The sequence below is a fragment of the Bradyrhizobium sp. CCGB12 genome (assembly GCF_024199845.1).
In the GTDB taxonomy this organism is placed as follows: Bacteria; Pseudomonadota; Alphaproteobacteria; order Rhizobiales; family Xanthobacteraceae; genus Bradyrhizobium.
This window is the reverse complement of sequence record NZ_JANADO010000001.1, coordinates 1426308-1539206: the sequence shown is the minus strand read 5'-3', so window position 1 is coordinate 1539206 and position 112899 is coordinate 1426308. Positions and strand designations below refer to the sequence as shown.

The window sequence follows — 112899 nt, the reverse complement described above, 5'->3', positions numbered from 1 at the left end:
AACCATCAAGGACGAAATTCAGGCGCGAGGCTTCGGCAGAGATATTCCTGCAGGCTTTCTCTGCTATCCCGTCGCCCAGGCCGCAGACATAACCGGCTTCAAAGCGACGATTGTCCCGGTTGGAGAAGATCAAGCTCCATTGATTGAGCAAACCAATGAGGTTGTTCGCCGCATCAATCGCCAAGCTGGTGTTGACGTGCTGCCAGAAGCCCACGCGCTTATTCCTCGCGTCGGACGTCTTCCCGGCATCGACGGCAAAGCCAAAATGAGCAAGTCGCAGGGCAATACTATTCAGCTATCAGCAACGGCCGATGAAATACGTGAGGCTGTCCGGCGTATGTTCACTGATCCAAACCATCTAAAGGCGTCCGATCCGGGTTGCGTCGAAGGCAACGTGGTCTTTACGTACTTGGATGCGTTCGACGAAGATCACATCACGGTTGAGGATTTGAAGGCACGCTATGTCCGCGGCGGTTTGGGCGACAGCATTGTCAAGAAACGTCTGGATGACGTGCTGCAGGCACTTCTCGCGCCAATCCGAGACCGTCGCCGCGCCCTCGCGCGGGATCCCGACTATGTGCTGCAAGTCGTTAAGCGTGGCACTGCGCGAGCGCGGGAGATAACTGATGCCACTTTGCGCGATGTTCGCGCCGCGCTTGGTCTATTCACACTGAATTAGTCGGATGGGGCCAAGCCGAGCTTGTGTCTGGATTTGGCCCATCGCGACATATGGCGTTACCGCCACCAACTTGGTCGCTATCGGGACAAAGCGGACGTAGAGTCATGCCGAAAAATCGAAACTCGAAGAATGATATTTTTCAGTTCGATCTCTAGGTTGAATCCGCTTGCGCGTTGAGCGACTAAAACGGTCTTGGACGAATGACTTCTTCTATCGCGATTGAGCGTCTTCGCGTTTTCACACAGCCAAGACCCAAAGCGGACGTCTGACACCGCCAGCTATTGAGCTTCAACATAACGTATAATGCTTTGGTTCTGAACACTTGCGACCAATTCATCCGCGCGAGACAAAAGCCGACCGAGCAAGGGTGACGGGTTTGCGCGATTGTATCCCAGTGCCAGATCGACCGTTGGAGTGCCGCCCTCGAGCGCTCTAGCGACGACGTTGGGTGCCAGCATGTTCTGCGCATAGAGCGGAACGAGGCTAATTCCGCCCGTGGAAGCCACGAGTGACATGGCCGATGATATGTTTTCGCCTTCGTACTTTGCCTTGAGAGTGATACCGACCCGAGATGCGTAGTTCTGTATGACCTCTTGCAAGACCGGAGAAGTTCTTGCCGAGCTGACATAGATCTCGCGGGCGAGATCTTGGGGACGAATCTTCTTGCGAGATGCCAGATGATGTTCGGCCGGCAGCACGGCGATCAGGGGCTCCTTCGCCAACATCTTGAAGACGACGCCCTCGTTGTCCTTCTCGGGACGAAGGAAAGCTATATCCAACTTTCCCCGCATCAGTGCGAGCGCAAGTTCCGGTGAAGACTGCGTGCTGAGCGTGACTTCAACATCGGGTGATTCCTCGCGGAGGATGCGCAGAAGCTGAGGGAGCCACATGACCTCCAACCCGACGAGAAATCCCATCGAAAGGGCGGGCCTTTGCGGTTGCGCCGTCTGCCGGGCCCCCTCCGTTGCCGCCTCAACCTGCAACAGTGCCAGCCGTGCGTGATCAAGAAATACTCTTCCGGCGGCGGTCAGCGTCACGCCGCGCGCCTGGCGATCCAATAACTGAACGCCGACTTCGAATTCCAGATCGCGGATTTGTCGGCTCAGCGACGGCTGCGAGGTATTCAGTCGCCGCTGAGCAGCGGTCAAAAAGCTGCCTTCCTCTGCGACCGCGATAAAATAGCGCAAATGACGAAGTTCCATTCACCCTCGTATATCTTCAAAGCATAGCTCGGAGCCTACAAGGTCTTGGTCCTTGGCAAAAGCGGCATCTACGTTCGTGCCGCTTCAACCAAAAATGGACAAGAGCAATGTCTACCAATACCAAGCTTGCCATCGTTTTCTGCCATGGTCTCTGGGCCGACGGTTCGTGCTTCAGCAAGGTGATCCCCACTCTGCAAGCCGATGGGCACGAAGTGATCGCCGTCCAATACGGGCTCAATAATTATGCGGATGATGTAGCGACCGTGAAGCGCACGCTGGGGCGGGTCAATAGCCCCGCAATCCTCGTCGGTCACTCCTACGGAGGCGCTACCATTACGGGAGCGGGTACCGACGAGCGCGTCGCTGGTCTGGTTTATATCGCCGCAGTCGTTCCGGATGTTCATGAGACCGTACAGAGCGAGCTCAACAATTATCCGACGGAAATATTTTCCCAGATCGAGGTTGCGGGGGGACGCATTTGGATCAAGCCCGAAGGCGTCAAGTACTTTGCCGGAGATCTTTCCGAACAGGAGCAGAAACTGGTGTGGGCGACCCACTACCCGCCCGCCGCCGATCTGCTCGAGCAGCAAAATCTCGATGAAGTCGCCTGGAAGTCCAAGCCGAGCTGGTACATCCTCGCCCGGAAGGACCAGACTGTGCATCCCGATCTTCAGCGCTTTCTGTCGAAGCGCATGAATGCGACGACGGTCGAGACCGACAGCAGCCATGTCACCATGCTTTCCCAGCCTGACCTCGTCATCGACGTCATTCGCAAGGCTGCTGCGACTGTCGAAGGCGGTCAGTCGAAATAAATCACAGTTCCCTCGCCAAGGAGACGCCATTCAAGGCGTCTCCCTTCTTCGATTCGGGTGATTTCGAAAGACCTGGGTGGGTTCTTCGACAGAATTCGAGCTGCAATCATGACGGTTAAGGAGTGCCCATGTCCACTGCATCGAAGCTAACAATCGTGTTTTGTCACGGTATCTGGGCTGACGGCTCGTGCTTCAGCAAAGTCATTCCTGCATTGCAGGCCGATGGTCATGAGGTCATTGCCGTCCAATATGGTTTGGATTCCTATGAAGAAGACCTTGCCACAGTGAAGCGTACGCTCAATCGCGTTGGCAGCCCAGTTCTCCTCGTCGGCCATTCCTATGGCGGAGCGACCATCACCGGCGCCGGCACCGATGAGCGCGTGGTTGGCCTCGTCTATATCGCAGCGGTGGCCCCCGATGCAGGCGAAACCGTGCAAGACCAGCTCAACAAATTTCCTTCTGACATCTTCTCGCGCGTCGAAGTCGCAGACGGACGTGCCTGGATGCTGCCGAACGGCACCGAGTTCTTTGCTGGCGACCTTTCGGACGCTGATCAGAAACTCGTATGGGCCACCCATTATGCGCCCGTCGCCGATCTGTTCCTGCAGCAGAATCTTAGCGCTGATAAGGTCGCATGGAGATCGAAGCCAAGCTGGTACATTCTGGCGACTGGAGACCATACCGTGCACCCCGACTTGCAGCGCTGGGTCTCGAAGCGCATGGGCGCGACGGTCACAGAGGTGGCAAGTAGCCACGTGCCAATGCTTTCCCAGCCAGACCTCGTGATCGAAGTCATCCGCAAGGCGGCAGCCGCCGTTCAACGAAGTTGATCAAGTGGGCTTTGTTGGAAGGGACGAAGCCGTCGGAGGGCAGTGCTTCGCTTCCATTCGCGAGAGGATATGGCAACTGTTGTTGTTCTTAGCGCAGCTTAGCTTCGGACCACGTTAGTACACGCCCGCACAATATTCGTGGTTATGCTTCAGCGCGATTCATCAAATGTCGCCGAACGCGAAGCTCATGTCGGGAAGTGGCCTCAAAGCCGACGTCTGCGCCACTCTCTGCAACGTCGGCAGTGCGTCATAGCCGACTTCGTCCGGACAGAAGCGGTCCATCTCAATTGGCAGCACGACATCAAGTGCGGGCTCGATGGAAGGCGCCGCAGCTCTTTGCAAATGTCTCAACGAATGACCGCCGACCGCAAGACATTCCGCCTTCGCCCTTCGAGCTACGGCGGACAAGTCGAATTGCCCCCTACATCCACGGAAGCTGCGAAGCGGCGCCCGTTCAATCAGCGGCTTGCTCGCAGCGCGCCGAGCTCAAAATCAGCGGCTGGTTTCTCGATAAAGGTCTTCGGGCAAGCGGCTGCCGCCAGCTCGAACCGCTTCAACGCCTCGTCCGTGGAGCCGCTCTGCAGCGCGCGCTCTGCACTATAGAAATTCGCCTCGCAGACTTGCCCCTTGCTCTTCACCGGGTCGAGGTCCTCGGCAGCGCTGAGCACTTGCTCCGGCGTCATCGTGCCAAGGAACAGATTGACAATCGGCGCGGGCCATTTCGTCGCGTCCAGCTGCGTTGCGGCCTCGCTCAGCCGGCTCGGTTGGTCACTGCGCTTTGCAACAATTTCGCGCCATACGACCGGATAGGCATCCTTTGGATTGAGCTGGATCGCCTGATCCAGGTCCGCCAACGATTTGGCGAATGAAGCGCTCTGCCAATAGACTCTCGCACGATGAAAGTAGACGCGCGCATCCTTGGGATCGAGCTGCACGAGTTGATCGTAGTCCGCAAGCGAGCGGTCGAAGTCCCCCTTCGCCCTGTAGGCGTTGGCGCGGAGTCCGATGGCATACTTGTCCTTGGGATTAAAGCGGATCGCCTCGTCATAGTCTGCAATGGCGCGGTCAAGGTCCCCTTTCGCGTAGTAGGCTTCTCCCCGGACACGCAGGGGAGGACCATCGCTCGAAGCAAGTCCAATGGCCTCGCTATCGACGGACGCAGAAACGGGATCACCATCCTGCCCCTGGGTCGGGGCCTTGCGATCGCTGGGGATCATTCGATCCTCATGTGCCAACTGCATTGCCTTGGTGCAGTCGGCAATGGCGCGGTCGTAATCACCCTTTCGCGAATAGGCGACAGCGCGCCAGAAGTAGACCGACGGGCTTCGCGGGGTCAGCTCGACGACCCGGTCATAGTCGGAGACAGCGCGGTCGAGTTCGCCCAGCTGAGAAAAGGATTCGGCCCGAAAGTAATAGAAATTTTCGTTCTTTGGCCTGATCTGCATTGTTTGATCGAGTTCGGCCAAAGCACGCGCTCTGTTGCCCTTGGCGAAATAAACCCGTCCACGACACAACTGGCCACCGCCGGTTTGGGGGCTGATCTCGACCGCCCGATCACAGTCGGCCATGGCCCGATCCGGCTCCCCCTTGCGGATGTAAATGAGGCCTCGTTCGACGTATGCTATGACATTTTCTGGATGGATCAGGAGGGCCTGATCATAGTCGGCGATGGCCCGGACGAAGTCGCGTCTCGCCGAATAGACGTGAGCGCGTCCCACATATGCATAGGTATTCTTCGGATCGAGCTCGATCACCTTGCCGTAATCTGGCAGCGCGGCCTCGGGCTCTTGCTTTTGGAGGAATGAAGAAGCCCTCGCGATACGGGCGTTCAGATTGCCCGGATCGCGTTCGATGATTTGGGCGTAGTCCGCGATGGCAAGGTCGATCTCGCCCTTTTGGCGGTAGAACATTGCGCGGCGGAAGCGCGCCATGACCGCTCCGTGCTGGATGCCAGTTGCCGACTCGATAATAGCGGTGCAGCCAGCGATGCGGTCATCAACGCTGAAATTTCCGACCGCGTTGCACTTGGCGGTCAAGGGCATTTCAGCGCGGGCGCCTGATATTTCGAGCGAGGTCGTCAGCGCCAAAACGCCGATGCCTGCTGCCGCGCAAATCAGCGCGCGGCCCACCATTCCAAACATGCAGTCCCCATTTCAATTCCGGGGACTTCATAGCAACCGATTGCGCGTCTGCACAGCCCTTGGTTGCAGATGGAATTCGCAATTCGTAGGGTGGGCAAAGGCGCGCAGCGCCATGCCCACGACTTCGGCCTCGTTGATCGAGATTGGTGGGCACGCTTCGCTCTGCCCACCCTACGAGAGCTGTGCGTGACGAGTCTTACGTCGCCTGCTCCACCATCCCCTGCAGCCGCACTAGCTCCGCTTCCAGATCGCGCTCCACGTCTGCCGCGCGAATGTCGAGCACCCGATAGTCCCGCGCCTCGAGCCACGCCCGCCTCGCCGAGCGGTCGGCGGCAATCGCCTCGCCCTCGCCCGGGTTCACCAGCTCGATCGCGATCCGGTGCGGGAACGAGACGAAGTCCGGTATGTGGCGGCCGACCGGGGTCTGGCGCTTGAATCCTCCGGCAAAGCGGCGGTCGCGGGTCAGCGCATGCCAGAGCAGGCGTTCGGCATCGGTCGGGTTGCGGCGGAGCAGGCGGGCAAGGCCCCGAACGGTCGAACCGCTGTCGGGCACCCCGCCGCCCTGCCCGTGCTCGGCCAGCAGCGCACGCAGGCGCGTCGCCTGCTCGCCGTCGAGCACGCCGCCCTTGGCCGGCCCCTTGCGCCCCTCGGCGATCGCCATCACCACCCCGTGCAGGGTGTGCATGTCCTGCTTGGTCGGCTCCATCCGGCTGAAGATGTTACGCAGGTTGACCAGCATGGTGTCACGCTTCTCGGCCGGACGCAGGAATTCTACCTTGTCGAGCTCGCGCACGAGGTTGTCGAAGAAGGCCTGCATCTGGTGCTGCGAGGCACGCTCGGAGCGCTCCGGCATGCCGTGTGGCAGCTCGCCCGAGGTCATCAGCTTGAACCATTCATAGCCGACCAGCAGCACGGCCTGGGCGAGGTTCAACGAGGCAAGGCCCGGGTTGACCGGGAAGGTGATGATGCGGTTGGAAAGCCCGACCTCCTCATTGGTCAGCCCCCAGCGCTCCCGGCCGAACAGGATGCCGGCCTTGCCGCCGGTCGCGACGTGCCCCGAGATCTCGGCGGCGGCGGCCTCCGGTCCAACCACCGGCTTGGCCTGGTCGTGGGGGCGAGCTGTGGTGGCGAACAGGAGATCGAGGTCTGCGACCGCCTGCTCGACAGTGTCGAACAATTCGACCCGTTCCAGAATGTGGTCAGCCCCGGCCGCCGCGCGCTGCGCGGCGATGTTGGGCCAACCGTCGCGGGGGTTGACGATGCGCAAGGCGCCAAGCGCAAAATTGCCCATGGCCCGCGCGGCCATGCCGATGTTCTCACCGAGCTGCGGCTCGACCAGGATCACGATGGGGCCGTCGAGAGAAAGCCCCGCCTTGCTCTTGTCAGTCCCCGACATCTCGTTTCGCTTTCACACTGTCTCTCAAGGCCTTGCCAGGGCGCTCTTCAGGAAATGATTCAAGGCGCAGCCGGCCGGCCTTGCCCGTTCGCCTGTCGTTTGCCTGTCCTGGCAAAATTCTCAAGGGAAATAACGGGGTTAGAATCGACTTTTGAATCTCTTCTGAAGCCTGAAGCCTGCCCCCGCACCAAGACCCTCCCTGCCCCCCATCCGGGCAAGCTGGATGAGCTAAAAGTGCATAATCCCTTGGCTTTCGCCCGCCGCGCTGCGGTGCTAAGAGGCGGCGGATATTCCCGTGGCGCGCCAAAAGCGCCGTTCCCAAGAGGCTTCCCCGATCATGGCAAAAATCAAGGTATCCAATCCCGTCGTCGAACTCGATGGCGACGAGATGACCCGGATCATCTGGCAGTACATCAAGGACAAGCTGATCAACCCGTACCTTGATGTCGAGCTGCTCTATTACGACCTGGGCATGGAATACCGCGACCACACCAACGATCAGGTCACGATCGACGCCGCCGAGGCGATCAAGAAGGTCGGCGTCGGCGTCAAGTGCGCCACCATCACCCCGGACGAGGCCCGGGTGAAGGAGTTCAACCTCAAGCAGATGTGGAAGTCGCCGAACGGCACCATCCGCAACATCCTCGGCGGCGTGATCTTCCGCGAGCCGATCATCTGCAAGAACGTGCCGCGCCTCGTTCCCGGCTGGACCAAGCCGATCATCATCGGCCGCCACGCCTATGGCGACCAGTACCGCGCCACCGACATCAAGTTCCCGGGCAAGGGCACCCTCTCGCTGAAGTTCGTCGGCGAGGACGGCACCGTGATCGAGAAGGAAGTGTTCAAGGCTCCGGGCGCCGGCGTCGCCATGGAAATGTACAATCTCGACGATTCCATCATCGACTTCGCCCGCGCCTCCTTCAACTACGGCCTCTTGCGCGGCTACCCGGTGTACCTGTCGACCAAGAACACGATTCTGAAGGTCTATGACGGCCGCTTCAAGGACATCTTCCAGGAGATCTTCGACAAGGAGTTCAAGAAGGAATTCGACGCCAAGGGCCTGACCTACGAGCACCGCCTGATCGACGACATGGTGGCCTCGGCGCTGAAATGGTCCGGCGGCTATGTCTGGGCCTGCAAGAACTACGACGGCGACGTGCAGTCCGACACGGTCGCGCAGGGCTACGGCTCGCTCGGCCTGATGACCTCGGTGCTGCTCACCCCGGATGGCAAGACCGTGGAAGCCGAAGCCGCCCACGGCACCGTGACCCGCCACTACCGCGAGCACCAGAAGGGCAAGGAGACCTCGACCAACTCGATCGCGTCGATCTTCGCCTGGACCCGTGGCCTGTCGCACCGCGCCAAGCTCGACAACAATGCCGAGCTCGCCAAGTTCGCCGCGACGCTGGAGAAGGTCTGCGTCGACACCGTCGAGGCTGGCTACATGACCAAGGACCTCGCGCTCCTGGTCGGCGCCGACCAGCGCTGGCTCTCGACCACCGGCTTCCTCGACAAGGTCGCGGAGAACCTGACCAAGGAGCTGGCGGCGTAAGCCGTCCGCAATTTAGCCCGGCTGGGGCCAGACATCATCACGGGCCGCGCCTTCAAGCGCGGCCCGCTTTTTTTGAGAGCCTTTTGCGGAGATGCGACCATGTCGATCAAGCTTGCTGCCCCTGCCCTGCTGCTCGCGGCCCTGATCGGGCCGGCCGGGGCCGCGGAACCGCTGCCCGAGGCCATCGCCGCACCGGGCGAAACCGTCGTGCTCAGCCTCCACGCCGAGGGTGCGCAGGTCTATGAGTGCAAGGCAGGCACCGACGGCAAGCTCGCCTGGGCCTTTCGCGAGCCGATCGCGACGCTGCTGTCCGAGGGCAAGACCATCGGCCGCCACTATGCCGGCCCGAACTGGGAGCTCGCCGACGGCAGCGCGGTGGCCGGCAAGGCCATCGGTAACGCACCGGGCGCAACGGCCGCCGACATCCCCTGGTTGAAGCTGGAGGTCACCTCACACCGCGGCAACGGCGCGCTCACGCCGGTCACCACCGTCCAGCGCATCAACACCCACGGCGGCAAGCTCGACGGCGCCTGCGACAAGGCCGGCGCGTTCAAGAGCGCGCCCTACTCGGCCGAGTATGTGTTCCTGAAGAAGGGCTGAGCGCTCAGCAGTCCGGGGGACATCGCGCCTTAAGCCCCCGCCATCGCTTTTTCGATCGCCGAGAGCGCCGCAGCCGCGTTGGCACCGTCAGGGCCGCCGGCCTGCGCCATGTCGGGCCGTCCGCCGCCGCCCTTGCCGCCGAGCGCCTCGGAGGCGATGCGGACGAGGTTCACGGCGTTGAAGCGCGCGGTGAGGTCCGGCGTGACGCCGACCACGATTCCGGCCTTGCCGTCCTCGGTGACGCCGACGATGGCGACGACGCCAGAGCCGATCTGCTTCTTGCCGTCGTCGGCGAGGCTCTTGAGATCCTTCATCTCGATGCCCTCGACCGCACGCGCCATCAGCTTGACGTCGCCGACCTCGCGCACGCCTGCGGCCGCGCCGTTGCTCGCGGATGCGCCGCCGCCCATCGCCAGCTTCTTGCGCGCATCCGAGAGCTCGCGCTCGAGCTTCTTGCGCTCCTCCATCAGCGCGGCGATGCGCGCCGGCACGTCGTCGATCGACGTGCGCAGCTCGTTCGCCGCCGTCTTCGCCAGCACCATGGTGTCGTTGGCGTGCTTGCGCGCGTAATTGCCGGTCAGCGCCTCGATGCGGCGCACGCCCGAGGCGACCGCGCTCTCGCTCGTGAGCGTGATCAGGCCGATGTCGCCGGTGCGCCTCACATGAGTGCCGCCGCAGAGCTCGACTGACCAGCCGAGCGCGTTGGCGCCGCGCTCGCGCGCGGTCCTGCCCATCGAGACGACGCGGACCTCGTCGCCATATTTCTCGCCGAACAGCGCGCGCGCCCCCGCTTCGCGGGCTTCATCGACGCCCATGACGCGGGTCGTCACCTCGTCGTTCTCCAGCACCACGTCGTTGGCGATGTCCTCGACGCGGGCCAGCTCCTCCGCCGTGATGGGCTTCGGATGCACGAAGTCGAAGCGCAACCGGTCGGGCGCGACCATCGAGCCGCGCTGGGCGATGTGATCGCCGAGCACCTGGCGCAGCGCTTCGTGGATGAGGTGCGTTGCCGAGTGATGTGCGCGGATCGAGGAACGCCTGCCGTGATCGACCTCGAGCTGGAGTGCGGTGCCGAGCTTCACTTCGCCGCTCTCCACCATGCCGATATGAACGAAGAAATCGCCGAGCTTCTTCTGCGTGTCGGTGACGCGGACCTTGATACCGCCCTCGCCAAGCAGCACGCCGGTGTCGCCGACCTGGCCGCCGGACTCCGCGTAGAACGGCGTCTGGTTCAGCACGATCGCCCCGGTCTCGCCGGCCTTGAGGCTATCAGTCTCCTTGCCGTCCTTGACCAGCGCGGAGACGACGCCTTCGGCGCTCTCGGTCTCGTAGCCCAAAAATTCGGTCGCACCCAGCTTCTCGCGCAGCGGGAACCAGATCGCTTCGGAAGCCGCCTCGCCCGAGCCCTTCCAGGACTCGCGCGCCTTCTCGCGCTGGCGCTCCATCGCGTCGGTGAACGCCGCCTGGTCGACGCCGATGCCGCGCGACTTCAGCGCGTCCTGCGTCAGGTCCAGCGGGAAGCCATAGGTGTCGTAGAGCGTGAAGGCGACGTCGCCGTCGAACATGTCGCCCTTCTTCAAGGAAGCGCTCTTCTCGTCCAGGATTGCCAAGCCGCGTGAAAGAGTCTTGCGGAAGCGGGTCTCTTCCAGCCGCAGCGTTTCCTCGATCAGCTTCTCCGCGCGGACCAGTTCCGGAAGGGCCTGACCCATCTCGCGCACCAGCGCCCAGACCAGCCGATGCATCAGCGGGTCTTTCGCACCCAAAAGCTGCGCATGGCGCATCGCGCGGCGCATGATCCGGCGCAGCACGTAGCCGCGGCCCTCGTTCGATGGCAGCACGCCGTCGGAGATCAGGAAGGCGGAAGAGCGCAAATGGTCGGCGATGACGCGGAACGAGGCGACGGTCCGCTCGTTCGGCCCGCTGCCCAGCGCAGACGCAGTCGCATCGATCAGGTTGCGGAACAGGTCGGTCTCGAACACGCTCTCGACGCCCTGGAGGATGCAGGCCATGCGCTCCAGGCCCATGCCGGTGTCGATCGAGGGACGCGGCAGCGGCTGGCGCTCCTCCTTCGTCACCTGCTCGAACTGCATGAACACGAGATTCCAGAACTCGAGGAAGCGGTCGCCGTCCTCCTCAGGCGAGCCCGGAGGTCCGCCCCAGATATGCTCGCCGCGATCGATAAAAATCTCCGAGCACGGGCCGCACGGGCCGGTGTCGCCCATCGCCCAGAAATTGTCCGCGGTCGGGATGCGGATGATGCGGTCGTCGGAGAAGCCCGCGATCTTCTTCCACAGGCCCGCCGCCTCGTCGTCGGTGTGGTAGACCGTGACGAGCAGCTTGTCCTTCTTCAGCCCGAACTCTGAGGTGATCAGCTTCCAGGCGAGCTCGATCGCCCGCTCCTTGAAGTAGTCGCCGAACGAGAAGTTGCCGAGCATCTCGAAGAAGGTGAGATGGCGCGCGGTGTAGCCGACATTGTCGAGATCGTTGTGCTTGCCGCCGGCGCGCACGCATTTCTGTGACGTGGTAGCGCGCTGGTAGGGCCGCTTCTCCATGCCGGTGAAGACGTTCTTGAACTGAACCATGCCGGCATTGGTGAACATCAACGTCGGATCGTTGCGCGGCACCAATGGCGAGGACGGCACGATCTCGTGGCCGTTCTCGGCAAAAAAGTTCAGAAAGGTCGACCTGATCTCGTTGACGCCGCTCATGTTCATCCAATCGGGTGTGCTTGGACCCGCGCTTCTCGCCGTAAGAACCGGACGTTAAGGCTGATATCTGCGGGCCAAAGCGCTTTTAGACAAGGCCAGCTTCGCTGTCCAGAAACTGTGCAGACAGATCAGAGGGTTGCCGCAGGCGCGTAATCCCCGTTGCGGACCCGGTTGCAAACCCCGTTGAAAGGCGAAGCCGCCGCGTTGACAGGCTTGGCCGCCATGTGGTCTGTACCCATGTATATCGTACGGCCACGTCGGGAGAGACCGGCTTTAGGCAGCCGGCGCCGAAGGAGCAACCGCCCCGGAAACTCTCAGGCAAAAGGACCGCGTGGCTTTGACGACATCTGGAAAGAGGCGCCGACGGGCTTGAAACCCGGGTGGCACCCGCCGACGGGATAATACTCTCAGGCACAGCGACAGATGGGGCTTCGACTGGTTGCTCCCGGGGAATCGTCCCTGGGGAACCGCCGAGGGCCCCTGTGATGCGATCGCGCGACGACCGAGATTCCCTCCGACGTACCCCGCTCCACGCCCTGCATGTATCCCTGGGCGGCAAGATGGTGCCGTTCGCGGGTTATGACATGCCCGTGCAATATCCTACGGGCGTCCTCAAAGAGCATCTCCATACCCGCAGCCAAGCCGGCCTGTTCGACGTCTCCCACATGGGCCAGCTCGCGCTCCGGCCCAAATCGGGCAAGGTCGAGGACGCCGCCCGCGCGCTGGAACGGCTGGTGCTGCAGGATATCGTGGCGATTGCCGAGGGGCGGCAGCGCTACGCCCAGTTCACCAATGCGGATGGCGGCATCCTCGACGACCTCATGGTCGCCAATTTCGGCGATCACCTGTTCCTGGTGGTCAACGCCGCCTGCAAGGAAGCGGACGAGGCGCATCTGCGCGCGCATCTCTCCGCCGACTGCGTCATCGAGCAGCTTGCCGACCGCGCGCTGATCGCGCTGCAGGGCCCGAAGGCGGAATCGGCGCTGGCGAAATTGTGCGCAGAGGCGCCGTCCATGAAATTCATGGACGCTGGACCGCATGAGGTCGCCGGCATCAAGTGTTTCGTCTCGCGCTCCGGCTACACCGGCGAAGACGGTTTCGAGATCTCCGTTCCCGCAGGGGATGCCGAGCGTCTGGCCAGGATGCTGCTCGAAAACCCCGACGTGATGCCGATCGGCTTAGGAGCCCGCGACAGCCTGCGACTCGAGGCCGGGCTCTGCCTCTACGGCCACGACATCGACACCGAAACCACGCCGGTCGAAGCCGCGCTGGAATGGTCGGTGCAGAAGAGCCGCCGCAGCGGCGGTGCGCGCGCCGGCGGCTTTCCCGGTGCGGAAAAGATCCTTGCTCATTTCGACAACGGCGCATCGCGCCGCCGCGTTGGCCTGCTCGCCCAGGGCCGCGCGCCGGTACGCGAGGGCGCGCTGCTGTTTGCTGATAGCGCGGGCGAGCCGATCGGAAAGGTCACCTCGGGCGGTTTCGGCCCGAGCCTGAACGCGCCGGTGGCAATGGGTTACGTGCCGACGAGCCAGAGCGCGCTCGGCACAAGTCTCTTCGCCGAGGTGCGCGGACAACGCCTTCCGCTCACCATCGCCGCCATGCCCTTCGTGAAAAACACCTACAAACGCTGAGGACGAGACCATGACCACGACGCTGTACACCTCCGACCATGAATGGCTCGCCATCGAGGGCGACGTCGCGACCGTCGGGATCACCGACTACGCGCAACAGCAACTCGGCGACGTCGTGTTCGTCGAACTGCCCAAGGTCGGCCGCACGCTGAAGAAGGCGGAAGCCGCAGCCGTGGTTGAATCGGTGAAAGCCGCGTCCGACGTCTATGCCCCTGTCACGGGCGAAGTGCTCGAGACCAACGACGCGCTTGCCGCCGAGCCGGCTCTGGTGAACTCGGACGCGCAAGGCAAGGCGTGGTTCTTCAAGATCAAGATGGCCGACAAGAACGAGCTCGGCGGCCTCATGGATGAAGCCGCCTACAAGGCACATACGGCTTGAAGACGATGGAGCAAGCGATGACCGCGCACCGCAAATCCAACGGCGACGCCGCCGCCAGCTTCGTTCGCCGCCATATCGGCCCCTCCGCGCGCGATGTCACCGCGATGCTGGAGGCCGTCAGCGCTAGAAGCGTCGATGCGCTGATGGCGGAGACGCTGCCCGCCTCGATCCGGCAGGCCGCCCCGCTCGATCTCGGCAGGCCGCTCAGCGAGACCGAGGCGATCGCGCATATGGGCGAGCTTGCCGCCCAGAACCAGGTCTTCACCTCGCTGATCGGCCAGGGCTATGCCGGCACCATCCTGCCCGCGGTGATCCAGCGCAACATCCTGGAGAACCCGGCTTGGTACACGGCGTACACGCCCTACCAGCCCGAGATCAGCCAGGGCCGCCTCGAGGCGCTGCTCAACTTCCAGACCATGATCTGCGACCTCACCGGGCTCGACGTCGCCAACGCCTCGCTGCTGGATGAGGCGACCGCGGCGGCTGAAGCCATGGCACTCGCCGAGCGGCACTCGAAGGTCGAAGCAAAGGCCTTCTTCGTCGACAAGGACGTGCATCCGCAAACGCTGGCTGTGATGCGCACCCGCGCCGAGCCGCTGGGCTGGGAGCTGATCGTCGGCGATCCCCTCACCGATCTCGACAAGACCGACGTGCTTGGCGCGCTCTTGCAATATCCGGGCTCATCGGGCGCGTTGCGCGACCTCAGGCCCGCGATCGCTGCACTGCACGCCAAGGGCGCGCTCGCGATCATGGCCGCTGATCTCTTGGCGCTGACCCTGATCGCCTCGCCCGGCGAGCTAGGTGCCGACATCGCGATCGGATCGGCGCAGCGCTTTGGCGTGCCGATGGGCTATGGCGGCCCGCACGCGGCCTATATGGCGGTGCGCGATGCGCTGAAGCGTTCGCTGCCCGGCCGCATCGTCGGCCTCTCCGTCGACTCCCGCGGGATGCCGGCCTATCGCCTCGCGCTCCAGACCCGCGAGCAGCACATCCGCCGCGAGAAGGCGACCTCCAACATCTGCACCGCGCAGGTGCTGCTCGCCGTGATCGCCTCGATGTATGCGGTCTATCACGGCCCCAAAGGGCTGGCGCAGATCGCGCGCAATGTGCATCGCCGCACCGCCGTGCTCGCCGCGGGCCTGCGCAAGCTCGGCTTCGCGCCCAATTGCGAAAACTTCTTCGACACGCTCAGCGTGGATGCCGGCGCCAGGCGCGCCGAGATCGTCGCGCGCGCGGCGTCCGAGAAGATCAATCTCGGCATCAGCGAGACCAGCTTGCGCATCGCGCTCGACGAGACCACGACGCCGGCGACGGTGGAAGCGGTCTGGCGCGCGTTCGGCGGCACGCTTGCCTATGCCGAAATCGACGCCAAGACGCGCGAGGCCCTGCCGGACGGCTTGAAGCGCGCAACGCCTTTCCTCACCCATCCCGTCTTCCATGCGCATCGCTCGGAGACCGAGATGCTGCGCTACATGCGCAAGCTCAGCGATCGCGACCTCGCGCTCGACCGCGCGATGATCCCGCTCGGCTCCTGCACCATGAAGCTGAACGCGACCACCGAGATGATGCCGCTGACCTGGCCGGAGTTCGGCTCGCTGCACCCGTTCGTGCCCCGCGAGCAGGCCGCCGGTTACCACGCGCTGTTCGCGCGCCTTGAGAAATGGCTGTGCGACATCACCGGCTATGACGCGATCTCGCTGCAGCCGAACTCGGGCGCGCAGGGCGAATATGCCGGGCTCCTGGCGATCCGCGGCTATCATGCGTCGCGCGGACAGAGCCACCGCAAGATCTGCCTGATCCCCTCCTCCGCCCACGGCACCAATCCGGCCTCGGCCGCGATGGTCGGCATGGACGTCGTGGTGGTCGCCTGCGAGAAGAACGGCGACGTCGACGTCAATGATCTCCGCGCCAAGGCCGAGAAGCACTCGAACGATCTCGCCGCGGTCATGATCACCTATCCCTCGACGCATGGCGTATTCGAGGAGCATATCCGCGAGATCTGCGACATCGTGCACGGCCATGGCGGCCAGGTGTATCTCGACGGTGCCAACCTCAACGCGCAGGTTGGCCTTAGCAGGCCCGGCGATTACGGCGCCGACGTCAGCCATCTCAATTTGCACAAGACCTTCTGCATCCCGCATGGCGGCGGCGGCCCCGGCATGGGTCCGATCGGCGTCAAGGCGCATCTTGCGCCGTTCCTGCCGGGTCATCCCGCGACAAAGGGCGACGCTCCGGTGGGCCCTGTCTCGGCCGCGCCATTCGGCTCGGCATCGATCCTGACCATCTCCTACATCTATATCTTGATGATGGGCGGCGAAGGGTTGAAGCGTGCCACCGAGATCGCGATCCTCAACGCCAACTACATCGCTGCGCGCCTCGATCCGCACTTCCCGGTGCTCTACAAGAACGCCAGGGGACGCGTCGCCCACGAGTGCATCGTCGATCCCAGGCCGCTGAAGACGACATCCGGCGTCACTGTGGACGACATCGCAAAACGCCTGATCGACTACGGCTTCCATGCACCGACCATGAGCTTCCCGGTGCCGGGCACGCTGATGATCGAGCCGACCGAATCGGAATCGAAGGCGGAGCTGGACCGCTTCTGCGACGCCATGATCGCGATCCGCAAGGAGATCGCCGAGGTCGAGGCCGGCCGCTTCAAGATCGAAGGGTCTCCGCTGCGCCACGCCCCGCACACCGTGCACGACATCGCCGACGACAATTGGAATCGCGCCTACACCCGCAGCGAAGGCTGCTTCCCCGCGGGCACCTCACGCACCGACAAATACTGGTGCCCGGTGGGCCGCGTCGACAACGTCTATGGCGACCGCAACCTGGTGTGCTCGTGCCCGCCGGTCAGCGATTACGCGGAAGCTGCGGAGTAAGGAGCGACGGAGGTTTCGTAGGGTGGGCAAAGCGCAAGCGTGCCCACGACCTTTGTATGACGTGAAAGATCGTGGGCACGGCGCTTACGCGCCTTTGCCCACCCTACGGCACTGAACGCGCATCTAGGGCGCAATCAACAATCGTCTCTCCGCATCCCAGCGCCAGAGCCGTTCGCTCGTCAGAAACGTGCCGCCCCACCAGCGCCGGATCGGATTGTGACTGCGGAAATCTTCTCCTGCCAGCACCGCCTTCCCAAGATCCGTGAGCGATAAGCGTGACTGCTTGTATCGCGCGTGACGGAGAGCATCATCATGCATATCGAGCGAGAACGGCCCTTCCTCTAGCCCGTTTACCGCCGGCACCGGACATCGCGCCAGCCCATCAAGCAGAGCCCCCACTTCCCAGTAATCGAACACACGACGTTTGTTTCGCTTTTGATGTCCCGGGAAGACATCAAAGGGCGGTACCTCCCCCGGCGCAACTAATTCCAGTATCCGCGTTTCCGTGGCTCCAAGACCGGTTGCAACACTCGGAAGCTCATCGAGGAGGTCGACGGCACACCGTTCAAGCTGCGAAAGCGAGCTCAAATCCGCTTTGAGAAGGTCGAACCAGGCCTGCGGCGTCGACGCGCGATAGGCCCGCCACGCGCGAGCGGCCAGCGCGACGTGTTCTTGCGTGGGCTTGACGATCGGCAGGTTCAGCTCGGCAAGCCGCTCCGGCTCGGCACCAGCAACGGCCATGTCCATCTGACGTATCGCGAGTTTGGAGACTGCTGCGCTCTCGCTGCCGCAATGGTCGAGCAGCCAAAGCAGAACCAATTGCGCGTTTGGTTCGGGCCCGATCCACAGTTCCGCCAGATCACATTCTCGTAACAGCTCGATCAGTCCACGGTCTTTCAATCTCGACACTTCGAGACGCCATGACGGCGTATCGTCCAGCCAATGAAGGCCGTGAGGCTGCGTCATGCGCGACGCAAAGAATGCCTCCCGCTCCTCCTCGGACGGCAACGGCTCCCACACAAGTCGGCGCTCGATGGCGACGACGAGATCGGCGAGCCCAGCGCGTTGCAAGGCGCCGGCAGCGGACGAATCTGTTGTCAGAATCAAGCGCTTCACCGCAATCACCTGCGTTCGCTCAGCCGCAAAAACGAAACGGGCACTGACGACGTCGGCAACTCAACGTCCTCAGCGCCCGCTCCTCGCGAAAATCTTTCGCGTGAGGTCTTACTCGTCGGCCGGCTCCTCGCCGTCGGCGTCGCTCTCGGGCGTGCCGGCCAAAATCTGCTCGGAGATCAGGCCGGAGTTCTGGCGGATCGAAGTCTCGATCTTGGCGGTGATGTCGGGGTTGGCCTTCAGGAACGCCTTCGAGTTCTCGCGGCCCTGGCCGAGGCGCTGGCTGTCATAGGAGAACCAGGCGCCGGATTTCTCGACGATGCCGGCCTTGACGCCGAGATCGAGGATCTCGCCCATCTTGGAGACGCCCTCGCCGTACATGATGTCGAACTCGACCTGCTTGAAGGGCGGCGCCAGCTTGTTCTTCACCACCTTGACGCGCGTGGTGTTGCCGACGACTTCGTCGCGCTCCTTGATCGCGCCGATGCGGCGGATGTCGAGGCGGACGGAGGCGTAGAATTTCAGCGCGTTGCCGCCGGTGGTGGTCTCGGGCGAGCCGTACATCACACCGATCTTCATGCGGATCTGGTTGATGAAGATCACCATGGTGTTGGACTTGTTGATGGAGGCCGTCAGCTTGCGCAGCGCCTGGCTCATCAACCGCGCTTGAAGTCCCGGCAGCGCATCGCCCATCTCGCCCTCGAGCTCGGCCTTCGGCACCAGCGCCGCGACCGAATCGATCACCATCACGTCCACCGCGCCGGAGCGCACCAAGGTGTCGCAGATTTCCAGCGCCTGCTCGCCGGTGTCGGGCTGGGAGATCAGGAGCTCGTCAATATTGACCCCGAGCTTGCGGGCATAGACCGGGTCGAGCGCGTGCTCGGCATCGATGAAGGCGCAGATGCCGCCCTTCTTCTGCGCTTCCGCCACCGTATGCAGCGCCAGCGTGGTTTTACCTGAGGATTCCGGCCCATAGATCTCGACGATGCGCCCCTTGGGCAGGCCGCCGATGCCGAGCGCGATATCGAGCCCGAGCGAGCCGGAGGACACCGCCTCGATGTCCATGGACCGGTCGTTCTTGCCGAGCTTCATCACCGAGCCCTTGCCGAACTGGCGCTCGATCTGGGAGAGCGCGGCAGCCAGGGCTTTACTCTTGTCCATGGAAGATCCTTCGACGATACGCAGGGCAGTAGCGGACATTGGGTCGTGCTCCTTATGGCGAGGATTCGCGTGAGGGACAAACGATTGGCGAGGCGGCGCGGCGATAAAAGTAATGTACCCCATTTGTTCTAGGTTCGCAATATGTTCTTTGCGGATTTGGGTGCTGTCCGTATTCGGCCCTCAGTGTCCCAAGTTGAATTTTGGAGATCCGGCAGCGCTGATGGGCTGGCAGCCCATTCGAGAAAAGCGTGAGGCCGCCTCAGTGGCGGCCTGCCCGTCTCGCTTTGTTCGACCAACACTCAATACCCCTTCCCCTGAAAAAATGGCCCCAGCTCGCGGGGATATCGGGGGGCATTGGGAGCTGGGGCCAATCGGGGTCACCCTTGGGGAAGGGCATCGGGAAAACTTGGCAAACGTGCAAACGTTCCTGTCCTAATTTCAAATTGCGGGGTGTTCCAATCGGGCCTGCGCCGGGATTTGGATGCTGCCCGTATTGACCGCTAGTGTCCCAAGTTGAATTGGTAAGTGCGTGTCCTAATTCGCGGAACTGAGTTTACTAATCCGCGCTAAGAACCAGTTCGGCGCCCAAGTTGGACCTAGTGTCCCAAGTGCATTTCTGAACCAAAGCGCCCCGCGGTAGTTTTACGCGCATCACCAGCTTCGGCTGTGCCCATAGGCGTCGGTGGCTGAGAGACCAAGAGCGCTCCCGCCTGCTACATGGGAGCACCGCCGTGTCGGACTATTCTCGAAAAATTTGTGTTCAGACCGCCCTGATCGCCGAAGAGATTGAGCGAACTCGGCAGATTTGCGCGCACTCGCTCGAACTGCTGCAGTTGCCGATTCCCAGCACGTTCCTTGGCAATAGACTCCACCCGCTGCCCAAGAAAGAAGAGGAGTAAGGCCGCCTCGGTTGGCGGCCTCTTTTTTCAGCGACCAGCCTCTTGCAAACCGCCTGACGAATGGGTTTCGTCAAAGCGGCAACGCGCGGCGAAAGCGATCCGGGGCAATAGGACTAAGGCTGGCCCAACCATCGCCCCCAAAAAAGGGCGTGTAATTCCCTCTGTGGTTGAACCTCAACCTAGTCGGTTCAGACTAATCGTCACCGGGGGTTTGCATTTCCCACCCGGGGCTGGAAAGCCGCCGCCCGCGCTCCATTTAAGCGGGCGGCGTTTTTATTTCCAACGCGGCACTCCGGGGCTGGCAAGAGCACCACGACCCTCATGCAAGCACGGATCGCGGCGACGCGCCTTAGCCTATGTGAACGCGCAGCCTCCTCATCTGCTCGCGGGGGGCCTGTTGATTTGAACGGTCCTTATGGACCGCCGATGGCCGCCTCGGTTGGCGGCCTCTTTCATTTGGAAGGTCTGGGGACACGGGCCTAATTTGGCCCCTTGCCGAAACGCAAAGCGCGGCGCGGTGATCCATCGCGCTGAACCTGTCTCTTCGCCGCTTCGCTCAGAGGCTAGGACCCAGTTTTACAGGCGGAACGCGCCTGGGCGCCACGATCGTTCGTCGCTCGACCTGCGCTTTGGCATCGAGCACCTTGTCGCCAGCTCGTGCGGCCCGCGGCTGGCTTGCCTCGCCCGGAAGGCTGGAGCCGCTCCCTGCAACGGTGTTTCCCTGCGCCTGCGCTGCCGGCGGGGCGTTCCTGCGGGTGGACGTAGCGGCCATCTGATCCTCATTGCTCGTGCCGGACCCAATCGCGCCAATCGGCAGACCATTTTGAGCGCGGCCAGCCCCGGCATTTCGAGCGGCCTGGGCTGCAGATCGCGACCTTACCGGTGTGGCGGGCTGAACGTTCGGATTCGTCGGCTGGCTGTTACCCAGATTTCCGCTGGGGCCGGTGTCTCTCGTCCCCATTCCCGGGGGCGCTGACGGACCCGCATTGCCTGCACCCGTCCCCATTCCAGAAGGGGCCGACACGCCGGCGCTACTCGCCCCCGTCCCCGTGCCTGCTGCCGCGGACTGGGCATTCGCGCCGCCTGCCTGCGCAAGAACGAGCAGAGATGAACTCGCGACGATCGCGGCGATGATCAAAGGGGTGGCATGGGACATCGGACAATCTCCTTTGCCAAACCGTTAACCATAATGGGGCAGCGGGGTTCCCGTCATGAATTCGAAATTGACGAAGCTGGCTCCTGCAGCGAACGCCCCGATGATGTGGAGCGCTCCGGCTCGCCGCGTCGAATCCGGCTGCGTTCTTGAAGCTGATGCACATCAAAGACGCTGCCGCGAGTGCCGTCATAATTCCGTAATTGTACGGCACTGAACCTTTCGCGGCCTGCGGCCTTCTGTCGGGATAGGCCTGCAACTCTGGGGACCTCTGTCATGACGGAAAACACACAGCACGACGTCATCAGGCGCAATCCCCTCCTGGAAGCCGCGCAGGAGGAGATGCGCAAGTTCGAGCGCAGGGAAAATGAGTTCCGCAGGAAGGACCGCGAAGAGCGCGCCGCCGAGCTCCAGCTGCCCCTGGCCGAGATCAAGGTCCACTGAGGCCCGCCGCCACGGTTGTCGGATCTGGCTGAAGCTGAGCCGGCGATGGGACGTGAAGACGCCGAAGGTGTCGGCGAGTCGCGCGCCCCCGACGCTTTCAGGGAGCCGCACGCCTGAACGCGGCTCAAGCGCGGTCAAGGTATCCAGACACCTCAATTAACCCATTGACCGCACAGCGAAATCCCCCGGCGGCCTACTGTGCATGGGGTTGTTTTTTCAATTTTTGAAGGATGCGGCGCGGCCATGGTGTGCCTCGCGCGGCAGGGGCATCACCGTGCCCGCCCCTACAGCAGCGCCAGCAGCACGAGGCTGATCACCAGCACGACGAAGCCAGCCGCCGTCGCGGCGGCGAATGACCGCTCTACGTTATCCATGATGCCACCCCGTTGCCGCCGCGCCACGTTTCCCCCATGGCTGCGCCGGACCGCGCTGAATCTTGCCGATCGATGTGTCGCCAGTTGTGCGGCCGGATGTCGAAATTGGGACGGGCGCGCGGCCAGTCTGCGGCCTCGCGATCGGCGACTTCCACTGACAGCGTCAGGCGCGTGTAAGCCTGATCGCCTAATCTTGCCATGCTCGGTGGACCAACACCGGGCCTCCATACCAAGCCCATGACCCCGCTCCTTCGGAGCGGGGTCTTTTGTTTGCGAGCATGAAACGGCGGCCCGGATCAGCCATGACGCCCGCCCGGATTCGCGTGGTCCCTGTCAGGCTGTCGTAAGCCGAACCGGCTAGGGTCGCCTGGCTACGGTGTTGCAGCCCAGCACCTCAGCCTCCAATCAAACTTTCTTCCCCGCTTGGCTCTCCCCAGGCGGGGATTTTTTCATGCCTGCCCGCACGATCGGCAGTATCGCAGCCTATGCCATCAGCCACGACACCATCCAATGCCCGAGGAAGACCATAGAGCTGCCTGCGGGAAGGCTGGCGATGCCCGACACGATCAGCGAGGTCAGTCCGGACTGGATGACGCCGAAGACCAAGCAGAGCAAGGCACATGCCGTCGTATGCTGCACTGCTCCGTGGTTCTCCGACCATGAACGAAGTTCCCGACCTCGTGAACGATCCCAGGCTTACCGACGGATTTCACTTTGTCCGGGGAATATTGTGGCCGCCAACATGTTGCATGTCGTGGAAGGTGAATCGTGGGAGCGTGACCATGAATCACAGGGGCATTGAGTTCACCGTCGCCAAGACGGCCGATCCCGGAATTTGGCAGTGGCAGTTCCGCATCGGCGAGCAGATCAAGTCCGGCAAGACCGAGACGAAGATCGACTTGCTGGCGATCAGGCGGGTGCAGCTGCGCATCGACCGGGAGCTGAGGGCCATCGAGCGCAAGACGACCTGAGCAAGACGGCCTGAGCAAGACGGCCTGGACCGGCCGGTCTGAGTGAGATCAGCGCGGCGCCCCCACGGGGTGTAGTCCGTAGCCGCCCGGAATTGATCTGAACATGGTTTGGGATTGCACTGCGCGCCCATGGCCTTGGGGTGGGGCCATCACGCGTGATCGGTGCCAGCCATGCCGCTCTATTTCTTTCGAATCAGGAACGGCCGTTATTCCGGCTGCGCGGACCAGGCGACGGAGTTTGCCGACCGCGATTTGGCCTGGAGGGAGATGACCAGCGTCTGCGCCGACATGGCCGCCGGCATTGCCCGCAAGCTCCAGGAAAATTCCGAATGGCACATGGAGCTGCTGGACGAGGCCAAGGAGCCCGTGTTCCGGATCCGCATCGTCGCGGAAACGCTCGAATAGGACGCACGCTCAAACAATAGCCTAACGCGCGATGACGATTCATCCTGGTCGCATCGCGCTTCAGTCCGCGCTGGGCAGCCGCCGCATGGTGAATTCGATGTCGCCGCCGGGCAATTCGCGCCAGGTCTCGACCGCGCTCATATAACCGGCCTTGGGGTAGCGTGCGAAGAAGGCCTCCGCCCTCGCCCGCGCCGCCGCGCGCGGCAGCGTGAAGGTCTCGCGCAGATAGCCGTCGCCGGTCGCATGGTCCGGCTTGCCGCCCGCCTTGCGCCGGCGCGCCATCCGCTCGGCAAGATCCCGCGGACGATCGGCCATGTCACGCCTCCTCTACGCCATACGCTCTTTTCGAGATGTAGGAGGCCAGCAGGGCAACGAGGAGTCCCGGCCGGAGGCGTCAGCCGCCTCCGATCGGCGGAAGGTCAATTGGCGGCCGTGCCGGATTTCTTCTTCGGCGCGCTGGTCGCGGCCGAGGCCTTCGGCGCCGCCGACTGTTTCGGCGGATCGGAGCGCATGCCGCCCCAGGGATCGTTGGACGCCTTGGAGTCCGGAATTTTCTTCAGCGTCTCCTTGTAGGCCTTGTCACGCTCGGCTTCCGCGGCCTTCTCCTCGGGGGACTTGCTCGGGGCGTCCTGCATCAGATTGATATTGGGCATCTGCGCATAGGCCGGTCCCGCCAGCACGGCCAGCACCGCGGCCAAACGGAAAAGCTTCATCATCCACTCCTTGATCATCCATGGAAGCACGGATCGCCCGCGCCTTGTCATCCTTGTCGCGGCGAAACGCAAGCTCAGGGCCGCATGGCCGCTAGAGCCGGTCCGATCTGCACGATTTCGGCGCATGCAGCCAGTCGTCCCAGATCGGGCCGCATTTGGTGCACCCGTTCAGCCCAAGGCCGAACGCGGCCAGACAAAAGGCCAGAACACATCGACGCAGCATCACCCACCCGTACCCAAGCGAGGCATCATATCGGGCGAAGTCGGGCATTTTCAAGCCGACGGGGCCCGCGCGAGACCGGGTGACTTTGCTGTGCCGATGCGCGCAGAATGCGGTGAAACATCCGGAAACAATGGAGGGAACGACAGCAATGCAAACGCAGCCAGACGCCGAGTTCGGGATCACTGACGCCAGACGCATCCTCGCCGAGGTCTTTGCGCCCTGGGTCCGGGATCTCGACCTTTCGGTCGAGCGCATCGAGCACGCACAGCCAGCGGATGCGCCGGACTGGCAGCCGGGCGCGCTCTTGCGCATGCCGTTCTCGGAGCGGCTGTGCCGCAACGGCGGCGTGGTCTGCGGCCAGGCGCTGATGGCGCTCGCCGACACCGCGATGGTGATCGCGATCCTCGCCGCCAATCGCGGCTATCGTCCGATGACCACCGTCGACCAGACCACGCATTTCATGCGTGCGGCCACCTCCTCGGACGTGCTGGCGGACGCCCGCGTGGTGCGGCTCGGACGCACCATGAGCTTTGGCCGCGTCACGCTGCTCTCGGCCGCCGACAACAAGCCGGTCGCGATGGTGTCGAGCGCGTTCGCGATGTTGCCGGGCTGAGCATCACGTCAAAAGAAGAGAGCCGCATGAGCGCTAAAGCGCACCGCGGCTCTCGATGGCGATCATATCAAAGCAGAATACCACCGCGCGATTTCTATCGCGCGTCAGACGTTGCGCAGCTTACTTGCCGAGCACGTCGTCGGCCGCGGTGACGATGCTTGCGGTCGGATTCTTTCCGCAATAGGCACCAAACTTCTTGGCGTTCTCGATGAACACGTCGGTGTCGATGATCGCGTTGTCCTCGTCGCCCTTGTACCAGCCGTCCATCCAGGTCAGCACGACCTGGATGTTGTCTTCGCCGCTCTCGAGGAACTGCTTGCAGCTCATGGTCGAGAGGTCCCACTTGACGGCGTGGGCGGGCATCGACGATAGCGAGAGCGCTGCGGCGAACAAAAGCGAAAGCGTGGTCTTCATCAGTATCTCCATCGGCGCGTAACGCCATAAAAGAAAGGCTTGTGGGGAAAGTCGGCGGAGAGAATCTCCGCGTCAACGTCGTAAACGAAGTCTGAAGCGCAGTGCAAGTAGCGCCAGTATTGAGTTTATTTCGACGTAATTTCTATGCGCTATTTCACAATGCTCATTGTGGATGAACGCAAATGATTGAAAGGCGTGCAGCACAGCGTCACCGTGTTTTCAAGGGCGGCACGATCGCCTTTGAAAATAGCGGAATCGCATGCACCGTGCGAAATCTATCGGCCGATGGCGCGGCCATCGATCTCGACGGCCCCGCAACGCTGCCGCCGAGCTTCAAGCTGTCGATTTCGTGCGACAATTTCGTCCGGAATTGCCGCCCCGTGTGGCGCAGCGACCGGCGCGTCGGCCTCGCTTTCGTGCAATAGCGGACGCGATGTGAACGATCGTTCGCATCGCATCCACAACACGATTATGATTGCGTGATACGACGACGGCGGCGACGCCAGCTCAGGCTTGCGATCGCAAGCACGACGATCGCGAGCGCGATCACTGATGACGCCGTGAGAAATCGTCCGCCGGGACGATCGATGGTGCGCGACCACAATGTCGGCGCTTCGCTTGATGCGATGTATGGCACGGCTGGTGTTCGCATGGCGGCACCGCCAACGACACGAGCGTCACGAATGCGGCCGCAACGCGCAGGTGGATCCGCAACGCCCGCCTCGTTCTATTTCGATTTCTTGGCGGGCTCGCTCGGGCGAGCCCCGCCCCACGGATCATACTTTTCCTTGGGCTCGGGAATGCGCTCGAGTGCGGCCTTGTAGGCCTTGTCGTCGACCTTGGGCTTGTTGTCCGCCTTGGCGTCGTTGCTATGCCGCTTGCTGCCGGCGCCCATCTGCGCCTCAGCCGATCCAGCCGCCAGCGCCAGCACTGCGGCCGCTATGATCAAAACCCTCATTGATGCAATCCCCCTCGCCTGGGGTACAAGCTAGCCGGCGATCCCCTAATAGCAAATGCCGCGGGGTCCAAGACTTCAGCAAATCTTGATCGGGCGGGACTTCGCCGGATCGCATTCGTGCCTATTTGTTGGCCCGCAGGGGGAACCTTCACGGATGTTTCGGCTCATTGCTCATGCGGCGCTGCTCGCCGGCGCGCTCGCACTCGGTGCCTGCGGCTTTGCCGACAGCCGCGCGCCGGTGCCCGAGTTCATGCGCATGAAGGAAGCCGAGCAGCAGCCGCCCGAGCCGGCCCCCGACGTCAAGCGCGTGGTGCGTGAGCAGATCGACGTGGTCTTCCTCAACACGTCCTATCCGCGCGAGGTGCACGTCGCCCCGCCCCACCGTGAGGTGCGAGGACCGGGCTGGACGGCCTGCGTCCGCGCCCAGCTCACTTCCGCGACCGGGACGTCGCTGGGCGCCCAGACCTACATCGTGACCATTTCAGGTGGAAAGGTCGTCGACCGCCGGCGTGCGGAAGCCGACGACATCTGCGGGACCGAGATTTACGAGCCGATCTAGGAACCCGCCTCGACGAACGCCAAGTTCCGGGAAAAACCAGCATTGCGTCCGGAACGATCACCGCCTCCCCTTCTTGTTACCGCCGAGGGCAGTTTCGAGGAGGACATGATGAGGATATTCACGATTGCGTTGTTGGCAGGCGCCGGCGCGCTGGCCGCAGCAACCGGCGCCAAGGCCGCCGACATCTATTCGACCAGCGAATACACCAACCCCGAACTCATCCAGCAAGTGCGGCTCGTCTGCGACGATGCCGGCAACTGCTATCGCACCCGCGGCGGCTCGCGCGTGATCGTGCGCGATTCCTACGCGACCATGCCGCGCGATCGCTACTACGAGCGTCGGACGTATCGTCGCGACTGGGATGACGGCCCGCGCGCCGGCGTCGGCATACGCGCGCCTGGCGTCAGCGTCGGTGTGGGCGTCGGCGACGATCGCTGGTAATCGATGAAGGGTTAATGGGCGGGACCGGACGTGACAACTCGCCCGGTCCCACTCCTATTGGGTTTCGAGCGGATCGGCCGGCGTGACGACGCGCCTTGCCGTAGGCAAGTGCGTGACGAACCGCGCAGCCACCATGCCCGCAAACATCGCCACGACGTAAATGAAGGCGGAACGCGAACCAAATCCGAGCGCTGTCAGTGCCGGCCCCGGACAGAAGCCCACCAGTCCCCAGCCGATGCCGAAGATCGCCGGACCAACGACAATTCTTGGGTCGATGTCTGCTCGCGTGGGAACGTAGAAGCGTTCGGCGAAGAACGGTCGTGCGAGCTTCAAGACGCGGCTGAAGCCGAGGAAGGCGACCGCGACCGCGCCAGCCATCACGAAAGCAAGGCTGGCGTCCCACGTGCCTTTCGCGATGCCGCCGACATCGAGGAAATTCAGGACCTTTGCCGGATTCGACATGCCGGAAACGATGAGGCCGAGGCCGAACATCAGGCCAATGCTGAATTGGACGAAGATTGCCATCGCGATCAGCTCCAGTGCCGCATCAAGAAGACAGTCACCATCGCCGTCACCATGAAGGTGATGGTCGCCACCAGTGAACGCATCGAGAGCCGCGACAGCCCGCAGACGCCATGGCCGGACGTGCAGCCGCTGCCCCACACCGCGCCGAAACCGGTGAGCAATCCACCGACGATCAAAACGGCCGGCCCAGCCAGGATCGTCTGCTCCGGCAGGTTGCCGGTGACGAGCCGAACCAGCACGGGCGCCACGATAAGGCCAGCGACGAAGGCGATCCGGCCGGCGAATTCGCGGTCCTCATAGGGCGGAAACAGCCGCGCCGCGATACCGCTGACCCCAGCGATCCGTCCCGTCGCCCACATCAGCAGCACGGCGGACAGTCCGATCAGCGCTCCGCCCAGGAGCGATGCCATTGGCGTGAAGGGCGTGGCGATCATTGTGATCCTCCAGGTCCAGAGCAATCCCTGCGCATCCATCGATACGACCGGCGATCGGGCGGCCGGATGCTCAACGAGACGTTAATATTATCATTCGAATTGACGCGGCGTCCCAACGGTATTTTCCAATCTTTGCGCTAAGCATGGCCGCGTAACACGGGGACGACGGGACGTGGTCGACATCGCGCATCAGGCGGCGATTACCGAGCCGGCATCTGCAAAGGATGCCGCGGCCGCGCGCGCGCGCGTTCCGCTCACCGCCATCGATCCCGGCCAATGGGGCGCGCTCGCGCAACGCGCAGTCGAGCCGAACGGCTATTACCTGCCCGGCTGGGAGCTCGCCGTCAGCGCAACGGCCCGCGGCCGCACGGATGCCTCGGCGCTTCCCGCATTCGACGGATCTTCGACGCGGCTGATCGGGCTGATGCCCGCGACCTCGCTCTGGCGCGCCTGGAAGATTCCTCTGCCCGCGCTGGTGAGCGCGCATCCCTATGGCACGCTGTGCAGCCCACTGATCGATCGCGATGCTCCGATCGAGGCCGCCACGCGTCTGTTGCAGCAGGCGCGCGCGGCTGGTGCGCGCGCGCTCGTGCTGAACGACGTCGCGCTCGACGGCGCTGCAATGACCGCTCTCAATCAGGTTCTCAATCGTGACGGCCTGAAGCCACGCGTGCTCAGCTCCTACATCCGCGCCAGCCTCGATGCGACGCAAGACGGCGATGGGCTGCTGCGCGAGGCGCTCGGCGCCAGGAAGCTGAAGGAGCTGCGCCGCCAGCGCCATCGGCTCGAAGAGAACGGCCCCGTCGCGTTCGAGGTCGCGCGAGAGCGCGGCGAGATCGGGCCGGCGCTCGAAACGTTCTTGCAGCTCGAGGCCAGCGGGTGGAAGGGCAAGCGCGGCACCGCGCTGATCCAGCACGAGGGCGACGCGACCTTCATCCGCCGTGCCGTCGCGGCGCTGGCGGAAACTGCGCAAGTCGAGATCATCACGCTTCGCGCCGGCACGACACCGGTCGCCGCCGGCATCGTGTTGCGTCATCAGGATCGCGCCTTCTTCTTCAAGCTCGGCATTGACCAGCGCTTTGCAAAATATTCGCCGGGCGTACAGCTCACGCTCGACCTCACCCGCCATCTCTGCGCCGATCCGGCCATTGCCAGCGCGGATTCGACGGCGAGCGCCGATCACCCCATGATCAATCCGATCTGGCGGGGACGCTTCGCGATTGGTGACGTGCTGGTCCCGCTGCGGCGGAACGATCCGGTGGTCGCGCTCATCCACGGGGCGCTCGCGGCGCACGGCGCCGCCTACGCGGCGGCGCGCCGCGCCGTTCGCCTGCTCCGTAAATAAGCCGACTACTCCGCCGCCTCGGCGTTGATCTCTGCCGAGACCTGGCGGATGGCGCGGGCGAGCAGGTTCGGATCCTGTGCACCGGAAACGGCGTATTTCTGCGCGAACACGTAAGTCGGCACGCCCGAGATGCCCTTCTCGGCGGCCTCCTGCGCATCGGCCGAAACGCGCGCGACGTCCTCGTCGGTGGCAAGGCGCTTGCGCACGTCATCGGCGTCGAGGCCAATGTCGGCCCCCGCCTGGACCAGCACATTGACGTCGGTGAGGTCGCCGCCGTCGCGGAAATAGAGCTCCATCAGGCGCTGCTTCATCTCGGGCGCCTTGCCGATCGCCTCGGCCCACAGGATCAGGCGATGGCAGTCGGTCGTGTTGGGCTGACGCGCGACCAGCTCGGGCTTGTAGACGAGCCCCTCCTCTCCTGCGGCCGCAACGACGCGCCCGGCAATGCCCTTGTAGGCCTCGACCGAGCCGAACTTCTGGGTGAGATAAGCCTCGCGGCTGATGCCCTCGCGCGGCACCCAGGGATTGAGGAAGAAGGGCCGGAAATTGAGCTTGACCGGAACGTCGGGCACGAGCGCCAGCGCGCTCTCGATGCGGTGCTTGCCGATATAGCACCAGGGGCACACCACGTCGGAGACGACGTCGATCTGGAGCGGTTTCAACGTGCTCATGGGCGGCGCCTCCTTCGGGCAGTCTACGGGTCTGCCGGAAGATAAGCCGAACGGGAGGCCGCGCAAGGCGCCGTCCCGCATGGCTCACGACTTCACCTCTGCGGTTATTGTGAGAGGCCGGACCCGCCCCGATACTCACGGCCACGATCGAAACAGCGGGAGACTGCAATGACAGCCATATTCAGGCCGGAAGGTCATCATTTCCGGGCCACGGAGCATGCCGGCGGTCCGTGGTCGCCGGATATGTTGCAAGGAAGCGCCACCACCGCGCTGATGGCCCGTGAGGTCGAGCGGCTCGCAACCGAATCGGGCTTTGCGGTGCGGCGCCTGACCTTCGACCTCTGGCGACCGGCGGGCCTGCACACCTTCAGAACCGCGACGGAATGGTTGCGCGACGGCCGCAAGGCCAAGACCGTGCAGGTGCGGCTGATGGACGGCGAGACCGAGATCGGCCGTTGCACAGCGCTGCTGACGGCGCAGGGCGGAGAGTCGCCGGCCGATCCCTTCGCCGGGCCCGCAACGCCGGACAAGGCGCCCGAAACGGGCAGCCCACCGCCGGCCTTCGCGCAGAAATGGAGCCGCTATTTCCAGAACGTGTCGGTGCGGCTGATCGAGGGCGCGCTGGAAAAGCCGGGTCCCGCAGCCGCCTGGATGCGGCTCGATGCCGCCTTGGTGGAGGGCGAGCCGAATACGCCGATGCTCCAGGCCGTGCAGGCCGCCGACTTCGCCAGCGGCGTCGCGCAGATCGTCGACATGCGCAGCTGGACCTTCATCAATCCCGAGATCAGCCTCTATTTCTTCCGTCCCCCGGAGGGCGAATGGATCCTGATCCGCGCTGCCACGCGTGTCGGCGCCAATGGTGCGGGCCTTACCACGGCAACGCTGAGCGACCGCAAGGGCCCGTTCGCCGAGGTGATGCAGTCGATGACGTTCGAACGGCGTGACGCCGTGCAGGCTCAGGCGTCCTGAGCCGCAAGTGCGGTCAGGGTGGCTTCGGACGCGGCATCAACAGGCATGAACATCTCGACGCGAAGCTCCTGGAGCGTCACGTCCTGTGGCGTGCCCAGCGTCAGAACCGTACCGATCAGGCCGATGCCGACATCGCCCCTGCGCAGGCGCACCTCGCAGAGCGGGCCCGGCACGGCGTTGTCCTCGAGCTGAGGCGCAGGGAGCTCCGGCAAGCGCATCAGTTCGCGCCAGGTCGATTGCAGGGCCTCATCGAGCGGCGCGGCCATGGCTTCATGGCGCGCCCGCGACAACAATGCCGCCGCCACGCCCGGCCAGTTCTCGACGAACGGCCTCAGCTCGTTCGGCGCAAGGAACATGCGCATGTGGTTGAGCGGGCGCTGCATGCGCTCGGGCCCGAGCAGCATGGTCATCAGGCGTGACGCCGCGCGATTGGCCTCTTTCACGTTCCAGCGCCGGTCGGTCACGATCGCGGGGAACGGCTCGTGCCGCCGCAGCAGAAGGTCAATGGCGCGACGCGCATCGGCAAGCTCCGGTGCCGCGAGATCGCGCTCGCCATATTGCCGCGCGAAACCGCCGGCCTCGAGCAGCGCGTTGCGGTCGCGCAGCGACAGATCCAGGGCTGAGGCGAGTTGTAGCAGGATGTCGCGGCTGGCCGCCGCCTTGCCCGTCTCGACATGGCTGAGATGCTTGACCGAGATGCCGGCCTCGAACGCCAGCTCCGCCTGGCTCAACGCACGGCGCATCCGCCAGGCGCGCAGGAGATCGCCGACCGGGTTGGCGGGCCGCAACGGCCGCGAGGAGCGTGTATCCATCTGCCGATTATGCGAGCGCCGCTGCGCGCTGTAAACGCGCTACGAAAGACCGGCCGCCATCTGCTTCAGCCGTTCGGCAGTGCGCTCGTCCGCCGGAAAGAAGGTTTCCAGCGCCAGCTCCGACAGGGTGATGTCGACGGGCGTGCCGAACACCATGGTGGTGGAGAAGAAGCTCAGGATCTCTCCTCCGTGGCGCAGCTTGAAGGGAATTGCGACATTGTCGCTCGACAGCGGCGCCGCGCGCGCCGGGATGGGATAGCTCTTCAGACCGTTATAGAGCTTGATCAGCTCAGGATCGGCCGTGGCCTCGCATTGCCGGTGCAACCGTTCGAGCAGATGCCCGCACCATTCCGCAAGGTTGACCGTGCGTGGCGCCAGCGCCTCGGGATGGAACGCGAGCCTGAGCACGTTGAAGGGCTGGCCGAGCAGATGGTGCGGGATGCCGTCGAGCAGCGGCGCCACCATGCGGTTGGCCGAGACCAGGTTCCAGTGCCGGTCCACCGCCAGCGCCGGATTGGGCTCATGTGCTTTGAGGACAAGGTCGATCGCCTGGCGGGCTGATTTCAAGGCAGGATCCTCCAGCGGACGCTGCTGGAACGCGGGCGCATAGCCTGCCGCGACCAGCAGCACGTTGCGTTCACGCAAGGGCACGTCGAGACGTTCGGCGAGCCTGAGCACCATGTCGCGCGAGGGCGCGGCGCGGCCGGTCTCGACGAAGCTCAGATGCCGCGCCGAGATCTCCGCCTCGCCGGCGAGATCGAGCTGGCTCATGCGGCGGCGCTGCCGCCATTCGCGTAAATGGTCGCCGATATGGACCGGCTGGCTGCCTTCGGTGCGTGCGGTGGTTGCATGTGCGTTCATGACCGAAAACTAGCATGCGGATTTCGGCCATTCCATTACCCGCGAGGTAATGGATGTTGGTACTTAAGCGCCTGAAAACTTCCCGAGCGCGCAACCCGGGAGCCGCGGGAGCCTTCATTCGATGGGAGCGCGCCGCGTGTGCCAATCCGTCACGGATTGAAAAGCATGTCCGGCGCGCGCAAGCATGGCTTCGGACAGATGCGGACCGACGAGCTGCATGCTGAGCGGCAACCCATCCGACGCCATGCCATTGGGCAGCGTGATGGTCGGGCTGCCCGAGAAGTCGAACACCGCAGTGAAACGCAGGATGCTGAGCAGCACGTTTGGATCGGCACCGTATTCGCCCATCTTGGTCAGCGTCGGAATCGGCACCGGCATGGTCGGGATCAGGAGCAAATCGACATCGTCGAACAGCGCGGCAAGGCTGCCGCAGAACTTCAGCCGCTCATGATGGATCGCTGCGATATCGACGCCGCTCATCGACCTGCCCTGCTCGATCAACTGCGCCAAATCGGGACCATATTCCGACTTGCGCGACGGATAGGTTTCGAGATGCGCCTCTGCGGTCTCGACCGAGCACATCGGAATCCACATGCTGACGAGTTTTTCGAAAGCCGGAAACTTGACCTCGCGGATGTCAGCGCCGAGGTCCGTGAGCGTCCGTTCGGCCTCCAGCAAGGCCGCGACCACCTGAGGATCGATGCCGTCCTGGGTATAGCTGCGGTCCACGCCGATCCTGAGGCCACGAATGCCCTCGCCGATCCCGGCCAGATAGTCCGGCACCGGCGCCTGCACGGCGGTCGGATCGTTGACATCAGCGCCTGCGATGACGCCGAGCATGGCTGCGGCATCCGCCGCGCTCCGGCACATCGGCCCGACGTGATCGAGCGAGTCCGCCAGCGGAAAGATGCCGTGGCGGCTGACGCGTCCCCAGGTCGGCTTGATGCCGGTCAGCCCGCACGTCGCGGACGGAAACCGGATCGAACCGCCGGTGTCGCTGCCGATCGAACCGAAGCAGAGCCCCGCCGAGGTCGCAACGCCCGATCCGCTCGACGACGAGCCGACCCAATAGTCGACGCCCCAGGGATTGAGCGGCGCCTGGTCGTCGGGATGATGGCTGGTATAGGCGCCCTCGGTCATCTTCAGCTTGCCGAGCGTGACGGCGCCGGCGAGTTCGAGCCGGTCCACGATCGTCGCATTGAAGGACGGGACGAACTTGGCGTGGATCGTGGTGCCGCCCGCGGTCGGTGCGAAGGTGGTGTAGCAGAGATCCTTTAGCCCGATCGGCACGCCATGCAACGGCCCGCGCCAAATGCCGCTGGCAAGCTCGGCGTCACAGCGTTTCGCCTGTGCCATGGCGCGCTCGGCGAGCACGAGGGCATAGCCGTGAAACCTGCCATCGAGCTTCGCGATCCGGCTCAGCATGGCCTCGGTCACCTTCGAGGGCAGAAGCTCGCCGCGGCGGAACAGCTCGGAGAGTTCGATGATCGACTTGTAGTGGATTGGATCTGCTGACATCTGACAGCCCTGCTGTTGTCGAAAGACGGCTTCGCCCACCGGCGCCGCAGACACGGCGCGGTCTCGTGATGACGTTGCGCTCAGGACGCGCCTAGAACTGCACCCCGCGCGTGAGGGCGCCATCGATCACGAGGTTGGTCCCCGTAATGAAGCTCGCCGCCCTGCTGGCGAGGAACACCGCGCCGTTCGCCATTTCCTGCGGTGTGCCCATGCGGCCGGTCGGGTTGAGCGCGAGCGCAGTCTTGTACAGTTCGGGATTACCGTCCTTGATCTGATTCCAGACACCGCCCTCGAAATAGGTGTTGCCCGGCGACACCGAGTTGGCGCGGATACCCTTGCCGGCGAGCTGGAAGGCGAGCCCTTGCGTGTAGTGAATGATCGCGGCCTTGAACGTGCCGTAGGGACCGCTGGCGAAATCGACCTCGCGTCCCGACACGCTGGAGATGGTGACGATCGCGGCAGCCTTGCTCTTCTCCAGATACGGCATCGCCGCACTGACCAGCCGCACCGTCCCCATCATGTCGGTGGAAAACTCCTTCTCCCAGCTTTCCTCGTCCTGACCGATCGACAACGCGCTGACATTGGCGACGACGACGTCGATGCCGCCAAGCTTCGCAGCCATGTCCTCGACCCAGGCCTTGAGCGCCGGGCCGTTGGAGACATCGACCGAACTGCCGAACGCAGCGACACCTTTCGCCTTGATCGCGGCGACCGCGCCGTCGACGTCGGCCTGATTGCGCGCGCAGATGCCGACATTGGCGCCTTCCGCCGCGAACGTATCGGCAATCGCCCTGCCGATGCCCTTGGTGCTGCCGGTGACGAGAACCTTTGCTCCCTTGAGTCCCAGATCCATGTCCATTCCCTCCGTTATTGCCGTCTATTAATCAGGTCATGCCCCACCAACCGAGAGGGCCGGTCAGAGCAAAAGTTGTTCCCGGACATTGTCCTCGTTGACCTCGTGCCCTGCCAGCGATCGCGTGACCTTGCCCTTCTCCATGATGTAGCAGCGCTCGGCGATCGCCAGGATCGTGTCGAGATTCTGCTCGACGAAGATGATCGTGGTCCCGAGCTCGTCCCGGAACGATTTCAGCGCGTCGCAGATGTGCTGCACGATCGAGGGCTGGATGCCCTCGGACGGCTCGTCCAGGATCATCAGGGACGGATTGCCGATCAGCGCGCGGCCAATGGCGAGCTGCTGTTGCTCGCCGCCGGACATAGTGCCCGCGGCCTGCCGCCGGCGCTCCTTCAGCCGCGGAAAATACTCATAGACGAGCTCCGGCAGCTTCTTGCCATCGGGACCGCCGATGAGTTCGCCGACCTGGAGGTTTTCCTCAACGGTCATCTGCGGAAAGACATCCCGTCCCTGCGGGATGTAGCCGAAGCCCGCCCTCGCCCTCGCGTCGGCCTCGAGCGCGGTGACGTCGCGCCCCATGAAGCTGATCGTTCCGCGCCAGGTTTGCAGCAGGCCGATCAGGCAACGCATCAGGGTCGACTTGCCGACCCCGTTGCGGCCGATCACGCCGACGATCTCGCCGCGCGAGACCGACATGGTGACACCCTGCAGGATCGGCGTCGCGCCGTATCCCGCCCATAATTCCGCAACGTCCAAAATCCGTTCAGTAGGCGAAACTTTAGTGAGCATGGGTCTTACCGAGATAGATTTCCGCGACCTTCTCGTCCTGCAGAATGCCTTCGAGAGTGCCGCGCGCAAAAATCTTGCCGAGATGCAGCACCGTGACGCGCTGGGCGACCTGGCGTACGAAGGCCATGTCGTGCTCGACCACAAGCACCGTCATTCCCTCAGCATTGAACGACTTGATCAGCTCGCCGGTCTTGAAGGTCTCTTCCGGCGACATGCCGGCCGTCGGCTCGTCCAGCAGCAGGAGCTGCGGCTTCAGCGCCAGCGCCATTCCGATCTCCAGCCATTGCTGCTGACCATGCGACAGCGCGCCGGCGAGCTTCTCGCTGTCCGGCCCGAGGTTGAGCAGCGTCAAGAGGCGATCCTCCTCGGCGATGCGTTCCGCCCCGGACAATCGCTCCTGAAGCGCGATCTGGATGTTCTGCCGGACCGGCAGCTCCTTGAACACGCTCGGAGCCTGCATCTTGATGCTCATGCCCCGCTGCACGCGCGCGTAGGGACGCTCGGCCGTGATGTCGACGGCATCGAACAAGATGCTGCCCTGGGTCGGCGGGTAGAGGCCGACGATCAGCTTGAACAGCGTGCTCTTGCCGGCGCCGTTGGGTCCGATCAGGCAATGGACCTCTCCGGCGGTGACCGTGAGATCGACGCCGGAGACGGCGGTCAATCCGCCGAAGCGCTTCGATACGTTTTTGACTTCGACCAGCGCCATGATCAGGACTCTTCCGACCGCAGGCGACCAGCCTCCGCCATGACGGCGCCGTCGTCGCGCCGGCGGCGCCCGTGCCACCAGTCGGCGGCGAGCTTGCCGATGCCGAGCACAAAGCCCTGCGGCGCCAGCATCACCGTGGCGAGGAGCAGCGCGCCCATCAGCACCAGCGCGGCCTGCTGGCTGTAAACCGTGATGGTCTGGAAACCAAACAGCAGCAGGAACGATCCGACCAGGGTCGCGGTCAAATCGCTCCGCCCGGAGAAAGCCACCCACACGATGGGCATTGCAGCAGCCGGCAGGCCGATGCTGGACGGCGTAATGAACTGACCCCAGGATGTATAGAGAGCGCCGCTAAGGCCCGCGAGACCGCTGCCGATCACGAAGGTCAGCAGCTGATATTTCCTGACGTCGTAGCCCAGCATCTCGGCGCGCTGCGGGTTTTCCCGCGTCGCCACGATGACATTGCCGATGCCCGAATTCACCAACATGCGCAGCGCGAGATAGACAATCACGATCAGCGCGACCATGACGTAATATAGCGCCGACCCCTCGATATAGAAGTCGCCCACGGTCAGCGGGTCCATGCCTTTCATGCCGTTGAAGCCGTTCAGCCGCGCTGGGCCGATGTGCCATTCCGGCCCTGCGGTCTGGCCGAGGAAAAAGGCGAGCACCAGCGTCGCGGACAGCGTCACGATGCCGAAGAAGATACCGTTGATCCCGCCCCAGATCATGAAGTAGCCGAGGACACCAGCCGCGATCATCGCGAGGACGACGGCGAGCACGAGCGCGGCGATCGTCGCCGTGCCGCCGCCCATGTTGATCGCCAGCACGCCGTAGCCGTAGCCGGCGATACCGAAGAAAAGCGTCTGGCCGAACGACAGCATGCCGCCATAGCCCCACATCAGGCAGAGGCCGAGCGCCATGAAGATCCAGATCAGGAAGTAGGCAAAATTTCCGACATCGTAGGAATCGGCGAACAACGGATAGGCCAGCGCCCCTGCGAGCACCGCAACGAAGCATGACCAGAACAACCTGCCCCGTCCGAGCGTCTGTGGGCCTTCCAGCAGCTTGAACATCAACATTTTCCCTTAGCGCCCACGGCGCACCAGCACGCTGGAGAGCCCCTCGGGCAGCACGCGAATGATCAGGATGACGGCCACCAGCATGCCGATCTGTCCGATGATCTGACCGTAGCTCGCATTCAACGCCATCCGGATCATCGCCAGGAACACGGCGGCCGGCGCCGTTCCGAGCAGCACGTTTGCCCCGCCGATCACCACCGTCACGAAGCTTTCGACCACGAAGGTCGCGCCCATGGTCGGGATCAGCGTCATGGTCGGCGCGTAGAGCGCCCCGCAGAGCCCGGCGAGGCCGGTGCCGATCCCGAAGCTGATCGCATAGATGCGGCCGGTGCGCGCGCCCAGCGCCCTCGCCATCGCCGCATTCTGCATCGTCGCGCGGGCGATTACGCCGAACCGCGTCTTCATGAAGATGATGTAGAGACCGGCCAGCACCGCCACCGCGCAACCGAACAGCACGAGGCGGTAAGTCGAGAACGTATAGCCGCCGATGACAAAGCTTCCCTCGGGCGTTCCGATGCCCCGCACAGCGGAACCGACAATCAAGAGCATCGATTGCGTCACGATCAGGCTGAGCCCCCAGGTCGCGAGCAATGAATCCAGAGGCCGCTTGTAGAAGCGCCGCACCACCAGGAACTCGACGAGGACACCGATGAGCCCCGCCGTCACCGCAGCGAGGATCTGGGCGACCGCGAGCGGCACGCCCAAATTCACAAGTCCGACGGTCACATAGGCACCGCACATGATGAACTCGCCATGCGCCATGTTGATGACGCCCATCATGCCGAACACGATGGCGAGACCTGCGGCCGAAAGAATGAGGAACGCGAAGACGTCGGCGAACTGATAGAACAACGAGAACAATTCAGCCGACATCTCGATCCCCTCGATGGCGGCGCCGCATCGTCGCGGCGCCGGCTTGCTTTATCGTCGTGCTCGACACGAGCAAGAACCGTGCCCGCGTCAGGACTTCTTCGGGAGATGGCTCGGCGTGTACTGATCCTTGTCGTTCTTCTTGGTGAGATCGCAGCCGATCTCACCAAGCCAGTATGGCTGGATCGTGCCGTAGTCCTTCTCGACCTTCACCTCATGCTTCGGCCCGACCGAGATCAGGCGCATGCGGTGCGAGGTGTGCTGGCTCTTCGGATCGATGCAGACCTTGCCTTCGGGAGCGTCGATGCAAGCATCGCCGGTCGCGATCACCTTCCGCATGTCCTCGAGCTTGATCGACTTCGCCTTCTCGACCAGCGCCTTGTACATGTAGAGCGCATTATAGGCGTTGTAGCCCATGTCGTTGATGTAGAGCTCGTCGGGGAATTTGGCGTGCCAGCGCTTCTTGAACTCGTTGGCCTCGGGCGTATCGATCTCCTCGAACCAGTTCGCGGTCGCGTGCATGTTGTTGAGCGCCGGCGGCTTGAACCGCTTGTGCTCGAACCCGAGCATGACCTTGATCGAAGATCCCATCGGCAGGTTGAGATTGGCGGCTGCCGCCTGCTCGAAGAACGAATCCTGGGCAGCACCGACATTGATCGTGAGCAGCCAGTCCGGCTTTGCCTTCTGGATGTTCTGGATGGTCTGCGCGAACTGGGACACGCCGAGTGGAATGAACTCCTCACCCACGACCTCGCCGCCGAGATCCTTCATGATCTTGCGATTCCACTCCGCCGAGATCTGACCGAAATTGTAATCGGCCGCGATCACATAGACCTTCTTGCCGAACTTCTCGACCATCCAGGGAATCAGCGTCGAGAACTGCTGCTCGGGCACCGCGCCCATGCTGATCATGCTGGCGTCGCAGACGCCGCCTTCGTACTGGTTGGTGTAGAAGTACGGCGTCGTGGTGCGATCGACGATCGGGCGCAGCGCTTCGCGCGAGGCCGAGGTGATGCCGCCGATCAGCACGTCGACCTTGTCGCGATTGAGCAGGCGCCGGCCGAATTCCTGATAGCGCGCATTGTCGCCCTGCGGATCGAGGTGGATCAGCTCGATCTGCCGCCCCAGGATGCCGCCGCTCTTGTTGATCTCCTCGACGGCCAGCTGCGAGCCGTGCAGCTTCGGCATGCCCATGAAGGCGAGGTCGCCGGAGACGTCCTCGAGCAGACCTACCTTCAACGGCGGCTCGGCCGCCTGGGCAACACTGATCGCCGTCGCTGTTCCAAGCATGGCGCCGAGCAAAACCATTCCGAGCTTGCGTCCCGAATTCATCGCGATATCCCCTGTTGTTGAAAGCGGCTGGATGTCATGGCTTGAGGTAATTCTTCAGGATGGATGCCCCCATCGTGTATTTGGGGTCGACCATGTTGCCGAGGCGCATGCGGCCGGCCTGGCTGAGCAGCATATAGGCGTCGATCTCGTCGAAGCCGTAATCGGCCGCCATCCATCGCACGAGCTCGCGATAGGCGATGCGCGCCGCATCCTCGAGCGGACGCGCGCTGCCGATCGTCATGATGAAGTCCTTGGTCTCGAGCCGGGGCCAGGCAAAGCTCCAGTTCTTGATCAGGTCAACCTGCAACGTGACGGTCGCGCGCTGCTCCATCGCAACGCCGGACAACTCGCCATCGCCCTGCGTCGCATGGCAGTCGCCGACGTAGAGCATCCCGCCGTCGGTATGCACCGGGAAATAGATGATCGCGCCGGGCGCGACGTCGGGAAGATCCATGTTGCCGCCGTGATAGTCCGGCTGCAGCGACGAGATCGCCTCGATCTCCGGCGAGACGCCGATGGTGCCGATGAAGGGCTCGTAGGGCAGCGTGATCTTGTCGTTCCAGCGCACGCCGTTCCGGTCGACATGCAGCTTCTTCACGCGTTCCGGCAGCGGCGGATTGAGCAGTGCCGTCGAAGCGGTTCCGACCAGTCCGCCGAACTCGGGAATGATGCAGGTCGTGCCGGCCGGCTGTTCACCCCGCGTTTCGACGTCGCGGATGTAGACCGCAAGGCAATCGCCCTTCTTGGCGCCCTTGACCGCGATCGGCCCGCATTGCGGATTGAGGTAGGGAAAGTTCAGTTTGGCGGTCGGGCTGTCGGTCTCCTTCGTGAGCACGCCGCCAAAGGCATCTTCAGTCTCGACGACGACCACCCCGCCCGGATCGATCGACAAGGTTGGCTTGGCATAGGGACCGTAGACGTAGTGGAAGCCGCCCTGCTGCTCGATCGTCAGGCTATGGGTCGTGCCGGTCGCGCCCTTTGCGACCGCGCGCTTGGCCATGATTGATGTCTTCAACCAGTCTTCTGCGGACATGCGAATGGCTCCTCAATCAGATCCCGGGATGACGCTTGTGCCAATCGGTCACGCGCTGGAATGCATCGCCGGCGCGAACGAGGCTGGCTTCGTCGAAATGACGCCCGACGAACTGGAAGCCGACCGGACCGCCATTCGCCGCGAAGCCGCCGGGCAACGTCACGGTCGGGCTTCCCGTCATGTCGAACGGGCACGTGAAGCGGAGCAATCCCGCGATGAGGGACGCGTCTTCGCCGAGTGCCGCCATCTTGGCGAGGGTCGGCGCAGCGAAGGCCTGCGCCGGCACTGCGAGGAGATCGACTGTCTCGAACAGCAGGCGAACCGCGCCGCGAAACGCCTCGCGGCGTAGCACGATCTTCTGGTAGTCCATGCCGGACTGCTGCCGGCCAAGGTCGAGCAGACCCGCGAGCGCCGGACCGTACTCATCCTTGCGCGCGGGATAGGTCTCCTCATGCGCGACGGCAACCTCGACGCCGCAGAGCGGGAACCAATCCTCAATGACTGCCTTGGGATCAGGGAACGTGATCTCCCTGATCTTCGCACCGAGGTCGGCCGCCACACGCAGACCTTCGCTCAGCGCCTTGGTGGCATCGTTATCGATACCTTCGCTGGTCCAGCGCCGGTCGATCCCGATCGTCACGCCGCGCAGATCGCCGGAGAGACCGGCAAGATAGTCAGGCACCGGCAGCGGCACGGATGTCGTGTCCTTGGGATCCTGTCCTGCGATCACGCCGAGGATGGCGCCGCAATCAAGCGCACTCCGGGCCATCGGGCCAATGTGATCCAGCGTGGCTGCGAGCTCGAACGCGCCGTAGCGGCTGACACGTCCCCAGGTCGGCTTGAGCCCGGTGACGCCGTTGGCTGCCGACGGAAAGCGGATCGATCCGCCTGTGTCGGTGCCGAGCGACCCGAAACAGAGGCCGGCCGCCGTCGCGACACCGGAGCCGCTCGAGGATGCGCCGGACCAGAGATCCGCATTCCACGGGTTCTTCGGCGGATCGATCTTCGGGTGGTGGTCGGCGTAGGCTCCCTCGGTCTGCTGCAGTTTGCCGAGAATGATTGCGCCGGCATCCTTGAGCCGCGCGACCACCGTTGCGTCCTCCGTCGGACGGAAATCGCGATGGATGGTCATGCCATGCGCTGCCGGCGCGCCCTTGGCCCAGCAAAGATCCTTGACCGCCACCGGAACGCCGTGCAGCGGCCCTTTGATCTTGCCGGATGCGATCTCCTTCTCGGCCGCGGCGGCTTCCGCGAGCGCCGAGTCCGCCATCACATACGCAAAGCTCTTGAGCTTGCCATCGAGGCTCTCGATCCGCCCGAGCATCGCCTTGGTCACTTCGACCGGCGACAGCTCCTTCGCCTGGATCTTCCGTCCGACATCGACCAATCCGAGATAGTGGAGATCTGTTGCCGCCATCGTCCTTCATCCTCACACGCGACGTGACGCTGCGCCGCGCTCGCGCATGCGTCACCATTCTGGCGATACGGGCGCATCGCCAGCCTCCCTGGGCGGCAAACGAAAAAAGCCACCCGTCCCTCCCGAATGAGGCGACGAATGGCTCAAATGCCGCGGCTATGATCTATCGCTTAGGGTCCGAAATCGAACGAAGCACTTGATGTGGAGAGCTGGACGTCATCGGCCAGATCGTCGCACGCGAAGTCCGACAGGTAGCCCTGTAGTCGAAAATTCTATGTAACTGCCTATCGCATTGTCAACGAGGCTGTCTGCCTAAATTTCGCGAGCCTGCTGCGCAGCAAACCGGCAAGCCACTTGCGCCGTCATCGCCGATGATGATTTCATCCTCGCGTCGCAGTGCCGAAAGTCGTCAATGACAAAGCCGTCCATTCCCGTTGGCATCATCTGCTCGCAATCCGGGCCGTATCAGGCCATGGGTCGCGAGATCCTCAAGAGCGCCATCATGGCGGTCGACGAAATCAACGAGCAGTCCGAATTCGATTTCTCGATCGCCGCTCACATCCGCGATCCCCGCGGCATCATCTCTGAGTACCATACGGCTTGCGACGATCTCATCCGCAACGTCGGGGTCGCGCATATCATCGGCTGCTATACCTCGGCTTCGCGCAAACAGGTCCTGCCGATCGTCGAGCGGACCGATCGCCTGCTCTGGTATCCCGCGCGCTACGAGGGCTTCGAGTGCTCCGACAACGTCATCTATGTCGGCGCGTCGCCCAATCACAACGTCCTGCCGCTCGTCCGTTACGTGCTCGACAATCTGTCGCGCGAGATCTTCTGCGTCGGCTCCAACTATGTGTGGACATGGGAGACCAATCGCGTCACGCGGGAATTGGTCAGCGCGGCCGACGGCCACATCCTGGCCGAACGACTGCTCGAACTCGGCGAAAGCGCCGTCGAGCACATCGTCGACGAGATTGTCCGTCGCAAGCCACCGATCGTGTTCAACACGCTGGTCGGGAGCTCCAGCTACGACTTCATCCGCGCCTTCCACGCCGGCACCAAGGCGGCAGGGCTCGAGATTCCCATGTTGAGCTGCAGTCTGTGCGAGCCGGAGCTCGCGATCGTCGGACCGGCCTCGGTGGGCTGCATCACATCGTCGGCTTATTTCGAAAGCATCCGCCTGCCGGAAAACCGGGCCTTCGTCGCGCGCTGGAAGGCACGCCATGGCGACGACAGCAGCCCCTCCGTCGACGGACAATCTGCCTATGTCGCCGTCCATCTGCTGGCACGCGCGCTGCAGCGGGCCGGCACGTCCGATATCGGCGAGGTCAGGCGCGCCGCGGCCGGTTATCGCTACAATTCACCGCAGGGACCGGTCTGGATCGACGGCAGCAACAATCATTGCGTCCTTACGCCGCGGCTCGCGGTCTCCAATGCGGCGGGACAGTTCGACATTTTCTGGGAAGCTGATGCGCCCGTTAAACCGGATCCTTACCTGACGCAGCTCGACGTTGCCGTCAGCCCCGCGAGGGACACCTCGAAGGGCAGCTCATCGCCGAATGCGCCGCATTTGCGAGTTGTAAAATGAGCAAGCCGTCTTCATTTTCGCTGCGCGGACGCAAGGCTCTCGTCGCCATCAAGGACGACCGCGACGCCTCGATCGTGCGACGCCAGTTCGAGCGTCTGGGCATAGACGGCATCGCATGGGAGCCCGCGGGCGCAATCAATTTCGCTCCGGATCTGATGCTGATCGACGATGATTTCCTGCCAGTGGTACACCCGGCGCTGCGCGCGCTGCTGGGACACTGTCCGGTCATCGCCCTGCTCGGCACCGAGACGCCGAGCCGCCTGAAGCTGGTGTTCGAGCTCGATCCAGCCTCGTTCCTCGTCAAGCCGTTGCGTTCGGCCGGCATCTACGCGGCGCTCGTCATGGCGTTCGAACGAAACGAACGCACCAACGAGTTCAAGCAGCAGATCGTCAAGCTCGAGCAACGCCTTCGGTCACGTCGTGTCGTTCTGGCCGCCGTCCTTCAGGTCATGCATTCGCGCGCGCTCGCCGAGCCGGCCGCCTTTGCGTTGATCCGCCGCACCGCCATGGAACAACGTAAGTCCATCGAAGAGCTTTCAGCGGAAATCACCGCAAAGGGCATGCTGCCGCGCGCCATCGGGTAGATCCAATCTTCTGATCTCCCGCACACGGCCTCCGCCGCAAAACATAGCCGCCCCTTTTACCCGCGAGGTAATCGAAACGAGGCGCGAACGCGCGCATCTTGGTCTCAACAGGAGATGACCATGATCGCGCTGCTGCTCTACCGGACCATCGCAGACCGCGTCTTGCCCTGGGCGATGGCATTCGCAACCCGGATGCTGGCGCGCAGCCTCAACATGCCGGAACCGCTCGTGCATTCGACCGGCGACTATGTCGTCGCGCAGGTCGTCGCCTTCGAGCACGGCGTGGGCAGGAGCCTCTGCCCATTTCGCCTCGCCCGCCTGCTGCGCGCCCGGTGGCGCGGCCTGCGGTGATGTCCCCCGACCTCAACCAAGGAGAACCACGATGATCGAAGCATCCACCTTCCTGCGCCGTGCACTGCTCGCCGACGCCGTCTTCAGCGGCGTCGCCGCCCTCGGTTTCACCTTCGGCGCAGGCGCGTTCGCCTCGCTGTTCAGCCTGCCCGAAATGCTGCTGCGTGAAACCGGCCTGTTCCTGATCGCCTACACCGCGCTGGTCGGCTGGCTCGCCGCGCGCGCATCCGTTTCCAGGGCGCTCGTGCTGCTCGTCGTGATCGGCAATGCGGCCTGGACAGTCGGCAGCATCGCGCTGCTGCTTTCGGGCGCGGTGTCGCCGAACCTCGCAGGCGAGCTCATGGTCGTGGCGCAGGCCATCGCGACCGGCGTGTTCGCCGAGCTGCAGTATGTGGGACTGCGGAAGAGCGGGAGTGTGGTCGCGGCGTAGTTCAACCGGCTCACCACACGCAGTGGTCGCCCGGCTTAGCCGGGCGACCCAGCATTCCAGAGACGAAGGCCCAAGCTTAGGCCCGCGCGCGGCCATTCGCCTTGGCGACGGCGTGACCGTTGAACTTCTTCTTTTTGGTGGCCTTGTTCTTGAGATCCTTGGCGCCCGCTTTCGTCGCTTTGCGCTCGTCGCGCGCCTTCACCTTGGCACGTTCGGCGCGCGCCTCGGCGCGCAGCTTCTTGCGCTTCTTCTCGCAGGAGGCGCACTTGCAGCCGATCGGCTTCAGATAGGCTTTGAAATAGTCGGTGCCGTAGTCGTAGTTGATCTCGTCGCCCGGCTCGATGTTTTTGATGGCGCGAATGAAGACCTTGCGCTCGCGCGGACGGACGTCGGATTCCGCGTTGGGCCGGCAGGAATGGTTGATGTAGCGGGCGAGGTTCTTGCGCACCGAACCGTCGATGGTCCAGCGGTTGTTGAGCTCGAACAGATATTTGTTCTCGATCTCGTCATGCGCAGGAATCCGCGAGTCCAGGATCGGCCCGAAATAGCGGATGATCCTCGTCCCCTTCTTGATCGGCATGGTTGCGAAGAGGCCAAGTCCGGTCTTGGAACGGCCGACGCGATAAGATTTGCTGGAAGCGATGTCTGGCATGATCGAATGAGATGACGCGAACGAAGCGCGGTAAGCGCGGGCGGAAGCCGCCCTTCTAGAACGATTCCGCTCCGCTGTCAGGTCTATCCCGCCTTTGTTTGAACCTTGCCCACAATGAAGACGTCTGATGAAGAGTTCCCGCCCCCTCAAGGCCTCATGATGAACCGCATTGCCTGCATCGGCCTCGCCCTCCTGCTTACCTGCTCGAGCGCCGGCCATGCCGCCGCCCAATCGATGGGCAGCACCTACACCTCCACCGCGCCGAAGGATTGTCGCCGGATCGGCAAGCCCAGCGAGCTCGACGGCAGCACCACGCGGGTGTGTCCGGGCAAGAACGGCCTCGTGGTCCTGATTGCCGAGGACGATCTGCGCGAAATCGTCTCGGTCGGCCGCAATCGCAAGCAAGCGGCCGAGGAACCGGCGGCCAAGGTCTGGTTCGCTCCGTTCAATTCATCGGAGACCACCGTCGAATGGCGCAGCTCGGGCAACAAGCCGTTTGCGATCATCCAGCGTTGGCACATCGCCGATGGCAGCGATCCCGACAAGCAGGGGCGGCCGAACACCAAGGCCATGCTGGTCGTGACCCGTCTGCCGCCGGGCCCGGTCTGCCACGTTGCCTATGTCGATGCGATCGCCAATCCCGCCGCCAATGAGCTCGCGCGCAAGGCAGCCGACGATCTCGCCCGCGGCTTCACTTGTGGCAAAGACGAGTTGAAGATCATCGGCACGCGCGGCCGCGCCGTCGAGCTTGCGACGATGCGGTAAGTCCCCGCGCTAGGTCTTCGCCTTGGCGCGGTGGTAGCGCGCCAGCAGCCGCTCACCCTTCGCGGCAATACGCCGTGCTGCGGCCACCGTCTTCGGGACGGGCTCGCCCCAGGCATGTGCTGACAGCGCGTGCCGGGTCGGCTGCCCCTTGGCATCGACCAGCGGCGGCAGCTTCGCGCGGCCATAGAAGCGCACGGCCCAGCTTCCCTTCCGCCGCATCTCCTGCGGCGTCATGTCGGAGTCCTTCTTGGTGACACCGGGTCGCAAGTGAGCGCCCTGCTTGCGCGCAAAGGCCCTGCGGCCGGCGGCGGTCAGGCCGCCACGCGGATCCTTTTCCTGGACCGATGCGCGGCGTTTGCGCGAGGCCTTTGTGGTTTTCTTCGCGGTCCGCTTTCGGGTCTTTTTCGTTGATTTCTTCTTCGCGGATTTCTTCGTCTTCGACGATTTGGACTTCGAAGTCTTTTTCGCTGCCATGCGCATGTTGTCCACGAGGTTGGGATAGCGGCGACCGGCGCGGCGGGCGCGCGCCTTCGCGGCCGACTTCTGTGCGGGACTGAGGTGCTTGGCCGCCTTGCCCGCGCGCTTGCGCGGGTTCTGACGTTTCCACGGAGAGCGGGATGCCTTTGCCATGCGGCGTCAACGCCTCACCATGGCAACAGTTGCATTCGCCGGATCAGGGGCAATCCGGCAGCTTCCCCGCCACGGGTGCCATCAGCATCGCCTCGAACAACCGTTCGGCGGTCGTCCCTTCGGGCAGCCGCTCCAAGATATCCTTCAGCCGGCCGTCGAGCAGCAGCATGGTGAAGCCGTGCACCATCGACCAGGCGCGTGCGATCGCGGCGCCCTGGTTCAGCGTCAGCGCATCTTCACTGATCTGCTCCTGCCGCATCGCGCCGATGGCATTCGCAAGGCCGGCGAAGGAGGCTTCGGCCGCCTCGTGCAGCGAGGGTCTGGAATAATCGAGCCGCTCGCTGCGGAACATGATGCCGTACATGCCGGGATGAGCCTGCGCATAGGCGACATAGGCTTTCGGCCGCGCCAGCGCGCACTCGAGCGGCGTGGTGGCGGCGTCGGAGGACGAGGCCATCGCGGCGTTGAACTGGCGGAAGCCGACGGCGGCGAGTTCGCTGAGAAGCCCGGTGAGATCGCCGAAATGATGGGTGGGGGCGGCGTGCGAGACGCCCGCCTCGCGCGCCACCGCGCGCAATGTCAGGCCGCCAAGCCCGTCACGCTCCAGCACCCGTTCGGCGGCCTGGAGTAGCGCCTCGCGCAGGGCGCCGTGATGATAGGGTGTTTCGGTCTTCGCAGCCGCCGGGCGCCGCGTGGAACGCTGGGATGCGCTCGAGACCGCCGATGTTTTCTTCGGAGCGCGCACACCGTGCGCGGTCCTGGTTTCGCTCTTGCCCATGGACAAGCTATAGGACGCAATATTGACAGTGTAAAGATTTCGCTTGACCGGAACGGCAATCGGGACTATCTCATCTTTACGATGTAAAGATCAGGAGGATACGCCGTTGCAGCAGGATGCCGTCACCGAGCGCCGTAACAACATCGCGCCGATTCCGTTCGAGGCCGACGCGCCATTCCTGACGATCATCGGTGAATTGCCGCGTGAGCTGAACGGCACGCTCTATCGCAACGGCCCCAATCCGCAGTTCTCTTCGCCCGGCTCGCACTGGTTCGTGGGCGACGGCATGCTGCACGCCTTCCACCTCGAGAACGGCCGCGCCAGCTACCGCAACCGCTGGGTCCGCACGCCGAAATGGCTGGCCGAGCACGACGCCGGCCGCGCCCTGTTCGGCGGCTTCGGCCGCAAGCTGCCGGATGCACCGGCCGATGTCACCGACGGCGGCGTCGCCAACACCAACATCATCTTCCATGCCGGCAAGCTGCTCGCGCTGGAGGAAGCGCATCTGCCGACCGAGATCGAGCCGGGCACGCTGGCAACGCGCGGCTACCACAACTATGAGGGCCGCATCGCCGGCAGCTTCACGGCGCATCCGAAGGTCGATCCCGTCACCGGCGAGCTCGTATTCTTTGGCTACAACGCGGCGGGACCGCTGTCGCCTGCCCTCTCCTACGGATCGATCGATGCGTCCGGCAAGGCGACGCGCTTCGAGCGCTTCGAGGCGCCCTATGCCAGCATGGTGCACGACTTCATCGTCACCGCGAACCACGTGCTGTTCCCGATCCTCCCGATCACAGGCAGCATGGAGCGCGCGATGAGCGGACGGCCGCCCTATGCCTGGGAGCCGGACAAAGGCGCCTATGTCGGCGTGATGAAGCGGAACGGCACCGCCAGGGACATCGTCTGGTTTCGCGGTGAAGCCTGCTACGTCTTCCACATCATGAACGCCTGGGAGGACGATGGCCGCATCGTCGCCGACGTCATGCAGTTCGAGGAGGCGCCGCTGTTCCCGCATCCCGACGGCCGGCCGACGGATCCGGAAAAATCGCGCGCCCGCCACTGCCGCTGGACGTTCGATCTCGCGGGAAATACCGATCGCTTCCAGCAGACTTATCTCGACGATCTCACCGGCGAATTCCCTCGCATCGACGATCGTCGCGCCGGGCTGAAGAGCCGTCACGGCTGGTACGCCTGCGCCAATCCGAGGCTGCCGATGTTCGGCGCGCTCTCAGGCATCGTCCATGTCGACGGCAACGGCCGGCGGCTCGGCCATTATCTGCTCCCTGCCGGCGACACCATCTCCGAGCCTGTTTTCGTCGAGCGGTCGAAAGACGCCGCCGAGGGCGACGGCTGGCTGCTCGCGGTGGTCTGGCGAGCCCGGGAGAACCGCAGCGACCTCGCCGTGTTCAACGCCACCGATGTCGAAGCAGGGCCCGTGGCCCTGCTGCAGCTCGGCCATCGCGTGCCCGACGGCTTTCACGGCAATTGGGTGGGGGCGGCGTAGAGCCCGCTTGTCATTCCGGGACGCGACGAAGTCGCAAGCTACGATGCGCAGTTGCGCCTCAGAGTTCACGCTTCGCGTGCCCAGGAATGACGGAAACAGGAGTTTCCTATGCACATGCCCTCGATCACCACAGACTGCCTCGCCGTCCTCGTGCTGGCCTGCACCGCGCTGACACCGCAGATGGGCCGATCGCGGTACGGCGGGGGGCCCACAATCAGCGGCGGCATCCTGCTTTCCGTCGGCCTTGCGGTCTCCGCCGCCCTACCGATCGTCTCCCGCCTGCCCTGGGCGGACTTTGCAGACAAGATGATCGACCGAGCCGTTGCAACGCTTCAATTTTTGGAAGCCGCCTACGTCATTTTGACATTGTAAAGATTTCGCTTGACCGGGCGCCCTCTCTCAATTACTTATCTTTACATCGTAAAGATAAGATCGATCGAGGCTCACCATGGCGATTTTCCTGATCCTGGCGCCCTACGGCGCGTTCACCTTCCTGATGCTGGTGACGTCAGCTACGTTCAGCGTGTTCGCAGCTTCCGCGATCTGCCTCGCCACCATCGCGATCGATGTCGCGCGCGCCCGCTCGGTCAAGACTTTGGCCGCAGGCTCGGCAGTCGTGTTCGCCGCAATCGGCCTCTATCTCGCATTGATCGATCCGGCGCTGGGCACGCTCGGCGTCAAGCTGTCGGTCGATATCGGCGTCTTCGTCATCTCGCTCGGCTCGATGCTGGTCCGCCGCCCTTTCACGCTGCAATATGCGGTTGAATCAGTCCCGGCCGAGACCGCGGCGATGCCGGGCTTCCTCACCGCCAATTACATCATCACCGGCGCCTGGACCGTGGCCGCGCTGCTGATGATGGCGGCCAATATCGTCTTGCTCTACTTCCCCGGCCTGCCGTTGTGGTCGAGTCTTGCGGTCGCCTTTGCCGCCCGCAACAGCGCAATCTACTTCACAAAATGGTATCCCGAGTATCGCCAGTTGAAGTACGGTACGCCCGCCCGCGTATTGCAAAACGCCCGCTGAACAGGATCGACGATGAAAGTCGTATTCGCCCGCCTCGCCTCCGACTTCCTCTCCGCCATCGTCTTCCTGGTCATCTACCTCACCACCGACAACGTCGTCCTGGCGACGTCAGTGGCGATTGCCGGCGCGATCGCGCAGGTGATCTATGCCCGCATCAAGGGGCAGCAGCTCAACTACATGACCTATGCGAGCCTCGCGCTCGTCATCGGACTAGGCGCGATCACACTGCTGACCAATGATCCGCGCTTCATGCTGGCGAAACCCGCGATCGCGCATTTCGCCATCGGCGCGATCATGCTCAAGCGCGGCTGGATGCTGCGCTACATGCCGCCGATCGTCGTCGAGACCGTTCCTGAATATGTCACGGTCGCGGGCTATGCCTGGGCCGCGCTGATGTTCGTGATCGGCGCCGGCGTGATCGCGGTCGCCTCCACCGGCGATCTGAAGCTGTGGGCACTCTACCTCACTGTGGTCGCAGGCGGCGCCAAGATCCTGGCCTTTGCCGTGCAGTACGTCATTCTGCGCCTCATCGTCACCAGCCGCCGGCGTGCCGCTGCCCGCGCCGAAATGCTTCCAATGCAGCGTTAGGCAGGCGCTGCGAGTTGCGCTATACGCTCGACCCAGGACTGGCCGCGGATCGTCGCGGCCCGCCGGGATTTGTTCGGGAGACGGGAATGGCCGTAGACGGCAACTGGAATCTGACCATGACGACGCCGATGGGCGAGCGCCAGGCGACGCTAACCCTACTGAGCTCCGGCGGCACGCTGACAGGCACGCAGGGCGCCGATGGTAATTCCGCCGAGATTTTCGACGGCACCATCAGCGGCGACGCCATCAACTGGAAGGTCTCGATCACCAATCCGATGCCGTTGACGCTCGAGTTCATCGGAAAGGTATCCGGCGACAGCATGAGCGGCGAGATGGGCATTGGCCCCATGGGCAGCTTCCCGTTCACGGGCGCGCGGGCGTAAGGGCGCGCTGCGAACCGTGCGCGTGCTCCGTCTCATCGCGGCGACGATCCTGTGTGTCGCGACACAAACGGCGCGGGCGGATGACACCGAACCGGCGTGGCGCGCAAGCGCGCTCGCCATGGTGCCGGCGGGCTATGTTGCCGGCGCTGCTTATCGAACCGACGGTTCGACGGGCTACCTCGCCGTCTATCCCGCAACATCGAACGATCCGAAGACACCGGCAAGCGTGTTCGCTGCGCGCCAGTCGCTCGCGGTCACGCTGAGCTCGGATGCGACGGGCGTGGTCTCAGCCGAATTGAAGCCGCGCACCGAGCCGGGTGCGGACAGTGATGACACTGATTTCGCCAAGTTGCACGCGGATCTCGCGGCAAGGCGCGCATCGCTACCTGAGGGCACCGAGCCCTGCGCTCTCGGCGCCTGGTCCATCGACAAGGATCCGAACGGCCTCAACGTGCGCGCCGAGCCTTCAGTCAAGGCGCGCGTGCTCGGCACGCTGCCGCCGCCCTACCGGCTAAAGCTTGGCGGCAGCGAGAACACGCCCGAGGGCGGCTGGCTCACCGAATTCCGCATCATCGGCTTCAGGGACGGCTGGTTTCTGATCGAAGGCGCGAAGCCGCCGGGCAAAGACTACGAGGACGAGAAAAAATATCCGCGCAATGCGCCAAAGCCCTATGCCGGGCGCGGATGGGTTGCCTCGAATAAAGTCGGCGCATCCTATGCCAATGGCGCAACCCGCATGGGCGGGCTTTTTCAAGCCCCCTTCGTCGATGCCAAATGGATGTCGGCCCAGCGCCAGCTCGGCGGCGCCATCGACACCGACGGCGGGCCGAAGCGCATCTTCGCGTGCAGCGGGCTGTGGGGCCTCGTCGAGAGCGACGACGGCGTCCGCGGCTGGTGGCGCTCGCTGTGCTCCAACCAGGTCACCAACTGCAGCTGACGTGCCCGCGCTCTGTCTGCGGTTATTGGCCACGGAAAGCACGCGTACAGGCCGTTGACCGTGGCCAGCTTCCGGAGCAAAATCCAGACACGCAACTTATAATTTTATTTCAGACGAAACACCTATTCAACAGATCGCAGGGGAATTTCCATGTCGTTCCTCCCCACACGCAATTGCATCCGCCTGTTTCTGATCCCCACTGTCGTGGTTCTCGCCGGAGCAGCGCCGGCGCGCGCCGATATGTTGGAGCCGCAGTCGCCGGCGTGGCAGCTGAGCGAGCCGTTCAAGAAGAGCTCGGATGCCCGCACCAATATCAGCGGCGCGGCCTGTGCGACCACAGACACGCCAATCTCCTCCTGTCTGGTCGTCAATGACGAAAAGAAATACGCGCAGTTCTTTGCGATCGAAGGCACGACGATCAAGCCCGGCAAGGTGATCCGCCTGCTGAGCGACCAAGCCAGCGGCGATCCGGATGCCGAGGGCGCCGCTTACGATCAAGGCGAGGGCTATTTCTACGTGGTCGGATCGCACGGCCGTAAACGTCACCATCCCGAGGACAGCAACCCCACGAGCTATCACGTCTTTCGAATTCCCGTCGACAAGGCGACTGGAAAGCCGCCCTTCCCGATCTCGGACGACGAGGTGGTGGGCGTTGAAGCATCCGCGACGCGCCTGCGCGGTGCCATCAAGGACGCACTGCCCGCGGCTTATGACAAGCCCCTCGGCGACAACGGCGCCAATATCGAGGGCATCGCCGTCGCCGGCGGACGAATGTACCTCGGTTTCCGCGGTCCATCCGACGACGGCAAGGCCTATGTTCTTTCGGTCGACGCAAAGGCGGTCTTCACCGAGGACAAGCCGCTTGATGCCAAGCTCATCGATCCGCCGCTGCCCCTTGGTGCAACGACCGGCATCAGGGACCTCGCCGCCGTGTCGGGCGGCTTGCTTCTCCTGACCGGGCCGGTGAACGAACAGCCGATCACGCCCGCCGTCGTCTTCTACGATACCAACAGGGGCAAACTTGGACCAAGTCACACTCTCAAGGTCGCCGACACCGCCGCCAAGGCCGAGTCCTTGCTGGTGCTCGGCGACGTCAGCGGCCAGCCGTGGCGCGTGCTCGTGATGTTCGACGGGCCCGAAAACGGATCGCCGACGCAGTATCTGGTGCCGCGATAGACCGGCCGGCGCGTACGCGGTGACTTCGCCGAGCGCTAGCCCAGGTTCAACTCCTTGAAGAAGTCGTTGCCCTTGTCGTCGATGATGATGAAGGCGGGGAAGTCGACGACTTCGATGCGCCAGATCGCTTCCATGCCGAGCTCGGGATATTCGAGCACCTCGACCTTCTTGATGCAGTGCTCGGCGAGGTTCGCCGCGGCGCCGCCGATCGAGCCGAGATAGAAGCCGCCGTACTTCTTGCAGGCCTCGCGCACGGCAGGCGCGCGGTTGCCCTTGGCCACCATCACCATCGATCCGCCGGCGGCCTGGAACTGGTCGACGAAGGAATCCATACGGCCGGCGGTGGTCGGACCGAACGCGCCGGAGGCATAGCCTTCGGGCGTCTTGGCCGGGCCGGCGTAATAGACCGGATGGTTCTTGAAATAGTCCGGCAGCGGTTCGCCCTTCTCCAGCCGCTCGCGCAGCTTGGCATGCGCGCTATCGCGCGCGACGATCATGGTGCCGGTCATCGAGACCCGCGTCTTGATCGGGTTCTTCGAGAACGTCGCGAGGATGTCCTTCATCGGCTGGTTGAGGTCGATCTTGACGACCTCGCCGCCGAGCGACTGCTCGACCTGCGGCAGATACTGCGCCGGGTTGTGCTCGAGCTCCTCGAGATAGACGCCGTCCTTGGTGATCTTGCCGAGCACCTGGCGGTCGGCCGAGCAGGACACCCCGAGCCCGATCGGCAGCGAAGCGCCGTGACGCGGCATGCGGATCACGCGCACGTCGTGGCAGAAATATTTTCCGCCGAACTGCGCGCCGACCCCGAGCGACTGCGTCATCTTGTGGATTTCCTTCTCCATCTCGACGTCGCGAAAGGCGTTGCCGTCAGGCGAGCCGTGCGTCGGCAGTGCGTCGAGATAGCGAGCGGAGGCGAGCTTCACCGTCTTCATGCAGAGTTCGGCCGAGGTGCCGCCGATGACAATCGCGAGGTGATAGGGCGGGCACGCCGCGGTGCCCAGCGTCAGGATCTTCTCTTTCAGGAAAGCGAGCAGCCGGTCCTTGGTCAGCACCGAGGGCGTGGCCTGGAACAGAAAACTCTTGTTGGCGGAGCCGCCGCCCTTCGCCATGAACATGAACTTGTAGGCGTCATCACCCTCGGCGTAGATCTCGCACTGCGCCGGCATGTTGTTGGCGGTGTTCTTCTCCTCGTACATCGAGAGCGGCGCGACCTGCGAGTAGCGCAGGTTGCGGCGCAGGTAAGCATCGCGCGCGCCTTCGGACAGCGCCGCCTCGTCGTCACCGTCGGTGATGACGTTGCAGCCCTTCTTGCCCATGATGATCGCGGTGCCGGTGTCCTGGCACATCGGCAGCACGCCGCCGGCCGCGATGTTGGCGTTCTTCAAAAAGTCCAGCGCGACGAACTTGTCGTTCGGGCTCGCCTCGCCGTCCTCCAGGATCGCGCGGAGCTGCTTCAGATGGCCGGGCCGCAGATAGTGGTTGATGTCGCCGAAAGCCGCCTCCGACAGCGCCCGCAGCGCCTCGCGCGACACCACCAGCATGTCCTTGCCCAGGACTTTCTCGACCCTGACACCCTCGGACGTGATCTTCATGTAGGGCGTCTCATCCTTGCCCAGCGGGAACAGCGGGGTGTGCTTGTAGGGCGGGACAGGCTTGGACGGGTCGGGAAAGGCGGTGGGAGCGTTCATGGGGCAGATCTCGGGGTTTTGGGGCCTCGTGGGCCTCTCAGCATAGAAGGGTTCTAAGCTCATTTTGGGGGGAAAAGAAAGGGAGCGATGCGCATGGGAGCCCGGGCTTGGGTATTGGCAGAGCACGTGGAAAGGCCCGTTCCCACCCTTGCGCTTCGTGTCCGCCGACGCTTGAATGCGCGCCCCAAGGGGCTTTTTATCATGACATTGAATTTGAACATCCGCGGCGCGATCCTGGTCGCCGCCGCCATTGCCGGCCTTGTGACCCTCGCCTCACCCGCGCGCGCCGACCGCTGCGATGACAGCGCCAAGGAGCTGGCGAACCAGATCGATCGCCTCAAGGTGAATTTTCGGGCTGCCAACGTCGTCTATCTGACGCACCCGGCGGCCAAGGAGCTGTCCGTGGGTTGCCGCGGCGACAAATATTCCATCGAGCTCTATGCCAAGGGCGATCGCAAGCCCAAGCCGGAGTTCTATGCGCTGGTGGGGTCGATGGCGGCGATCGTCTTCACCGTGACCAAGGACGATACCACGACGGGTGCCACACGCTGCCTGAAGCGGATGGGTCTGTTGCGCGGCGACAAGATCGCCATGCGTTACCGGCGGCTCAACATGGAATGCACACGCACCAAGACGGATGCGTCCATCGCGATCACGCGCGGCAAGGACGAATAGGCGGGGCGGCGCTTCTTCCACGCACTCCGTCATTGCGAGCGCAGCGACTTGTCCGCCGAAGCCTTGGCGAAGGCGGAAGCAATCCAGAGTCTTTCCCCAGAGGGATTCTGGATTGCTTCGTCGCAAGAGCTCCTCGCAATGACGCGGAGAGATTCGTGGTCTCACGCAACTGAGCGCAGCGACGACGCCAAAGCATCCTCCGCGATCGCACCCATTCCCTCACATTTTAGCGATTGCCTTGAAGGAAATTTCGCTCCTTGCAGGGCAGGCTCGATTGTTTCCATGTGTGAGGATTTGCGGATGAAGGTTTCCACCGTTGCGCCGCCGCCGATCGCGATCGTGGTTCCCAACTACGACACGACCAAGCAGCAGGACGATCAGACCAAGGTCAAGGATGAGGATCCGACCTATAAGCCGCAGCCGCCCGCGCCGCTGCCGCCGGGTCAGGGTACGCGGATCGATCAGCTCGCCTGATCAGGCTTGCCGAAGCTGAAGCGCCCGATCCGGTCGATCGGGTCTTTCGAGCGTCCGGCCGTATCTTTGCCGGATAGCGGGACCAATATCGTGCGCGGCCATCCGGAATCCTGCGCATGATCGCACGCCTCCTGCTGCAGAACACGATCTTCGTCGTCGGCATGGGCGCGCTGCTGTTCGCGTCCGCGGGAACGCTGCACTGGCCTTCGGCCTGGGTGCTCCTCGTCACCTCCGCCCTGCTTGGTCCGCTCTGCGGCTGGTGGCTCTATCGGATCGATCCCGCGCTGCTCGCCGAACGTCTGCGGCCGGTCCTGCAACGGGATCAGCCCGCCGCCGACAAGATATTCATGACCGTCTTCATCGTCGCGATGCTGGCCTGGCTGGTCGCGATGGGCATCGACAGGCGCATTCAATCCTCCGAGATGCCGGTCGCGCTCCAGATCCTCGGCCTCGTGCTGTTTCTGGCTTCGACGCTGGTCACGATGTGGGTCTTCCGCGAGAACTCGTTCGCCGCCCCGGTGGTGAAGCTGCAAGCCGAGCGCGCACAGCGCGTGATCTCGACGGGGCCCTACGCCCATGTGCGCCATCCCATGTACAGCGGCATGATCCTGTTCTTCGCCGGCATGCCGCTGCTGCTGGGGTCGTGGTGGGGACTTGCGATGGTCCCGCTGTTCGCCGCCCTGTTTGCGGTCCGCATCGGGATCGAGGAGCGCACCTTGCGCGAGGGCCTTCCGGGCTATGCCGACTATGCGGCGCGGGTGCGTTATCGCCTGGTGCCAGGCCTCTGGTGAGCGCAGATCACTCTCCCGTCAGGACCGGCTAACGCTTTTTATTTGACGCGTTTTCTTGACGCGAACCGGTATCCACTTCGCTCGAAAACGTTTTTAGCCATCCAGCTCGCGATAGCGGCGGAAGATGCCCTGCTGGTTGAAGGGAATGCGGCGGTTGCTGTCGAGATAGGCTTTGATGTTCGGCCGCGCGGCGATGCGGTCGTGCAGGTCGACGAGGCCAGGAATATCCGTCTCGAACGCCTTCATGCGCTTGGGGAAGGCATAGCGCAGGCCATCGACGATCTGGAACAGCGAGAGATCGACATAGGTCAGCCTGCGGCCGGTGACATAGGTGCCGCCACTCTCAGTGAGAATCTGCTCGAAATAGCCGAGAAATTTCGGCACGCGCTCACTCCAGAAATCGGCGGTACGCTTCTTCGCCGACGGCTTCTGGTCCTCGTAATAGAGCGAGGGCCCGAGCGGATGATGGGTGTCGTGGATCTCGACGACGAGGTCGGTGATGGTGAGCTGAAGCTGGTGCACCCAGAGCCTGCCGCCTTCCGTTTTCGGCGCAAGCCCATGGCGGCCGCCGAGATAGAGCAGGATGTTGGCGGTCTGGCCGATGACGAGCTTGCCCGCCTTCAGGAACGGTGGCGCGAAAGGCGGCGTATCCCCATGCGCGTCCATCATCTTCATCATCGCGGCTGTCCCGCGCGCTCCGCGCGCGACGTCGACGTAAGCGGCGCCCACCTCCTCCAGCGCCAGCCGCACATATTCGCCGCGGCCCTGGATCTCGGGCCAGTAGTAGAGCTCGTATTTCATGGGACAGTCCTTTGAGACGCGCGCAGCACAAGCCTATCCCGCGATGCAAGTTCCGTCGTCGTGGGCCGGAACACCGGCTCCACGCGTCATTGCGAGCGTCAGCGAAGCAATCCAGAATCCCGCTGCGGGACCAATCTGGATTGCTTCGTCGCTTCGCTCCTCGCAATGACGGCGGAGAGAACTCAGCGCCTCAATTCGCCGCAAAACAATAGAGCAGACCGTCGCCGCCGGTGCTCTTCAGATCGGCCTGCGAGCAGCCACCTTCCGGGCCGCGCGAGGGGTGAGAGCTGTTCCAGGACTTTGATGGCTCGTCATCGCGCAGGCCCCGGCGATCGAAATGGCCGACCATCGCAGCGCCTTGCGTGCTCGACGTCCAGTTCTTGCAGGTGCGATCGTCCGATCCGGCAAACGCGGTGCCGTCTGGTTGCGATCCCGTGAGGATGTCATGCCGGTTCGGCTGGTCGCCAGCACCAGTGATCCCCTCACCCTTCTCGCTGAGCGCGGTCTGCTTGGTGAGATTGTTGGCGGGTCCGTGCAGGTCAGCCACGTCCTTGGCAACGACCGTGCCCTTGGCGTTCTGCCACGGTCCCTTGCCGATGCGGTCGCGCGCGTTGACTGCCGGCTTGCCGTCGGCAGCCTGCGTCGAGAGATAGGCGCGCCAGGTCTTGGTGCCGGCACCGCCGGCCTGTGCAAGCTTCTGGCATTGCGCGTCGGCCCCCTCGAGGCCGCCAAGATCGGCGCCCTTGCCCGGCCCGTTGGAGGTCACGAAGAATGTCATGTCGGCCGACTGCGCGCGCGCCGATGGCGTCGCCAGCAAGGTTACTGCGAGCGCGAGGCCTGAAATCGTCACGGATCTCTCGATGCGGATCATATGCTGTCCTCCCGTTGTGCTTGTCGTTGACCGCCTCATTTCAACCCGACGCGCAAGCGCTTATTCCGATGCGGCGATGCGGGACGCCCAAAAGAAAAAGGCGCCGTGCGGGAGCACGACGCCTTGGTTTCTCATATCGCAAGCGATCAGTTGGTCTGCTGGATCGCCGACAATTCCCAGCCGGTGCCCGGCCGGCGGGCGAACGTCCAGATCTCGGTCGCCTCGCCCGGTTGCTCGCTGCCGGCAACGACTGCGCCGGTGTTGCGGTCGACCGTCTTGTCGGTGAGCGCGAAGCGCAGCGCCACCGTGGCGTAGTCCGTCTCGCCTTCGCGCCAGGCTTCCGCGAGGTCGCCCTGCAACAGCTTGACGTTGGTCACCTTGTTGATGACGTTGCGCCCGCGGTTCTGGGCGAGGTCCTGCTCGAAATAGGAGACCATCTCCGGCGTCGCGAGCGTGTGCAGCTTGGCCACGTCCTCGTTCGTCCAGGCGGTCTGGACTTCGCCGAGCAGGCGCTCGAACGCCTCATAGTCGTCCGGCTTGATCTCGAGCGGCGCATTGTTGGCGCCGAAGCCGAAGCCACCAAGACCGCTGCGATAGTTCGGGTTCGGCTGCGGTCCCGGACCGGCGCCCGCATCAGCGCTGGCATTGGCATAGGCCGCCTGCGGCGTGTGGCGGCGCTGCCACCAGGACATCGCCAGCCGCACCACGAGCACCACGAGCGCGATCTGGATGATCAGGCCGAGGATCGAGGACAAGCCGCCGAGGCCGCCGAACAGGCCGCCGCCGAACAGCATGCCGAGCAGGCCTGCACCGAGGAAGCCGGCCGCCAGGCCGCCCAGGAAGCCGCCGCCGCGGCCGAACAGGCCGCCACGCGCCGGCGCGGTCGCAGCCGAATTCATGCCTGCGCCCGGCTGAGTGTACGTGCGGTTGAATTGCGAGGTCGAGCCCGGCGCAGTCGTGGTCGACGGCGGCGCCGAATAGGTGCGCGAGCCGCGCGAACCCGACGAGAAGCCGCCGCCGGCGCGGGCGTCCGCGGACGAGATCGTCAGCGCAGTCGGCAGCGCAAGCGCCAGCACGACGGCAACCATCTTGAAGAGACTGCGGGAGCGTTGCGAGAAAGTCATGTGCGTTTCCCAAATCCCCGGCATGGGGACGTGCGCTTAAGATGGGCAGACTTCCCGAAAAGTGAAGCCGGTTTCGGAACTTGTGACTGCGGCCCTCAGTCGCGGGGATGTGGCAAAAGCCCATATTTGGCGGGGGTTTGGCCGGGCGGGCCGGGAACCGTGGGTCGCCCGGAACCGGTGGTTTTGGCGAGGGATTTCCGCTTTTTCCCTCATCATTTGGAAGCGCAGCCTCTCACCACCGTCATTGCGAGGAGCTCTTGCGACGAAGCAATCCAGAATCGCTCCGCGGTGACGGACTGGATTGCTTCCGCCTTCGCCAAGGCTTCGGCGGACAAGTCGCTGCGCTCGTACTGACGGCGTTAGGGCAGTTCACCCCTGCTTCGTCATCGTTTCCTTCACGGCCGCCACGAGCTGGCTGAGCGTGAACGGTTTTGGCAGGAAGTCGAACTGCTGTCCCTCGGGCAGGCTCTTCTCGAACGCATCCTCGGCGTAGCCGGAGACGAAGATGAACTTGATGTCCGGGTTCTTCTCCCGCATCGCCTTCAGCAGCGTCGGGCCGTCCATCTCCGGCATCACGACGTCGGAGACGACGAGATCGATCGCGCCGCTCTGCTCCTCCAGCACCTCCATGGCCTCGACGCCGTTCTCCGCCTCCACCACGGTGTAGCCGCGCGAGCGCAGGCCGCGCGCGTTGAGGGCGCGCAGACCCTCTTCGTCCTCGACGAGAAGGATGGTGCCTTGGCCCGTGAGATCGGTGCGTGGCTTGGCCTCCGCCGCCGGTGCGGCGTCCTTCGCGGCACCGTTGGCCGCGCTGACCACAGCCGCGGGCTGCTCCACCTCCGGCTCGGCATGATGGCGCGGCAGGAAGATATGGAACGAGGTGCCCTGCCCCGGTTCGGAATCGACGTAGATGAAGCCGCCGGTCTGCTTGACGATGCCGTAGACGGTGGAAAGCCCGAGCCCGGTGCCCTTGCCGACTTCCTTGGTCGAGAAGAACGGCTCGAAGATCTTGTCGCGGATGTCGGCGGGAATGCCGGTGCCGGTGTCGGCGACCTCGATCCGTACATAGTCCGCGGCCGGCATGCCCTTGTAGGCGAGCTTGCCCGCATCGTCGCTGGTGACGTTGGCGGTGCGGATGATCAACTTGCCGCCATCCGGCATGGCGTCGCGCGCGTTCACCGCGAGATTGACGATCACCTGCTCGAACTGGGAGACGTCGACCTTCACCGGCCAGAGATCGCGGCCGTGGACGAGGTCGAGCTTGACCTTCTCGCCGATCAGTCGGCGCAGCAGCATGGTGAGGTCGGAGAGCGCGTCGCCGAGATCGAGCACCTGCGGCCGCAGCGTCTGCCGCCGCGAGAACGCCAGCAACTGCCGCACCAGCGTGGCGGCGCGCGTCGCGTTCTGCTTGATCTGCATGATGTCCTGGAACGACGGATCGGTCGGCTTGTGCGCGTTCAGCAGGAAGTCGTTCGCCATCATGATGGCGGAGAGCACGTTGTTGAAGTCGTGGGCGATGCCGCCGGCGAGCTGCCCGACCGTCTCCATCTTCTGCGACTGGTTGATCTGGTTCTCCAGCGCGCGCCGCTCGGTGGTCTCGAGCATGTGCACGATGGCGGCTTCCGCCTCGTTCTCGGCGGCGTCGACCGGCGTGACGAAGAACTGGCCCCAGCGTTCCTTGGCGCCTTCGAGCGCGACCTCGACGGGGGCGATGTCGGCCTGGCCTTCGGCAGCCTGGTTGATGGCCGCGATCAGGAGGTGCCGATCGCGCGAATTGACCGCGCGGAAGATCGACTTGGAGGCGCTGTCGAGCCCAAGGGCCTGTCCGAGCTTGGCGTAGCGCGCGTTCGCGCGCACCACATTGCCGCCGCGATCGACGGTCGCGATCGCCATCGGCGTATGGTCGAAGAAGCGCATGAAGCGCACTTCGGCGGCACGGTCGGGATCGCTGCGCTCGTCGCGGGCGCGGCTGATGACGAGCGTACGCGACGGCCCCGGCGCGCCGTCGGCGCCGAAGGCGAGCTTGTGGTACAACCGCACCGGCATGGTTCTGCCGTTGCGCATGCGCAGGTCGATGTCGAAGACTTCCGTCTTCACCTCACCCGGCACCGCCACGATCGAGGTCAGCAGCGAGGCGCCGTCGCCGGAGACGATGTCGGTGAGCTTGAGGCCGCCCGAGCCGATCTCGGCGAGGTCGTAGTCGAGCCAGTTCGCCAGCGTCGCGTTGACATAAGCGAGCTCGCCGGCTGGATTGACCGAGAAGAAGCCGCAAGGCGCGTGATCGAGATATTCGATCGCGTGCTGGAGCTCCTGGAACACGTCCTCCTGGCGCTCCCGGTCGCGGGTGATGTCGGCGATCGACCACACCGCGTATTTCCCCTCGCGCTTGCCCGTGCCGAGCGGGCGCACCCGCATGCGCAGCCAGCGGCCCTGGTTGCCGTCATGACCGGAGATGCGCACCTCCTCCTGCTGCCGCTTGCCTTCGCGGGCGGCTTTGAGCAGGCGGAACACCGCTTCGGAGACGTCGGGGTTGCCGATGAAGACGCGCTCGACGGGGCGCACGTCCTGGGGGCCGGTGGCACCCGTCAGCGTCAGATAGGCCGCGTTGGAATAGACCACATGGCCGCGGGCATCGGTGACCGCGACCCCGTCGAACGCGTGATCGGAGATGCGGCCGATGATGGGATCATCGAGATTGCGGTCGGCGAAGCGGATGATGCCGGCGGCGAAGGCGAACAGGTTGAACAGGCCAACCATCGCCAGCACAGCGAGGATGCCGAGGATATAGGGCTGCGCCTGAACGCGCCCGAGCGTCATCAGTCCAACGGCGACCGCGACGAGGCCGGCGGCCACCAGCAGCACCAGCGCGATGCTGCCCGAGCGCGGCGACGGCTCGTGCGCCGCAACGGGCTCGCGTGTGAGGTCGTGGTCGGTCTCAGCAGTCATCTCAAGCTGCGCAGCCTGTCGGCAGAGAATCAACGCGCTACGGGGCGCGTGGGGTCCTCCCTGCCTGAATCGGACCCAAAGGTGCAAGGGCAGCAAGCGCGAAACGTACGCTGATTCCCAGATTACGGCCATTTCCGGTGCTTTTCGGGCATTTTATCCCCGCCCGGCGCCGAATCCGCGCTTCAGCCGCATGACGTAGCCGATCACCTCGGCGACCGCATGGTAGTGCTCGGTCGGGATTTCCTGGTCGATGTCGACGGTGGCGTAGAGCGCGCGGGCCAGCGGCACGTTCTCGACGATCGGAATGTCGTGCTCGCGCGCGATCTCCCGGATCTTGAAGGCGAGATTGTCGACGCCCTTGGCGACGCAGATCGGCGCCGACATGCCGCGCTCGTAGGACAGCGCCACCGAATAGTGGGTCGGGTTGGTGATGATCACGGAGGCCTTGGGAACCGCCGCCATCATGCGCTTCTTGGCGCGCTGCTGCCGCAACTGCCTGATCTTGCCCTTGATGTGCGGGTCGCCTTCGGACTGCTTGAACTCTTCCTTGATCTCCTGGAGCGACATCTTCTGCCGCTGGAACCAGCTTCGGTACTGGAAGAAATAGTCGGCGATGGCGACGATCGCGAGCGCCGCGACCACCGCACCGAGCAGATGGATGGTCATGCTGGTGGTGGCGCCGAGCATGGCGGCCGGATCGAGCCTGACCATCGCCTCCATGCGATGCCGCTCCGGCCACAGGATCATGGTCATGACAGCGCCGAGCAGGACCAGCTTGCCGATGCCCTTGAGAAAATTGGCCGCGGCCTGCTTGCCGAAGATGCGCTTGAAGCCGGCGCCGGGCGAGATCTTGTTGAACTTGGGTTTGAGGGATTCGGCCGACCACACCAGCCGGTGCTGGAGCATGTTACCGGCGATGGCTGCCAGCATCAGCATAAACAGGGGCACGCCGATGGCCGCAAGCACCGCGAACTCGATCTGCTGCATCAACGCGAGCAGAGCCTTGCCGTCGGTCTTGATCATCCAGGAATTGGCGAGCAGGTTGCGCAGCGGCGTCAGCAGCCCGCCGCCGACCGATCCCGAGAAGGTCGACACCACGAGGGTGCCGCCCGCCATCATGAACCAGGTGTTGATTTCCTGGCTCTTGGCGACGTCGCCGCGCTCGAGCGCATCGTCGAGCCGCTTTTGCGTCGGGTCTTCTGTTTGACTTTCGGGATCGTTGTCTTCCGCCATAGTCGCTCCCGTTATTTGAGCGGCAGCATCTGGTGCATGACACCGATGAAGTAATCGAGATAGGTGCCCATCATCGCGCTGAGCACCACGGCGAGCACCAGAAAGCCCGCGAAGATCGACAGCGGCACGCCGACGAAATAGACCTGCATCTGCGGCATCAGCCGCGCCAGCACGCCCAACCCGATGTTGAAGACGAGGCCGAACACCAGGAACGGTCCGGAGAGCTGCAAGCCCAGGCGGAACGCGGCGGCGAAGGCCCGTGTTGCCAGCGAGGCGACGTCGCCGCTCGAGACGGTCTCGCCCGGCGAGAAGATCGTGTAGCTGTCGTTCAGCGCCGCGATCACCAGATGGTGGCTGTCGGTGGCAAACAACAACGTCACGCCCAGTATGGTCAGGAAGTTGCCGACCAGCACGCCCTGCTGCCCCTGCGTCGGATCGACCGAGGTGACGAAGCCAAGCCCCATCTGCTGGGCGATCACCGAGCCGGCGACTTGCAGGGCCGAGAGCGTCACACGGGCGGTCGCGCCAAGCACGATGCCGATCGCGATCTCATGCAGCATCAGGACCAGGAGCGGCGCGAGCGAGCCCATGTCGACGTGATAGGCATTGCGATGCAGCGGCAGGATGATCAGCGTGAGCAGCAGCGCGATCGACAGTTTGATCCGCGTCGGGATGTTGGTCTCGCCCAGCCCTGGGAGCAGCATCACCATCGCGCCGACCCGGGCGAAGGCGAGCATGAAGGAAGCGGCCAGCGCCGGCAGCAGCGAGACGTCGATGCGCATAGTCGAATGCCCCGGCTCCAACATTCGCACAGCATCGCGGCAGGCACTTCTGCGAATGTTGGAGCCAAAGGGGCATTCGCAAAAATCAGCAGTCGTGCGGCTGTTGGATTTGACATTCGCGATCGCAGTTCGCGGGAATACCGTGGCGAATGTCAAATCCACCGCACGACGCATCTTGCCTCAGCCGCCGATGATTCGCGACGAGATCCGCAGCATGTAGGCGTGGAGCGAGTCGGCCATGAACGGCAGCGCCAATAGCATCGTCGCAAAGATGGCTAGGATCTTCGGCACGTAGATCAGCGTCTGCTCCTGGATCTGCGTCAGCGCCTGGAACAGCGACACGATGACGCCAACCACGAGACCGACCACCATCAGCGGCGACGACACGATCACGATGGTCCAGATCGCATCGCGCGCGACGTCGAGGGTTTCGGGTCCGGTCATTGCAGGATTCCTCTATTGATTTCTTGCCTCCTCACCGCCTTCAAAGCGATGCGAAGACCTGTCCCCTCGTCATTGCGAGCGAAGCGAAGCAATCCAGGCTGCCGCCGCGGAAAGACTCTGGATTGCTTCGCTTCGCTCGCAATGACGGCGGAGGCCGAAAGATCAGATCGGCATCTTCATGATGTCTTCATAGGCTGCGATCACGCGGTCGCGGACCGAGACCAGCGTGGACACCGCAACGTCGGTGTCGGCGACCGCCGTCACCACGTCCATCACGTTGGCCTTGCCGGCGGCCATCGCCACCGTCTGCGCGTCGGACTTGCGGCCGGACTCCATAACGCTGCCGACCGCGTCTTTGAGCAGCGAAGCGAAGGATTGCCCGCTGGGCTCGCTGCCCTTGCCGGCGCCGCTGTTCTCCAGCACGCGGGCGAGATTGGCGTAAGCATTGGCGGCGATTGTCGGTGATGCCATGGCTCAAATGTCCTGTTCAGCTCTTGAGGATGTCGAGCGTGCGCTGGATCATCCGGCGCGTCGCACTGATGATGTTGAGGTTGGCCTCGTAAGACCGCTGCGCGTCCCGCATGTCGGTCATCTCGACCACCGAGTTCACGTTGGGATATTTGACGTTGCCGCTCGCATCCGCGGACGGATTGTTCGGCTCGTATCTGACGCGGAAATTGGACTGGTCGGGCTTGATCCTGCCGAGAGTGACGACCTGCGCGTCGAGCGTGCGGTCGAGGGCGGACGAAAAGGTCGGCACCTTGCGCCGGTAGGGATCGCCGCCGGCAGTTTGCGAGGTCGAATCCGCGTTCGCGATGTTCTCCGAGATCACCCGCATGCGGCCGGCCTGCGCGCGCAGGCCGGAGGTCGCGATCGCCATCGAGCGGGCAAAGTCGCTGCTGTCATTGGCCATGATTCGCCTCCTCTAGTTCTTCTGTTCCCGGATCATGCTCTAGCCCTTGCCGATCGCGGTCTTGAGCAGATGCAGGCTCTTCGAATAGAGCGAGGTCGCCGCCGCGTAGTCCATCTGGTTGCTGGCGGCCTTCATCATCTCCTCTTCGAGATTGACTGCGTTTCCCGCAGGGCGGGTCTCAAAGCCCGCATTCTTGTTCTGGTCGAATGCGGAGGCCGCGCCGGATGGCGTCATGTGGGAACCGCTGGTGCGGGTGAGTGCCAGGGGACCCATCGAGCCCGTGACCGCACCTGATTCGTCGAGCTTCGGCTCGACCAGGTCGCGCGGCCGGAATTTGGGGGTATCGGAGTTGGAGACGTTCTCGGACAGGACGCGCTGGCGTTCCTGGTGCCACTGCATCTTGGTCCGAAGCGCCGACAGCACCGGGAGGTCGTTGATGGACATCGTTGCGGCTCCTTCCGCCTCTTGCGGACCTTGAGGGTCCGAAGCTAGGCAGAATTTGCCGCGTGTATGGTTAACGGGTGGTTAAGATGTCACAGGCACATGTTCCCGGACGGGACCCGAATTGCGTGCCCCCCGTGATTCTACGCATCCAAAAGCCGCATTAACCCAACCGTTTGGCGGCGCTTGCACAGGGCAAGAAGTCATTTTGGATCGAGCGATTCATGGGTTATTAAGAGTTGGGGACGGCAAAACTTGCCGTGGGACGTTAAGAGATCGCAGTTTTGGGGCATCGTCCGCCGGTGGTTGGCGCGTCTAACCATGGGCACGAGAAAAGCGCCATTTGTCGGGGACAAGTATGCAAGGCAGCCCTATCACCTTCATCGTCGCGTTCATCGTCGTTCTGGCGTTGATCGGCGTCGCTGCATGGCTGGTTCGCCGATTCGCCAGCAGCCGGCTGGGCGCCAACACCCAGCGCGGCAGGATGCCCCGGCTCGCCGTGATCGATGCCGCCGCCGTCGACGGCCGGCGCCGCCTGGTGCTGGTTCGGCGTGACAATGTCGAGCATCTCCTGATGATCGGCGGCCCCACCGACATCGTGGTCGAGCCCAATATCGTTCGCGCCGCGTCCGGCCGTGACCAGCTCCCGCAGCGTCCCAACGCCGCCGAACCGCCGCGCCTCGCCCCCATGCCCGATGCCGGCGGCTGGGCCGACGAAGCGCCGCGACCGGAGCTGCTCGATCACCCCGAGCCGCAAATGCCCGAGCCGCCGCCGCGGCCTGCGCGCCCGTCCTTCGCCGACGAGGTGCGCCGGCCCGCTCCCGCGCTGGCCGAACGCCGCAGCGATCCCTTGGCCGGCTTTACGCCCGAGCCGATCGCGCCGCGGCCCGACCGCGAACCACGCCCCGAGCCGCTGCCGCCGCGCATCGCCCGCGGCGAACCGCCACTGGCGCCGCGTCCGCCGCGCCAGAGCGAGCCGCCGAAGATGCCGCCGGTGCGCGCCGAGCGCGCGGCCGCGCCGCCTCCTCCGCCCGTGCCGCAGGCCCCGCCCGTTCCGCCGCTGGCCCCCGCTCCTGCGGTACCCTCCAGCGCCGAGCAAAATCTCGCCGAAATGGCCCAGCGGCTCGAAGCCGCGCTGCGACGCCCGGCTGGCGAAACGGTCGCGCCTCCGGTTGCGCCGGAGCCGCCGGCCGCGCCCCCGCGCGCGGCACGCAGCGAGCCGCCGGCACCACCCACCCCGCCCGCAAAGCCGGCTGCTGAAAAGACCAGCTTTGAAAATCTCGAAGACGAGATGGCCTCCCTGCTCGGCCGTCCGAAGCCGTCTTCGTGAGGTTGCCGGCCCTCCCGCGTAGAGTTCTTTTCCTTTCTGTCCTGATCGGCGCGGCTTCGCTCGCGAGCCTCGCGCATGCGCAGGACATCAGCATCAATCTCGGCGGGGGCGCGGGTGGCGGCGGCGTCACCGAGCGCGCGATCCAGCTCATCGCCCTGCTCACGGTGCTGTCGATCGCGCCGTCGATCCTGATCATGATGACGTCGTTCACGCGCATCGTGGTCGTGCTGTCGCTGCTGCGCACCGCGATGGGCACGGCGACCGCTCCGCCGAACTCGGTGATCATTGCGCTCGCGATGTTCCTCACCTTCTTCGTGATGGGGCCGGTCCTGCAAAAATCCTACGACGAGGGCATCCGCCCCCTCGTCGCCAACCAGATCGGCGTCGAGGACGCACTCCAGCGCGCCTCCGTGCCCTTGCGCGGCTTCATGCAGAAGAACGTGCGCGAGAAGGATCTCAAGCTGTTCCTGGATCTCTCCGGCGAGCCGCCGCCGGCCACGCCCGACGAGCTCGCCTTGCGCATCCTCGTCCCCGCCTTCATGATCTCCGAGCTGAAGCGCGCCTTCGAGATCGGCTTTCTGTTGTTTCTCCCCTTCCTGATCATCGACCTCGTCGTCGCCTCGGTGCTGATGTCGATGGGCATGATGATGCTGCCCCCGGCAACGATCTCGCTGCCGTTCAAGCTGATCTTCTTCGTGCTGGTCGACGGCTGGTCGCTGGTGGCAGGGAGTTTGGTGCAGAGTTACGGGGGGTGATGAGCATAGGGCAACGTCAGCGACGCATCCCTCCGCTTTCAACGATGGCCTCCGGCCCCTCCCCGTCATTGCGAGGAGCCCTTGCGACGAAGCAATCCAGACTACCGCCGCGGAAAGATTCTGGATTGCTTCGCTGCGCTCGCAATGACGGAGGGTGACGTGACGACCTCTCCGTACACCAGCAGCGCACAAGGCGCCGGCATGGGACCAAGCAACTCCCTCCCCGTCATTGCGAGGAGCCCTTGCGACGAAGCAATCCAGACTGCTTCCGCGGAAAGATTCTGGATTGCTTCGCTGCGCTCGCAATGACGGAGAATGCGGTTACACCTCACGCAAATTCCCGCCGCAACCTGCGATCTCTCCATAGGGCCTCCAGCCCCCTCCCCGTCATTGCGAGGAGCACTTGCGACGAAGCAATCCAGGCTGCTTCAGCGGAAAGATTCTGGATTGCTTCGCTACGCTCGCAATGACGGAGGATGCCGCGACAGCTCGCGCAAATCGCCGCCGCAACCTGCGATCTCTCTCTCCATAGGGCCTCCGGGCCCCTTCCCGTCATTGCGAGGAGCTCTTGCGACGAAGCCATCCAGACTGCCGCCGGCGGGATGTGGAGCCGTCACGAGCCGCGCTTTGCGTGGTACCCCAGCCCTACCGCGTCATCTTGATATGACGCACGACCGGGATCGTGGGCAGCGAGCCGGTGTGGTCGGACTCGTCCCTGGCCTGCGGGGTGGCCGGCGCGCGGGCGGTGGCGTCGGGGAAACGCTGCTTCATCTCGCGCAGGAAGCCGTCGAGCGTATCGACGCTGGCAGCCAGCTTGGCGATCTCGGCGAATTCGGCGCTGGAGGCCGCCGCCGGCTTGCTTGCGATGTCGAAGGCGAGACGATCGGCGCTCTCGCTCATCAGCGGCGCGTATTTCTCGCGGAAGCGTGACAGGCCGATCGAGTCATCGGCGAGCGCGTAGCCGACGGCCGCGCGGATGATGTCGCTCTTCTCGACCGCGTTGAGCGGCTTGAAGTCGCGGAAGCGCTCGCCGTAGTAGAGCTCGATCTGCTCGGAGGATTCGCGCCAGCGCCGCGCCGCCCAGAAGATGTCGGAGCGCAGGCGGAGCACTTCGCGCCCGGAGACATTGGAGACGATGTCGAGCGCGAGGTCGTGACGGCCGACGTCGCTCTGCGCTCGCGCTTCCAGCAGCAGGCGCTGCTGCCTGAGCTCGCCGGAGAGATCGCTGATGCGGCTGGCGCGCAGCGCGGTGATCGCCATGTCGGGCTTGCGGTTGGCGAGATAGATCATGGCAAGGCGCGCGGCGACCTGGGCACGGGCGGCGCCTTCGAGGCGATGATCGACCTGGTATTGCAGGAGTTCGGCGGCCTGGTCGAGCAGGTCGATCGAGGCGAGACGGTCGGCGAGACGGCGGATCAGCTCGTCGCCGCGGCGGCCGATCGGTGTCAGCTCGCGGAACTCGTAGAACAATCCGAGCGCCTCGACCGGCGGCAGCTCGTCACCCTTCGGCCCCAGGAAGATCTGCGTGAACAGATCGGAGGCGAGATCCTGCGCCTGGCGCGAGGCTTCCGCGTTCGGCTGGAGTTTCGTCGCGGTGCGCGCCGCCGTGAGCGCGTCCCGGTAGCGTCCGTTCTCGGCATAGAGCCGCGACAGCATCTGGAGCGTCTTGACCTCGATCGAGTCGCCGCGCCAGGTCATCGACAACGTCTCGAGCTCGCGCAGCGCTTCGTCCTTGCCGATCTCATCGCGCTTCTGACGCAGCGCGACCTCGAGCTGCTTGGCCTCGGCCGCCGCCGGCCGGTCGCTCGAGCCGACCGCGAATTTATAGTCGTCGAGCGCATCCTTGTCGTGGCCGAGCGCCTCGGCGAGGCGGCCGCGCAGCACGGCGAAGCCGGGCGCAGCCTCGGGCGAGACGCCGACCACTTCGAGCTCGCCGCGGCGCTTGGAGGCGCCGGCATAGTCCTTCACCTCGAGGGCAGCCCGCATCGCGTCCATGGTCACGATGCGCTGGATGTCGAGCGGCAGCGAGGCGATGGCGAACTCGACGTTCTTGAACTTCTCGCGCGCATCGGCCCATTTGCCCTGGCGCGCATAGGCAAGCGCCTTCCAGAGCTGGGAATCATGGCTGTTGCCGATCACGGGATTGGCGAGGTCCCTCAGCCCCTGCGCCGGCCGGCCGATCAGGATGCTCGCGATCGCATGCATGATCAGCGCACCGCTCTCCTCCTTGTTGAGGGGATCGCTCAGCATCAACTCGGTCACGGCCTTGGCCTCGTGATACATGGCGCGTGACATGTAGAACTGCGCGAGGTCGAGCCGCGGCAGCGAACGCAGCGCAGGCTCGACGGCCGAGATCGCCGCGATCAGATCGCTCTGACGCGCCATGAAGTTTTCCGACTGGCCCTTGCGCCAGCCTTCGGGGCTGAAGACCGGCCGCACCGCGGTCGGGGCGCGCTCGGCCGAGATGTCGACCGGCGACAGCGTCAGCCCGCCCTTCTTGCCGAGGATGACCTTGTCGGCGCCGACCTCGACGCCGATTTCGTCGGAGTTCGGCCGGATCGCGATGCCGTGCGCCGATTCCAGCAGCGAGAGATCAACGAGGTCCTGCCGCTTGATGAAGCCGCGCACCGGCCGCTGCGCGGTGACGACATAGAGCGTGTCGCCGGCGTCGGGATCGGTGAGCTTGTGCAGAAGGCCCGGATTGGCGAAGGGGATCGCGATGTTGGCGAGCGCAGGATCGGTAATGTTGCGCGACATCATCAGCGGCAGCGGCGTCGCCTGGATCTTGTCGGCGAGCGTCAGCAGCCAGTTGGTTTCCTTGCCCACCTCCTCGCTCGTCAGCGAGTAGACCAAAGGACGCGTGAGGCGGATGCGAACCGCCTGCCCCTTGTCGAGCGGCACGCGACCGACCTCGCCGATCATCGCACCGCCCTTGGCGCGGATTGCCTCGACGTCGATCGGCTTCGGCGTATCGAACACCAGCCAGACCGTGTCGCCGCGGCGGAACGCCGCCGCAGGGGTCGCGACCTGAAATGGGAACGTCACGCGCAAGCCGTCGCTGTCCCGGCGCGCATCGACGCTGGCAATCGCGGGCTGCGGTGCGGCCGGCACCTCGGCGGGGGCGGCCTTGACTGTTTCCTTGACAGGCTCCTTGGTGGCGACCTCTTTCGGCGCTTCGGCAACTTCGGCGACAGGCGGCGCAGGCTTTGGAGCATCCTTGGGTGGTTCTATAGCGTGCGCAGCCGCACTCGCGGGAGCCGGCACCGGCTTCGGTGCTTCAACCGGCGGCATCGCGGCCGGCGCTTCCGGCTTGACCTCGACCTTGGCTTCGCGCGCGATCGTCTCGGAGGTCGGCGGCGCGATCTCGCGACGAGCGTCCTTCGGCTTCTCGGCCGCCGGCTTTTCAAGCGCGGGCGCGGGCGTAGGCACAAATCCGTGACCGGTGGGATTGAGCTGCGCGATCGCCGCCTCGGGCGTTGCGGCCGCCTTGCCCTTGTCCGGCTGGAACGCGATGTCGACGACATAGTTCTTGTCGTCGCGGAAGGAGTGCACGTCGGAATCGCCGATCAGCGCGATCTCGATACTGGTCTGGTCGACGTCGGCCTTCTGCTTGATCGAGGCGACGTTTGGCGGCGCGGCGACGACCGCGTCCGCCAGATCGAAATTGAGATTGGCGTTGAAGGCGAGCGTGAGCTTCTGCTCATTGAGCACGGAGGAGACGCCGACGCCGTCGGGCATCTCGAACACGAAACGCACGAAGGTTGGCTGCACCGAGGCGCGCACGCGAATCTGCGGACGCTTCTTGGCCTCGGCCGCGGCGCGCTGGGCGCGCAGCGCACGTTCGGCGACACGCGCGCGCTCGGCAAGCTCCTTGACCACGTCCATGGGCAGGCTCGGCGGCGGCCCCTTCCATCCCTCCGGCAGGAGATCGATGAAGGTACGCTCGCCGGCATTCATGGTGTTGACGGTGACGCGCCGTGCCAGCGACAGGCGGATGGCGCCGCCATCGGGATCGCGCCGGGCGGAGTTGACGTAGTCGGGCGCGCCTTCCGGAACGCGATCGACGGGAACGTCGACGGGGCGGTCGAAACGGATGACGAGAATGGAGCCGGCCGTCGTCACCTCGGAGGGAACGTCCTCGCCGAGCTTGATCACGAGACGGGCAAAGCCACCGCCGGCGGAAAAGCTCGCCTCGCCCCTGACGGCATCGGCGGCATGGGCAGCAGTGTTAAGGCCAATCAGCAGGCAGGCTGCGAGCAGCGGCGCCTTGCGGACATGACGCGACAAGCCGCGCGCAAGGGCGCGGGCTCGCGACACAAATCCAGCGGCAGCCTCTCGCGCCATTGGCGGCATTTCTTCCGGTTCGTCCATGCCGGCACTGGCGCCGGCCCGTGCCGTCGACTGTAGGTTTGGCCAATTAAGGACTTCTTAACTCTGAAGCACTTTCGAGACCTGCGAAAACAGGATGTGGAAGGATATTTGGCCTTGGCGGCGAAGTACTGACGGCACTTGCCACACGATTCACCCGGCGATGTTTCTCAATTAAGCGAGCAACCATCGCCTTTCGCTGATTCGGCAGTGCCGCTGCTGCGATTAAGTACTCGCAAATCTATTATGAACGAAATTCAATATCTCTTCAAAGTTTGAGGTCGTTTCAGCATCAAAGATTTCTGCAGAGCTGGGATTGGCACACGCCTCAGCCAAAAACCAACCGATCTCCTTCTTTGAAGGGGATGCCTTCCCGATCGCGGAAGCGATGGTCGTTTTTGTGTTCGAGGACAATAAGCTCTCTAGGGCGCAGCCAACAAATTTGCTGTTTACGGCCTCTAGCGTAAAAGCAGAAGCCGGTGGAAGAAACCACTCCGACCGATATCTTTCTGCCGCCTGTCTTCCAGACCTATCATCGTCGAGCAAAATAACAAACTGTTCGCCACGACCCAGCATTGAGCTGATTTGAGGTCCCGAAGCTCCCGCCCCGCACCCTGGCATAAGAGCGAACGATTTATTCGGCCAATTCCTAAACAATAACTGAAGCGCGTAATAATCTGAGATGCCTTCAACGAGCAAAAATGGAGGAGACCCTAGTAGCTCCGGCGTGATGAATTCGAGCTGCTCGATCACAGGCTGGAAGTAGCTCGTCCTCGTAGGGTAACTAGCGACGAACTGGCGATAATTGGTAGCCACGATGTTGGTTGGCCTCGTGGTCAGACCGAACGCATCATCCGCATCGTGATCTATCGCAGTATTCTCCACAATGTACGCTCCCGATAACCAGCGCGGATTGATCATGTGGTGACTATGTGTCGAATAGATTATCCTATTTTCTCCCACCGTGATGCGGGAGAAGCTCTTGAGAAGTTCGGATTGAGCTTTCGCGTGTAAGTTTGCGGCCGGCTCGTCAAAAATAAAAATCGTTGATCTCTTCGCTTTGCGCTTGAAGGTCGTAAAAAGCAGAAATGAGAAGAACCACCGAAATCCGAGCGAACGTTGATCTATCGCGTACTTTGCATCGCCATCTGAAACACTGAAGGTCGCATAAGGTAGATTATCTTTTGCAGTGTCAATATGCCATTCAACGCTGATACTTTTTGCGGCAATTCGACGATTGAATATATTCTCCCAGCTGCCCAGTACCTCTCTTGTGACGGCCGCCGAGATCTTTTGAAAGACGGCATCGATTGGTACCTTGCTCGGGCCACCAAAGAAGCTTGAGAGCCAATTTAAGTTGGCTTCTTTAATCCTGAACGCCTCAATCCGGTCGCACACATGCGTTTCCAGCGACAGGTCCTCACCGAGGCTAGTCAACACATCTTGCAACACAAGCCGATAGTAACGATTCACAGGTTCTTCATCGGGATATTCTTTCAAGTAAATCTGCTTCGGCAAATCAACTAGAAAAGTGGGGAAGTAAGCGATCCTTGGAAGTCGCTCTTTCAAATGCATAACTACTCTGAGCCAAGGATCATACGGTGTGGGATCACTTGGAGTCTTCGCTGTATCGGGAAGCTTATCGACAAAGCGCTCCGCTTTTCGTTTCCCTTTTTGCTTGGCTTCGAATTCCAACGTCCAGAAATTATTCTGATTCGTGGAAACACTGTCTTTAAAGAAATACGATTGAGTTACGGAAAGCTTGCGTGGGAAAGTTTTTATGTCGAGTTCATAATCGTGCGTCGCGAGCCGCTTCGTAATTTCGGCAACATCTTCATTCGATATCTTAACCTCAGCCGAAATCTCGATTTTGCCTGTGAATGCTGCTTGGCGATGTATTGGAATGAGCGATTCAACGGCCGATGGCGCGGGACCTTCAAATAGGCTGGACACAGCGTTGTCGCCACTTACGAAATAAGACAAGGCCTCTAAAATCGTAGTCTTACCGCTTTCGTTTAATCCGATCATCGTAAGTACGGGCGTTGAAATCTTGTTCGTGAAATCAAGTTCGACGTTCGCAGCCCCTTTGAAGTTGCTGATCTTGAAAGATGTAATCGTTGCCATTTAAGAGACCCGCCCCATATCGCGTGACCGATGTATACAGATCATTCTCCCCCCTACCTCTTATTGCGCGCAATTATTTAGCAACCTGAGCGCTAGGACAAGGGCGGCGATCGCGATACCAAAGTAGAGACCGCAAATCGGGTCAGCTGCGTTATCAGGACAGTATGAGAGTTCTTCTTCCGGGTGTTTGGGGATCCAAACACTGGGCGATATGGATGAAGTCCCTTGCGGAACGGCTGACTTGAACAGATTGACTTGCGCAGCGTTTGCGATTCGTGGTGGCGACATCCACCCGCGCGGAGCGTCAGCGCGGTCGTGCGCAGACACGCCGCACGATTTTCCATGCGCAAACAGAGGCTTACTTGCCTCTTACTCTTGAAGGACTTCTTAAGTATGCGCCCTCAATTCGGCTTTTGCGTCGGCTTGCCGTCGATCTTGGGCAGTTCGCCGGCCGAGGCGGACTGATCCCCGCCGCCATTGGCCCGCCGGGCCATCTCGACCGTCAGCCGCTCGGCGGCCTCCGGCGACATCAGCCCCAAAATGTCCGACATCTTCCGCGGCGCGATGGCCGAGGCGATCTCGATCAACACGCCCATCTCGAGCCGGTCGAACACCCGCGCGGCGTCCTTCGGCTTCATGCCCTCGTACATGGTGACGAGGCCCTTCATGCGCTGGGCTTCGGCGGCCTTCTGCTCGGCCTGCGTCGCGGAGATGCGGGTTTCCACCGCCTTCATCTCCTCGACCTTGTTCTCGATGCGCTTCTCGGCCGATTTGAGCAGGCTCTCGCGGATGTCGATCTCGCGCTGGCGCGCCTCGATCTCCTGGCGGCGCGCCTGCAGGCGCTCGAGGATCGCGCGCTCGGCGGCGGAGACCTGCGGCTGGGACTCGTCGATCTTGACCACCGTGCCTTCGGGCTTGGTCTCGACAGCAGCCGGCTTCGGCGGCTCCTTTGGCGCGCCATGGGTCGATCCCGTGATATCGGGGTCCTCGCGTCCGGTCGGGAAGTTCAGATTCTCTTGCGCCCAGGATTTCTTGGTCTGGTCCGGCTTGTAGTCGAACACGTAGCCGCCATTGATCACGAGCCCCGCGACCTTCAACGTAGCGAGACCTGCGACGGCCACCAGGACCACCGGAATGACGCGGATGTTACGAAAGGACTTCATACACTGACTTCATGCGGCAAGACCGTTGGACCTTCGGCGCTCGGAGAAGGCTTCGGCCGCAGCCGCCACCGCCTTCGCGGTCGAGGGCTTGGCCGCGGGGGCGGCAACCATTTCCGAAGTCGTGACAGGGCGCGCGGCGATTGCGATCTTGGACAAGCGCCGCACCACGTTGTCGGCCTCGCCGAGCTGCTTGTAGAGCTGGTCGGACATCTGCGTCGCCGCCGCCAGCTGGCTGCCGAGGTTCTCGTTGACGTCGCGCACGGCGAGCTTCAGCCCGCCGATCGCGCGCTCGGCGATCTCGGTCGCGGTGATCAGCTCGCCGATCACAGCCTTGAGCGAATGCTCGTCCGCCTTCAGTCGCCTCAGCCGCTTGTTGAGCATGACGCAGTAGACGATCGTCAGCATCAGCAGGATAGCCACCAGCGACTCGATCGCCATTCCCAGGGAGTGGTTCATGGGGCCTCCATCATCTTGTTCTGCTCGTCAACCTTCTCGAACATCGCAAGTGTCGTACTTGGCTTGCGCAAGGGTTTCGTCACGCGGATCGCGACGCGGTCGCCGACCCGGCCCATCCGCCCTTCGGTCAGCGTGACGTCGCCGCAGCGCACGGTCACGTTGGCATCGGCGCGCATCTCGAGCGGCAGCGTGTCGCCGACCTTGAGCCGCATCAGCTGCTTGAGCGGAATGTCGGCCTCGTAGAGCACGGCGTCGACGGCGATCTCGGCCTGCACGATCTCGGTGGCGAAATGGCCTTCCCAGATCGGGTCGCGGCCGAACTTTTCGCCCATGAACATCTGGAGCAGGACGCCCCTGATGGGTTCGATGGTCGCGTAAGGCAGCAGCAGCTCGATGTTGCCGCCGCGGTCTTCCATGTCGATGCGCAGGCGCACCAGGATCGCGGCGTTGGCCGGACGGCTGATCGCGGCGAAACGCGGATTGGTCTCGAGCCGATCGATCGTGAAGGTCACCGGGGACAGCGGCCGGAACGCCTGCTCGGCGTCGGCCAGCACCACCTCGACCAGCCGCTTGACCAGCTCGGTCTCGATCGTGGTGTAGGGCCGGCCCTCGATGCGCAGCTGGCTGGTGCCGCGGCGGCCGCCGAGCAGCACGTCGATCATCGAGTAGATCAGGTTGGAATCGACCGTCGCCATGCCGAAGTTTTCCCACTCCTCGGCCTTGAACACCGAGAGCACGGCCGGCAGCGGGATCGAGTTCATGTAGTCGCCGAAGCGCACCGATGTGATGCGGTCGAGCGAGACTTCGACGTTGTCGGAGGTGAAATTGCGCAAGGAGGTCGTCAGCAGCCGCACCAGGCGGTCGAAGACGATTTCGAGCATCGGCAGACGCTCGTAGGAGACCATCGCCGAATCGATGATCGCGCGAATGCCGGAATGGTCGTCGAGCGTGACGTCGCCGACGGTGAAGCCGAGGAGATTGTCGATCTCCTCCTGCGACAGCACCCGCTCGCCGGAATTCTTGCCGCTGCCGAGATCGCGGCTGCCGTCCTCGACCATGGCCGCCCATTGCAGGGCCATGGTCTCGGATAGTTCGTTCTCGGCGGCGGCCTTCGCGGCCTCCGCGGGATCCTCGGAATCGAGCGAAGCCTCCCATTGGGCGGCAATCGCATCCTGGTCCATCTGCTCGTTGCCGGCCATGGCGCTAGCCCATTCCCCTCACTGCACCACGACTTCCTTGAACAGTACCGCGCTGACCTGGACCGGGGCGACCGCGGCGTTGACGCGCTTGGTCAACTCCTCCTTGAGGCGGAAAATGCCGGCGGAGCCGTTGAGGTCGGAGGGGCGCAGTTCGCGCACATAGGTCTGGAAGATGTCGGTGACGCGCGGCATCGTCGGCTTGATCGCCTCGACCTGCTTCTCTTCCTTCAGTTCCAGCACGATCTTCAGCCGCAGATATTGCACGCGCTCGCCCGGCGCGCCGGCGAGGTTGACCATCATGTCGGGCACGTCGACGAAGGCCGGCGGCTTCGGCGGCGGCGCCGCCTCGGCGTGATGCTCGTCATGGCCGTGACGGAAGAAGAAGAACCAGGTCGCCGCGCCGCCGCCGAGAATGGCCAGCACGCCGACGGCGATGATGATCAGCTTGAGCTTGTTCTTGGGCGGTGCAGCTTCCGCGCCCTCAGTGGCTGCGCCGCCTTCCGCTTCATTCTCTGCCATAATCGCCGCGCCCGGATCTCTCAAAGGGGTCGAAAGAGCGAAGCCTCAGACAGTGACGCGGTACAAATGCCCCGGCGCAACGCGCTCCTCTTCATGGCAAACGCTACGGTAATAATGGTTAACGGAACCTTTCGATTGGGCCTTCGCTAGGAAAAATCTGCCGGGCAAACATGGCTAACAGAACCTTTCTGCCGGCCTCCCGCGCCCCTCAAAATTCATCAAGCGATTGAAATTACGTGATTTTTCGAGTTGGCACGGCTTTCGCTGAGAAGGGACCGAGGCCGGCGGTTTGGGAGAACCAGACGGTCTCGTTCACGGGGTCCGCCAAGGCGCTTGGGAGAGCGAGGTGGCAGATCTCACTCAGGGGAGATTTCCGATGCAGAACGCGCTTCTGATCGGCTTGTCACGGCAGATGACGTTGGAACGGCAGATGGATGTCATCGCCAACAACGTCGCCAATGCCAACACCAACGGCTTCAAGGCCGACCATTCGCTGTTCGAGGAGTACCTCAACTCGAACGCGCGTGAAGACAATTTCATGGGCCCGGACCGGCGCGTCTCCTATGTGCAGGACCGCGGCACCTTCCGCGACGTCGGCCAGGGGCCGATGGAGGCGACCAACAACCCGCTCGACATGGCGATCGACGGCAACGCCTATTTCGCGGTGCAGGCCAATGGCGGCGAGCGTTACACCCGCGACGGCAAATTCTCGCTCAACAGCACCGGCCAGCTCGTCACCTCCGACGGCAGCCTCGTGCTCGGCACCGGCGGCCCGATCACCTTCCAGCCGACCGACCACGACATCAACGTCGCACCCGACGGCACCGTCACGGTGCTCGAGGGCACGGCGAAGACCGACTCGATCCGCGGCAAGATCCGCATGGCCTCGTTCGACGATCCGACCAAGCTGACCAAACTCGGGGCCAATCTCTATGACGTGGGCTCCGCCGTCCAGCAGCCCGACACCCGGTCCACCGTGCGCCAGGGCTATGTCGAGAAGTCGAACGTCAATTCGGTCGGCGAGATGACCCGCATGGTCGAAGTCATGCGCAGCTACACCGCCATCGCCAATCTGCTCCAGCAGCAGAGCGACCTCCACAAATCGGCGATCGAGAAGCTCGCCGACGTTCCGGCCTGATTAGGGGAGAACTGACATGCAGGCGCTTCACACCGCAGCGACCGGAATGGCGGCACAGGAACTCAACGTTCAGGTGATCTCCAACAACATCGCGAACCTTCGCACCACCGGCTTCAAGAAGCAGACCGCGTCGTTCCAGGACCTGATCTACGAACACGTGCGCCGCGTCGGCGCGCAGGCCTCCGACCAAGGCACCATCGTGCCGGTCGGCGTCGACATCGGTGGCGGCGTCAAGACCGTCGGCACGCCGCGCAGCATGACGCAGGGCACGCTGTCGCAGACCGGCAACGATCTCGACCTCGCCGTCTCGGGCGAAGGCTTCTTCAAGATCCTGATGCCTGACGGCACCTACCAGTACACCCGCGACGGCACCTTCCAGATGGACAATCAGGGCCGCGTCGTCACCGCACAGGGCAACCCGGTGCAGCCGACCATCACCATCCCGAACAACGCATCGGGCCTCGCCGTCAACGAGCAGGGCCAGGTCTCGGTGACGCTGCCGGGCTCGTCGACCTCGACCATTCTCGGCCAGATCGGCCTGACCCGCTTCATCAACAAGGCCGGCCTCCAGCCCGTCGGCAGCAATCAGTTCACCGAGACGCCCTCCTCCGGCCCGCCCCAGGACGGCACCGCGACCGCCGAAGGTTACGGCAAGATCACGCAAGGCAGCCTCGAGCAGGCCAATGTCGACGTCGTCTCCGAGATGAGCGACCTGATCGCGGCCCAGCGCGCCTATGAGATGAACGCCAAGGTGATCAGCGCCGCCGACCAGATGATGCAATCGACCACGGCACTGTTCCGCTGAGTGATGACGATGATCCGGATCACCCTCGCCACGATCTCCGCCCTTCTCGCGCTGGCGCTGCCGGCCGCGGCGGCCGACGATTTCATCGCGACGCCGACGCTGCGCGCGAGCGTTGCCGTGACCTCGGACGTGGTGCGGGTCGGCGATCTCATCGACAACGCAGGATCTGCCGCGCTGATCCCGGTCTACCGCTCGCCCGATCTCGGCACCACCGGCACGCTGACGGTCGCGCAGGTGCTGTCGGTGCTCCGCGCAAAACAGGTGATCGGCGTGATGACCGGCGACATCAAGGAGGTCCAGGTCACCCGCCTCGCCCGTACGCTCGCCAACAAGGACCTCGAAAACGCGGTCGCTTCCGCGCTCGAGCGCCGCTTCGGCCTCGGGGACGCCGCCAACATCACCGTCACGTTCGACCGCGGCATCTCCGACATGCGGCTGGATGCCTCCAACAGCGGCGCGCTCCAGCCGGTCGCAACCCGCTATGACGCCCGCAGCGGCCGTTTCGACATCGCCTTCGAGATCAACAACGACAACCATCCGACGCCGACCAAGCTCCGCTTCACCGGCACCGCGATCGAGACGGTGGAAGTGGCCGTACTGACGCGCGACATCGACCGCACCGAGCTCTTGAAATCCTCCGACGTCTCGTTGGAGCGCCGGCCGAAGGCCGAGGTCACCGGCGAGCCCGCCTCGCGCGACCGCACCATCGGAATGCAGCTGCGCCGGGCGATGCGGGCAGGCATGCCGATCCGCGTCGCCGACATCGTCAAGCCCGACTTCGTGGTGCGCGACCAATCCGTCACCATCATCTACCAGGTGCCCGGCCTCTACCTCACCACGCGCGGCAAGGCGATCGAGAGCGGCGCTGAAGGCGACACCGTCAGCGTCCTCAATTTGCAATCCAAGCGCACGCTGACCGGCGTTGTCACCGGCCGCGGCCAGGTCACCGTGCTGGGCGCCAGCCAGTCCGCGCCGATGGCTTCGGCAGTCGAGCAGACCTCCTCGCTTAAGCGCGACGAAGCACCGGCCCCCGTCGACACCGCAGCTCTCCTCCGGAACCTGGTCCAGACCCCCGCGTCGCCGGCCCAGATCGCAGAAGCCCAGATCCCGCAAGCTCGCGTCTCGCAAGCTCAAGCAAAGTAAGAGTTAGTCATGTCTGCTTTCAGTTCGGCTTACCGTCTTCGTCGCATCGCGATCTCTGCCCTGCTGCTTGCCTCTTGCGCGCTGGGCGGCTGCTCCTCGATCGACCGCCTGTCGCAGATCGGCGAGCAACCGAAGCTCTCGGCGATCGACAATCCGACCACGCAGCCCGGCTACAAGCCGGTGCAGATGCCTATGCCGAAGCCGGAGGTCGCCTCCTACAATCCGAACTCGCTGTGGCGCAACGGCAGCCGCGCCTTCTTCAAGGACCAGCGCGCCCGCCAGGTCGGCGACCTCCTGACCGTGACCGTGAATATCACCGACAAGGCCAACCTCTCCAACGAGACCCAGCGCAGCCGCACCGCCTCGGAAGATTCGGGCATTTCGGATTTTATCGGCAGCCAGACGATCACGCAGCCGCTCAAGGTCCTGCCCGGTCGCCTTCTCACCACCGACTCGACCTCCTCCAGCGACGGCAAAGGCTCGGTCAATCGGCAGGAAGCATTGCAGACCAACGTCGCTGCCGTCGTGACTCAGGTGCTGCCGAACGGCAACCTCGTGGTCGAAGGGAAGCAGGAGATCCGCGTCAACTACGAGATCCGCGAGCTCATAGTAGCAGGCATCGTCCGCCCCGAAGACATCCAGAGCGACAACACAATCGACTCCTCCAAGATCGCACAGGCACGCATCGCCTATGGCGGCCGCGGCCAGATCATGGACGTGCAGCAACCGCGCTACGGCCAGCAAGTCATGGACGTGCTGCTGCCCTTCTGAGTCACCTCCGAGCTCCCACATCGTGTTCGCGAACCTAGGCGCGAACGACGATGTACTACGCGGCCCTCGCTAGCTCCCCTGGCGAGGGCCGCATGTATTTTGGATCGATGACCGCTGTGAGCCGCGTTTCGTCGCCAGTCAGCGCACTCAGCCGCCGCGCCAACCTCCGTCATTGCGAGCGAAGCGAAGCAATCCAGACTGTCTCCTGCCGAAAGATTCTGGATTGCTTCGTCGCAAGAGCTCCTCGCAATGACGGCGGAGAGCCCCAACGAAAGCCGCGCCTCAGACTCCGTCATTGCGAGCGCAGCGAAGCAATCCAGACTGCTTCCGCGGAAAGACTCTGGATTGCTTCGTCGCAAGGGCTCCTCGCAATGACGACGCGGAGAGATCACGTAAACTTCGCCTCCACCACGCCCAGCCCGTCCAGTTCCATCCGCACCTTGTCGCCGGCCTTCAGCCACAGCGTCTTGACCAGGCTGCCGGTGAGCACGAGCTGCCCCGCGTGCAGGCCCTTGCCCTCGGCGGCGAGATGGTTGGCGAGCCAGGCGAGCGCGTTGTGGGGATGGCCGAGCACGTCGGCGCCGGTGCCGTGACCGGCCTCCTCGCCGTTGACGATGGCGCGACCCTTGACCGCGTTCAGGTCCGGCACGGATGAGCGCGGAACCAGGCGTCCCAGCACACAGCCGGCGGCGAAGAAATCATCGGCGATCAGCGTCGGCGCTCCCATCGTCTCCCACTTCACGTAGCGATCGTCGACGATCTCGATAGCGGGTTGGTAGGCCTCGACGGCCTCGCCGACCCATTCGGCCGTGAACGGCGCCTCGCCCGCGGCAAGGTCGCGCTTCAGCCGCACCGCGATCTCGCATTCGACGCCGACGCGGACATAATTCGAGGCGGCGAGCTTGGCGCCGCTCTCATGGACACCCTTCTGGAACACGCCGCCGCCGCAGGGATGCGGGATGCCGATGTAGTCCTGCATCACCTGGCTGGTGCAGCCGATCTTGTAGCCGACGAGCGGCCCGGCATGGGGCAGCAGGAGATCGTGCAGCGCGCGCTGGATCTGATAGCCCTCAGCTTCATCGGCGGGGGGACGCTCAAGGGGCGCGAGCGGCGCATGGTTGCGGCGCGCCAGCGCGATCGCCTTTGCGGCTTCGAGAATCTTGTCCATCGGCGCCGCCTCCCACGCTACGCATTCAGGGGCGGCAGTGGAGCATCCCCGCACCGGCATGACAAGCGCGGCTGGCGGGCGACCTCACGCCTTGACCAGGCCGAGCCGGATCAGGCTTTCCGCGGTCGAGAGGATCGCCTCCTCGTTGGACCGGGCCTGCCAGCCGAGCACCGACCTCGCCTTGGCGCTGGTGGAATGTCGCACCCTTCCGAGCATCGGTACGACCGCACGCAGCAAGGGAATCCGGCTCGCCGCCAGCCGCACCAGCCAGTCCGGAGCCTGGAGCCGCGGAACCCGGCGCGCCCGTGGCCCGAGTTCCCGCCGCAACAGCGATGTCGAGGATGGACATCGTCTCGCCGGAGACGGCGATGAAGCGCTGGCCCTTGGCCGCGCGCGCCGTCATGGCCCGCAAGTGCAGGTCGGCGACATCGCGGACGTCGACCACGCCGAAATAAACCCGCGGCACCGCCGGCATGGCGCCATCGAGCAGCGATTTGACGATCTCGATCGAGCCGGAAAAGTCCGGCCCCAGCACCGGCCCGAAGATACCGGCGGGGTTGATCACCGACAGCCCCAGCCCGTCCCCTTCGCGCGCGACGAAATCCCAGGCCGCCCGCTCGGCCAAAGTCTTGGACTTGATGTAGGGCTGCACGTCGGCGCCGCCGAGATTGGTCCAGTCGGTCTCGTCAAACGGCGTTTCGCGCGGCGTGTGGCCGTAGCCGATCGCGCCCAGCGACGAGGTGATGACGACGCGCCTGACACCGGCCTCGCGCGCGGCGCGCAACACGCGCAGCGTGCCGTCGCGCGCCGGAATGATCATCTCGTTTTCGTCCTTGGGAACGCTGGTCGACAGCGGCGAGGCGACATGGAGCACGTAATCACAGCCGGCGGCCGCCTCGCGCCAGCCATCGTCCCGGGTGAGGTCCGCGGTGAAGAAAGCCAGGTTCTCCGCAGCCGCCCCGCCCTCGCGCAGCATCGCCAGCACGTCGGCTTGCCGGTCCGGCCGGCGCACCGTAGTTCGCACCGCGTGGCCCGCGGCCAGGAGCTGCAGAACGACATGAACGCCGACGAAGCCCGACCCGCCGGTAACCAGAACAGTGCTCATTGCCAAATTCCCTCGGTATGCGGGCCGGAGAATTCGTTCCATGCCCTGCTCAGGGCCGCATCTGGTCACTATCTCTGTCCGGACAAGTAGAATGGATTTCAAGACCGGTATGGAAAACCTGACCAGCGCTTGCGACCACGACTGCGATTGCAGCCCCGACCCCGCTCTGCTTGCCGACTTCAAGCGCGCCATCCACGCGCTCGGCGGCAAGTGGAAACTCGAGATCCTGTTCGCGCTGATGAACGGCGCGGTTCGTTTCGGCGCGTTGCGGCGGTCGATCGGTGGCATCACCCAGCACATGCTGACCACGCAGCTGCGCGAGCTCGAGCAGGACGGCTTGGTGTTGCGGACCGCCTTCGCGGAGAAGCCGCTGCGCGTGGAGTACGAGCTGACGGACGCGGCCTATGGCCTGCTGCCGGCGTTTAAGGAAATCTTGAGTTGGTCCAGGCTTTATGGGGATGCGCGCCTTGCAGCGTCGCATGAAGCCTGATTGCAGCGATGCGCGATGCAGCTCGATCGGCGCTTCAACAAGCGAATCGATCTCGTTGATGCGACTCGCGAAAACCTCCCGCACCTGAAGTGAAGGCTGTTTCTCATCTGAACTCACGTGAGCTCGGAGCACACTCACGTGAGCTCGGAGCAATGGACTCTAGCCCATTGATCGCGATTCATTTTTCGCGATTGCCCTCGCACGCTGAGACGCGGCGGCAAGCGACAGGCAAAATGCCGACCACGGCGCGAAATGGCGCCTTTCCAAAAATAAAGAGCCGCAACTCTGCGGCTCGGACTCTATTCGTCGCGATAGACCTTCTCGCGTTTCTCGTGGCGCTCCTGTGCTTCCACCGAGAGCGTCGCGATGGGCCGGGCTTCGAGCCGCTTCAACGAGATCGGCTCGCCGGTGTCCTCGCAATAGCCGTAGGTGTTGTCCTCGATCCGCTGGAGCGCGGCGTCGATCTTGGCGATCAACTTGCGCTGGCGATCGCGGGCACGGAGTTCGATGGCGCGGTCGGTTTCGGACGAGGCCCGATCGGCGAGATCGGGGTGGTTCACGTTCTCCTCCTGCAAGGCTTGCAGGGTGAGCTTGGACTCTTTGAGGATCTCATCCTTCCAGGCGAGGAGCTTCAAACGGAAGTACTCCTTCTGCCGGTCGTTCATGAAAGGCTCTTTTTCGGTCGGTCGGTAGTTTTTCAACTTTTCCAAGGGCGGCCTATCTGTCTAATCAACGACTCGCAACGGAAACAGGGTCCGTTGAGCCGGGCCTTATATAGTGGCCTCTTGTGACAGACAATATTTCCCTGCCGCCCCAGTGGCCGCCCCCAAGCCCTTGCACAGGAAGGTTTATCCGCAAAAGCCCGGGGGTGGCCTACGGCTCAGTAGCCGACCGTGAAACGCTGCCTCTGATGGGCGGGCCGCTCGATCTCGTCGGCGAGCGCAATGGCGTAATCGGCGAAGCTGATCCAGCTCTTTCCGTTCGCATCTGCGAGAAGCTGATCGGTCCCGAGTCGGAACTTGGCTGTACGCTCACCCTCGACGAACAGCGCCGACGGCGAGATGAAGGTCCAGTTCAGGTCCATTTCCTGCCTTAGCAGGTCGAGGAAGGCGGAACCCTTTTCAGCCTCGGCCTTGTACTGGGCCGGAAAACCTTCAGTCGTGACCAACTTTACCCCCGGGGCGACCTCCAGGCTGCCAGCACCGCCGACGATGAGGTAACGGCCCACCTCTGAGTCTTTCGCTGCGCCGATCAGCTTGAGCGGATCGCTGGCCAGGAAGTGCACGGAACTCACGGCGACGTCGTGCCCGGCCCACAGCCTGGCAAGGCCGGCCTGATCGAGCACGTCGCCCTTGGTGGGGGTGACGTTCGGCAGAGCCGCAATCTTTTCGGGGTTGCGGGCAATGGCGGTGACGCTATGGCCTCGACGGGACAGTTCCTTGGTGATTTCCGACCCGGCTCGCCCCGAGGCGCCGGCAACTGCGATTTTCATGGAAGGCTCCTTTGCTTCTAAGTAGCTAGCAGTGACTAGATATCGTAAAGAATGCTGGTGTTAAGAGAGCACTTTGTGCTTACCTGATAACGCCGGAGTAACCCGGCGAGCACATTCGCAAGCGACCGGAACGGAATCCGAGGACCCGACGATGAAACCCGACGTCTATGCAGCGAACTGTCCGACGCGCCAGATCCTCGATCGGGTCGGCGACAAATGGGCGGTGCTGATCCTGTTGCTGCTGCGCGAGGAGCCGATGCGCTTCAATCAGTTGCGCCGCACGATTGAGGGCATTTCACAGAAGATGCTGAGCCAGGTTCTCAAATCGCTCGAACGCGACGGCCTGATCAGGCGCCGCGCCATCGCAACCGTGCCTGTCACGGTGGAATATTCCATCACGCAGCTCGGGCTGACGCTCGCCGCGGCCGTCGATCCCCTGCGCGATTGGGCCGAGCAGAATCTGAAAGACGTGCTCGCCGCCCAGCGCCGCTACGACGCCCAGCAGAAGGAAGAAGCGGCGTAGGCCCGTGTGAGGCGACGTGCGGTTTCGGTCAAGCCGGGCGACGACGAGAGATCTTTTAGAGATCGCGGGAGGCGAACTCCGCTTAAGCCTGCCCGGCCTTGGCCAGTTCGACCTCGACGCGCAGCTCGATCTCGGCAAGCACCGCATCGAGACCGGCATCGCCAGAGGACGATTTCAGGTTTGCCGCCGCATCGCGCAGCCGCATCACGGTCGAGGCGTCGAGATTGCCGGACAGTAGCCCCATCTTGAGATCGTCGAGCACGTCGAGCGCGGTCTTGCCGCGGGCGACCGAGCGCTTGCGGCGCTCGACCGGATCCTCCTCGATGCCCTGAAGCGCGAGCAGCCCGTCGAGACTGGCAGCGGCCTTCGGCGCCGCAGTGCTACGCGTCTCCTGCGCCGACGAGGTGTCCGGCAGGACGAAGGTGCCGGAGCCCGTTCGCCTGGTCTGGCTGGCCGGCGTTCCAAGCGTGGTGCCGTTCGGTCCGTAGATGCGCATCGCAGCAATCCGGGTGATCGATGCCTCACCTTCGCCGCTTTATGGTTAACGGGGCGTAAACAGCCCGGCAAAATCTGCCGACAGGCGGCAGTTTCGCTCCTCAGGGCGAACGACCACTGACACCGGTCGAAACAGATTTATTCAACCTATTCAGCCACCTACCTCTCTGCCCCGGGTTGGCACAGCGCTCGCAAGGAAAGCGTCGGACCAGCTCGTCATGGGAGTGTCGCAGACGGTCCGTCGATTTGAGGAGCCTTTTTTTGGGCGGCCTTGGGGAGCAGAGGATGCCAGGCGTTCGTTGGGTGAGGATTGTTGGGGTGGCCTGCGCCGCGCTGTCAGCGCTGGTGCTTTCGGTCACGTCAGCGGCTGCGACCTCGCGCATCAAGGACCTCGCCAACATCGAGGGCGTACGGCAGAACCAGCTCATCGGCTACGGCCTCGTCGTCGGCCTCAATGGCACCGGCGACACGCTCAACAACATCCCCTTCACCAAGCAGTCGCTGCAAGCGATGCTCGAGCGCATGGGCGTCAACATCCGCGGCGCCACCATCCGCACCGGCAACGTCGCCGCCGTGATGGTGACGGGCAACCTGCCGGCCTTCGCTACCCAGGGCACGCGCATGGACGTCACCGTCTCCGCGCTCGGCGACGCCAAGAACCTCCAGGGCGGCACCCTGCTCGTCACGCCCCTGCTCGGCGCCGATGGCAACGTCTATGCTGTCGCGCAAGGCTCGCTCGCGATCTCGGGTTTCCAGGCGGAGGGCGACGCGGCGAAAATCGTACGCGGCGTGCCGACCGTGGGCCGCATCGCCAATGGCGCCATCATCGAGCGCGAGATCGAGTTCGCGCTCAATCGGCTGCCGAATGTGCGCCTGGCGCTGCGCAACGCCGACTTCACCACCGCCAAGCGCATCGCGGCCGCGGTCAACGACTATCTTGGCGTCAAGACGGCCGAGCCGATCGACCCATCGACGGTGCAGCTGTCGATCCCGCCGGAGTTCAAGGGCAACGTCGTCGCCTTCCTCACCGAGATCGAGCAGCTCCAGGTCGATCCCGATCTCGCCGCCAAGATAATCATCGACGAGCGGAGCGGCATCATCGTCATGGGCCGCGACGTCCGTGTCGCTACCGTTGCGGTGGCACAAGGCAACCTCACCGTCACGATCTCCGAGAGCCCCCAGGTGAGCCAGCCCAACCCGTTGTCGCGAGGGCGGACCGTGGTCACGCCGCGCAGCAGCGTCACCGTCACCGAGGACGGGAAAAAACTTGCCGTCGTCAAGGACGGCGTATCGCTCCAGCAACTCGTCGACGGCCTCAACGGCCTCGGCATCGGCCCCCGCGACATGATCAGCATTCTCCAGGCGATCAAGGCCGCCGGCGCAATCGAAGCCGACATCGAGGTGATGTGATGCAGACCAGTGCGATCAACACCCCGCGCGTCGCCAACTCTTCCGCTTTCTCGGTCGAGAGCCGCAACGGCCGGCCGGACTTCGACCTCGCCGCCGCGCTGCAAAAGGTGTCGCCGCAACAGCAGGCCAAGGCGCAGAAGACCGCCACCGATTTCGAGGCAATGTTCCTCAACAGCATGTTCTCGCAGATGACTTCCGGCCTGAAGGGCGAAGGCCCGTTCGGCGATACGCCGGGCACCGGAGTATGGCGTTCGATGCTGACCGAGCAATATTCCAAGAACTTCGCCAAGGCCGGCGGCGTCGGCGTCGCCACCGAAGTCTACCGCACCCTGATCATGCAGCAGGCGAAAACGATCCGCACGGCATAAGGTCAAACGAGATGAACCATTCCAACGCCTCACGTCAGCCGATGCAAGCGCAGCGTCCGAACACCGCGCCTGGCAGCGCCGAGGCGCGCAAGCTCGCCGAGGATCTGATGGATGCGATGAGCGCCCTGCTCGGGCTGATCGAGCGCGAGACCGAGCTCGTTCGCGCCGGCAAGGTCCGCGACGCCATGACGCTCGAGGGCAGGAAGCAGGAGCTGTCGCGAAATTATGTCGGCGCCGTCAGCCAGTTGAAGGCGAACCAGGCGCAGCTCGCGAAGTCCGCGCCCGAGCTGCTCTCGACGCTGCATCGCCACCACGATGCGTTCCGCGCGATGCTTCAGGTCAATCTCACCGTGCTCGCGACCGCGCACGCAGTGTCCGAGAGCGTCGTGCGCGGCGTCAACGCCGAGATCCAAAAGCGCAACGTGCCGAACACCTATACGGCCGCGGGTCGTCGCGCAGCTCCTGGCCCACGCCACATCACGCCGCTCGCGGTCAGCCGCTCGCTCTGAGCGCGCACACGAACAAGAGACAATTTTACGAAAAACCGCGCGGCGATATCGCCGCGTGGTTAGGCACGTTTGCTTACCGGGTCTTCAGTCCTGGTGTTCCATGCTTGCGCAATTAGAGGGGTTGGGATTTGACTCACGACTAGGCAACCAGGAGGCTGCCATGAGTACAGATTTCAGCATCAGGCCGGTGGGGATCCCGGCCCCCGTGCAGATCGTAACGACGTCGAACGCGGCGGCGAACGAGGCTGTGCAAACTGATTTGCCAGTGCGCCAGACGGTCGCCGCGAGCGATACGGGCGCGCCCGTGCGCAATGATTTGCCGAACCACGAGAACGTCTCGCGCCAGGTCGTATTCGACCAGGCGGCCGCGTCTTTCGTCTTCCAGGTCGTCAACGAGAGAACCGACGCAATCGTCAACCAATTCCCCGACGAAGCGATGCTGCGCCGGCGGGCCTATTTCCATGCCCTGGATATGAAGTCCGAACCCTCGCGTCCGCTCAGCACGGACCGCAGCGCCTGACGATCAGGCGTCGAGCGTCGCAACGGCAGTAGCGGTGATGCCGTTGGCCGTCACGGCCGCCCGGACAGGCCAGCAGCGATATTGCGGTTGATCTCGATCAGCGGGCGGAAGTGATCGAATTGAGGGCTCATCTGGAGCGCCGCGGTCTGGCTCAGCACAAACACGCTGATGTTGGCGATCTTCTGCCGGACATCGATCGGCTGCGGATTGTTGTCGCGCATCGCCTCGCTCAAGAAGATGGTCCAGAGCTTGCGGTTGAACATCAGGGCCTGCATGGTCTGCTCGCTGAGCGGATCGGCGTTGTTCACCGCATCCTGGAGCTTGTTCGCGGCCTTGAGCAGGGTCTGTGCCTCGATGTCGCGAGGAGATGCGGTGGTCGTTGCAACGCGCGCGTAAGCCGAGGCAGCAGAATTCGACATCAATCACACCCTGGAAGTTACCTAGCGCGTTGAACGCGCTTAAGGATTTCTTTCCCAACCCTAGGCAGCACCGCTTAAGATTTGCTTACGTGTGTGCTTGGAAGCACTCCGGATAAGTACGGGTCGCGGAGCTCTTCGTCAGCGCAACGTTAGATGCACGCACACACGGAGTAAACTCACTTCACGTGACGCGCATCGATCTGAGCTAATCTTGTGTTAGCGATCTCCCTCAAATGAACGGCGGAGCATTAGCCCCGCCGCGAAATCTCGAATGGCGATCTTGCTCCGCGAAGTTAGCGGAGCAGCTGGAGCACGCTCTGCTGCGACTGGTTGGCCAGCGACAGTGCGGAGACCGCGATGGACTGGCGGGTCGACAGCGCCTGGCTGTTGGCCGCTTCCTCGTTGGTATCGGCGAGCGTCAGATTGGACGAGCCGGTCTGGAGCACGTTGATCAGGTTCTTGGAGAAGTCCTGACGCACCTGCACGATCGACAGATTCGAACCGAGCGTCGAACCTTCCGAGCGCAACGTGCTCGAGGCCGCATTCAGGCTGGCCAGCACCTTGTTGGTGGCGCCGTTGTCGATGAAGTCGACGCCGTTGACGAGGTTGCTGAGGCCGAGGCCGGCCGCGTTGAACACCACGCCGTTGATGCCGAGCGTCGAGCTGCCGGTCTCGTTGAAGACGAGCTTCAGCGTATCACCGTTGAGCAGGTTGACGCCGTTGAAGGAGGAATCCTGCGACGTCGTGTCGATCTGGGCCAGAATGTTGTTGAACTGGTTGACCAGATTGGAGCGGGCGGTCTGCGCGACCGGATCCTGGATCGGCGGCTGTGCGGTGGTGAAAGCCAGGACACCGGTGAGCGTGCCGCCGACTGCGCCGCCCGCGACCGTCGAACCGAGCGTCGAAGAGGCGTATTCGTTGACGGTGGTCACCGTGAGCACGCCGTTGGCATCGATCGTCGCCGTCAGGTGATTGGCCTGAAGCTGTGCGTTGAGCTGGTCCAGCGTCTTGACGGTGCCGTTGGTGCCGTCGCCGAAGGTGACGTTGACCGGGGTGCCGCCGTTGAAGGAGGTGAAGGTCAGCGTCTTGCCGCTGATGCCGCCGACGCCCGAGGTGCGCGCCGCGGTGAAGGCGGTTGCCGTTCCCGTGTTGCCGCTGAGGCCGAATGCACTGAGTGCATTGCCGGTGCCGGTGATCGACAGGTCGGCGTTGACGCCGGTGGAGAGCGCAAGCTGGCCGCTGCTGTTGACAGACGACGGGATCTGACCCGCGGTGGTCGACAGCGTCGCCGCGCCGTTGAAGATGCTGGCGGTCTTGACGCCGGTGGCGAGGTCGATCGAGTTGAGCAGGTCGGTCAGCGTCGCGCTCTGGATATAGACCGTCGAGTTGCCGTTGCCGTCGGTAACGATGTTGCCGCTGACGCCGCCCGACGTGACGCCCGCCGCAGATTGCGGCGTCTGCGCGTTCTTGAAGGTGATGGTCTTGCCGTCGATGTTCAGCGTCGAGCCGTCCTGAACGAGGCTGCCGAGCGAACCCGCAGTGGTCGAGCGGGCCGCAGTGACGTTGGCATTGCCGGCGCCGGTCGCGGACGTCAGACCAAGCGCCTTGAGGAAGTCGGCCTTTCCGGTCACGCTCAGATCGGCGCCGGTCGAACTCTTCAGCGTAGTTGCACCCGCCGTGATCGATGATGGCACCTGCAGCGTGCCGACGGGACCGGCCGCGCCGCTGACGGCGATGGTCGCCGCGCTTGCGCTGATGGTTGCGGTCTTGACACCGCTGGCGAGGTCGATCGCCGTGAGGACGTCGTTGACGGTCGCGCCGGGCGCAGCCGCCGTTCCCTCGTAGACGATCGAATTGCCGTTACCGTCGGTGGCGATGTGCCCGCTGGCGTCGAGGCCCCAGCCGGTTGGCTGCGTGCTCGGAGCGATGCCGGTGCGGAAGGTGATGGTCTTGCCGTTCACCGTGATGGTGTCGCCGTCCGCGGGCGGCGTGCTGAAAGTGGCCGATGCCGTGGTGCCGAGCAGCGTGGCGGTGCCGGACAGCGCGGTGGTGCCGTCGGCGGCGAGCGCTGCCGTGCCGGTAAAGGTGCCGGCGCTCGAGCCCAGCGAGGCGCCGAGCGCGGCAGTTCCGGTGACCGGGGTCGTGCCGCCGGCTGCACCGGTATAGAGCACGTTGCTCTTTGCGGTCGCGCTCGCATAAGAGGTCGTGCCGCGAAGGTCGGCGGGCGTCGCACCGGGAATTGTGGTGGAGACGTTCGACTTGGTGGAATAGCCGACCGTGGTCTGGAGCGCCTGGTTGGCGATCGATTTCGCGCTGTCGATCAGCTTCTGCAGTGAGGTGATGCCGGTGTTGGCGGCCTGGAGCACCTGCACACCGTTGTTGATGCCGTCGAGCAGGTTGCTGATGTCGCTCGCCCGGTTGTCCAATCCCTGCGCCGTGAAGAAGTTGGTGGGATTGTCGAGCGCTGTATTGACCTTCTTGCCGGTCGACAGCCGTTCCTGCGTCGTGGCCAGCAAGTCGGCCGTCGACTGCAGCGACAACAGGTTCTGGCGAACTGACGCCGAGAGAACGATGTTGGACATTGGCGAGTCTTCCTCTTGAACCGGATACGAATCGGCCGCGCGGTCTGGAAAGCGGGCTTTTGTCCAGTTTTAGGAGGTGTCCTTTAAAGTATGGTTAACGCCGGTTTAAGCGATAGGGTTAATGGCGGGTGAACGCCCCTGCCCGCCTCCGGACGCAAAAAAGAGCAGCGGGGAAGGTAGCCCCGCCGCTCGATTTTATTCAGTTATTTCAGTCGCTTATTAGCGAAGCAGCTGGAGCACGCTCTGCTGCGAGGTGTTGGCCAGCGACAGCGCGGAGACCGCGATCGACTGGCGGGTCGACAGCGCCTGGCTGTTGGCCGCCTCGACGTTGGTGTCGGCCAGCGTCAGGTTGGACGAGCCGGTCTGCAGCACGTTGATCAGGTTCTTGTTGAAGTCCTGACGGATCTGCACCACCGAGAGGTTCGAGCCCAGGCTCGAAGCTTCCGAGCGCAGCGTGCTCGACGCCGCGTTCAGGTTGGTCAGCACCCTGTTGGCCGCGGCGTTGTCGATGAAGTCGACCCCGACGGTCAGTGCGGCGAGGCCCAGACCCTTGGAATTGTAGGTCACACCCGTGATGTTCAGGCTCGACTTGCCGGTCTCGTCGAACACCAGCTTGAGCTGGTCGCCGTTCAGGAGGTTGACACCGTTGAACGAGGAGTCTTGCGAGGTCGTGTCGATCTGGTTCAGGATGTTGTTGTACTGAGACACCAGGTTGGCGCGGGCCGTCTGCGCAACCGCATCCTGGACGGGGGTGGAAGCCGTCGAGAACGTCAGGGCCGACGTGAGCGTGCCGCCGATCGCGCCGCCCGCTGCCGTCGAGCCGAGCGTCGAGGACGCATAGTCGTTGGACGCGGTGATGGTCAGCAGGCCGTTGGCGTCGATCGTCGCGGACAGGTTGTTGGCCTGAAGCTTCGAGTTGAGCTGGTCGAGCGTCTTGACCGTGCCGTTGGTGCCGTCGCCGAAGGTGACGTTGACCGCCGTGCCGCCGTTGAAGGAGGTGAAGGTCAATGTCTTCCCGGCGATGCCGCCGATGCCGGAGGTGCGGGCCGCGGTGAATGCCGTCGCGTTGCCGGTGTTGCCGGCGAGGCCAAACACGTTCAGCGCGTTGCCGGTGCCGGTGATCGACAAATCAGCGTTGACGCCGGTCGAGAGCTTGAGCTGACCGGACGTATTGATCGTCGAATTTGACTGGCCGGTCGCCGTCACCAGCGATGCGGTGCCGTTGGCGTTGACCGTCGCAGTCTGCACGCCGGTGGCAAGGTCGATCGCCTTCAAGACGTCGTTGACCGTGCCGGCCTGCAGATAGACCGTCGAGTTGCCGTTGCCGTCGGTGAGGACGTTGCCGCTGACGCCGAAGCCACTCGGAACACTCGGCGCACCGGTCGAGCCCGGGATCGGCGCGTTCTTGAACGAGATGACGTGACCATTGACGTTCAGCGTCGAGCCGTCCGCGATGGTCGCACCCAGCGAGTTCGCGCTCGTGGTCCGGTTGACGTTGACCGTGGCATTTCCTGCACCGGTGGACGTGGTGAGACCGAGAGCCTTGAGCAGGTCAGCCTTGCCGGTGACGCTCAGATCCGCACCCGTCGAGCTCTTCAGCGTGACGGCGCCGCCGGCAGCGGTCGAGACCGCAGCACCTGGCTGGCTGGCACTCACGGAGATCGTCGCAGCGCCCGAAGTGATCGAAACCGTCTTCACGCCGCTGGCGAGGTCGATTGCCGACAACAGATCGTTGACGGTCGCCGCCGGGGTGCCCGCGGTACCGAGATAGACGGTGGTGTTGCCGTTGCCATCGGTGACGAGGTTGCCGCTGACACCCGAGCCGGCCGGAACGGCCGTCGACGCCGGAGCAGCACCCGAACGGAAGGTGATGGTCTTGCCGTTGACGGTCAGCGTGTCGCCGTCGGCAGGCTGGGCGTTGCCGGCGAGGCCGGTCGCGGTCGTGCCGTTGGTGGCAATCAGGGTGATGGTGCCGGTCAGGGCCGTGGTGCCGTCGCCGGCGGTTGCGCCGGTGCTTGCGAAGGAACCGATGGTGGCGCCGAGCGTGGTGGTGCCGGTCGCCGCGGTGGTGCCGCCCGCCGTGCCGTTATACAGCACGTTGCTGCTCGCCGTCGCGCTGGCGAAGCTCGTGGTGCCGCGCAGGTCGGCCGCGGTCGCACCGGCGATCGTGGTGGAGACGTTGGACTTGGTGGAGTAGCCGACCGTGGTCTGCAGCGCCTGGTTGGCGATCGACTTGGCGCTGTCGATCAGCTTCTGCAGCGAGGTCAGGCCGGTGTTGGCAGCCTGCAGCACCTGGACGCCGTTGGCGATGCCGTCGAGCAGGTTGTTGATGTCGCTGGCGCGGTTGTCGAGCGACTGTGCCGTGAAGAAGTTGGTGGGATTGTCCAGGGCCGAGTTGACGCTCTTGCCGGTCGACAGACGGTTCTGTGTGGTGGCGAGAAGATCGGCGGTGGACTGGAGAGAGAGCAGGTTCTGACGAACCGACGCAGAGAGAACAATACCGGACATGACTCTTACCCTTCTGGCTTACGCGTCTTCGTTCGATCGCTTCTGGATCGAGTGACGGCCACAGGGTGCGCTGACATGGCTAACAAAGCGTGAAACGCTCCTCGCTCTCATAAGCGCCGGTTCACCATAAGCCGGTCGGACGCGTTGGTTGGCCCCGCAATCAGTCTGAAATCATTCGCGATTTTCTCCGCTTACTCTCCATTAACCATAACCGCTGGTTACTTTTTCGATCCCTGCCCGCATCATCGAAAAAGTTTCGGCCAATGAAAAAGGCGGCGGGGCCAAAGCCCCGCCGCCGGATCTTGCTTGCAATGTCGTCCGCTTGTTAGCGGAGCAGCTGGAGCACGCTCTGCTGCGACTGGTTGGCCAGCGACAGCGCGGAGACCGCGATCGACTGGCGGGTCGACAGCGCCTGGCTGTTGGCCGCTTCGACATTGGTGTCGGCCAGCGTCAGGTTGGACGAGCCGGTCTGCAGCACGTTGATCAGGTTCTTGTTGAAGTCCTGACGAACCTGCACGATCGTCAAGTTCGAGCCCAGAGCCGAGGCTTCCGAGCGCAGCGTGCTCGACGCCGAGTTCAGGTTGGTCAGCACCTTGTTGGTAGCAGCGTTGTCGATGAAGTCGACACCGCTGGTCAGCGCGGCGAGGCCCAGACCCTTGGAGTTGTAGGTCACACCCGTGATGCTCAGGCTCGACTTGGCCGTCTCGTCGAACACCAGCTTGAGCTGGTCGCCGTTCAAGAGGTTGACGCCGTTGAACGAGGAGTCCTGCGCGGTCGAGTCGATTTGCTGGAGGATGTTGTTGTACTGGTTGACCAGGTTCGCACGCGACGTCTGGGCAACGGTGTCCTGGACGGGGCTGGAAGCCGTCGAGAACGTCAGCGCCGTCGTGAGCGTGCCGCCGATCGCACCACCTGCGGCGCTCGATCCGATGGTCGAGGACGCGTAGTCGTTGGTGGTCGAGATCGTCAGCAGGCCGTTGGCGTCGATCGTCGCGGACAGGTTGTTGGCCTGAAGCTTCGAGTTGAGCTGATCGAGCGTCTTGACCGTGCCGTTGGTGCCGTCGCCGAAGGTGACGTTGACCGCCGTGCCCGCGTTGAAGGAGGAGAAGGTCAAGGTCTTGCCGCTGAGGCCGCCGACGCCCGAGGTGCGCGCCGCGGTGAAGGCGGTCGCGGTCCCGGTGTTGCCGGCGAGGCCCAGCGCGTTCAGCGCATTGCCGGTGCCCGTGACCGACAGGTCGGCATTGACGCCGGTCGAGAGCTTGAGCTGACCGGAGGCGTTGATCGACGAGTTGGTCTGGCCGGTCGCCGTCACCAGCGACGCGGTGCCGTTGGCGTTGACCGTCGCAGTCTGCACGCCGGTGGCAAGGTCGATCGCCTTCAGCACGTCGTTGAGCGTGCCGGCCTGCAGATAGACTGTCGAGTTGCCATTACCGTCGGTGAGGACGTTACCGCTCGCACCGTAACCGCTCGGAACGCTCGGCGCACCGGTCGAGCCCGGGATCGGCGCGTTCTTGAAGGTGATGACGTGACCATTGACGTTCAGCGTCGAGCCGTCCGCGATGGTCGCACCCAGCGAGGCTGCGCTCGTGGTCCGGTTGACGTTGACGGTGGCGTTGCCGCCGCCCACGGCCGTCGTCAGGCCAAGCGCCTTGAGCAGGTCGGCCTTGCCGGTGACGCTCAGATCCGCACCCGTCGAGCTCTTCAGCGTGACGGCGCCGCCGGCAGCGGTCGAGACCGCAGCACCTGGCTGGCTGGCGCTCACGGCGATCGTCGCAGCGCCGGAGCTGATGGACACCGTCTTCACGCCGCTGGCGAGATCAATCGCGCTCAACAGATCGTTGACGGTCGCCGCCGGAGTGCCAGCGGTGCCGAGATAGACGGTGGTGTTGCCGTTGCCGTCGGTGACGAGGTTGCCGCTGACGCCCGAGCCGGTCGGAACGCCGGTCGACGCCGGCGCCGAGCCGCTGCGGAAGGTGATGGTCTTGCCGTTCACGGTCAGCGTGTCGCCGTCGGCGGGCTGCGCGTTGCCGGCGAGGCCCGTTGCGGTCGTGCCCGAGGTGGCGATCAGGGTGATGGTGCCGGTCAGGGCCGTGGTGCCGTCGCCGGCGGTTGCGCCAGTGCTTGCAAAGGAGCCGATGGTGGCGCCGAGCGTGGTGGTGCCGGTCGCCGCCGTCGTGCCGCCGGCCGCGCCGCTAAACACGACGTTGCTGCTCGCCGTCGCGCTGGCGTAGGAGGTCGTGCCGCGCAAATCGGCCGCCGTCGCACCCGAGATGGTGGTGGAGACGTTCGACTTGGTGGAGTAGCCGACGGTGGTCTGCAGCGCCTGGTTGGCGATCGACTTGGCGCTGTCGATCAGCTTCTGCAGCGAGGTGATGCCGGTGTTGGCGGCCTGCAGCACCTGGACGCCGTTGGCGATGCCGTCGAGCAGGTTGTTGATGTCGCTGGCGCGGTTGTCGAGCGACTGTGCCGTGAAGAAGTTGGTGGGATTGTCCAGGGCCGAGTTGACGCTCTTGCCGGTCGACAGACGGCTCTGCGTGGTGGCGAGAAGATCAGCGGTGGACTGGAGAGAAAGCAGGTTCTGACGAACCGACGAAGAGAGAACGATACCGGACATTGATTGTTACCCTTCTGGTACGCAACGCAACAAACTTCGATTAGGATTAATCGATGGCCGGGACGGTGAACGCAGACGGCTAACAAAGCATGAAGCGTGTCGCGCCAATCCTTGCGCGGATTCACCATACGGGCGATCAGAGCCGATCAGGCTCCGCCCATATCATCATGATAGGATGGCGCTTTTCCGTGCAACGCGCCGGTATTTGCGACTTGTCAACCATAACTGAGAGTGAGCAATTGGCTGCATCCGAATGCATCGCGTCCGCTTTGCCGAGCGGCACTCTGATGCCGCGCAAAAAGAAAGCGGCGGGACCGAAGCCCCGCCGCCGCCGGATCTTGCTTGCGATGTCGTCCGCTTGTTAGCGGAGCAGCTGGAGCACGCTCTGCTGCGACTGGTTGGCCAGCGACAGCGCGGAGACCGCGATCGACTGGCGAGTCGACAGCGCCTGGCTGTTGGCCGCTTCGGTGTTGGTGTCGGCCAGCGTCAGGTTGGACGAACCGGTCTGCAGCACGTTGATCAGGCTCTTGTTGAAGTCCTGACGAACCTGCACCACCGAGAGGTTCGAACCGAGGCTCGAAGCTTCCGAGCGCAGCGTGCTGGACGCGGCGTTCAGGTTGGTCAGCACCTTGTTGGTGGCAGCGTTGTCGATGAAGTCGACACCGCTGGTCAGCGCAGCAAGGCCCAGACCCTTGGAGTTGTAGGTCACACCCGTGATGCTCAGGTTCGACTTGCCGGTCTCGTCGAACACCAGCTTGAGCTGGTCGCCGTTCAAGAGGTTGACACCGTTGAACGAGGAGTCCTGCGAGGTCGTGTCGATCTGGTTCAGGATGTTGTTGTACTGAGACACCAGGTTCGCACGCGAGGTCTGGGCAACGGTGTCCTGAACGGGGGTGGAAGCCGTCGAGAAGGTCAGCGACGAGGTCAGCGTGCCGCCGATCGCACCACCCGCGGCGCTCGATCCGATGGTCGAGGACGCGTAGTCGTTGGTGGTCGAGATCGTCAGCAGGCCGTTGGCGTCGATCGTCGCGGACAGGTTGTTGGCCTGAAGCTGCGAGTTGAGCTGATCGAGCGTCTTGACCGTGCCGTTGGTGCCGTCGCCGAAGGTGACGTTGACCGCCGTGCCGCCGTTGAAGGAGGTGAAGGTCAAGGTCTTGCCGTTGATGCCGCCGACGCCGGAGGTGCGCGCCGCGGTGAAGGCGGTCGCAGTCCCGGTGTTGCCGGCAAGGCCGAGCGCGTTCAGCGCATTGCCGGTGCCGGTGACCGACAGGTCGGCATTGACGCCGGTCGAGAGCTTGAGCTGACCGGAGGCATTGATCGACGAGTTGGTCTGGCCGGTCGCCGTCACCAGCGACGCGGTGCCGTTGGCGTTGACCGTCGCAGTCTGCACGCCGGTGGCAAGGTCGATCGCCTTCAGCACGTCGTTGATCGTGCCGGCCTGCAGATAGACTGTCGAGTTGCCATTACCGTCGGTGAGGACGTTACCGCTCGCACCGTAACCGCTCGGAACGCTCGGCGCACCGGTCGAGCCCGGGATCGGCGCGTTCTTGAACGAGATGACGTGACCATTGACGTTCAGCGTCGAGCCGTCCGCGATGGTCGCACCCAGCGAGGCTGCGCTCGTGGTCCGGTTGACGTTGACGGTGGCGTTGCCGCCGCCCACGGCCGTCGTCAGGCCAAGCGCCTTGAGCAGGTCGGCCTTGCCGGTGACGCTCAGATCCGCACCCGTCGAGCTCTTCAGCGTGACGGCGCCGCCGGCAGCGGTCGAGACCGCAGCACCTGGCTGGCTGGCGCTCACGGCGATCGTCGCAGCGCCGGAGCTGATGGACACCGTCTTCACGCCGCTGGCGAGATCAATCGCGCTCAACAGATCGTTGACGGTCGCCGCCGGAGTGCCAGCGGTGCCGAGATAGACGGTGGTGTTGCCGTTGCCGTCGGTGACGAGGTTGCCGCTGACGCCCGAGCCGGTCGGAACGCCGGTCGACGCCGGCGCCGAGCCGCTGCGGAAGGTGATGGTCTTGCCGTTCACGGTCAGCGTGTCGCCGTCGGCGGGCTGCGCGTTGCCGGCGAGGCCCGTTGCGGTCGTGCCCGAGGTGGCGATCAGGGTGATGGTGCCGGTCAGGGCCGTGGTGCCGTCGCCGGCCGTTGCGCCAGTGCTTGCAAAGGAACCGATGGTCGCGCCGAGCGTGGTGGTGCCGGTCGCCGCCGTGGTGCCGCCGGCCGCGCCGCTAAACACGACGTTGCTGCTCGCGGTCGCGCTGGCGAAGCTCGTCGTACCGCGCAAATCGGCCGCCGTCGCACCCGAGATGGTAGCGGAGACGTTGGACTTGGTGGAGTAACCGACGGTGGTCTGCAGCGCCTGGTTGGCGATCGACTTCGCGCTGTCGATCAGCTTCTGCAGCGAGGTGATGCCGGTGTTGGCAGCCTGCAGCACCTGCACGCCGTTGGCGATGCCATCGAGCAGGTTGTTGATGTCGCTGGCGCGGTTGTCGAGCGACTGTGCGGTGAAGAAGTTGGTGGGATTGTCCAGGGCCGAGTTGACGCTCTTGCCGGTCGACAGACGGTTCTGCGTGGTGGCGAGAAGATCAGCGGTGGACTGGAGAGAAAGCAGGTTCTGACGAACCGATGCGGAGAGGACGATACCGGACATGACTCTGTTACCTTTCTGGTAAACGACGCTACTGTTACACGTCTGCTTGGATCGAGATTGACCCAGCGACCGCCGGACCGTGGCGCCGAGACCTCTAACGAAACATGAAATGAAATCGGTGCTTTCGCTGAGTCGGCGCGCGATTCGGCTGATATGGGCACCCGCGCCGTCGGCCCGCCGGATCATTTCAGCGCTGATATGATTGAGCTTTTCTGCGGCGATAGCCGAGATTCACAACTCGTTAACTAATCTTGATGGAGTATTGCGCCCTGATCCGCCGCAACGAACGCTCGGTTACGAAAGCGTTGATGGAGAACAGGCATGGCCCTCAAGGTCGAGCTCAGACCGCACGAACGCATCATCGTCGGTAACTGCGTGATTACCAACACCGACCAGCGCGCCCGCCTCCTGATCGACGGCGACAACGTGCCGATCCTGCGCGAGCGCGACATTCTCACGCCGGAGACCGCAGACACGCCCGCCAAGCTGGTCTATCTGGCGGTCCAGCTCATGTACATCTCGCCCGATCCGCAGACCCAGCACGGCACCTATTTCAACCTGGTGCGCGACATCGTGACCGCGGTGCCGAGCGCCTGGCCGATCATCGAAGCCATCAACAACAATATCCTCAACGGCGACCTCTACCGGGCGCTGAAGGACGCCCGCAAGCTGATCGCCTATGAGGAAAAGTTGCGCGATCAGTTCGAAGCCACGCATCCCAAGACGGAAAGCACCGCCGCCTGACCACACGATCGCACGCCGCGCGGGCGGCCGAGCCGCACAAACGACAACGGCCCCGGATCATCTCCGGGGCCGTCGTTGTTTCGGGCCTGCATCCACGTTACTGGGTGACGAGCGGCGGCGCCTCGACCTCGACCACTCCGTCTTCGCTCCGGCGTCCGCCGAACTCCAGCACGGCAGCGACCAGCGCATCGATGTCGTTCTCGTCGGTGCGGTGATTGACGATCGCTGCGCGGATCGCAAACTTGCCGCCCAGCGTCGTGCTCGACGGAGCTGCGACACCGGACTCCTGGATATCGCCCACGATCTCGCGATTGATCGTATCATCGGCGCGATAACGGAAGCAGACGATGTTGAGATTCACCGGCGCCAGCAATTCCAGCCGCGGCTCGGCAAGAATGCGCGCTTCAAGATATTTCGCCAGCGCGCAGCTTCGCGCGATCACCGCGCCGAGCCGATCGGTGCCGAACGTCTTCAACGTGAACCAGGTCTTCAGCGCACGGAAGCCGCGCGACAGATCCGGGCCGAGATCGCAGGGCCAGATCGCGCCCGCCGCAAGTCCCCTCGCCTCGCGGCGTAGATAGGCCGCCGGCTGCGCAAAGGCCTGCCGATGCTGCTCGCCATCGCGCACCAGGAGGAAGCCTGCATCGTACGGCACCTGTCCCCATTTGTGGAAATCGAGCGCAATGGAATCCGCAAGCTCGATGCCGACGAGCAGCGGCGCGAGCTCGGGTGACAGGATCGCGAGCGCACCGAAAGCACCGTCGACGTGAAACCAAATCCCTTCCTCGCGGCAGAGCTCTGCAATGGCGTTGAGATCGTCGATCGCGCCGATATCGACCGTGCCGGCAGACGCGACCACCAGGAACGGCTTGAAGCCGACTTCGCGATCTACGGCGATCTGCGCGCGCAGCGCGGCAACGTCGATGCGATGATCGTCATCGACACCGATCTTGCGTAGCGCATCCGTGCCGAGCCCGGCAATGTCCATCGCCCTCGATATGCAGCCGTGTGCGGCATGCGATGTATAGGCCGTGAGCAGTGCGCCGTCATTGCCGAGGCCGTGTTGCCGCGCCAGCGTACCGAGCGCGTTCGTACGGGCCACCAGCACCGCCATCAGATTGGCCATCGACGTGCCCGTGACGAAGATGCCGCTCGCGCCTTCCGGAAAGCCGAACAGGCGGCGCATCCACGCGACGATCTGGCGCTCGACCTCGATCGGCATGTGGTCGCGTCCGCCGAGATTGGCATTGAGGCCGGCTGCGAGCATTTCCGCGAGCATGCCGACCGCGGTGCCGCCGCCATGGACCCAGCCCATGAAACCGGGATGGACGTTGCCGGTCGCATAGGGTGCGACATGCTCGCTGAATTCGCGATAAACGTCGGCGAGATCGTTTGCCTCGCGCGGCACGTCGGCCTTCAGCGCCGCACGGGTCGCATCGGGAATCGGCTGCCAGACCGGACGCGCACGAACGTTGGCGATGCCGTCAATCGCATCGTCAAGCATGCGATGAGCCAGCGCACGCAACTCGCTCCAGTCCTGCGGATCGAGTGAGGTGTGAGTGACGGAGTTTTGCGTGTTGCGGATGATCTCGTTCATGTTGCGCTTCCCTCGCCCTCTCGTGCATGCCGCGACAGCATCGCCGTGAACGCCGCAAATATCTTGCGCATCTGTGGCGGCTTGTACGGAAACACGACCGGCGAATCCATGTTGTGCACGACGGCGGTGTTGTCTGCTTCGAACACCAGGAGCTCGCGGTTCTGGTTCTCGGCGCAATCGACGATGAAATAGTCGAGGCCGACGCGCCTGCTCATCTCTTCGAGCGCGCTCTTGTGGCGCGCCGCGAAGGCGTGGTCGAAGTCGAGCATGAAGACGGCCTCCTCGGCCCGCTTCTCCTCGCTGAACGCCATGTAGGCGTTGAGATACCAGATGTCCCAGCGATCGGCGATCGCCATGTGGCAGGCATAAGGTTTGCCGTCGACCATGGCGAGACGATATTTGCGGTAGAGCCCGTCGGGGCTGACATAGTCGACGAAGCGCGCGACGAAGAAGTCCTGCTCTTTCCGTTCGGCGAGATAGGCATCGAGCGCCGCCGCATCGTCGAGCTTCGCGAGCCCGACGCCGGCATGCGAGCCGCGCGGTCGCGCGATCATCGGAAAATGCAATTCGCCCGCGATGTCCCCGCAGGCGATCCGCCCATGCGCGAGATCCGACAATTGCGCGCGCGTGGCGTGGACGGTCGCGGGAATGTCGAGGCCGGGCACACCGGTCAGCAGCCGATACAGCTTGTCGCGATCGAGGTTGCCGATCAGGTCGGGGCGATTGAGCAGCGGCCGCGGCCAGCGTGGCGCGGCCTTTTCGATCAACGCGAGCGCTTCGCGGCATTCCTCGGAATCGGACGCAACCACGATGGCGACGTCGTGCTCGGGCAAGTTCTCCGGCAGACCGACGCCCTTGACCACGTAGAGCGTCAACAGCTCGATGTCGGAGCCTTCGAGCAGGAAATCGATCGGCGTGTTGCCACCCATGTCGATGTCGGCGGCAAGCGCGAGCAGGCGCAAGCCCGGCTTCGACGCAGCGCTGGGCGTGCGAAACAACTGATGGAAGGTCAGCACTTCCGACTGGATCGCAAGCCCCGCATCCTTGTCGCCAAGGAGCTGGACGATCAGCGACAGGTCCAGACCTTCGCCCGCCTGCGCCGTCCCTTCCGTGATCCGGACGACGAGTTGGTCGCGCAACGGCTGCAAATCGACGCCTTCGAAGGCCCGGCGCGTCAACTGTGCAAAGCCGATGCGATCGGCATAGTTGGCCACGGAAACCTGATGCTGCATCTCACACCTCGAACGCGGACTTCATCGGCGCGGCCGCACCTACGCCACCATCAAGCAGCAACTCGATCTTCACCAGGACGTGGGCGATGCGATCGAGAACGTGCTGCACATTGCGTTGCGCCTGCGCCATGTCCGGTGACCAGACCTCGGTCACGAGCCGCGCGCCGACGCAAAGGCGCAACAGGGCCAGTGGGGCCTCGTCCTGCCGTTCCAGCCGGACCGGTTGACCGATCAGACAACGCTGCGCGGCGACCTTCCGGTCCGCGGCACTGCCGCCGATCTCCTCGTTCATGTCACGCGCCAGCGCCTGATGCACGGCACCGGTCTCTGCAATCGAAATCGGTTTGCCGTCGCGCAGCAGCATGAACGGAAAGATCGTACGTTGCGTGAACTCCTCGTCGTCCACGCCGATCTTCTCTATCCCGGTCGGGACAAGACGAAGCAATGGCGACAACGCGATCATGCTGTCGATGCCGGCAGCGAACTCGGCCAGCGCCTTGGCGCGAAATGCAGCCGGCACCGCATAGTAGCTGCCGATCTCCGCCAGCGCGGCCTCCCAGCGCAGCCATTGGCCGAAATTCGGCCGGCGCTCGAAGCGCAAACGCAGTGCCGTCCAGGCCATCGGCCAGTCGCAACGGCCGGCATAATCGAAGAAGCCCGGCGCGATCGCTTCGACCCGGTCGAGCGACCGCGAAAAGCCTTTCGGCACCAGCAGCGCACCGCTGAACGCCGGTCCGCCGAAGAATTTCGAGCCGGTGATCAGCACCAGGTAACCGCGGTCGAGATAGGAGCGCAGCCGGCGGCGGCCGAGCCGGGCCTGGCAGGCGTCGACGACAATTTGAACCTTGCGCGGCCAGCGCCGCGCGATCTCGTCGAGGCAGGCAGCGCTCGGTGCGCGCCAACCGAGCTTCGACGCATCCATGATCTGGAGCAGCACCGGCGCTCCTTGGGCGATCGTGGCCTCGATCGCGCGCAGCACCGCGGCATCTGCGTCCGTGTGCATCGCGACGCCCGGCCCCGCCTCGCGCAATGGCAGCGCGATGCTGGCGCCGGCCAGCCCCGCAACCGCACCGTCCTTGCGGACCGCAAAGCCGGCCGCCGTCCTGGAGCTGAAATGATGTCCGCGCGCGGTATGGGTTGTCCCGCTGCCGGTCTGATCCGCGCCGACCACGATCGTCACCGGCGGCGCGCCGAGCATCGCGCGCGCTACGAACAGGGCGTGGAGCTGGGAATCCGTGCCGGACGGCGAGAACACGACATCGACCCGCGGCGAGAGCTGGAAATGGCTGCGCAGCTCGTCGCGCATGTCCTCGCAGCGCGCATCGAAGGCGATCTCGACCTCGTCGAACAGGCACTTGTGCATCAGCTCTTCGCGCGCCAGCGCGGCGCGGTCATAGGCCGCCTGCGAGATCGTCGACGCGGTCGAGGACGCGAAATTCCAGAGCTCCGGCTCCGGCGAGGCCGCGCAGCCATAGGCGTTGACGCGATCCCTGGCGTCGAGCGCCAGCCGCGGATCTCCACCGGAAACGAGCAACGTGTCGAGCGGCGTGAAGAGATCGCGCAGTCGGTAACGCGAGCCCGCGTCGGATGCGCGTTCCGGTTCTGACAGACGGGATGCGCCGGCGCTCATCCCGGAAGGCTCACGCCGCATCGGCCGCCGCCGCTGCGGGCGCGAATTGCGAGGCGATGTCGCCGTGGAACACCGACGGTCCGACGTGATCGAGCGAGCTCTGGATATCGGCCCAGATCTCGCCACCGATGTCGGTCCAACGCTTGCAGAAGGCGAAGTCCTCGGAAAGATAGGTGCCGGTCGTCGGATCGATCATGCATTCGAACAGCGCGAACCGGTTCTGGCTCGCCGCCAGCGTATCGTGCGAATGCTCGCGGAAGAATTGCAGAGCCGCATAGTTCGGGTGGCGGCACATTGCTTCCAGCACGTGGCGCCGGATCATCAGGAAACCCGTGCCCGCATAACGCACGCGGGTAAAACCGTTGACGACCACGATGCGGTCGGGATCCTCGATCTCGAGCACGTAGTCGAGCGAAGCGGCCGGCACGTCGGCCCGACCTGACTGGATGGCACGCGCGGCCTTGTCCCAGTTAACCCGCTTGATCGGATAGCAGCCGGCGACGACGTCGGCGCCGCATTCGATCAGCCGGAACACCTGCTCCGGCTTGAAGCCGATGTCGGCATCGATGAACAGGAAATGCGTCGCCTTGGGATCGTCCAGGAACAGCGCGACCAAATTGGCCCGCGCGCGCGTGATCAGCGCATCGCCGTCGCGCAGGTGCACCTTGAGCTCGAGATTGGACATGTCGTGCACGGCGCGCTGGAGCGCGAAGATCGAGCTCGCATAGATGCTCGACACATTCCCGCCGAAGCATGGCGTTGCCACCACCAGTTGCATCTTGTCCGACATCGGCAGCTCCGCCCCGCTCCAATCCTCACCAAGAAGTAAAGAGGCATGGTTAACGGCGCCTTAACGCCTCCTTACAGGAACTTGACGAGCGAGAGCTGCGCCAGGTTCGAGGTCACCTGGTAGGAGGCCTGGAGCGCGTTCTGGAGCGCCAGGATCTCGCTCGCGACTTGGTCCGGCGAGGCCGATTCCGCCTGGTCGATGATGGACTGGACCTGCGCCTTGGCCTGGGTCTGGCGCGTGCTCGCGTCCTTCATCGTGTTCTGGGCCATCGCGAGGTCGGTCTGGATGTCCTCGAGGCGCTGCTGGCCGGGCTGCTTCGTCAGCGCTTGCGTCACCCGCAAGCTCAGCGCCGAGACCTGCCCGCCCGAATACTGCCCGGTCGGCGAGGTCGAGAACGTCCCGAACACGGCGACCGCCTGCAGCTCCTGGCGGATCGCGTCCTCGTTGGCCTGCGCGCCATATTGCACCGTGACGGAATCGTCGACTCGCGCCATCGCGGTGGAGCGCGGCGAGCCCGGCCCGTCATTGCCCAAATACCACTTCACCGTCGTGGCCGAGCCGTTCACCAGCGTGGTGGCCGAGCTCGCCGGCGACGAGCCGACGCGTAGCGGCGGCTGCGTGGCGGTCACCGGCGTCGAGCTGAAGCCGAGCGAGCTCAGCGCCCCCGTGTTCGAGCTCGTGATGTTGAGGCTCGCCGCATCGTCGGTGTTGATCGTGATCGAACCGCCATGGACCGTCGAGGGTTTCGACGTCCCCGTGATCGCGTCGATCTTGCTCATCAGCGTCTGGATGCTGTCGGTGACGTTGAGCTGGTTGCCGGTCGCGCCGGAGCTGACGAAGGTCAACGTGGTGCCGTTGATGGTGATGGTGTCGCCGGCGACGAAGCCCGGCGAGATCGAGTCCGAGGGGCTCGCACCGGACAGTGCCGTCGCGCCGGTTATGGGCGCCGGCGGCGCCGCCTGGTTGTTGACAGGCGTGCCGATCGCCGAACTCGCGGTGTTGAAGAAGTTGTCGCCGGCGACGACCGCGGATGCCGCCACCAGCGAGGTGTTGGCGAGCTTCGCGATCGCGGTGTTCAGCGCGGTGTTGAGGTTCGCGGCCGTATTGTTCGGGTTGACAGGCGTGCTCGCATCGATCGCGAAACTGCCGAGCGGCGTCGGCGTCGCCGTCGAGGCGGTCAGGTCGATCTGCTCGGTCGTGCCGTCCGGGAGGGTGAACTGGACGCTCAGCTTGTCGCCGTTGTTCGGGTTGACGCCGTTGAGATCGACCGAGAACGACACCGGCGAGCCGCTCGGGCCGGTGACGGTCGCGCCCGTCAGGGTCGAGGACACCGCGGCGATCTTCAGGCCGAACGGCGATCCCGCGACGTCCTCCGACACGTTTATCGAGCTCGGCGTCGGCTGCGTCTGCACCAGCCGACCCATGCCGTTGGCGCCGAGATCGGCGGCCTGACGCTCCGCCATGACGGTCTTGAACCCCGCCTGCGTCGTGGTGCCGTTGATGATGTCGCCGGCATCCGCAACCGACTGGGTGTTGACGGCCGTGCCGGAGAACAGATAGCGGTTACCCGACTGCGTGTTGAGAACACCGACCATCGAGCCGAACTGCGCCGCGGCAGTGTTCTGCGCGACGGTCTGGCCGTTGACGTTGAGGTCCTGCGCAGTGCTGGCGGAGCCGGTCTGCACCGTGTTGCGGATCGTGGTCAGCGACTGCAGCGCAGTGTTGGCGAGGTTGACGTTCACGTTCACGTTGGTGATCGTGTCGGTATAGGCGGCGATGTTCGAAAGCTGCGCGCGCCCGGCGATCGCAAAGCCTTCGTTGGTGCCCATGCCCGAATAGTTCTGCGACAGCTTGCCGGTCGATAGCTGCGTCGACAGGTCGGTGAGCTGCTGATTGATGTTGCGGATTTGGTAGCCGAGAACCGATGAGGAGTAGTTGATGCTGCTGATCGACATCTTTCAGAGCCCTGTTACTTTTTACCCTTGAGCCTGGAGCAACGTGTTCATCATGCTCTGCACGACCGACATGACGTGGGCGTTGGCGGCATAAGCATTCTGAAGCTGGATCAGGTTCGACATCTCCGAGTCCAGGTTGACGCTGGAGGTCGAGTTGAACTTGGCCTGGAGCGTGGAGACCACGACGCTCTGGCCCTGCTGGAGCTGGGTCGCCTGGGTCGCCGAATTGGCCTGCACACTCAGGAACTGCTGGAGGTAGTTCGAAACGCTGCCGGTGAAGGGCTGGCTCGCAGAGCCGAGGCCGCTCTGCGGAGAATAGGAGAACACCGCCGTCGTGAGCTGCGAATAGAGATAGTCCGAACGCGTGGTGTCGCCCGCGGGGGTCACCGGCGAGGTGTTGTAGACCGACAGCCGGGTCGGATCGGACACCAGCTGCGTGTTCACGGCGATGCGCCCGGCAAGGCCGGTCATTTGCGAGCCCGATGCCGTGATTGCACCGGTGTAGAGCGCCTGCCCGCCATCGGTGAACAGCGGCAGCTGCGGATTGCCCGAGGTCAGCGACGAGATCGTCTTGGTGATCGAGGACGAATTGACCTTGGTGAGGCCGGTGTTGTCGTCGGTTACCCGCAGCGTCGTAGCCGTCGCCGGCGACGGCGCGGCGGAGAACGACAGATGCGTGCCTGATAGCGCGGTATTGAGCGCAGATGCGATCGCTCCCATGCCGCCGGCGAAGTTGATGCCGATTTGCATCGGGTTGGCATTGGTGGCGTTCTGGAGCGGCAGCGCCGCCGGATCGGTCACGTTGACCAGCGTGATCTGGCGCTGCGTGTTGGTGGTCGTATCCGTGTACGTGATGTTGATGCTGTTGCCCGGTGCCGCGCCGGCGAGGTCGAGATCGAACCCGGCCGGCGGGCCGGAGACCGTGCTGCCGGCCGTGGTCTTGTCGGACAGCGCACTCGACATCGTGGCGGCGAGCTGGTCGATCTGGTTCTGCGCCTGCACCAGCGTCTGGTCGCGCAGCTTCAGGTCAGCCGCGATCTGGCCGGACGACACGACGTTGTTGGCGACGACGTCAACCTGCGAGCCGTTCGGAAGCTTGATGTTGAACGCGCCGACGCCGGACTTGGCCGGATCGATGTTGTAAAGCGAGGTCGCCGACAGCGTGCCGGCGGACGCAAAGGAGAATTCCGAGGCAAGCCCGGCGCCGACGAGCTGAATGCCGGTCGTGGTGTAGATGTTGGTCTGGTTCGAACCGTCGGTGGTGACGCGGACGTCGACATATTTCGACAGCGTGTTGATGGCCTGGTCGCGCTGGTCCATCAGCGTGGCTGCCGAGGGATCGTTTGCCGACAGGCCCTGGAGCTTGGTGTTGATGTCGGCGATCTGCTTCATCGCCGCATTGGCGGCTTGCGCCGAGGTGCCGAGATCCTGCTCGACGTTGGAGCGCAGCGACTGGATGCCCTTGGTGGTGACGTTGAGCTGCTGCGCCAGCGCCTGCGCCGCGCCGAGCGCGACGGTCTGCGCCGATGATGCGCCCGAACTGGTCGACAGCGCCTGGAGCGCGGTGGTGAAATTGTTCAGCGCGGTTTCGAGCGTGCCGGAATTGCCGGGCGTGCCATAGACATTCTGAAGCTGCTTCAGGATGTTGGCCATCTGGTCGGCGTAGCCACTGCCACCGGTCTCGGTGCGCAGCTGGTTCAGCACGTAGCTGTCGAGCTCACGGCTGACACCGGTGGTCATCGCCGTCGAGCCGAAGTCGCCGGTGGTGACCTCGATCTGGTTCGGCGTCTGGACGACGTAACCCGGCGTCTGCGAATTTGCGACGTTCGAGGAGACGATCGAGAGCGCGGCCTGGTTGGCACGCAAGCCACTCATCGCACTGGCGAGGGCTGAACTCAAACCCATGTCACTGACCCGCCTTTGGTTACGTTACGCGCCGATCAGCGCAACACGTTCAAGAGGTCCTGCACCATCGAATTCGCGGTCGTGATCACCTTGGTGTTGGCCGAATAGGCCTGCTGCGTCACGATCAGCTTGGTGAACTCGTCGGCGATGTCGGTGTTCGAGCCTTCCAGTGACGAGCCGCTGATGGTGCCCGAGGCGCCGTCGATCGCGGCTCCCGATTGTTCGGTCGCCGCATAGGCACCACCGTCGAGCGCCTTCAGATAGTTGGTGCCGTTGAAGTGCGACAGCTGCACCTGCGCGAGGTTGAGGTTCTGGCCGTTCGAGAAGGTGCCGACCACGACGCCGTTGTTGTTGACGGCAACCGAGCGAAGCTGGCCGGCGGCATAGCCGTTCTGCGTGATGGTGTTGATGGTCACCGCGCCGCTGGTGCTGGCATATTGCGTCAGCCCGCCCGAGGAGATGTTGAAGGCGACGGAGCCGAGCGACTGGCCGCTGACACTGACGTTGTTGATGGTGATGCCCGAGCCGCTCGGCGAGGTCAGCGAGCCGTCGGCGGCAAAGGTGAAGGCCTGTCCAGTATTGACCCAGCCGACCGTGGTTCCGGTCGCATTCGGGTCGGTCTGGTAGAACAGGTTCCAGGTATCGGAATGGCCCGCGCCCAGCGAGGCGCTGTCGGTCTTGGCCCAGCGCAATTGCAGGTTCACCGGCGTGCCGGCGGCGTTGTAGGCGGTCACCGCGCCGCCGCTGATCGATTCCTTGGTGAAGGTGGCGACGTCGTTGCCGATCACGCCGCCGGTGCCGGCGGTGCCGCCGCCGTCGCGATTCTTCGTGATGGTCGAGGTGAAGCCGAGCGCGGCAAAGGCTGAGCTGTTCGAGCTGGACACCGACAGGTTGGAAACGGTGCCGGTGTTCAGCGTGATCACGCCCCCGCTGCTGACCGACGATCCCGACGCACCGGACAGCGCGTCGATCTTGCCGAGCAGAGTTGTGATGTTGTCGGTGACGTTGATCTGGTTGGCGCCCGAGGCGCCCGAGGCCATGAAGGTCAGCGTCTGGCCGTTGACTGTGATGGTGTCGCCGGCGGAAAAGCCGGACGAGAGCACCTGGGCGCCACCGGCGGTGGCGGTGCCGCTCAGCACCGTTGCACCCGAGATCGCGGGCGAGGACAGGACGTTGCCGCCACGGGTCACGCTGCTGATACCGAGCGCGGTGGCGGCCGTGCCGCTGCCGACCGCCACGTCGGTGCCGGTGCCGGACGAGATCTGGATATTGCCGCTGGCGGACAGCGAGGCCGTGACACCGGCGCCGCCGGCGGTCTGGATCGCGTTCAGGATGCTGGCAACCGTGGCCGTCGTGCCCGCACCGAGGCC

108 protein-coding genes, 1 pseudogene and 1 riboswitch (2 of these 110 running past the window's edge) are annotated in these 112899 nt (G+C 64.0%); of the genes and pseudogenes, 47 read left to right on the top strand and 62 right to left on the bottom strand.

All coding sequences use genetic code 11. The features are described from left to right. Positions 1–679 carry the 3' portion of a tryptophan--tRNA ligase gene (gene trpS / locus NLM27_RS07130; protein WP_254142678.1) on the top strand. The gene continues 341 nt to the left of window position 1, outside the view, so only the last 679 of its 1020 coding nucleotides appear in the window; its start codon lies off the left edge, out of view; the stop codon is at positions 677–679. A 278-nt stretch (positions 680–957) separates the two neighbouring features. On the opposite strand, the gene NLM27_RS07125 is transcribed toward trpS, so the two are convergent. Continuing rightward, positions 958–1881 carry a LysR substrate-binding domain-containing protein gene (locus NLM27_RS07125; protein ID WP_254142677.1) on the bottom strand — a complete coding sequence of 308 codons (924 nt, stop codon included), beginning with the start codon at positions 1879–1881 and terminating at the stop codon, positions 958–960. Positions 1882–1988: 107 nt separating this feature from the next. On the opposite strand from NLM27_RS07125, the gene NLM27_RS07120 reads away from it, so the two are divergent. Together NLM27_RS07120 and NLM27_RS07115 are read left to right on the top strand one after the other, a co-directional pair. Further along, complete coding sequence (locus tag NLM27_RS07120) at positions 1989–2693, top strand: alpha/beta fold hydrolase (RefSeq protein WP_254142676.1); 705 nt, start codon at positions 1989–1991, stop codon at positions 2691–2693. Positions 2694–2821: 128 nt separating this feature from the next. Next, positions 2822–3523, top strand: a complete 702-nt coding sequence (locus NLM27_RS07115) for an alpha/beta fold hydrolase (RefSeq protein WP_254142675.1) — start codon at positions 2822–2824, stop codon at positions 3521–3523. Between the two features lie 458 nt (positions 3524–3981). Here NLM27_RS07115 and NLM27_RS07110 read toward each other — a convergent pair whose 3' ends face one another. After that, positions 3982–5664 (bottom strand): tetratricopeptide repeat protein, encoded by a 1683-nt coding sequence (locus tag NLM27_RS07110; protein WP_254142674.1) that lies wholly within the window; start codon positions 5662–5664, stop codon positions 3982–3984. Between the two features lie 196 nt (positions 5665–5860). Next, on the bottom strand, positions 5861–7060 hold the full coding sequence (locus NLM27_RS07105; RefSeq protein ID WP_254142673.1) for a TrmJ/YjtD family RNA methyltransferase: 1200 nt from the start codon (positions 7058–7060) through the stop codon (positions 5861–5863). 337 nt (positions 7061–7397) lie between these two features. Here NLM27_RS07105 and NLM27_RS07100 point away from each other — a divergent pair, with 337 nt between their 5' ends. Together NLM27_RS07100 and NLM27_RS07095 are read left to right on the top strand one after the other, a co-directional pair. After that, entirely contained in the window at positions 7398–8612 is a 1215-nt protein-coding gene (locus tag NLM27_RS07100; RefSeq protein ID WP_254142672.1) for an NADP-dependent isocitrate dehydrogenase, read from the top strand. A 99-nt stretch (positions 8613–8711) separates the two neighbouring features. Next, positions 8712–9212, top strand: a complete 501-nt coding sequence (locus NLM27_RS07095; protein WP_254142671.1) for a DUF3455 domain-containing protein — start codon at positions 8712–8714, stop codon at positions 9210–9212. A gap of 29 nt (positions 9213–9241) precedes the next feature. Here the strand turns inward: NLM27_RS07095 and alaS are convergent, their stop codons facing one another. Next, positions 9242–11920, bottom strand: a complete 2679-nt coding sequence (alaS, locus tag NLM27_RS07090; RefSeq protein WP_254142670.1) for an alanine--tRNA ligase — start codon at positions 11918–11920, stop codon at positions 9242–9244. Positions 11921–12168: 248 nt separating this feature from the next. After that, a riboswitch (glycine riboswitch) is annotated at positions 12169–12259 on the top strand. A 146-nt stretch (positions 12260–12405) separates the two neighbouring features. Between alaS and gcvT the strand changes: the two genes are divergently transcribed. From gcvT to gcvP, 3 genes are read left to right on the top strand one after another with little or no spacing between them, the layout of a single operon-like run. Continuing rightward, positions 12406–13551 carry a glycine cleavage system aminomethyltransferase GcvT gene (gene gcvT / locus NLM27_RS07085; RefSeq protein ID WP_254142669.1) on the top strand — a complete coding sequence of 382 codons (1146 nt, stop codon included), beginning with the start codon at positions 12406–12408 and terminating at the stop codon, positions 13549–13551. 10 nt (positions 13552–13561) lie between these two features. Continuing rightward, complete coding sequence (gene gcvH, locus NLM27_RS07080; RefSeq protein ID WP_254142668.1) at positions 13562–13930, top strand: glycine cleavage system protein GcvH; 369 nt, start codon at positions 13562–13564, stop codon at positions 13928–13930. A 17-nt stretch (positions 13931–13947) separates the two neighbouring features. Continuing rightward, entirely contained in the window at positions 13948–16815 is a 2868-nt protein-coding gene (gene gcvP / locus NLM27_RS07075) for an aminomethyl-transferring glycine dehydrogenase (protein WP_254142667.1), read from the top strand. A 123-nt stretch (positions 16816–16938) separates the two neighbouring features. Here the strand turns inward: gcvP and NLM27_RS07070 are convergent, their stop codons facing one another. Together NLM27_RS07070 and recA are read right to left on the bottom strand one after the other, a co-directional pair. After that, positions 16939–17931, bottom strand: coding sequence for a hypothetical protein (locus NLM27_RS07070; protein WP_254142666.1), 993 nt, complete (start codon positions 17929–17931; stop codon positions 16939–16941). A 108-nt stretch (positions 17932–18039) separates the two neighbouring features. Further along, positions 18040–19128 (bottom strand): recombinase RecA, encoded by a 1089-nt coding sequence (gene recA / locus NLM27_RS07065; RefSeq protein WP_254142665.1) that lies wholly within the window; start codon positions 19126–19128, stop codon positions 18040–18042. Between the two features lie 692 nt (positions 19129–19820). Here recA and NLM27_RS07060 point away from each other — a divergent pair. The 5 genes from NLM27_RS07060 (at position 19821) to NLM27_RS07040 (ending at position 23335) form a co-directional block, all read left to right on the top strand. Beyond that, positions 19821–19988: a hypothetical protein gene (locus NLM27_RS07060; RefSeq protein ID WP_254142664.1), complete on the top strand. Its 168-nt coding sequence runs from the start codon at positions 19821–19823 to the stop codon at positions 19986–19988. 1429 nt (positions 19989–21417) lie between these two features. Continuing rightward, a complete protein-coding gene (locus NLM27_RS07055) occupies positions 21418–21585 on the top strand; it encodes a hypothetical protein (protein WP_254142663.1) in 168 nt (55 codons plus the stop codon). 825 nt (positions 21586–22410) lie between these two features. Continuing rightward, positions 22411–22761, top strand: a complete 351-nt coding sequence (locus NLM27_RS43950) for a hypothetical protein (protein ID WP_375142235.1) — start codon at positions 22411–22413, stop codon at positions 22759–22761. Next, positions 22742–22930: a hypothetical protein gene (locus NLM27_RS07045; protein WP_254142662.1), complete on the top strand. Its 189-nt coding sequence runs from the start codon at positions 22742–22744 to the stop codon at positions 22928–22930. The genes NLM27_RS43950 and NLM27_RS07045 overlap by 20 nt, the downstream gene beginning before the upstream one ends. A gap of 171 nt (positions 22931–23101) precedes the next feature. Continuing rightward, positions 23102–23335, top strand: coding sequence for a DUF6894 family protein (locus tag NLM27_RS07040; RefSeq protein WP_254142661.1), 234 nt, complete (start codon positions 23102–23104; stop codon positions 23333–23335). A 60-nt stretch (positions 23336–23395) separates the two neighbouring features. Here the strand turns inward: NLM27_RS07040 and NLM27_RS07035 are convergent, their stop codons facing one another. Continuing rightward, positions 23396–23650 (bottom strand): hypothetical protein, encoded by a 255-nt coding sequence (locus NLM27_RS07035; RefSeq protein WP_254142660.1) that lies wholly within the window; start codon positions 23648–23650, stop codon positions 23396–23398. Between the two features lie 104 nt (positions 23651–23754). Then, complete coding sequence (locus tag NLM27_RS07030) at positions 23755–24048, bottom strand: hypothetical protein (RefSeq protein ID WP_254142659.1); 294 nt, start codon at positions 24046–24048, stop codon at positions 23755–23757. A gap of 371 nt (positions 24049–24419) precedes the next feature. On the opposite strand from NLM27_RS07030, the gene NLM27_RS07025 reads away from it, so the two are divergent. Beyond that, positions 24420–24884, top strand: coding sequence for a PaaI family thioesterase (locus NLM27_RS07025; RefSeq protein ID WP_254142658.1), 465 nt, complete (start codon positions 24420–24422; stop codon positions 24882–24884). Between the two features lie 120 nt (positions 24885–25004). Here NLM27_RS07025 and NLM27_RS07020 read toward each other — a convergent pair whose 3' ends face one another. After that, positions 25005–25298, bottom strand: a complete 294-nt coding sequence (locus NLM27_RS07020; RefSeq protein ID WP_254142657.1) for an HdeA family protein — start codon at positions 25296–25298, stop codon at positions 25005–25007. 182 nt (positions 25299–25480) lie between these two features. Here NLM27_RS07020 and NLM27_RS07015 point away from each other — a divergent pair, with 182 nt between their 5' ends. After that, a complete protein-coding gene (locus NLM27_RS07015) occupies positions 25481–25723 on the top strand; it encodes a PilZ domain-containing protein (RefSeq protein ID WP_254142656.1) in 243 nt (80 codons plus the stop codon). A gap of 44 nt (positions 25724–25767) precedes the next feature. Here NLM27_RS07015 and NLM27_RS07010 read toward each other — a convergent pair whose 3' ends face one another. Continuing rightward, the gene (locus NLM27_RS07010; RefSeq protein ID WP_254142655.1) at positions 25768–25950 is read right to left on the bottom strand and encodes a hypothetical protein; all 183 of its coding nucleotides are present in this window, start codon (positions 25948–25950) and stop codon (positions 25768–25770) included. Between the two features lie 75 nt (positions 25951–26025). Next, positions 26026–26256: a hypothetical protein gene (locus tag NLM27_RS07005; RefSeq protein ID WP_254142654.1), complete on the bottom strand. Its 231-nt coding sequence runs from the start codon at positions 26254–26256 to the stop codon at positions 26026–26028. A 154-nt stretch (positions 26257–26410) separates the two neighbouring features. On the opposite strand from NLM27_RS07005, the gene NLM27_RS07000 reads away from it, so the two are divergent. Both NLM27_RS07000 and NLM27_RS06995 read left to right on the top strand, forming a co-directional pair. Next, positions 26411–26815 carry a hypothetical protein gene (locus NLM27_RS07000; RefSeq protein WP_254142653.1) on the top strand — a complete coding sequence of 135 codons (405 nt, stop codon included), beginning with the start codon at positions 26411–26413 and terminating at the stop codon, positions 26813–26815. Positions 26816–26920: 105 nt separating this feature from the next. Continuing rightward, a complete protein-coding gene (locus NLM27_RS06995; protein ID WP_254142652.1) occupies positions 26921–27256 on the top strand; it encodes a hypothetical protein in 336 nt (111 codons plus the stop codon). 54 nt (positions 27257–27310) lie between these two features. On the opposite strand, the gene NLM27_RS06990 is transcribed toward NLM27_RS06995, so the two are convergent. Together NLM27_RS06990 and NLM27_RS06985 are read right to left on the bottom strand one after the other, a co-directional pair. Continuing rightward, entirely contained in the window at positions 27311–27781 is a 471-nt protein-coding gene (locus NLM27_RS06990) for a YeeE/YedE family protein (protein WP_254142651.1), read from the bottom strand. 5 nt (positions 27782–27786) lie between these two features. Further along, complete coding sequence (locus tag NLM27_RS06985; protein WP_375142234.1) at positions 27787–28254, bottom strand: YeeE/YedE family protein; 468 nt, start codon at positions 28252–28254, stop codon at positions 27787–27789. A gap of 133 nt (positions 28255–28387) precedes the next feature. On the opposite strand from NLM27_RS06985, the gene NLM27_RS06980 reads away from it, so the two are divergent. Further along, positions 28388–29560 (top strand): GNAT family N-acetyltransferase, encoded by a 1173-nt coding sequence (locus NLM27_RS06980; RefSeq protein WP_254142649.1) that lies wholly within the window; start codon positions 28388–28390, stop codon positions 29558–29560. A gap of 5 nt (positions 29561–29565) precedes the next feature. Here NLM27_RS06980 and NLM27_RS06975 read toward each other — a convergent pair whose 3' ends face one another. Continuing rightward, the gene (locus NLM27_RS06975; RefSeq protein ID WP_254142648.1) at positions 29566–30231 is read right to left on the bottom strand and encodes a DsbA family oxidoreductase; all 666 of its coding nucleotides are present in this window, start codon (positions 30229–30231) and stop codon (positions 29566–29568) included. Positions 30232–30399: 168 nt separating this feature from the next. On the opposite strand from NLM27_RS06975, the gene NLM27_RS06970 reads away from it, so the two are divergent. Continuing rightward, positions 30400–31200: a thioesterase family protein gene (locus NLM27_RS06970; protein WP_254142647.1), complete on the top strand. Its 801-nt coding sequence runs from the start codon at positions 30400–30402 to the stop codon at positions 31198–31200. On the opposite strand, the gene NLM27_RS06965 is transcribed toward NLM27_RS06970, so the two are convergent. The 11 genes from NLM27_RS06965 to NLM27_RS06915 all read right to left on the bottom strand — a co-directional run bounded on the left by NLM27_RS06965 (position 31188) and on the right by NLM27_RS06915 (position 42476). Further along, complete coding sequence (locus tag NLM27_RS06965; RefSeq protein ID WP_254142646.1) at positions 31188–32012, bottom strand: helix-turn-helix domain-containing protein; 825 nt, start codon at positions 32010–32012, stop codon at positions 31188–31190. The two genes, NLM27_RS06970 and NLM27_RS06965, sit on opposite strands and share 13 nt — an antisense overlap. Positions 32013–32051: 39 nt before the next feature. After that, complete coding sequence (locus NLM27_RS06960) at positions 32052–32873, bottom strand: helix-turn-helix domain-containing protein (RefSeq protein WP_254142645.1); 822 nt, start codon at positions 32871–32873, stop codon at positions 32052–32054. A 114-nt stretch (positions 32874–32987) separates the two neighbouring features. Beyond that, on the bottom strand, positions 32988–34391 hold the full coding sequence (locus NLM27_RS06955; RefSeq protein ID WP_254142644.1) for an amidase: 1404 nt from the start codon (positions 34389–34391) through the stop codon (positions 32988–32990). A gap of 91 nt (positions 34392–34482) precedes the next feature. Then, on the bottom strand, positions 34483–35244 hold the full coding sequence (locus NLM27_RS06950) for an SDR family NAD(P)-dependent oxidoreductase (RefSeq protein ID WP_254142643.1): 762 nt from the start codon (positions 35242–35244) through the stop codon (positions 34483–34485). 63 nt (positions 35245–35307) lie between these two features. Beyond that, positions 35308–36033 carry an ABC transporter ATP-binding protein gene (locus tag NLM27_RS06945; protein WP_254142642.1) on the bottom strand — a complete coding sequence of 242 codons (726 nt, stop codon included), beginning with the start codon at positions 36031–36033 and terminating at the stop codon, positions 35308–35310. Then, positions 36023–36742, bottom strand: a complete 720-nt coding sequence (locus NLM27_RS06940; protein WP_254142641.1) for an ABC transporter ATP-binding protein — start codon at positions 36740–36742, stop codon at positions 36023–36025. Before NLM27_RS06940 ends, NLM27_RS06945 begins: the two co-directional genes overlap by 11 nt. Positions 36743–36744: 2 nt before the next feature. Then, positions 36745–37818, bottom strand: a complete 1074-nt coding sequence (locus NLM27_RS06935; RefSeq protein ID WP_254142640.1) for a branched-chain amino acid ABC transporter permease — start codon at positions 37816–37818, stop codon at positions 36745–36747. Between the two features lie 12 nt (positions 37819–37830). Further along, positions 37831–38697, bottom strand: a complete 867-nt coding sequence (locus tag NLM27_RS06930) for a branched-chain amino acid ABC transporter permease (RefSeq protein WP_254142639.1) — start codon at positions 38695–38697, stop codon at positions 37831–37833. A gap of 87 nt (positions 38698–38784) precedes the next feature. Next, on the bottom strand, positions 38785–40026 hold the full coding sequence (locus tag NLM27_RS06925) for an urea ABC transporter substrate-binding protein (protein WP_375142233.1): 1242 nt from the start codon (positions 40024–40026) through the stop codon (positions 38785–38787). Positions 40027–40060: 34 nt separating this feature from the next. Next, positions 40061–41059, bottom strand: a complete 999-nt coding sequence (locus NLM27_RS06920) for an acetamidase/formamidase family protein (RefSeq protein ID WP_254142638.1) — start codon at positions 41057–41059, stop codon at positions 40061–40063. 16 nt (positions 41060–41075) lie between these two features. Beyond that, the gene (locus NLM27_RS06915) at positions 41076–42476 is read right to left on the bottom strand and encodes an amidase (RefSeq protein WP_254142637.1); all 1401 of its coding nucleotides are present in this window, start codon (positions 42474–42476) and stop codon (positions 41076–41078) included. Positions 42477–42888: 412 nt separating this feature from the next. Here NLM27_RS06915 and NLM27_RS06910 point away from each other — a divergent pair, with 412 nt between their 5' ends. The 4 genes from NLM27_RS06910 (at position 42889) to NLM27_RS06895 (ending at position 45429) form a co-directional block, all read left to right on the top strand. After that, positions 42889–44064 carry a transporter substrate-binding domain-containing protein gene (locus tag NLM27_RS06910; protein WP_254142636.1) on the top strand — a complete coding sequence of 392 codons (1176 nt, stop codon included), beginning with the start codon at positions 42889–42891 and terminating at the stop codon, positions 44062–44064. Then, a complete protein-coding gene (locus tag NLM27_RS06905) occupies positions 44061–44648 on the top strand; it encodes an ANTAR domain-containing protein (RefSeq protein WP_256569940.1) in 588 nt (195 codons plus the stop codon). Before NLM27_RS06910 ends, NLM27_RS06905 begins: the two co-directional genes overlap by 4 nt. A 120-nt stretch (positions 44649–44768) precedes the next feature. Next, complete coding sequence (locus NLM27_RS06900; protein WP_254142634.1) at positions 44769–44999, top strand: hypothetical protein; 231 nt, start codon at positions 44769–44771, stop codon at positions 44997–44999. Between the two features lie 31 nt (positions 45000–45030). Continuing rightward, positions 45031–45429: a hypothetical protein gene (locus NLM27_RS06895; protein ID WP_254142633.1), complete on the top strand. Its 399-nt coding sequence runs from the start codon at positions 45031–45033 to the stop codon at positions 45427–45429. 76 nt (positions 45430–45505) lie between these two features. Here the strand turns inward: NLM27_RS06895 and NLM27_RS06890 are convergent, their stop codons facing one another. Then, entirely contained in the window at positions 45506–46081 is a 576-nt protein-coding gene (locus NLM27_RS06890; protein ID WP_254142632.1) for an SET domain-containing protein, read from the bottom strand. A 159-nt stretch (positions 46082–46240) separates the two neighbouring features. Between NLM27_RS06890 and NLM27_RS06885 the strand changes: the two genes are divergently transcribed. Then, entirely contained in the window at positions 46241–46846 is a 606-nt protein-coding gene (locus NLM27_RS06885; protein WP_254148769.1) for a hypothetical protein, read from the top strand. Between the two features lie 9 nt (positions 46847–46855). On the opposite strand, the gene NLM27_RS06880 is transcribed toward NLM27_RS06885, so the two are convergent. Both NLM27_RS06880 and NLM27_RS06875 read right to left on the bottom strand, forming a co-directional pair. Next, the gene (locus NLM27_RS06880) at positions 46856–47476 is read right to left on the bottom strand and encodes a DUF6321 domain-containing protein (RefSeq protein ID WP_254142631.1); all 621 of its coding nucleotides are present in this window, start codon (positions 47474–47476) and stop codon (positions 46856–46858) included. Between the two features lie 43 nt (positions 47477–47519). Continuing rightward, a complete protein-coding gene (locus NLM27_RS06875; protein ID WP_254142630.1) occupies positions 47520–48254 on the bottom strand; it encodes a TetR/AcrR family transcriptional regulator in 735 nt (244 codons plus the stop codon). Positions 48255–48360: 106 nt separating this feature from the next. On the opposite strand from NLM27_RS06875, the gene NLM27_RS06870 reads away from it, so the two are divergent. The 7 genes from NLM27_RS06870 to NLM27_RS06840 all read left to right on the top strand — a co-directional run bounded on the left by NLM27_RS06870 (position 48361) and on the right by NLM27_RS06840 (position 53866). Then, positions 48361–49758 carry a carotenoid oxygenase family protein gene (locus NLM27_RS06870; RefSeq protein WP_254142629.1) on the top strand — a complete coding sequence of 466 codons (1398 nt, stop codon included), beginning with the start codon at positions 48361–48363 and terminating at the stop codon, positions 49756–49758. Positions 49759–49872: 114 nt separating this feature from the next. Further along, a complete protein-coding gene (locus NLM27_RS06865; protein ID WP_309144739.1) occupies positions 49873–50130 on the top strand; it encodes a hypothetical protein in 258 nt (85 codons plus the stop codon). A gap of 76 nt (positions 50131–50206) precedes the next feature. Next, positions 50207–50782, top strand: a complete 576-nt coding sequence (locus NLM27_RS06860; protein ID WP_254142627.1) for a hypothetical protein — start codon at positions 50207–50209, stop codon at positions 50780–50782. A 12-nt stretch (positions 50783–50794) separates the two neighbouring features. Next, on the top strand, positions 50795–51370 hold the full coding sequence (locus tag NLM27_RS06855; protein ID WP_254142626.1) for an inner membrane-spanning protein YciB: 576 nt from the start codon (positions 50795–50797) through the stop codon (positions 51368–51370). Between the two features lie 86 nt (positions 51371–51456). Beyond that, positions 51457–51753, top strand: coding sequence for a hypothetical protein (locus tag NLM27_RS06850; protein WP_092213418.1), 297 nt, complete (start codon positions 51457–51459; stop codon positions 51751–51753). 16 nt (positions 51754–51769) lie between these two features. After that, entirely contained in the window at positions 51770–52690 is a 921-nt protein-coding gene (locus tag NLM27_RS06845; protein ID WP_309144738.1) for an SH3 domain-containing protein, read from the top strand. A gap of 150 nt (positions 52691–52840) precedes the next feature. Next, positions 52841–53866, top strand: a complete 1026-nt coding sequence (locus NLM27_RS06840; RefSeq protein ID WP_254142624.1) for a DUF3616 domain-containing protein — start codon at positions 52841–52843, stop codon at positions 53864–53866. Between the two features lie 35 nt (positions 53867–53901). Here the strand turns inward: NLM27_RS06840 and NLM27_RS06835 are convergent, their stop codons facing one another. Then, the gene (locus NLM27_RS06835; protein WP_254142623.1) at positions 53902–55557 is read right to left on the bottom strand and encodes a fumarate hydratase; all 1656 of its coding nucleotides are present in this window, start codon (positions 55555–55557) and stop codon (positions 53902–53904) included. A gap of 201 nt (positions 55558–55758) precedes the next feature. On the opposite strand from NLM27_RS06835, the gene NLM27_RS06830 reads away from it, so the two are divergent. The 3 genes from NLM27_RS06830 (at position 55759) to NLM27_RS06820 (ending at position 57497) form a co-directional block, all read left to right on the top strand. Further along, a complete protein-coding gene (locus NLM27_RS06830; RefSeq protein WP_254148768.1) occupies positions 55759–56232 on the top strand; it encodes a hypothetical protein in 474 nt (157 codons plus the stop codon). A gap of 300 nt (positions 56233–56532) precedes the next feature. After that, positions 56533–56706 carry a hypothetical protein gene (locus NLM27_RS06825; protein WP_254142622.1) on the top strand — a complete coding sequence of 58 codons (174 nt, stop codon included), beginning with the start codon at positions 56533–56535 and terminating at the stop codon, positions 56704–56706. 116 nt (positions 56707–56822) lie between these two features. Next, entirely contained in the window at positions 56823–57497 is a 675-nt protein-coding gene (locus NLM27_RS06820; protein WP_254142621.1) for an isoprenylcysteine carboxylmethyltransferase family protein, read from the top strand. Between the two features lie 93 nt (positions 57498–57590). Here the strand turns inward: NLM27_RS06820 and NLM27_RS06815 are convergent, their stop codons facing one another. From NLM27_RS06815 to flgB, 10 genes are all read right to left on the bottom strand, one after another. Continuing rightward, positions 57591–58298 (bottom strand): glutathione S-transferase, encoded by a 708-nt coding sequence (locus tag NLM27_RS06815; protein WP_254142620.1) that lies wholly within the window; start codon positions 58296–58298, stop codon positions 57591–57593. A gap of 190 nt (positions 58299–58488) precedes the next feature. Next, on the bottom strand, positions 58489–59169 hold the full coding sequence (locus tag NLM27_RS06810; protein ID WP_254142619.1) for a lectin: 681 nt from the start codon (positions 59167–59169) through the stop codon (positions 58489–58491). A 146-nt stretch (positions 59170–59315) separates the two neighbouring features. Next, positions 59316–60317, bottom strand: a complete 1002-nt coding sequence (locus tag NLM27_RS06805) for a Tim44 domain-containing protein (RefSeq protein WP_254142618.1) — start codon at positions 60315–60317, stop codon at positions 59316–59318. A gap of 345 nt (positions 60318–60662) precedes the next feature. After that, positions 60663–63239 (bottom strand): cell cycle histidine kinase CckA, encoded by a 2577-nt coding sequence (gene cckA / locus NLM27_RS06800; RefSeq protein WP_254142617.1) that lies wholly within the window; start codon positions 63237–63239, stop codon positions 60663–60665. Between the two features lie 153 nt (positions 63240–63392). Next, entirely contained in the window at positions 63393–64472 is a 1080-nt protein-coding gene (gene flhB / locus NLM27_RS06795) for a flagellar biosynthesis protein FlhB (protein WP_254142616.1), read from the bottom strand. An 11-nt stretch (positions 64473–64483) separates the two neighbouring features. Beyond that, positions 64484–65254, bottom strand: coding sequence for a flagellar biosynthetic protein FliR (gene fliR, locus NLM27_RS06790; RefSeq protein ID WP_254142615.1), 771 nt, complete (start codon positions 65252–65254; stop codon positions 64484–64486). 180 nt (positions 65255–65434) lie between these two features. Next, positions 65435–65698: a flagellar biosynthesis protein FliQ gene (fliQ, locus tag NLM27_RS06785; protein WP_254142614.1), complete on the bottom strand. Its 264-nt coding sequence runs from the start codon at positions 65696–65698 to the stop codon at positions 65435–65437. A 162-nt stretch (positions 65699–65860) separates the two neighbouring features. Further along, positions 65861–66169: a flagellar hook-basal body complex protein FliE gene (fliE, locus tag NLM27_RS06780; RefSeq protein WP_122402438.1), complete on the bottom strand. Its 309-nt coding sequence runs from the start codon at positions 66167–66169 to the stop codon at positions 65861–65863. A 16-nt stretch (positions 66170–66185) separates the two neighbouring features. Continuing rightward, entirely contained in the window at positions 66186–66611 is a 426-nt protein-coding gene (flgC, locus tag NLM27_RS06775) for a flagellar basal body rod protein FlgC (protein WP_254142613.1), read from the bottom strand. 39 nt (positions 66612–66650) lie between these two features. Further along, a complete protein-coding gene (gene flgB, locus NLM27_RS06770) occupies positions 66651–67055 on the bottom strand; it encodes a flagellar basal body rod protein FlgB (protein WP_254142612.1) in 405 nt (134 codons plus the stop codon). A gap of 355 nt (positions 67056–67410) precedes the next feature. Between flgB and NLM27_RS06765 the strand changes: the two genes are divergently transcribed. Next, a complete protein-coding gene (locus tag NLM27_RS06765; protein WP_254142611.1) occupies positions 67411–68382 on the top strand; it encodes a flagellar biosynthetic protein FliO in 972 nt (323 codons plus the stop codon). Further along, on the top strand, positions 68379–69137 hold the full coding sequence (gene fliP, locus NLM27_RS06760; protein ID WP_254142610.1) for a flagellar type III secretion system pore protein FliP: 759 nt from the start codon (positions 68379–68381) through the stop codon (positions 69135–69137). The genes NLM27_RS06765 and fliP overlap by 4 nt, the downstream gene beginning before the upstream one ends. A 645-nt stretch (positions 69138–69782) precedes the next feature. On the opposite strand, the gene NLM27_RS06755 is transcribed toward fliP, so the two are convergent. The 6 genes from NLM27_RS06755 to fliL form a co-directional block, all read right to left on the bottom strand. Then, positions 69783–73481: a tetratricopeptide repeat protein gene (locus tag NLM27_RS06755; RefSeq protein WP_254148767.1), complete on the bottom strand. Its 3699-nt coding sequence runs from the start codon at positions 73479–73481 to the stop codon at positions 69783–69785. A gap of 249 nt (positions 73482–73730) precedes the next feature. Then, positions 73731–75629, bottom strand: a complete 1899-nt coding sequence (locus NLM27_RS06750; RefSeq protein WP_254142609.1) for an AAA family ATPase — start codon at positions 75627–75629, stop codon at positions 73731–73733. 401 nt (positions 75630–76030) lie between these two features. Then, complete coding sequence (locus NLM27_RS06745) at positions 76031–76792, bottom strand: MotE family protein (protein WP_254142608.1); 762 nt, start codon at positions 76790–76792, stop codon at positions 76031–76033. A 9-nt stretch (positions 76793–76801) separates the two neighbouring features. Continuing rightward, positions 76802–77248, bottom strand: coding sequence for a DUF6468 domain-containing protein (locus NLM27_RS06740; RefSeq protein ID WP_254142607.1), 447 nt, complete (start codon positions 77246–77248; stop codon positions 76802–76804). Next, positions 77245–78447 (bottom strand): flagellar motor switch protein FliM, encoded by a 1203-nt coding sequence (fliM, locus tag NLM27_RS06735; protein WP_254142606.1) that lies wholly within the window; start codon positions 78445–78447, stop codon positions 77245–77247. The genes NLM27_RS06740 and fliM overlap by 4 nt, the downstream gene beginning before the upstream one ends. Positions 78448–78465: 18 nt before the next feature. After that, complete coding sequence (fliL, locus tag NLM27_RS06730) at positions 78466–78966, bottom strand: flagellar basal body-associated protein FliL (protein WP_254142605.1); 501 nt, start codon at positions 78964–78966, stop codon at positions 78466–78468. A gap of 376 nt (positions 78967–79342) precedes the next feature. On the opposite strand from fliL, the gene flgF reads away from it, so the two are divergent. The 4 genes from flgF to flgH are packed head-to-tail and all read left to right on the top strand — an operon-like array spanning position 79343 to position 82823. Continuing rightward, positions 79343–80104: a flagellar basal-body rod protein FlgF gene (gene flgF, locus NLM27_RS06725; protein WP_254142604.1), complete on the top strand. Its 762-nt coding sequence runs from the start codon at positions 79343–79345 to the stop codon at positions 80102–80104. 16 nt (positions 80105–80120) lie between these two features. After that, entirely contained in the window at positions 80121–80909 is a 789-nt protein-coding gene (gene flgG, locus NLM27_RS06720; protein WP_254142603.1) for a flagellar basal-body rod protein FlgG, read from the top strand. A 9-nt stretch (positions 80910–80918) separates the two neighbouring features. After that, positions 80919–82052 carry a flagellar basal body P-ring formation chaperone FlgA gene (gene flgA, locus NLM27_RS06715; protein WP_254142602.1) on the top strand — a complete coding sequence of 378 codons (1134 nt, stop codon included), beginning with the start codon at positions 80919–80921 and terminating at the stop codon, positions 82050–82052. Between the two features lie 9 nt (positions 82053–82061). Beyond that, positions 82062–82823: a flagellar basal body L-ring protein FlgH gene (gene flgH / locus NLM27_RS06710; protein WP_254142601.1), complete on the top strand. Its 762-nt coding sequence runs from the start codon at positions 82062–82064 to the stop codon at positions 82821–82823. A 388-nt stretch (positions 82824–83211) separates the two neighbouring features. On the opposite strand, the gene NLM27_RS06705 is transcribed toward flgH, so the two are convergent. Next, the gene (locus NLM27_RS06705; protein WP_254142600.1) at positions 83212–83991 is read right to left on the bottom strand and encodes a 2-keto-4-pentenoate hydratase; all 780 of its coding nucleotides are present in this window, start codon (positions 83989–83991) and stop codon (positions 83212–83214) included. A gap of 84 nt (positions 83992–84075) precedes the next feature. Beyond that, positions 84076–85096 (bottom strand): annotated as a pseudogene (locus NLM27_RS06700) (SDR family oxidoreductase). A 91-nt stretch (positions 85097–85187) separates the two neighbouring features. Here NLM27_RS06700 and NLM27_RS06695 point away from each other — a divergent pair. After that, positions 85188–85586, top strand: a complete 399-nt coding sequence (locus tag NLM27_RS06695) for a helix-turn-helix domain-containing protein (protein WP_254142599.1) — start codon at positions 85188–85190, stop codon at positions 85584–85586. 299 nt (positions 85587–85885) lie between these two features. Here the strand turns inward: NLM27_RS06695 and dksA are convergent, their stop codons facing one another. Then, positions 85886–86251: an RNA polymerase-binding protein DksA gene (gene dksA / locus NLM27_RS06690; RefSeq protein WP_008554760.1), complete on the bottom strand. Its 366-nt coding sequence runs from the start codon at positions 86249–86251 to the stop codon at positions 85886–85888. 215 nt (positions 86252–86466) lie between these two features. After that, positions 86467–87078, bottom strand: coding sequence for an NAD(P)-dependent oxidoreductase (locus NLM27_RS06685; RefSeq protein ID WP_254142598.1), 612 nt, complete (start codon positions 87076–87078; stop codon positions 86467–86469). 151 nt (positions 87079–87229) lie between these two features. On the opposite strand from NLM27_RS06685, the gene NLM27_RS06680 reads away from it, so the two are divergent. Next, positions 87230–87601, top strand: coding sequence for a helix-turn-helix domain-containing protein (locus NLM27_RS06680; RefSeq protein ID WP_091898026.1), 372 nt, complete (start codon positions 87230–87232; stop codon positions 87599–87601). Positions 87602–87683: 82 nt separating this feature from the next. On the opposite strand, the gene NLM27_RS06675 is transcribed toward NLM27_RS06680, so the two are convergent. After that, complete coding sequence (locus NLM27_RS06675) at positions 87684–88097, bottom strand: flagellar assembly protein FliX (RefSeq protein WP_254142597.1); 414 nt, start codon at positions 88095–88097, stop codon at positions 87684–87686. 284 nt (positions 88098–88381) lie between these two features. Between NLM27_RS06675 and NLM27_RS06670 the strand changes: the two genes are divergently transcribed. The 4 genes from NLM27_RS06670 to NLM27_RS06655 all read left to right on the top strand — a co-directional run bounded on the left by NLM27_RS06670 (position 88382) and on the right by NLM27_RS06655 (position 90903). After that, positions 88382–89506, top strand: a complete 1125-nt coding sequence (locus tag NLM27_RS06670; RefSeq protein ID WP_254142596.1) for a flagellar basal body P-ring protein FlgI — start codon at positions 88382–88384, stop codon at positions 89504–89506. Next, positions 89506–89874: a flagellar assembly peptidoglycan hydrolase FlgJ gene (gene flgJ, locus NLM27_RS06665; RefSeq protein WP_181769427.1), complete on the top strand. Its 369-nt coding sequence runs from the start codon at positions 89506–89508 to the stop codon at positions 89872–89874. Before NLM27_RS06670 ends, flgJ begins: the two co-directional genes overlap by 1 nt. 11 nt (positions 89875–89885) lie before the next feature. After that, on the top strand, positions 89886–90383 hold the full coding sequence (locus tag NLM27_RS06660) for a hypothetical protein (protein WP_254142595.1): 498 nt from the start codon (positions 89886–89888) through the stop codon (positions 90381–90383). A gap of 160 nt (positions 90384–90543) precedes the next feature. Then, positions 90544–90903, top strand: coding sequence for a hypothetical protein (locus tag NLM27_RS06655; protein ID WP_254142594.1), 360 nt, complete (start codon positions 90544–90546; stop codon positions 90901–90903). A 50-nt stretch (positions 90904–90953) separates the two neighbouring features. Here the strand turns inward: NLM27_RS06655 and flaF are convergent, their stop codons facing one another. From flaF to NLM27_RS06630, 5 genes are all read right to left on the bottom strand, one after another. Beyond that, positions 90954–91322, bottom strand: coding sequence for a flagellar biosynthesis regulator FlaF (gene flaF / locus NLM27_RS06650; RefSeq protein ID WP_008554779.1), 369 nt, complete (start codon positions 91320–91322; stop codon positions 90954–90956). A 293-nt stretch (positions 91323–91615) separates the two neighbouring features. Then, on the bottom strand, positions 91616–93904 hold the full coding sequence (locus NLM27_RS06645) for a DUF1522 domain-containing protein (protein ID WP_254142593.1): 2289 nt from the start codon (positions 93902–93904) through the stop codon (positions 91616–91618). A gap of 219 nt (positions 93905–94123) precedes the next feature. Further along, a complete protein-coding gene (locus NLM27_RS06640) occupies positions 94124–96412 on the bottom strand; it encodes a DUF1522 domain-containing protein (RefSeq protein ID WP_254142592.1) in 2289 nt (762 codons plus the stop codon). A 325-nt stretch (positions 96413–96737) separates the two neighbouring features. Further along, positions 96738–99026 (bottom strand): DUF1522 domain-containing protein, encoded by a 2289-nt coding sequence (locus NLM27_RS06635; protein WP_254142591.1) that lies wholly within the window; start codon positions 99024–99026, stop codon positions 96738–96740. A 361-nt stretch (positions 99027–99387) separates the two neighbouring features. Then, positions 99388–101676, bottom strand: coding sequence for a DUF1522 domain-containing protein (locus NLM27_RS06630; RefSeq protein WP_254142590.1), 2289 nt, complete (start codon positions 101674–101676; stop codon positions 99388–99390). A 321-nt stretch (positions 101677–101997) separates the two neighbouring features. Between NLM27_RS06630 and flbT the strand changes: the two genes are divergently transcribed. Next, entirely contained in the window at positions 101998–102420 is a 423-nt protein-coding gene (flbT, locus tag NLM27_RS06625; RefSeq protein WP_254142589.1) for a flagellar biosynthesis repressor FlbT, read from the top strand. 97 nt (positions 102421–102517) lie between these two features. On the opposite strand, the gene NLM27_RS06620 is transcribed toward flbT, so the two are convergent. The 7 genes from NLM27_RS06620 to NLM27_RS06590 form a co-directional block, all read right to left on the bottom strand. After that, positions 102518–104017 carry an aspartate aminotransferase family protein gene (locus NLM27_RS06620; protein WP_254142588.1) on the bottom strand — a complete coding sequence of 500 codons (1500 nt, stop codon included), beginning with the start codon at positions 104015–104017 and terminating at the stop codon, positions 102518–102520. Continuing rightward, positions 104014–105249: a hypothetical protein gene (locus NLM27_RS06615; protein ID WP_254142587.1), complete on the bottom strand. Its 1236-nt coding sequence runs from the start codon at positions 105247–105249 to the stop codon at positions 104014–104016. Before NLM27_RS06615 ends, NLM27_RS06620 begins: the two co-directional genes overlap by 4 nt. 1 nt (position 105250) lies before the next feature. Then, positions 105251–106900 (bottom strand): hypothetical protein, encoded by a 1650-nt coding sequence (locus tag NLM27_RS06610; RefSeq protein ID WP_254142586.1) that lies wholly within the window; start codon positions 106898–106900, stop codon positions 105251–105253. Then, the gene (locus NLM27_RS06605) at positions 106890–107669 is read right to left on the bottom strand and encodes a hypothetical protein (RefSeq protein ID WP_254142585.1); all 780 of its coding nucleotides are present in this window, start codon (positions 107667–107669) and stop codon (positions 106890–106892) included. The genes NLM27_RS06610 and NLM27_RS06605 overlap by 11 nt, the downstream gene beginning before the upstream one ends. A gap of 71 nt (positions 107670–107740) precedes the next feature. Next, positions 107741–109624: a flagellar protein gene (locus NLM27_RS06600; protein ID WP_254142584.1), complete on the bottom strand. Its 1884-nt coding sequence runs from the start codon at positions 109622–109624 to the stop codon at positions 107741–107743. 21 nt (positions 109625–109645) lie between these two features. After that, entirely contained in the window at positions 109646–111529 is a 1884-nt protein-coding gene (gene flgK, locus NLM27_RS06595) for a flagellar hook-associated protein FlgK (RefSeq protein WP_254142583.1), read from the bottom strand. Positions 111530–111564: 35 nt separating this feature from the next. Beyond that, a protein-coding gene (locus NLM27_RS06590; RefSeq protein WP_254142582.1) for a flagellar hook-basal body complex protein crosses the window boundary here: on the bottom strand, positions 111565–112899 show its 3' portion. Its footprint extends 918 nt past the window's final position; only the last 1335 of its 2253 coding nucleotides appear in the window; the start codon falls outside the window, past its right edge; the stop codon is at positions 111565–111567.

Excerpts from the sequence above, each read along its gene's own strand:
- NLM27_RS07040 (WP_254142661.1), top strand. The coding sequence starts at position 23,102 with ATGCCGCTCTATTTCTTTCGAATCAGGAACGGCCGTTATTCCGGCTGC.
- NLM27_RS07105 (WP_254142673.1), bottom strand. The coding sequence starts at position 7,060 with ATGTCGGGGACTGACAAGAGCAAGGCGGGGCTTTCTCTCGACGGCCCC.
- NLM27_RS06900 (WP_254142634.1), top strand. The coding sequence starts at position 44,769 with ATGATCGCGCTGCTGCTCTACCGGACCATCGCAGACCGCGTCTTGCCC.
- NLM27_RS06755 (WP_254148767.1), bottom strand. The coding sequence starts at position 73,481 with ATGGCGCGAGAGGCTGCCGCTGGATTTGTGTCGCGAGCCCGCGCCCTT.
- NLM27_RS07120 (WP_254142676.1), top strand. The coding sequence starts at position 1,989 with ATGTCTACCAATACCAAGCTTGCCATCGTTTTCTGCCATGGTCTCTGG.
- NLM27_RS06835 (WP_254142623.1), bottom strand. The coding sequence starts at position 55,557 with ATGAACGCTCCCACCGCCTTTCCCGACCCGTCCAAGCCTGTCCCGCCC.
- NLM27_RS07045 (WP_254142662.1), top strand. The coding sequence starts at position 22,742 with ATGAATCACAGGGGCATTGAGTTCACCGTCGCCAAGACGGCCGATCCC.
- flhB (WP_254142616.1), bottom strand. The coding sequence starts at position 64,472 with ATGGCGGAAGACAACGATCCCGAAAGTCAAACAGAAGACCCGACGCAA.
- NLM27_RS06880 (WP_254142631.1), bottom strand. The coding sequence starts at position 47,476 with ATGGCAAAGGCATCCCGCTCTCCGTGGAAACGTCAGAACCCGCGCAAG.
- NLM27_RS07015 (WP_254142656.1), top strand. The coding sequence starts at position 25,481 with ATGATTGAAAGGCGTGCAGCACAGCGTCACCGTGTTTTCAAGGGCGGC.
- NLM27_RS07005 (WP_254142654.1), bottom strand. The coding sequence starts at position 26,256 with ATGAGGGTTTTGATCATAGCGGCCGCAGTGCTGGCGCTGGCGGCTGGA.
- NLM27_RS06630 (WP_254142590.1), bottom strand. The coding sequence starts at position 101,676 with ATGTCCGGTATCGTCCTCTCCGCATCGGTTCGTCAGAACCTGCTTTCT.
- NLM27_RS06640 (WP_254142592.1), bottom strand. The coding sequence starts at position 96,412 with ATGTCCGGTATTGTTCTCTCTGCGTCGGTTCGTCAGAACCTGCTCTCT.
- NLM27_RS06935 (WP_254142640.1), bottom strand. The coding sequence starts at position 37,818 with ATGTTCAAGCTGCTGGAAGGCCCACAGACGCTCGGACGGGGCAGGTTG.
- fliM (WP_254142606.1), bottom strand. The coding sequence starts at position 78,447 with ATGGCCGGCAACGAGCAGATGGACCAGGATGCGATTGCCGCCCAATGG.
- NLM27_RS06955 (WP_254142644.1), bottom strand. The coding sequence starts at position 34,391 with ATGTCAGCAGATCCAATCCACTACAAGTCGATCATCGAACTCTCCGAG.
- NLM27_RS06905 (WP_256569940.1), top strand. The coding sequence starts at position 44,061 with ATGAGCAAGCCGTCTTCATTTTCGCTGCGCGGACGCAAGGCTCTCGTC.
- alaS (WP_254142670.1), bottom strand. The coding sequence starts at position 11,920 with ATGAGCGGCGTCAACGAGATCAGGTCGACCTTTCTGAACTTTTTTGCC.
- NLM27_RS06895 (WP_254142633.1), top strand. The coding sequence starts at position 45,031 with ATGATCGAAGCATCCACCTTCCTGCGCCGTGCACTGCTCGCCGACGCC.
- NLM27_RS06865 (WP_309144739.1), top strand. The coding sequence starts at position 49,873 with ATGCCCTCGATCACCACAGACTGCCTCGCCGTCCTCGTGCTGGCCTGC.
- NLM27_RS07100 (WP_254142672.1), top strand. The coding sequence starts at position 7,398 with ATGGCAAAAATCAAGGTATCCAATCCCGTCGTCGAACTCGATGGCGAC.
- NLM27_RS07125 (WP_254142677.1), bottom strand. The coding sequence starts at position 1,881 with ATGGAACTTCGTCATTTGCGCTATTTTATCGCGGTCGCAGAGGAAGGC.
- NLM27_RS06805 (WP_254142618.1), bottom strand. The coding sequence starts at position 60,317 with ATGCCGGGGATTTGGGAAACGCACATGACTTTCTCGCAACGCTCCCGC.
- fliE (WP_122402438.1), bottom strand. The coding sequence starts at position 66,169 with ATGGCATCACCGACAATCGCCGCCAATGCTTACGCCAATCTCGCCCGC.
- flgH (WP_254142601.1), top strand. The coding sequence starts at position 82,062 with ATGTCTGCTTTCAGTTCGGCTTACCGTCTTCGTCGCATCGCGATCTCT.
- NLM27_RS06860 (WP_254142627.1), top strand. The coding sequence starts at position 50,207 with ATGGCGATTTTCCTGATCCTGGCGCCCTACGGCGCGTTCACCTTCCTG.
- flgK (WP_254142583.1), bottom strand. The coding sequence starts at position 111,529 with ATGGGTTTGAGTTCAGCCCTCGCCAGTGCGATGAGTGGCTTGCGTGCC.
- NLM27_RS06655 (WP_254142594.1), top strand. The coding sequence starts at position 90,544 with ATGAGTACAGATTTCAGCATCAGGCCGGTGGGGATCCCGGCCCCCGTG.
- NLM27_RS06970 (WP_254142647.1), top strand. The coding sequence starts at position 30,400 with ATGACAGCCATATTCAGGCCGGAAGGTCATCATTTCCGGGCCACGGAG.
- NLM27_RS06960 (WP_254142645.1), bottom strand. The coding sequence starts at position 32,873 with ATGAACGCACATGCAACCACCGCACGCACCGAAGGCAGCCAGCCGGTC.
- NLM27_RS06600 (WP_254142584.1), bottom strand. The coding sequence starts at position 109,624 with ATGTCGATCAGCAGCATCAACTACTCCTCATCGGTTCTCGGCTACCAA.
- NLM27_RS06925 (WP_375142233.1), bottom strand. The coding sequence starts at position 40,026 with ATGAATTCGGGACGCAAGCTCGGAATGGTTTTGCTCGGCGCCATGCTT.
- NLM27_RS06975 (WP_254142648.1), bottom strand. The coding sequence starts at position 30,231 with ATGAGCACGTTGAAACCGCTCCAGATCGACGTCGTCTCCGACGTGGTG.
- NLM27_RS06695 (WP_254142599.1), top strand. The coding sequence starts at position 85,188 with ATGGATTTCAAGACCGGTATGGAAAACCTGACCAGCGCTTGCGACCAC.
- NLM27_RS06850 (WP_092213418.1), top strand. The coding sequence starts at position 51,457 with ATGGCCGTAGACGGCAACTGGAATCTGACCATGACGACGCCGATGGGC.
- flgF (WP_254142604.1), top strand. The coding sequence starts at position 79,343 with ATGCAGAACGCGCTTCTGATCGGCTTGTCACGGCAGATGACGTTGGAA.
- flgG (WP_254142603.1), top strand. The coding sequence starts at position 80,121 with ATGCAGGCGCTTCACACCGCAGCGACCGGAATGGCGGCACAGGAACTC.
- NLM27_RS06615 (WP_254142587.1), bottom strand. The coding sequence starts at position 105,249 with ATGCAGCATCAGGTTTCCGTGGCCAACTATGCCGATCGCATCGGCTTT.
- gcvP (WP_254142667.1), top strand. The coding sequence starts at position 13,948 with ATGACCGCGCACCGCAAATCCAACGGCGACGCCGCCGCCAGCTTCGTT.
- flgB (WP_254142612.1), bottom strand. The coding sequence starts at position 67,055 with ATGTCCATCAACGACCTCCCGGTGCTGTCGGCGCTTCGGACCAAGATG.
- NLM27_RS06815 (WP_254142620.1), bottom strand. The coding sequence starts at position 58,298 with ATGAAATACGAGCTCTACTACTGGCCCGAGATCCAGGGCCGCGGCGAA.
- dksA (WP_008554760.1), bottom strand. The coding sequence starts at position 86,251 with ATGAACGACCGGCAGAAGGAGTACTTCCGTTTGAAGCTCCTCGCCTGG.
- NLM27_RS06890 (WP_254142632.1), bottom strand. The coding sequence starts at position 46,081 with ATGCCAGACATCGCTTCCAGCAAATCTTATCGCGTCGGCCGTTCCAAG.
- fliL (WP_254142605.1), bottom strand. The coding sequence starts at position 78,966 with ATGGCAGAGAATGAAGCGGAAGGCGGCGCAGCCACTGAGGGCGCGGAA.
- NLM27_RS06645 (WP_254142593.1), bottom strand. The coding sequence starts at position 93,904 with ATGTCCAACATCGTTCTCTCGGCGTCAGTTCGCCAGAACCTGTTGTCG.
- NLM27_RS07010 (WP_254142655.1), bottom strand. The coding sequence starts at position 25,950 with ATGCGAACACCAGCCGTGCCATACATCGCATCAAGCGAAGCGCCGACA.
- fliR (WP_254142615.1), bottom strand. The coding sequence starts at position 65,254 with ATGCGCATCGACGTCTCGCTGCTGCCGGCGCTGGCCGCTTCCTTCATG.
- cckA (WP_254142617.1), bottom strand. The coding sequence starts at position 63,239 with ATGACTGCTGAGACCGACCACGACCTCACACGCGAGCCCGTTGCGGCG.
- NLM27_RS06660 (WP_254142595.1), top strand. The coding sequence starts at position 89,886 with ATGAACCATTCCAACGCCTCACGTCAGCCGATGCAAGCGCAGCGTCCG.
- NLM27_RS06840 (WP_254142624.1), top strand. The coding sequence starts at position 52,841 with ATGTCGTTCCTCCCCACACGCAATTGCATCCGCCTGTTTCTGATCCCC.
- NLM27_RS06765 (WP_254142611.1), top strand. The coding sequence starts at position 67,411 with ATGCAAGGCAGCCCTATCACCTTCATCGTCGCGTTCATCGTCGTTCTG.
- NLM27_RS06610 (WP_254142586.1), bottom strand. The coding sequence starts at position 106,900 with ATGCGGCGTGAGCCTTCCGGGATGAGCGCCGGCGCATCCCGTCTGTCA.
- NLM27_RS06990 (WP_254142651.1), bottom strand. The coding sequence starts at position 27,781 with ATGGCAATCTTCGTCCAATTCAGCATTGGCCTGATGTTCGGCCTCGGC.
- flgJ (WP_181769427.1), top strand. The coding sequence starts at position 89,506 with ATGCAGACCAGTGCGATCAACACCCCGCGCGTCGCCAACTCTTCCGCT.
- NLM27_RS06675 (WP_254142597.1), bottom strand. The coding sequence starts at position 88,097 with ATGCGCATCTACGGACCGAACGGCACCACGCTTGGAACGCCGGCCAGC.
- NLM27_RS06940 (WP_254142641.1), bottom strand. The coding sequence starts at position 36,742 with ATGGCGCTGGTCGAAGTCAAAAACGTATCGAAGCGCTTCGGCGGATTG.
- NLM27_RS06920 (WP_254142638.1), bottom strand. The coding sequence starts at position 41,059 with ATGTCCGCAGAAGACTGGTTGAAGACATCAATCATGGCCAAGCGCGCG.
- NLM27_RS07020 (WP_254142657.1), bottom strand. The coding sequence starts at position 25,298 with ATGAAGACCACGCTTTCGCTTTTGTTCGCCGCAGCGCTCTCGCTATCG.
- NLM27_RS06875 (WP_254142630.1), bottom strand. The coding sequence starts at position 48,254 with ATGGGCAAGAGCGAAACCAGGACCGCGCACGGTGTGCGCGCTCCGAAG.
- NLM27_RS07000 (WP_254142653.1), top strand. The coding sequence starts at position 26,411 with ATGTTTCGGCTCATTGCTCATGCGGCGCTGCTCGCCGGCGCGCTCGCA.
- NLM27_RS06985 (WP_375142234.1), bottom strand. The coding sequence starts at position 28,254 with ATGGATGCGCAGGGATTGCTCTGGACCTGGAGGATCACAATGATCGCC.
- flgA (WP_254142602.1), top strand. The coding sequence starts at position 80,919 with ATGATCCGGATCACCCTCGCCACGATCTCCGCCCTTCTCGCGCTGGCG.
- NLM27_RS06685 (WP_254142598.1), bottom strand. The coding sequence starts at position 87,078 with ATGAAAATCGCAGTTGCCGGCGCCTCGGGGCGAGCCGGGTCGGAAATC.
- NLM27_RS06830 (WP_254148768.1), top strand. The coding sequence starts at position 55,759 with ATGACATTGAATTTGAACATCCGCGGCGCGATCCTGGTCGCCGCCGCC.
- NLM27_RS06915 (WP_254142637.1), bottom strand. The coding sequence starts at position 42,476 with ATGGCGGCAACAGATCTCCACTATCTCGGATTGGTCGATGTCGGACGG.
- NLM27_RS06680 (WP_091898026.1), top strand. The coding sequence starts at position 87,230 with ATGAAACCCGACGTCTATGCAGCGAACTGTCCGACGCGCCAGATCCTC.
- NLM27_RS06885 (WP_254148769.1), top strand. The coding sequence starts at position 46,241 with ATGAACCGCATTGCCTGCATCGGCCTCGCCCTCCTGCTTACCTGCTCG.
- NLM27_RS06995 (WP_254142652.1), top strand. The coding sequence starts at position 26,921 with ATGATGAGGATATTCACGATTGCGTTGTTGGCAGGCGCCGGCGCGCTG.
- NLM27_RS06670 (WP_254142596.1), top strand. The coding sequence starts at position 88,382 with ATGCCAGGCGTTCGTTGGGTGAGGATTGTTGGGGTGGCCTGCGCCGCG.
- gcvH (WP_254142668.1), top strand. The coding sequence starts at position 13,562 with ATGACCACGACGCTGTACACCTCCGACCATGAATGGCTCGCCATCGAG.
- NLM27_RS07115 (WP_254142675.1), top strand. The coding sequence starts at position 2,822 with ATGTCCACTGCATCGAAGCTAACAATCGTGTTTTGTCACGGTATCTGG.
- NLM27_RS07030 (WP_254142659.1), bottom strand. The coding sequence starts at position 24,048 with ATGAAGCTTTTCCGTTTGGCCGCGGTGCTGGCCGTGCTGGCGGGACCG.
- NLM27_RS06930 (WP_254142639.1), bottom strand. The coding sequence starts at position 38,697 with ATGTCGGCTGAATTGTTCTCGTTGTTCTATCAGTTCGCCGACGTCTTC.
- NLM27_RS06745 (WP_254142608.1), bottom strand. The coding sequence starts at position 76,792 with ATGAAGTCCTTTCGTAACATCCGCGTCATTCCGGTGGTCCTGGTGGCC.
- fliQ (WP_254142614.1), bottom strand. The coding sequence starts at position 65,698 with ATGACCGGACCCGAAACCCTCGACGTCGCGCGCGATGCGATCTGGACC.
- NLM27_RS06945 (WP_254142642.1), bottom strand. The coding sequence starts at position 36,033 with ATGCTCACTAAAGTTTCGCCTACTGAACGGATTTTGGACGTTGCGGAA.
- NLM27_RS06825 (WP_254142622.1), top strand. The coding sequence starts at position 56,533 with ATGAAGGTTTCCACCGTTGCGCCGCCGCCGATCGCGATCGTGGTTCCC.
- NLM27_RS06705 (WP_254142600.1), bottom strand. The coding sequence starts at position 83,991 with ATGGACAAGATTCTCGAAGCCGCAAAGGCGATCGCGCTGGCGCGCCGC.
- NLM27_RS07110 (WP_254142674.1), bottom strand. The coding sequence starts at position 5,664 with ATGTTTGGAATGGTGGGCCGCGCGCTGATTTGCGCGGCAGCAGGCATC.
- NLM27_RS06620 (WP_254142588.1), bottom strand. The coding sequence starts at position 104,017 with ATGAACGAGATCATCCGCAACACGCAAAACTCCGTCACTCACACCTCA.
- NLM27_RS06635 (WP_254142591.1), bottom strand. The coding sequence starts at position 99,026 with ATGTCCGGTATCGTTCTCTCTTCGTCGGTTCGTCAGAACCTGCTTTCT.
- NLM27_RS07055 (WP_254142663.1), top strand. The coding sequence starts at position 21,418 with ATGACGGAAAACACACAGCACGACGTCATCAGGCGCAATCCCCTCCTG.
- NLM27_RS06810 (WP_254142619.1), bottom strand. The coding sequence starts at position 59,169 with ATGATCCGCATCGAGAGATCCGTGACGATTTCAGGCCTCGCGCTCGCA.
- NLM27_RS07035 (WP_254142660.1), bottom strand. The coding sequence starts at position 23,650 with ATGGCCGATCGTCCGCGGGATCTTGCCGAGCGGATGGCGCGCCGGCGC.
- gcvT (WP_254142669.1), top strand. The coding sequence starts at position 12,406 with ATGCGATCGCGCGACGACCGAGATTCCCTCCGACGTACCCCGCTCCAC.
- NLM27_RS06950 (WP_254142643.1), bottom strand. The coding sequence starts at position 35,244 with ATGGATCTGGGACTCAAGGGAGCAAAGGTTCTCGTCACCGGCAGCACC.
- NLM27_RS07095 (WP_254142671.1), top strand. The coding sequence starts at position 8,712 with ATGTCGATCAAGCTTGCTGCCCCTGCCCTGCTGCTCGCGGCCCTGATC.
- NLM27_RS06855 (WP_254142626.1), top strand. The coding sequence starts at position 50,795 with ATGAAAGTCGTATTCGCCCGCCTCGCCTCCGACTTCCTCTCCGCCATC.
- flbT (WP_254142589.1), top strand. The coding sequence starts at position 101,998 with ATGGCCCTCAAGGTCGAGCTCAGACCGCACGAACGCATCATCGTCGGT.
- NLM27_RS43950 (WP_375142235.1), top strand. The coding sequence starts at position 22,411 with ATGCCTGCCCGCACGATCGGCAGTATCGCAGCCTATGCCATCAGCCAC.
- flgC (WP_254142613.1), bottom strand. The coding sequence starts at position 66,611 with ATGGCCAATGACAGCAGCGACTTTGCCCGCTCGATGGCGATCGCGACC.
- NLM27_RS06740 (WP_254142607.1), bottom strand. The coding sequence starts at position 77,248 with ATGAACCACTCCCTGGGAATGGCGATCGAGTCGCTGGTGGCTATCCTG.
- recA (WP_254142665.1), bottom strand. The coding sequence starts at position 19,128 with ATGTCCGCTACTGCCCTGCGTATCGTCGAAGGATCTTCCATGGACAAG.
- NLM27_RS06820 (WP_254142621.1), top strand. The coding sequence starts at position 56,823 with ATGATCGCACGCCTCCTGCTGCAGAACACGATCTTCGTCGTCGGCATG.
- NLM27_RS07025 (WP_254142658.1), top strand. The coding sequence starts at position 24,420 with ATGCAAACGCAGCCAGACGCCGAGTTCGGGATCACTGACGCCAGACGC.
- NLM27_RS06910 (WP_254142636.1), top strand. The coding sequence starts at position 42,889 with ATGACAAAGCCGTCCATTCCCGTTGGCATCATCTGCTCGCAATCCGGG.
- NLM27_RS06750 (WP_254142609.1), bottom strand. The coding sequence starts at position 75,629 with ATGGCAACGATTACATCTTTCAAGATCAGCAACTTCAAAGGGGCTGCG.
- NLM27_RS06965 (WP_254142646.1), bottom strand. The coding sequence starts at position 32,012 with ATGGATACACGCTCCTCGCGGCCGTTGCGGCCCGCCAACCCGGTCGGC.
- NLM27_RS06605 (WP_254142585.1), bottom strand. The coding sequence starts at position 107,669 with ATGTCGGACAAGATGCAACTGGTGGTGGCAACGCCATGCTTCGGCGGG.
- flaF (WP_008554779.1), bottom strand. The coding sequence starts at position 91,322 with ATGTCGAATTCTGCTGCCTCGGCTTACGCGCGCGTTGCAACGACCACC.